The sequence below is a fragment of the Pseudoalteromonas sp. BZK2 genome (genome assembly GCF_014349195.1).
Lineage (GTDB): Bacteria > Pseudomonadota > Gammaproteobacteria > Enterobacterales > Alteromonadaceae > Pseudoalteromonas > Pseudoalteromonas simplex.
Map to the genome: position 1 here is coordinate 1 of NZ_JACSOG010000011.1, position 115,343 is coordinate 115,343.

The window sequence follows — 115,343 nt, forward strand, 5'->3', positions numbered from 1 at the left end:
AAATTTCGTTATTTAGTTGTTCTAAATCAGAAATTTTTAACGCAGGTAGCGACAGGTTTAATCCCTCAAAATGATTAAGTATTATTGCGGATTGGTATTAGCACAAAAAAACTGGCTAATTTTCATTACCCCGCTTCTTTGCCTTTTGTACGATTAATTTTTTACTATTAACTTAATGTCCCGCTAATCGCATATTTTAAAACCCAGTTCTTTGCAGGGCCTGTGTTATTGGCAAGCTTTAAAAACTTACTGCGCACCCAGCTCAGTGGTTTAATCTCGTTTGAAAAACCAAAATAACACGCATCCATCATACTCATCATTAGTAAATTAGCGTGGCGGCGTTTTTTCTCGTAGCGCTTTAATAACGCTTGCTGACCAACATCAGGTTGATCTGCCAAAATATCTGCCAGTGCTACAACATCTTGAAAGCCTAGGTTCACACCTTGCCCAGCAAGCGGGTTAATTGTGTGCGCCGAATCACCCACTAAAACTAAACGTCCGTGCGAGTAATCATTGGCGTGTTGGCGTGCAAGTGGAAAAACAGCATGCTCAAGTAATTCAAAGTCGCCCGGTAGTTCAGGAAAATGTTCAATGAGTTTTGCTTTAAGTTGCTCATTCGACAACTTTTGCCATTGCTTTAAAACTGCTGCGTCGTGATAACAAATTAAATTAGCATAAGGCGCTTGCATCGGTAAAAACGCTACAGGGCCGGTTGGCGTAAATTGTTGCCACGTTTTTACTTGCTGCGGGGCATCTAATTTGATTAACACGCCCATGCAATGCTGACCATATTGCCAACCCGTTACACCTAAACCAGCTTTAGTTCGCAATTGTGACTGTCCACCATCTGCAGCAACAACTAAATCAGCGGTATATTGAGTATCGACATAATGTAAGGTGATTGAATCAGCCGTTTGAGTAATATCCGTAATGGCTGATAGTTGCTCTATCACTTCGATGTTGTACTTGGCGAATTGCTGCCAAAGACTTGCTTGAATTAAATTATTTTCGATTAAATGACCTAAATGCGTTTCGCCTATCTCATGGCTATCAAACAATAAATTCTCGCCTTGTTGCTGGTAGGCCTCTAATTGTTGATAAGGTGCGATACGATTTTGTCTTAGTAACGGCATTGCACCAAGCTCATCAAGTAAATTCTCTGAAAAACGATTAATAGCCGAAATGCGAATATCTACTTTATCTGAGCTTAAAATGTGATCAGCATCGATAAGGTGCTTTTCAATAACGGTGACATCCCTACCCTGCTTGGCCAGTTTTACAGCAGTAGCAGCACCTACCATGCCGCCACCGACAACAATTACCTTATTTTTATTCATTTAATATTCGCTCATTTGGCTATTTAAATACGGGATAAATTGTAACGTAATTCAATATTGCGTGTCAGTGCATTTACCGCTTATGAATTTCAAAACAGTGACTTGTTTGATTTCACACCACAAAGATAAAAACTATACTTGGATCTGTGCGGGTATCCAGCTAAAATACGCGTCCTTTAAGTCGGCATACTTGCCACTTAATCCTGTTTCTAACACATTTTTGTGTCACTACCGAATTGAAAACGAGGCTATATTTCAATGAGTAAAAAGCTGCATATTAAAACCTGGGGTTGTCAGATGAACGAGTACGACTCTCAGAAAATGGCTGATCTACTAGATGCGACTAACGGCTATCAGTTAACTGAAGAAGCTGAAGACGCTGACGTGATCTTACTCAATACCTGTTCAATCCGTGAAAAGGCACAAGAGAAAGTATTCCATCAGCTAGGCCGTTGGAAACTATTAAAAGACGACAAACCAGAGTTAATCATTGGTGTTGGTGGCTGTGTTGCATCGCAAGAAGGTGACTCAATTCGTCAACGTGCACCGTTTGTTGATGTAATCTTTGGCCCGCAAACATTACACCGCTTACCAGAAATGATTAAGCAAGTGCAAAGTGGCGACAGCAGCTCGGTAGTTGACGTTTCATTCCCTGAGATTGAAAAGTTCGACCGTTTACCTGAGCCAAAAGCGGAAGGCCCTACTGCGTTTGTATCAATTATGGAAGGTTGTTCTAAATACTGTACATTCTGCGTAGTTCCTTATACGCGTGGTGAAGAAGTAAGCCGTCCACTTGATGACGTATTACTTGAAGTTGCCCAACTTGCAGAGCAAGGTGTTCGCGAAGTAAACCTACTTGGTCAAAACGTAAATGCGTATCGTGGTGAAACTCACGACGGTGAAATTTGTTACTTCTCTGACTTACTACGTTATGTCGCTGCGATTGACGGTATTGACCGCATTCGTTATACCACATCGCACCCAGTAGAATTTACGCCAGATATCATTGATGCGTACGCAGACGTACCTGAGCTTGTTGACCACCTACACTTACCAGTGCAAAGTGGTTCAGACCGTGTTCTTAACCTTATGAAACGTGGTCACACTGCACTCGAGTACAAATCTACGATTCGTAAGTTACGTAAAATTCGCCCTAACCTAAGCATGTCTTCAGACTTCATCATTGGTTTCCCAGGCGAAAGCAAAGCGGACTTTGAAGCAACTATGAACCTTATCAATGACATTGGTTTTGATATGAGCTTTAGCTTCATCTACAGTGCGCGCCCTGGTACGCCTGCTGCTGATTTACCAGATGACGTAACAGAGCAAGAGAAAAAAGAACGTTTATACATTCTGCAAAACCGTATCACGCAAATGGCGCAGCAAATCAGTCGCCAAATGTTTGATACCGAACAGCGTATCCTAGTTGAAGGTCCTTCTAAGAAGAACCCAATGGAATTACGTGGCCGTACTGAGAACAACCGAGTGGTTAACTTTGAAGGCCCTCACTCAGTGATCGGTCAATTCGTTGATGTACGTATTACAGAAGCATTGCCAAACTCTTTACGTGGTGAACTAATTCGTACAGAATCAGAAATGAACTTACGTCGTGATGTGGCACCTTCAGCTATTTTAAGTAAAGCTGCTGAAGCTGAGGCCGCTGCGGCCCCTAACGAAATTGGCGTTGCTACTTTCGTACCTTAGGGTGACACTTGGTGCAGGCACAGCCTGCACCCATCAATAGGAAGCAATTTTGAGTAATCAATTAAAAACATTAGAGATTTATTTAGAACCCGCCGACAACAAACGCCTTTCATCTTTATGTGGTCCGTTTGACGAAAACATTAAGCAAATTGAACGCCGCCTTGGTGTTGAGATTGCACACCGTGATAATTTCTTCAGAGTAACTGGTAAACTGCACCTTGCAGCAGCGGCTGTTGAGATACTAAAAAACCTCTATATTGAAACTCAACCTATTCGCGGCCTGATTGGCGAGATTGAACCTGAAGCCGTACATTTGGCAATTAGCGAATCAAATGCGCTAGAGCAAGATGAAAACCCAGGTGTATATGGCAAAGACATGGTGATTAAAACTCGCCGTGGCGTTATTAAACCGCGCAATGATAATCAAGGCGTGTATGTTGCAAATATTTTGCACCACGATATTACCTTTGGTATTGGCCCAGCCGGTACAGGTAAAACTTATTTAGCGGTTGCTGCAGCCGTTGATGCCTTAGAGCGTCAAGAAATTCGCCGTATTTTATTAACTCGTCCTGCGGTTGAAGCTGGTGAAAAACTAGGCTTTTTACCAGGTGACTTAAGCCAAAAAATCGACCCGTATTTACGCCCTCTATACGATGCATTATTTGAAATGCTGGGTTTTGAGCGTGTAGAAAAGCTAATTGAGAAAAACGTGATTGAAGTTGCGCCACTTGCTTACATGCGTGGTCGTACGCTAAATGACGCGTTTATTATTCTCGATGAAAGCCAAAACACCACAGCAGAACAAATGAAAATGTTCTTAACCCGTATTGGTTTTAATTCAAAAGCGGTGATCACCGGTGATATTACACAAGTCGATTTGCCGCGTGGTGCCCGCTCAGGCCTACGTCATGCCATCGAAGTATTAAACGGTGTCGATGAAATTAGCTTTAACTTCTTCCAATCACACGATGTGGTTCGCCATCCGGTTGTTGCTCGTATCGTTGAAGCTTATGAGCGAAACGATGAAGCAGAACGTTTAAAACGTGCAGAGAAGCAACGTGCGAAAGAAGCGCAAGCAAACCAACAAGAAGCAAACTCGTGACCGAATTAGATTTACAAATAGCCTGTGAGTTTGACGACTTACCAAGCTTTGAACAATTCCAGCTATGGGCTGACAAAGCCCTTAGCAACTACCGTGAAGATGCAGAGCTGACTATAGTGATCAGCGATGAAGCACAAAGCCAGCAGCTCAACAATGATTACCGTGGCAAAGATAAACCGACTAATGTCTTATCTTTTCCATTTGAAGCACCACCGGGCATTGAGTTACCTTTAGTAGGTGATTTAATCATTTGTCCGGCTATTGTTTTAGCCGAATCAATTGAGCAAGAAAAAACCTTTCACGACCATTTTGCCCATATGGTTATCCATGGATGCTTGCATTTACTTGGATTTGACCATATAAAGGACGAAGATGCACTTGAAATGGAAAGCATAGAAAAGCAATTACTTGCCGATCTGAACATCGCTGACCCATATCGAGACGATATTTAAATTAACGGAGCAATTAGACGCAATGAGCGACGACAACTCGCAAACTAGCCAGGGTTCTTCTGGCAAAACGTGGCTGGGCCGCATAGCCCAAATGTTGCAAGGGGAACCCCAGAATAGAGAAGAGCTGGTAGAAGTAATTGCCGATGCGCAAGAACGCGACCTTATCGACCCTGAAACCAAAGATATGATTGAAGGGGTGCTAGGTGTATCAGAGCTGAAAGTGCGGGACATCATGATCCCACGCTCGCAAATGGTAACCTTAGAGGTTGATACACCATTAGAAGAGCTATTACCTATGATGGTTGATTCAACACATTCACGTTTTCCCGTGGTATGTGAAGACAAAGACCATGTTGAAGGTATTTTATTAGCAAAAGATTTATTACCACTGATCATCAACAAAGATGAGCAACTGCCTTCTTTACGTGAATATTTGCGTCCTGCAGTTGTAGTGCCTGAAAGTAAACGTGTAGACACGCTGCTTAATGAGTTCCGTCAACAACGTTACCACATGGCGATTGTTATTGATGAGTATGGTGGTGTGTCTGGTCTTGTCACTATCGAAGATATCCTTGAAATCATCGTTGGTGAAATCGAAGACGAGCACGATGAAAGTGAAGACCTACAAGATATTCGCCAAGTTGCAAAGCACGTTTACGCTGTGCAAGCACTGACTGAAGTTGATGACTTTAACGAGTATTTTAAAACTGGTTACAGCACCTCAGATGCTGACACCATAGGTGGTATTGTTTTACATGCATTTGGTCACATGCCAAGTCGTGGTGAAACAATCGAGGTAGAAGGCTTACAATTTAAAGTCACTAACGCAGATAACCGCCGTATCTTACAATTGCAAGTCACCATTCCAAAGGCTGATGATAACGACAGTGAAGAAACTGCTAACTAACCTAAGTCACCTTGCAAAAGATAAAAAAGCCTGGCTCGCACTTGTTGCGGGCCTCTTTTTAACCTTAAGTTACGCACCCTATAACCTATGGTTTATAACTTTTTTTTCCCTTGGTGCTCTACTCTACTGCATTAACCCTCTCGCAAACGGTAAATTAGCCGCTAAACAAAGTGCTAAATATGGCTTTTTATTTGGTTTAGGTTGGTTTGGTGCAGGTATAAGCTGGGTACATGTATCAATAGCGACCTTTGGTGGTATGCCATTAATCGCATCACTTTCGTTAATGGTGCTGCTTTGTGCTTATTTAGCCCTTTATCCCGCATTAGCTACATGGCTGGCAACTCGCCTTGCTACAGGCCCATATAGCTTTATATGTTGGTTACTCGCCGCTATCGCAACCACAGAATACTTACGTGGCACATTGTTAACAGGCTTTCCGTGGCTGAGTTTTGGTTACACGCAAACAGACAGCCCACTTAATTTTTTAGCCCCAGTGATTGGTGAGTTTGGGATTACGCTTGTATGTATGTTAATTGCGTTTGCTTTATATCTCCTAGCAAGCAAAGATGGCAAACCACTTATCGCCTCTGTAGCCCTATTAGCTGGCTTATATACGATTGCAAGCAGCAACCAGCTACACTACCAAGATAAAACCATTAAAACTGTACTGGTGCAGGGTAATATTAAACAGCATCTTCGTTTTGAGCCGTCTGAGTTTTGGACGACTATGAGCAAATACCAAGATATGACTCGCCTGCATTGGAATGCTGATTTAATTGTTTGGCCAGAAGCTGCGGTGCCCGAGCTTGAAGCATTATCAACCGAGTATTTAACAGGCCTTGATAGTGCCGCAACGTTTAATGACACCGCGCTTATTACCGGTATCGTTGATTACCAATACGACACACGTAACATTTTTAATACGCTAATTGTGTTGGGTAAAAAAGAACACAATGACAGTGAAGGTCATTATCAGTATTTAGGTAAAAACCGCTACCAAAAGCATCAGTTATTACCTATTGGTGAATTTGTGCCGTTTCAGGACTTCTTGCGCCCAATTGCGCCACTGTTTGATTTGCCTATGTCATCCTTCACTCGCGGTGATGAAGTGCAAAACAATTTACGCGCAAATGGTTTAAATATTTTACCGGCTATTTGCTATGAAATTGCCTTTTCTGAGTTGGTTCGTGGTAATTATCGCAGTGACTCCGACATTTTATTCACGGTGAGTAACGATGCATGGTTCGGTGACTCACATGGCCCGCATCAGCACATGCAAATAGCACGTATGCGCGCCTTAGAGTTACAGCGCCCGCTAATCCGCGTGACGAATAATGGTATTAGCGCCGTTTACGACCCTATCGCTAAATCACAATTAGCTATGCCACAATTTAAAGCGGATGTACTCGAAGCCAATATCACGTTAATTAAAGGCGATAGCATTTATAGTCAATATGGCAATTGGCCAGTATGGGCGGTAGTGATATTACTGAGCGCTGTGGGTGTATTTGTAAGGATTAAGAAATAACAATTAAAAAAGGCTTCATAATGAAGCCTTTTTACATTTAAGATTCTATCTTTATCAACTCTACATCAAATATAAGTAGCGAGCCTGCTGGAATACTGCCGACGCGTTTACGGCCGTAAGCAAGCTGAGGCGGGATATAAAAGGTAAATTTATCTCCTTCGCTCATGAGTTGTAAGCCTTCGGTCCAGCCTGCAATGACTTGGTTTAAACCAAAGCTAATTGGTGAGTTTCTTACCACTGAACTGTCAAAAACACTGCCATCCATAAGCGTACCGTGATAGTGAACCTTTACTTTACTGGTTGCACTTGGCTTTGTGTCATTACCAGAACTTTGCTCAATTTTGTATTGCAGCCCAGATGCGGTTTCATGAACATCGTCAGCTTTACTATTATTCGCTAAAAAGTCCGCAGCGAGTTTTTCATTTTCAAGGGCCTGAAGCTTCGCTTTTTTACTATTTTTAAAAATTAAAAAGCAAAAAATACCAATGATCAGTAAAAGTATTAAATTAATCATTCTGCGTCCTTCTCATCATCATTGTCGCCATTTACGATATCTGCAATATTGGCAAGCCTTGCTAAGGCTAGCGCGTTAATAGAGCCTTCAGGGTAACCTTCTGCGGTCATTTCACCTGCGTCTTTATCCATTAATAAGCTGAGAGCTTGATCAACCGTTTCAACGGCATAAATATTAAAGCGCCCTTTTTCAACCGCATCGAGTACTTCGTCATCAAGCACTAAATTAACTTGGTTTGATTTAGGAATAATCACCCCTTGCTCACCGGTTAAGCCACGCATTTTACAAAGCTTGAAGAAGCCTTCTATTTTCTCGTTTACGCCACCAATTGATTGCACATCACCATGCTGGTTAATTGACCCTGTCAGTGCAATAGATTGGCTAATAGGTAAGTTCGTAATGGCTGATATAAGCGCGCACAGCTCTGCTAATGAGGCGCTATCACCGTCGATGTAGCCATAGCTTTGCTCTATTGCGATATTGGCACTGAGCGTTAGGCTAAATTGCTGAGCATACTTATTACCTAAGTAACCGGTTAATAGCATCACCCCTTTTGAGTGAATGGCTTTACCCAGCTCGGCTTCACGTTCAACGTCAATTACGCCATCTGCACCTGCGTATACAGTGGCTGTTATGCGTGCAGGTGTACCAAATGAGGTATCGCCAATATGCAGCACAGTTAAGCCATTTACTTTGCCCACTGCGTGACCTTCGGTTGCAATTAAAATTTGCCCCTCTTTGATATCACTCAGCATGGTTTCTGAAATTTGCCCTGTGCGGTATTGCTTACCAACAATGGCTTCATCTATGTGATGAGCATCAATCACGGTTTGGCCATCTTGTTTGGCATAAAAACTGGCTTCTGCCACTAACTCTAATACATCAGCAAAACGAGCTGAGAGTTTGTTATGGTGCTCAGCTTGGCGATAACTAAACTTTAGTAATCTTGCCATTGCAGCTTCATTTACGGTGCAATTAAGTGTTTGCTGACAATATTCAGTCACCTTGGTAATGAACTGATATTGCAGTTTATCGCTACTTGGTAAGTAATAATCAAAGTCAGCAAGGACACGGAATAACTCTGCAAACTCTTCGTCATATTCACCAATGGTGTAATAAAGGTCGCGAGAGCCTAGCAGCACTATTTTTACATCAAGAGGAATAAGCTGCGGACGTAACGTAAAGCTACTTCCCACAGAGCTGTCTTGATAGGGTAAGTCGTTTTTGATTTGATGCGTTTTTAGAGAAAGCTTAAGGCCATCCCACACTTGTGGGTTCGCCATGACTTTTTCAGCATCCATAATCAAATAGCCACCATTAGCACGGTGCAGTGCACCTGGCTGAATTGAACGGTAACTGGTGATAAGCGAGCCTTGTGAGGTCGCATATTCAATTTTGCCGAAAATATTGCCAAAGGTCGGGTTTGGCTCATACACCACAGGGGCTGCATCGCCCTCTTTGTATTCGACTAGAATATTTGGCGCAAAGAAGTCTGTGAGCATCCCTTTACGGTCAAAGTCTTCTTTATTTTCGTCGTTTTCATCATCGTCGAGCCATTCAAGTACCGCATCAATGATTTCTTCACGAATATCTTTTAAATAACGCAATACACCTATGTGCGTCGCGTATTTATGTTCAAGGGCTTTAATGAGTGGCTTAGTGGCAAGCTCAGCAGTTGATTTTTTAAGGTTACGCAGTTTTTCAGATGACTCTCGCTTCCAACGAGGAAGCTCAATTAATGCTTCGATTAACGCATCTTCAAGCTTTTCGATAACCTCATAAAATTCGATACGCAGTGGCTCATCAAGGGCTGAAAATTCACTGTCGCTCAGTTGTTTACCATTCACTAAAGGCGCAAATCCCACAACACCATTTTCTTCAATCAGTGCCACACTTTGCTCAAGAGCTGCAATTTCAACAGCAGTAATTGCCGCATCGTAAGTATCGGTAAACTCACGGTCGATTGATTTTTTCTTACGTTGATAACCCGGGTTATCAAAAGCTGCTGGGAATGTATCGAGTACTTCGTCGATAAATGAATCTATATCGTCAGCTAACTGTTTTGATTGACCTGCTTGCAAGAATAACGCGATTGGCTCGCGGTGGTCATCATAGTTGTTAACATACAACCACTCATTAGGCGTTGGGCGGTCTTTTGAATGGGCTGTGAGTTTGTCTTTTACTAAGGTGTAACGACCATGAGCCGCTTCACCCATCACATAAACATTGTAACCCGGTAATTCCATTCCAAGTGAAAAGTCGAGGGCACTTTGTGCACGTTGCTGACCAATAAATGGCAACGCTTCTGGATATGGGTTTTGCATACAAGTCGCAACATGACTTGCTGCAATCTCAGGTGCTAACGCAGAAACAGGTAGTGGGATTAGTTTTTTTGTCATTCTAACTTCTTATTTCCCAGTCTTGACTGGGCATTATAGGTAACGCCCAGCACAAGCCTGCGTCACTGATTAAGGTTGTAATGCCTTACGGCGAAAATAAATACCGCCACATTCAGTACAAGGAGTAATTTGCGTAGCATGGTAAACATCGTAACTATGCTGACAATTTTTACATACTAATGTGCCCATGGCTATCCATTCTCCCTCTTGATAAACACCATTGTGTTGAAAATCTTGGTTTAAGGCCTGCCATTCGAGCTGGGTTTTATCTTCAATGTGCGATAACTCGTACCAAAGCGACTCTTTAAGCTCTAGCCATGCGAGTGAATCATAGTGACTGTCGTTTTCTTTGATATGGTCGATATCGCGTTGTAAATAGTCACTATACTGATTAAGCTTTTCTTGTCCTAAGTCTTTAAGTGCTTGCTCTGATTCAACAAATTTTTCCATTGCATCTTTTAGCTCATGATCTTTTACGTCTTTGAGCCATGCACTTAAATCGCTCAACCAAGATTTATAATCTGCCATCGTTTACTCCTTCAAAAATGATGAAAAATCAACCGTTATTCTAGTTGAGTATAGGTTAACCTGCCCTGAAAATATATTTCCTTGGAAAATTAACAAAAGCGCCTATTTGCCGCTGTGATTAGCATGTATTTTGGGTTATCCTTATCGACAATTTTTTATTAATTTGCAAGAAGTCTGGAATCGTAGATGCAAGAGCAATATAACCCGCAAGACATTGAGTCAAAAGTACAAGCCTACTGGGAAGAAAACCAAGTATTTAAAGTCACTGAAGATGAGAGCAAAGAAAAGTATTACTGCCTATCGATGTTCCCATACCCAAGCGGCCGACTCCACATGGGTCACGTTCGTAACTACACCATTGGTGACGTAGTATCACGCTTCCAACGCTTGCAAGGCAAAAACGTAATGCAACCTATGGGTTGGGATGCGTTTGGTCTACCTGCTGAAAATGCGGCAATCAAAAATAACACTGCCCCTGCTAAGTGGACTTACGAAAACATCGATTACATGCGCGACCAGTTAAAGCAATTAGGCTTTGGTTATGATTGGGATCGTGAAATCGCAACATGTCACCCAGAATACTACAAGTGGGAACAGTGGTTCTTCACTAAGCTTTACGAAAAAGGCTTAGTTTACAAAAAGATGTCAACAGTTAACTGGGATCCAGTTGACCAAACTGTACTTGCTAACGAACAAGTTATTGATGGTCGTGGTTGGCGTTCAGGTGCCATTGTTGAGCAAAAAGAAATTCCACAATGGTTCATCAAAATCACTGATTACGCACAAGAGCTACTAGACGATTTAGATAAACTTGATCACTGGCCTGAGCAAGTTAAAACCATGCAGCGCAACTGGATTGGTCGTTCAGAAGGTTTAGAAATTGAATTTAAGCGTGCTGATAACGAAGATACATTCAGTGTTTATACAACGCGCCCAGATACCTTCATGGGTGTGACGTACGTAGCAGTTGCTGCCGGTCACCCAATTGCACAAGAAGCTGCTAAAAACAGCGACGCTGTAGCTATGTTTGTTGATGAGTGTAAAAACACGAAAATCGCAGAAGCAGACATGGCGACCATGGACAAAAAAGGCATTGCAACAGGCTTTTATGCAATTCACCCATTAACAGGTAAGCAAGTACCAATTTGGGTCGCTAACTTCGTATTAATGGATTACGGCTCAGGCGCTGTTATGGCTGTTCCTGCGCACGACCAACGTGACTACGAGTTTGCAACAGCGTATGGCCTTGAGATTGCTCAAGTTATCGCGCCAGCTGCAGGTTCTGAAGAAACGGTTGATTTAGACAACCAAGCATTCACTGAAAAAGGCGTGTTAGTTAACTCGGGTGAGTTCGATGGCCTTGAATTTGAAGCAGCGTTTAATGCCGTTGCAGACAAACTAGAAGCGCTGGGTGTAGGTGAGCGTAAAGTTAATTTCCGTCTACGTGACTGGGGTGTTAGCCGTCAGCGTTACTGGGGCTCTCCAATCCCAATGCTTAGCGACGAAAATGGTGATGAGCTTGCAGCAACAGAAGACATGCTTCCGGTTCGCTTACCAGAAGACGTAGTAATGAATGGTGTGACTTCACCAATCAAAGCTGATCCTGAGTGGGCTAAAACAACGGTAAATGGCGCGCCTGCATTCCACGAAACAGATACCTTCGATACCTTCATGGAATCGTCTTGGTACTACGCTCGTTACTGTAGCCCACGTTTTGACGAAGGCATGATCGAGCCAGGCGCTGCCAATTACTGGTTACCAGTAAACCAATACATTGGTGGTATTGAGCATGCAATCTTGCACTTACTTTACTCGCGTTTCTTCCACAAACTATTACGTGACTTTGGTTTAGTAAACTCAGATGAGCCATTTGAGCGCTTATTATGTCAAGGCATGGTACTAGCTGATACTTTCTATCGTAAAGATGAGAAAGGCGGTGATATCTGGATTTCACCAACAGACGTTCAAACTGAAACAGACGACAAAGGTCGTGTTGTTAAAGCGTGGCACAAAGAAGATGGCGAGCCGGTATTCTCTGCGGGCATGAGCAAAATGTCGAAATCGAAAAACAACGGTATCGACCCACAACAAGTTATCGCCCAGTACGGTGCAGATACAGTGCGTTTATTCATGATGTTCACTGCGCCGCCAGAGCAAACTCTTGAATGGTCTGATTCAGGTGTTGAAGGTGCAATGCGTTTCTTAAAACGTATTTGGAAATACGCTGTTGATGTTGAAACAGTAGGTTATCAAGCGCTTGATAAATCAGCGTTAAATAACGACCAAAAAGTACTTCGCCGTGAACTTCATAAAGCAATTGCAAAAGTGACTGATGACGTTGAGCGTCGTCAAACATTCAACACTGCAATCGCTGCAATCATGGAAATTTCGAACAAGTTACTTAAAGCTCCACTTGCTGATAAACAAGATGTGGCAATTGCTAACGAGGCACTTGAAGCATTACTTATCATGCTTGCACCTATCACACCGCACATGTGTCACCAGTTATGGCAAGACCTTGGCAAAGAAGGCGACATCTTAGATGCAGCATGGCCAACAGTTGATGAGTCAGCACTTGTTGAAGATGAGAAGCTAATCATTGTACAGGTTAACGGTAAGCTACGTGCTAAGTTAACAGTGCCTGCAGATGCAACCAAAGAGCAAGTTGAAGCATTAGCATTTGCTGAAGAAAACGTGACTAAGTTCACTGAAGGCGCGACTATCCGTAAAGTAATTTACGTACCTGGCAAACTACTTAACGTGGTTGCTAACTAAGATGGCAGCGCTTCACGCACTGAAAAACGGACTAGCCCTTGCGCTAGTCTGTTTACTGCTGACAAGTTGTGGCTTTCACTTAAAGAAAGCCTCTAACTTGCCTGACGACTTGAAAGTACTCACCCTTGTTGGTGATGATGAAAAGTCAGCCTTATTCGAATTAGTCGAAAAAGAACTGATTGCGAGTAAAGTTGAGCTTAACCAAGTTGGTAAACACCCTGAGTTAAAGATTCACAAAGACCGCTTAGAGCGTCAAATTCTGTCATTGTTTGATAATGGTCAGGTTGCTGAATATGAACTTGCCTATAGCGTAAGCTATACCCTCAAGCGCCCTGGACAAAAAGCGATTAATCAAAGCTTTGAATTGTATCGTAACTACCAAGACGACCCAGACAATGCCCTTGCAAAAGCAAAAGAGCTTGATTTGCTATTAGGCGAAATTCGTAAGCAAGCGAGTCGTCGTATTGTTCGTGAGTTATCACAACTGTAATGCGTTGCTATGCAAACCAGCTTCCTAGCCAGTTAAAAAAAGGCCTCGCGCCTTTTTACATGGTGTTTGGTGAAGAGCCTTATCAAATTGCTCAGTGCATCATGCAAATTCGTCAAGTAGCTAAACAGCAAGGCTTTGACGAGGTAATCAAATTTACCTTAATGCCGGGTTTTGATTGGCAAGAAATTGTTGCTCAATATCAAAGTATGTCACTGTTCAGCGCTCGTACCTTAATTGAGTTTGATTTAAACGAGCAAAAACCTGGTGCGCAAGGCAGCCAAATCTTTAAGCAGCTTGTTGAGCTTGCTAACCCCGATACTATTTTGGTTTTAAAAGGCGCCAAAGCCAGCCAAGATATTCAACGCAGTGCTTGGTTTAAAGCCCTCGATAAGCAAGGCTTATTTGTTCCTTGTTACCCATTAACAGGTAATCACCTGAGCCGCTGGTTAGATGAGCAATGCTACCGTTTAAACTTAAACCTTCATAACAACGCGAAACAAAGCTTAATTGATGCCACAGAAGGAAATTTACTTGCCTGTCATCAAGAGTTAGAAAAGCTATCTTTGCTTTATGGTAGTGAGCTAATTGACCAACAAGCTGTGATGCAAGGGCTACTAAATCAGTCAAAATTTGATATTTTTGATTTGAGTGATGCTTTATTAAATGGCCACGCCGAACAAGCAGTTAAAGTAATGACTAAACTGGCTGCCGATAACACTGAAGCCATGAGTATTTTTTGGGCCATCAATAAAGAAGCAGCTAACTTACTGGCTATGCAACACGGGCGCTTGAATGGTGCCAATATGGCTGATTTATACAAAAAGTATAATATTTGGAAAAACCAACAAGCTGTTGTACAACAGGCCTTAAATCGCTTGAACATCCAAGTACTCGAACAAATTACCAAACAATTAGCTCAGTTTGATGCCGCATATAAACAAGGCAACCTTGTAGCCCCCTACCAAGCATTAATGCAAATATGCTTAGTATTTTGCCAACCTGTGGCGATACCTTTACCTTGCCACCCGGTCTTTGACTAAGAGTAACAATTCATGATTGCTATTTTTGGTGGCACCTTTGATCCAATTCACTTAGGTCATATTAATATGGCCCAGCAGTGTGTTCAGCAGTGCCAACTCGATACCCTTTACTTCATGCCTTGTGCTATTCCTGCTCATAAAGCCAAGCCAGGAATAAGTGATGAGCATCGCATTAATATGCTAAAACTTGCGATTGACGACAATCCGCATTTTGCTATCGATTACCGCGAACTAAACCGAGAAGGTGCGTCTTATTCTTTGCTGAGTTTAGAAGAGCTTCGTGCAGAAAACCCAGCAGCGCCGATTATGTTTTTAATCGGCATGGACTCATTCAATAGCCTAGATAAATGGTTTAAATGGCAAGAGATTGTCAAACTTTGTCATATTGTGGTGTACCAGCGTCCGGGGCAACACTGCCAAGTATCTGGAGAACTTGCCACTTATAAGGCACATACCTTAACAGAGCAACTTAGTCAGCTACAACAAGCCCCGGCTGGTAAGTTATTCTTTTTAAATGGCTTACAAGTTAATGCCGCCTCAAGCGAAATCAGAAAAAAGCTGCATTTAAATGACAGTATAGCGGAACTTTTACCTACCAATGTAAGTCAATACATTGCGCAGCATCATCTTTACCAAACAGATGAATAAATACTGCCTGCGTGATAAAATAACAAATTAAGATTATTTATTTTTGAGAAAACACTTTGGATTCTAAACAACTACTCGCATTTGCCCTTGATAAAGTCGATGATATGAAAGCCCGTGATGTGGTACAGCTTGATGTTCGTGGTAAGTCTGACATTACTGATTACATGTTAGTTTGCTCAGGTAACTCTAAACGCCATGTACAATCTATTGCTGATCATGTTGCTAAAGAAGCACGCCATGCTGGTGAAGAACCTCTCGGTTACGAAGGCCAAAACGAAGGTGAATGGGTGCTTGTAGACCTAGGTGATGTTGTTGTGCATGTAATGCAAGACCAAACTCGCGACTTCTATGATCTAGAGAAACTTTGGGGCTAACCCTTAGCAAGGACATAGGTAACCATTTTGAAAATACAATTGATTGCTGTTGGCACCAAAATGCCAGCATGGGTTGAAACCGGATTCACAGAATATCAACGTCGCTTCCCACGTGATATGCCCCTTGAGCTAATTGAAATCCCCGCAGGTAAACGTGGTAAAAATGCGGATATCAAACGTATTTTACAACTTGAAGGCGAAAAGACCCTAGCTGCGATCCCTAAAGGTAACCGCATTGTAACGCTAGAGGTGACCGGTAAACCCATGGATACCCATCAGCTGGCAAAAAGTATGGAAAAGTGGCAGCTTGATGGTCGCGATGTTAGCTTATTGATTGGTGGACCAGAAGGCTTAGCACCTGAGTGTATTGCAGCGTCTGAGCAAAAGTGGTCATTATCAAACCTGACACTACCGCACCCGCTAGTGCGCATTATTGTTGCTGAAAGCCTATACCGAGGCTGGAGCTTGAATAACAACCACCCTTATCATCGCGAGTAGTAAAGCCAATGCGAAAACACAGACCCACGATTCGAGACCACTCGGCTGAAGCAAACTTGTTTGCTCGCCGAGCATTTGTGGGTTTTGTGTTTGTTACACTGTTAATTGGTGTGTTGTTATCTAACCTATACAACATCCAAGTTATCGAACATCAAGATTATCAAACACGTTCGAACGATAACCGCATCAAAGTTATTCCAATTGCCCCTAACCGTGGGCTTATTTACGACAGAAATGGCGTATTACTGGCTGAAAACAAGCCAGTTTATAATTTAGAAGTAATACCCGAGGAAGTTGATAACCTTGAAGAGGCACTGAGCGAAGTTGAAAAAGTTATTAAAATAACTGAGCAACAAAAAGCTGACTTTCTAGATGACATTAAGCACAATCGCCGCTTTAAAAGCCAAGTATTAAAAGCCCGTTTAGACGAAACCGAAGTTGCAAAGTTCTCGGTTAATCAGCATAAGTTTCCAGGCTTTAGTATTGAAGCACGTTTAGCTCGCTATTACCCTTATGGTGATACTCTTACCCATGCCTTAGGTTATGTTGCCAAACTCAACAAAAAAGAACTCACCAAACTGGAAGCTGAAGACCAAGCAACGAACTACCGTGCAACACATGACATTGGTAAGCTGGGTATCGAAAAGTATTACGAAGAACTCCTTCATGGTGTGGTTGGTTCGCAGCGCGTTGAAGTGAATAACCGTGGCCGAGTTATCCGCACTTTAAGCCTCACACCACCTGAACCAGGTCACGACTTAGTACTGACTTTGGATATTGGCCTGCAACAAATTGCTCAACATGCCTTAAAAGACATGCGTGGTGCCATTGTAGTGCTTGATGCTAAAGATGGCGGCGTTTTAGCACTCTACTCTAACCCTAGTTATGACCCGAATTTATTTGTCCATGGTATCAGCAGCACTGATTACAAAAAGTTGTTAAACCCAGACCGACCACTAATTAACCGTACCACGCAAGGGCGTTATGCACCAGCCTCTACAGTTAAACCTCATATGTCGATCCTTGCCCTTGAAGAAGGGCTGGTAACCGAGCAAACACAAATTTGGGATCCGGGCTTTTTCCAAATTCCTAACGTGGAGCACAAATGGCGTGACTGGAAACGTTGGGGCCATGGTCATGTTGATGTTTATCGTGCTATTGAAGAGTCATGCGATACCTATTTTTACGATGTTGCTTACCGTTTAGGGATCACCAAAATCAGTGACTTTATGACGCAGTTTGGCTTTGGCCAACTCTCTGGAATCGATATTCATGAAGAAACATCCGCCATTATGCCATCGCGAGAATGGAAAGAAGCCCGCTTTAGAGAGTCATGGTGGCGCGGCGATACCATTTCAGTGGGTATCGGCCAAGGTTATTGGACCGCAACACCAATGCAAATAGCTAATGCAACCAACATATTAGTAAACCGCGGGCTCGATCATCCTCCGCACCTTGTACAAGTCGCTAAAAAAGAAAACGAAGTAACGCAAATTAATAATGATGAAAAGCCACCTGTAGTATTAAAGAACCCTCATCATTGGCAAATTGCGCTAGATGCGATGCACAACACCGTACACAAAGTCACAGGTACTGCTCATAAAGCATTTAAAGGGGCGAATTACGACCCAGCAGGGAAAACAGGTACTGCTCAGGTTGTGAGTATTGCTCAAGGTGAGCGTTACGACGCAAAGTCACTTAAAGAGCGCCAACGTGATAACGCTATCTATGTTGGTTTTGCACCCTATAACGATCCACAAATTGTGGTCTCTGTGGTGGTTGAAAACACCGGTGGTGGTAGTACAGTTGGTGCGCCTATTGCGCGTCAATTAATGGATTACTACTTCTCAGCGAACCCGATTCAAATAGCCCAAAGTGACGCGCCATGATCCCATTAAATAAAAAACGCTCAATTTGGCAGCGCCTACACCTCGATTTACCACTCCTTATCGCCCTTATGACGATGATGGTAGCCAGCCTAGCAATTGTTTACAGCGCTAGCGGCCAAGACTCGGCAATGATGATACGCCACGCAACACGTATGTTTGGCGCTATTCTAGGTATGTTTATACTCGCCCAGTTTTCGCCTAACACATTAAAGAGTATGGTTATTCCGCTCTACTGCGTGGGGCTTTTAATGCTGGTTGGGGTGTTGTTATTTGGGGTTAGTTCAAAAGGTGCACAGCGTTGGCTTGATTTAGGAGTGACCCGCTTCCAGCCGTCAGAGTTAATGAAAATAGCCGTGCCAATGATGGTTGCATGGTATATCGGGCGTAACCATTTACCGCCAAGAATCATTCATTTAATTATTGGCTTTGCGATTGTAATGGTGCCAACCATTTTAATTAAAGAACAACCCGACTTAGGTACCTCTATTTTGATTGCCAGTTCAGGGATATTTGTATTGTTTTTATCTGGGCTAAGTTGGCGTCTTATTGGCTTTTTATCTGCTACTGTTGGTTTGGCAGCATGGCCGTTTTGGCATTACGTGATGCTTGATTATCAAAAACAACGGGTACTGACCTTTTTAGATCCTGAAAGCGACCCGCTTGGCTCGGGTTACCACATTATTCAATCGAAAATTGCGATAGGTTCTGGCGGCATTGAAGGTAAAGGCTGGCTACAAGGCACCCAATCACAATTAGAGTTTTTACCTGAGCGTCATACCGATTTTATCTTTTCTGTACTGAGCGAAGAGTTTGGCCTGTTTGGGGTTTGTTTATTACTTTGTATGTACTTGTTTATTATTGGCCGTGGCTTATATATTGCGGTCAATGCGCAAGATGCGTTTGGTAAACTGCTTGCCGGCGCATTAACACTGACCTTCTTTGTTTATGTATTTGTAAATATTGGCATGGTTTCGGGCTTACTGCCTGTAGTAGGTGTTCCGTTACCTCTAATAAGCTATGGTGGCACCTCAATGGTGACCTTGATGGCCGGATTTGGCATTATCATGTCTATCGCCACCGATAAAAGGATGCTTTTAAAATAATGACACAGCGAGTCAATTACTTACTTATAGCGTTATTTTCTGTGCTGCTAGCAGCATGTAGCTCTTCATCTCAGCAAGGCCGTTATGCTATGGAGCATGATGCAGCCCCGCTTCGCAAACCAACCGAACTTGAAATGCAAGATGCCATAGTCACCCCGGTTGTTAAAAGCGCAAGCGCTAGTCGCCCTTACGAAGTCCGTGGTAAACGCTACACGCCGATGCTCGATGAAACTGGCTACTCTGAAGAAGGCATTGCTTCGTGGTATGGTCGAAAGTTTCACAATTATCACACCTCAAACGGCGAAGTGTACGATATGTTTGCGATGACAGCAGCTCATAAAACACTGCCGCTACCGAGCTTTGCCAGAGTAACAAATTTAGATAACGGAAAATCAGTAATTGTTCGTGTAAACGACCGTGGCCCATTTCATGATGACCGAATTATCGATTTATCTTATTCTGCGGCCTATAAATTAGGTTATTACCGACAAGGTACAGCCCGTGTTAAGGTTGAGGCTGTTACCCTTGCAAATTCTGCCCCTCGTTTAAGCTACATTCAGGTTGCAGCGGGAAGTACTCTTGCTAATGTTGAAGCGCTCGCGTTTCAACTTCGTCAGCAATATCATGTGCCAACAAACATTGTTGAAAAAGATGGAATCTATCGGTTACGTCTTGGTCCAATAAAAGATGCCGCAGAAGCACAAGCAGTTTTAGAAAAGCTAAAACAAAACCAATTTCAGAACGCGTTCTTGCTTTACAGTGAGTAAGACCTTTAGAATAGGTCAACGCAACATGTTTAACTTTAACCATTAATGAGTACGATGAAATCTATAAAATATAAAATCTTAAGTGGCGTTTGTGGCCTTGTTTGCACTGCTAGCGTATTTTCTGCAACAGCCCAAATTATCCCTGCCCCACCTCAAGTTAATGCGAAAGGTTATTTCTTGGTTGATTTCACCACAGGTAAAGTGATTGCCGAAGGCGAAGCAGATACAAAATTAGCACCGGCTAGTTTAACCAAAATGATGACCAGTTATGTAATTGGTACTGAAATCAAAGCAGGTAATATTGCACCAACTGATATGGTTACAGTCAGTGAAAAAGCCTGGGCAAAGAATTTTCCTGAATCATCAAAAATGTTTATCGAAGTAGGTAAGCAGATCAGCGTTGATGACCTTAACCACGGTATTATTATTCAATCAGGTAACGATGCCTGTGTAGCCATGGCTGAACACATTGCTGGTAGCGAAAGCGCATTTGCTGATTTAATGAATGCCCACGCTGAAAAACTTGGCATGACTAACAGTCATTTCGTGAATAGCCATGGTTTAGATACTAACGAACACTTCACGACACCACGTGATATGGCAACTTTAGGTGCTGCACTTATTCGCGATGTACCAGATGAGTACGAAGTATACGCGAAAAAATCATTCACTTTTAACGGCATCAAGCAATACAACCGTAACTCATTGTTATGGGATGAAAGCATGAACGTTGACGGTATTAAAACTGGCCATACGTCAGAAGCGGGTTATAGCTTAGTAACTTCTGCAACTAAAGATGACATGCGTTTAATCGCGGTAGTAATGGGCACTGAAAGCGAACGTGCTCGTAAAGTTGAAAGCAAAAAACTATTGAACTACGGTTTCCGCTTTTTCGAAACAATCACGCCATATAAAGCAGGCGACAGCTTTGCTGAGCAACGTATTTGGATGGGTAACAAAGAAAACGTATCGTTAGGTATCTTAGAAGACACACCTATTACGATTCCACGTGGTCAGCGTAAAAACTTAAAAGCGAACTTCGAACTTGATAAAACATTAGAAGCACCGCTTGCTAAAGGTACTAAAGTAGGCACGCTATTCTTACAGCTTGAAGGTGAAGAAATTGCACAATATCCACTAGTTACACTAGAAGAAGTGGAAGAAGGCAGCTTCTTTAGCAAGATCTACGATTACCTACGTTTACAAATTCAGTAATCTGGTCATAAAGTTTATAAACGCCTTGCACCGCAAGGCGTTTTTTTTTGTCTGAAAAATGATAGAATGCGCCCCATATCAGTCGCGCTGGGTCGAGTGCGTCGTAATCTAAGTTTGCTTAACGCCAAGAAATGGCAGAGAACACCTCTATTAAGCACACTCACTGTTTGAGGAGTCACCGTCGTGGTTCAACCTGTAAAAAATACTAAGTTTGACGAGTATTTAGATTTCCCATGCCCATTCACATTTAAAATCATGGGCTTAGCTAACGTAAATCTAACAGATCAGATCCTAGAAAAGCTGCAACCAATTGCACCTGGCGATTATGCGCCAAAGGTAAAACCAAGCAGCAAAGGTAATTACGAATCTGTAACGCTTGTAGCAACGGTTACAAGTAAAGAGCACATTGAAGAAATTTATAACGTGATCAGCAACATCGATGACGTACGTCACATGCTATAGGCCGATTACGGAGTAAGTCGTGAGCGAAAGAGAATTAATCGTTCGTCAATTAGGTCGTCAGCGTTACATGCCAATTTGGCAAAAAATGCAATCTTTTACCGACACCCGTGATGAGCATACAGCAGATGAAATTTGGCTTGTAGAGCACGAGCCAGTATTTACGCAAGGCCAAGCAGGCAAAGCTGAGCACTTATTAAATACCGGTGATATCGAAGTGATCAAAGTGGATCGTGGTGGTCAAGTGACCTATCACGGACCAGGCCAACAAATGATGTATGTGCTATTCAACTTACGTCGTTTAAACATTGGTGTAAGGGAGCTAGTAACCTGGCTTGAAGAGTGCATTATTGATACGTTAAAAGACTACGACATTGATGCCTACGCGAAAGCGGACGCACCCGGTGTTTACGTTAACGACAGCAAAGTTGCCTCATTAGGCCTTCGCGTTCGCCGCGGTTGCTCTTTCCACGGTTTAGCACTAAATGTAAGTATGGATCTAAGTCCATTTTTACGTATTAATCCATGCGGCTATGCTGGCATGAACATGGTGCAAACAACCGATCTTAACGGTCCGCAAAACCTCGAGCAAGCAGGTGCAGGGCTTGTAAAACACATGATTAAAAAGCTTAATGCTACTGTGGTTAAGCACACTGAAGGGTTTGAAAACGAATGAATAAACCAGTCAAAATGGAACCAGGCGTAAAACTGCGTGATGCAGAAAAAATGGCTCTGATCCCAGTTAAAGTTTTACCGACTGAAAAAAACGAAATGCTGCGTAAGCCTGAGTGGCTAAAAATTCGCTTACCAAAATCAACTGAACGTATTGATGGTATTAAACAAGCGATGCGTAAACATGGTTTACACTCAGTGTGTGAAGAGGCATCATGCCCTAACCTATCTGAATGTTTCAACCATGGTACTGCGACTTTCATGATCTTAGGTGCTATTTGTACTCGTCGTTGTCCGTTCTGTGATGTTGCCCATGGCCGTCCATTAAAGCCAGACGCAGCTGAGCCAGAAAAGCTAGCGCTGACTATTAAAGACATGAAGCTAAGCTATGTTGTAATCACGTCAGTAGACCGTGATGATTTACGTGATGGTGGTGCACAGCACTTTGCTGACTGTATTCGTGAAATTCGTAAGCACAACCCAGAAATCACGATTGAAATTCTAGTACCTGATTTCCGTGGTCGTATGGACAGAGCCCTTGATATCTTAATCGAGACGCCGCCAGATGTATTTAACCACAACCTAGAAACAGCACCGCGTTTATACAAATTAGCGCGTCCAGGTGCTGACTATAAATGGTCACTTGAGTTGTTACGCCGCTTTAAAGAAGCACATCCAGAAGTGAAAACTAAATCTGGTTTGATGGTAGGTTTAGGTGAAGAAATTAGCGAAATCGAAGAAGTGTTACGTGACTTACGCGAGCATAACGTTGATATGCTAACAGTAGGTCAATACCTACAACCTTCTAAGCACCACTTACCGGTTAAACGCTATGTGCCGCCAGCAGAGTTTGATGCTTTAAAAGATTATGCAGACGAAATTGGCTTTACACATGCGGCCTGTGGTCCATTTGTTCGCTCAAGCTACCATGCTGACCAACAAGCAGCTGGTAAAGAAGTGAAGTAATACTTTTACAATTATTTAAAAGCCCGCATTAAGCGGGCTTTTTTAATTTCCAAAATATCAGCGCCCATAACGCGCTAAGAACATTTTTACAGTTTCGCTTATTACTTTGTTATCGGAGTCGCCTTCTTGGCGCTCAAAGCCATACAGCAACGGATAAAAGATCAGCGACTTTAACTGATACACAAACTGTTTTGCTGCAAACTCAACATCATCAATCGTTAAAACTTGTGCTTGCACACCTGCTTCTAAAAACGCCACCAGATCTTGCATACAGCCCATGTTATTACTGGCTAATGATTTTGCTAAATCAGGCTGCTGTAACATCTGCATAAAAGCGACTTTCGCTACTTTTAAAAACTCTTCAGAGGTCAAAAGCGCCACTTCTTGTTCAGCAATGCGTGTTAACTGCTGTGCAATTGGCACAGCAGCATCAAATACAACCGCTTGCTCTTGGCGGACTTTTTCAAACATAAACACTAGAATGGCTTGAAACAACACATCTTTATTTTCAAAGTGATTATATACGGTACGCTTTGAGGCACCCGCTAAGCTTGCAACCTGATCCATACTGGTATGCTCAACACCTTGCTGAAAAAACAATGTCTCAGCTGCATTCAAAATATCTAATCGTTTTCTCTGTGATAATTTCATGGACCCCTCCGATAAGGGTTACTAGTGTAACGCAAAAATAAAAAATGCACTAGATAGTTTACTTTTATAACAAACCATGAAAAACTACACCGTGTAGTTTACTTATGGTGACGATATGAAATTTCTAAAATGGCTCGCAATCGCCACTCTATGCATCGTGATAGGGGTGTTTATTATGAATAATCAATTAGCCGCTGAAGGCGTGAGTGATAACAGCCACTCTGCGCAATTATCTGATGGCAAGTTCCACAATACTGTTGAGGTAGAAAGACCCGGCTTTAAGAAAACGCTAGGTATCTTCAAACGCTTTATTACAGAAAAGAAAATTGATGCAGAGCCAAAAGGTGAACTGCCTATGCATTCTGTTTCTCATGCACAGCTTGAGCGTTTATCTAATGACACAGTGCATTTTGTGAAATTAGGTCACTCCTCTATTTTAGCGAAAGTGTATGGCGAATACTGGCTATTTGATCCGGTATTTTCAGAACGCGCTTCGCCTTTTTCATTCATGGGGCCAAAGCGCTTTCAGCCAACACCTATCAGCATTAAAGAGCTACCAAACATTGCTAAAGTGTTTATTTCACACAACCATTATGATCACTTAGATAAATCAGCAATTAAACAGCTTGTTGATAAAACAGATTCTTTTTATGTGCCATTAGGAGTCGAAAACGACCTGAAAAAATGGGGCGTTGATGAACAAAAAGTGCATAGTTTTGATTGGTGGCAAGAGCAAAATATGGCTAATAGCCAAATTGTATTTACACCAACCCAGCACTTCTCTGGCCGAGGTTTAACAGACGGCAATAAAACCCTTTGGGGCTCTTGGGCTATTAAAGTAAATGACAAGCGCTTTTATTTTAGCGGTGACTCTGGCTATTTTGCTGGCTTTAAAGAAATTGGTAATCGTTATGGGCCATTTGATATCACTTTTATTGAAACCGGTGCTTACGACAAAGATTGGGCTGACATTCACATGACACCAGAACAATCAGTACAAGCTCACCTCGATTTACAAGGTGATGTGATGGTGCCAGTGCATAATGGAACATTCGATCTGGCCTTTCATGCTTGGTATGACCCACTTAAACGTGTCGCTAAAAAAGCAGGACAAGAGCAAGTATCACTGAGTACTCCGCTAGTTGGAGAGGTATTTAAAATTCAAGATACGGCGATTGATAAAGCGTGGTGGTAAAATTGACAGGATGAAAGGTGCATTATTATCCTTTCATCCTGAATAATTAGTTATTTGTAGACTCTTTCTGGACAGCCCCCCTTCGCGTCCCATATAGTGAAACCCTGTGCAATCAACCAGAAAAACTATGACAACTCACCTTAAATATGCAAGCTTGGCACTTGCAATCGGTTTATTTGGCTGCTCTGAGCAACCAACAACAAACACTGATGAACCAAGTGCTGAAAGCAATGCAGCCGTAAACATTGCCAATGTACGCTCACATATTAAAACCCTCGCCTCTGATGAATTCTTAGGCCGCGGCCCTTTAACTGAAGGCGAAACACTGACCATTAACTATTTAGCCGATGAATATAAAAAACTCGGCTTAAGCGGAAGTTTTAATGGCGAGTATTTACAGCCAGTTACTATGGCAAAACTCACTCCAGATCAAAACATGACCTTACAAGTGGGTGATTTAAGCTTTAATGCTGGCAGTGATTTTACCGCCCGTACCCAACAAATTAACCCTGAAATCAACATTGATGGCTCTGATGTTGTGTTTGTTGGCTATGGTATTAATGCACCTGAATATAATTGGGATGACTTTGCAGATATTGATGTAAAAGACAAAACAATTATCGTGCTTGTTAATGATCCTGGTTTTGCCACGCAAGACGACACGCTTTTCACCGGTAATGCTATGACCTACTACGGTCGTTGGACTTACAAATATGAAGAAGGTGCTCGCCAAGGTGCAAAAGCAGTATTTATCGTTCACGAAACTGCTCCTGCCGCATACCCTTGGGGCGTTGTAGAAAGCTCGAACACGGGTAGCAAATATACCTTAATCGACCAAGATAAAAATGCTTCTGACATCCCTGTAATGGGTTGGATTGATGAGCAAGCGGCAAATGAAATTTTTGCTCAAGCAGGCCTTGATTATCAAACTGAAAAAGCCAACGCACTAAAAGCTGACTTTAAACCTGTCGACTTAAAAGCGAAAGCAGCGCTGACACTGAAAAGTGATATCTCTCAAGCGCAATCGCATAATGTTGTTGCAACGCTTAAAGGTAGCGAAACTCCTGATGAGTACATTGTAATTGGTGCGCACTGGGATCACTTTGGCACCAAGCAAACTGATGACGGCGTGAAAATCTACAATGGTGCTGTTGATAACGCATCAGGTAGCGCAGCAACGGTTGAAATAGCCCGTATTCTTACTGAAATGCATAAGAAAAAACCATTTAAACGCTCTATTATCTTTGCCAACTTTACGGCTGAAGAAACAGGGCTTATTGGCTCAGAGCAATTCGCTACTGGCGAGATTGTAACAACCAAGCAAATGGTCGCGCTGCTTAATATTGATGGTATGAACGTGCTAGACGGTGTTGACTACATATTACAATACGGTAAAGGCATGTCTGAAATGGAAGACTACCTTGCAGATGCAGCGAAAGCACAAGGTCGTCATGTAAAAATGGACCCGCGTCCTCAAAATGGTTTGTTCTTCCGCTCTGATCACTTCTCTCTGGCTAAACAAGGGGTTCCTAGCTTACTATTTATGAGTTTAGGTGATACAGATCCTGATTACATCGCGCACAAATATCATAAAGAAGCTGACGACTATTCAGCAGATTGGTCTATGGGCGGTGTTGAGCAAGATATTGAACTGATTGTTGATATTGCCGCCAAACTTGCTGATAACGGCGATTGGCCTAAGTGGAAAGCCGAGTCTGACTTCAAAGCTCGTCGCTTACAAGACAAGCAATAACCTTCGCTTAGATACAAAAAACCGAGCTAGTTGCTCGGTTTTTTATTGTCAGTTTTACTTATTACTCGTTAATTTTAGCCTTAAGTGATTGTGCTTCTTCTTGCACTTCCTCAGGGCCATTGGCAATAACATCTTCAATGGCTTGGAGCGCTGCATCAAAGTCGTCTATTTCGATATATGCTCGCGCTAAATCCAGTTTTGCTGAGTAACCACCACTTTCGGCATCAACATCAGTTGGGTTATCACCCGCTAGTAAGTCATTAAAATCACTCAGTCCTACATCCATATCAACCTCATCATAAGGTTCGTGGTCGAGTGCTTCATCGTCACTTTGTTCAAGTAATGAATCGATATCTACAAACTCATCCGTTGAAGTAGTTTGTTGCTCCTCGGCATCTAATGCCTGTACTTCAGGTTCAACTGGCTGTTCGCTTTCACCCTGTAAGTCTTCATTTAATAGTGCATTAAAATCAACGTCGAATTCACTTGCATCAGCAATATCAGCTTCATCTGGCTCTGCTAGTTCATTTAACAGTGCATCAAAGTCTGTTTGAGTAAGGTCAGCCATAAAATCATCATCGATTTCATCGTCTGACAGCTCACTTAAATCAGCCTCGTCAGCTAAATTAGACTCGATATCAGCTAATGTTTGCTCAGCTTCTACGGCATCATCAAGTTCAATATCGTCCAATTCGAATTCAGGGAACTCTTCTAATTCGTCTTGGCTATCAGCCACCTCATCGTCAATTGGCGCTTCGCTCGTTAACTCTGTTGTGCCTTCACTCTGTGATTGATCCGATAAGTCGTCCTCAGGATCAAGAACATCATCTTCTGTAAATTCATTATCAAGCAAGATCTCATCATCAAAATCATCGTCTAGCTGATCAAGCTCATTACCCGTTGCTAATGAATTAGCAAGGTCTTGCTCTGCCTGACTTAGCTGTAATGGTGCATCTTCATCTAACTCACCAGAAGTGTCTTCATCAGATTCATCCAATTCAAAACCGGCTTCATCTAGCTCAAGCTCTGGATACTCTTCCAACTCTTGGCTAGGAGTCACGGTATCTTGCTGTAATGGCTCTTCGTCGGCGGTTAAATCAAATTCATCAGTTAGGTCTTCATCTGCTAGCGGATCATCGCCTAAATCAATTTCAACTTCTTCTATGTCTTGCTCTGGTTCATCTATTGACCAGTCTGGTGCTTCGACATAGTCATCTTCTTCACCAATTTCATTTAATAACTCATCAACACTTTTCAGTGACGGATCATCAAACTCGTCAAGGCTATCATCTTCATCTAATAGCTCATCGCTATCTTCATTAAACTCTTGATTAAGCGCTTCATCGATATCAACTTCGTCACTATCATCCGTATCATCAACCAACTCTGATGCAATCGATTCAACATTCATGTCATCAACCGCTTGATCAGCATCGGCTAAATCTTCTAGCGACTCTTGTAGATTCTCATCATGCTCCGCACTGTCACTCTGTTCATGACTTAAATATGAGATCTGCGCTTCAGTGTCTTGCTTCAGCTCATTTGTTTGCTGAATAAGCTCTTCAAGCTCATCATCAACGTCAGAGTCCTGCTCATCACTAGCATCTTCATCAAGTAATGAGTCGATGTCATCGACATCTAAATCATGATCAAGCTCATCTTCGTCAATTAAGTCGTCTACACTAGGTTCTTCAATTGACTCTTCAACCAACTCTTCAGATTCAGGCTCTTCTTGAGCTTCATCTAATAGTGAGTCGATGTCATCGACATCTAGGGCATCATCAAGCTCATCTTCATCGATTAAATCCTCTGCACTTGGTTCTTCTACAAGCTCTTCAGGCTCTTGCTCTAATTGTGCCTCATCTAGCAATGAATCAATGTCATCAACATCTAGTTCGTCATCAAGCTCGTCTTCGTCGATTAAATCCTCTGCACTAGGTTCTTCTACAAGCTCTTCAGGCTGCTCTTCAACAAGTTCCGCTTCAGGCTCTGACTCTGTCTGAGCTTCATCTAATAATGAATCAATGTCATGAACATCGAAGGCATCATCAAGCTCGTCTTCGTCGATTAAATCGTCTGCGCTAGGCTCTTCAACAAGCTCTTCAGGCTCTGACTCTGTCTGAGCTTCATCTAATAATGAATCAATGTCATCGACATCTAAATCATCATCGAGCTCGTCTTCGTCGATTAAGTCATCTGCGCTTGGTTCTTCTACAAGCTCTTCTGGCTGCTCCTCAACAAGCTCTGCTTCAGGCTCTGCTTGTGTCTCATCTAGTAATGAATCAATGTCATCAACATCGAAGGCATCATTAAGCTCATCTTCGTCGATTAAATCGTCTGCGCTAGGTTCTTCTACAAGCTCTTCAGGCTGCTCCTCAACAAGCTCCGCTTGAGGCTCTTGCTCTGCTTGTGCTTCATCTAGTAATGAATCAATGTCATCGACATCTAAATCATCATCAAGCTCATCTTCATCGATTAAATCGTCTGCGCTAGGTTCTTCTGCTGGCGCTTCTTCTTGAACTTCATCTAATAGTGAGTCAATGTCATCAACATCTAGCGCATCATCAAGATCATCGTTTTCTAATGCATCGTTAGCTTCAGCGGCTGGCTCTTCTGTTTGTGCTTCATCGATTAAGCTGTCGATATCGAAATCATCTTCATCGATGAGTTCATCCGCGCTTGGTTCTTCGGCTGGCGCTTCTTCTTGAGCTTCATCTAATAGCGAGTCAATGTCATCAACATCCAGCGCATCATCAAGCTCGTCGTTTTCTAATGCATCGTTAGCTTCGGCTGCTGGCTCGTCTGTTTGCGCTTCATCAATTAAGCTGTCGATATCGAAATCATCTTCATCGATTAGTTCTGCTTCTACGTTAGTTGTTGAGGCATCATTATTTTCATCGAGTAAGTCATCAATATCGTCTAGGTTTACGTCTTGATTAGAATCCGTGTTGTTTTGCTCATCAATTAAGCTATCAATGTCAAAATCATCTTCAGCGTCATCTTCTGCGAGCTCTTCACTAAGCGCTGCCATTTCATCATTAGCGTTATCTAACGAGTCACCTTCATCAGTATCAAATAGGTCATCAATGTCATCAGCACTTAAAATATCACCCGATGAATCTGCTGGAGACTGTTCACTATCTAGGTCTATTTCATCACCTAAACTGTCGTCATCGGTTTGATCGAAATCTTGCTGTAAAAATGCATCTAAATCATTATCGTCAGCGCTATTAGATGAATCATCGCTAAACTCAATATCATCACTTAAAAGCCCTTCTAGCTCATCTTGATTTAAAACACTGTCATCTTCATCGAAACTATCATCAATGCTGTCGTCAAAAATGATGTCATCATCTGGCAGCATGTCTTGGTCTAAGTCGTCATCTAAACGCACACTCAAGTCATCATTGTCTTCGACTGGATCAGGAACTAGTGGATCAGTTTCTATGATTGGTTCTAAATCATCATCAGGATTATAACTTGGGCTTTGAGGTAAAAATTCATCGTCATCGCTGGCATCTGTATCATCATTGGCGCTGTTGCGTTTTTTCAAAAACATCACAACGGCAGCAATGATCAGTAATGCCGGAATAAACATTAATGCACCGAGAACAAATGGGTTGCTCAGTAAACTCGAAAAACTAAACCCACTGTCCTCTTCAATCTTTTTTGCTCTTTGCTGCTCTATGATTTCATTTTGTTTAGTGATCAGTTCTTTCAGCTGCTTTTGAATTTCACTGTCTTGACCAAGCTGATCGCGAACGGTTTCAAGCTCTTTAGAAATACCACTCAGTTGTTTTTTGAGTTTGTTGTTCTCAGCTAAGATTTCTTCAACATTTTCAACCGACGATTTAAACTGCTTTTGAAGCTCGACTAGCTGCGTACCCTGCTCAGTTTTAATGGTGTTGATTTCTTGCTTAAGCTCTTGCTTTGCTTCGTCTACATCAACTTTACGGGCTTGGGTTACTTTCTTTTGCGATTCATTAATTTCAGCAGTAGTCAGGGTGCCGTTTTTCTTTTTCTCCCATAGCTCATCATCTTGTTCAGAACGTGCTTTTGCTAACGTTGGATTCACCGCGCGCATTTCAGCAATGGTTGGGATTTTTAGGTATGCGCCATCGCGCATATGGTTAAGGTTTTGGTCTAAAAATGACGATGGGTTTTTGTCATACAGAGCTTGCATGACCTGATAAATACTTACAGAGTTGTCAGGGCGAATTTTAGCGGCAATGCGCCACAGTGTATCGGTCGGCTTGATCGGACCAATTGAGCGCCCCTGCGCACCATAATCGACACCTTTAGGGCCTTTAAGTGTGGTGCCTTCATCAGAGTATGTCGGTGTTACCACCAATGCAGACGCTAATATGAAGAGTGTTGCTAAACCGCGCATGCTGATCCTTTATGTTTTAAATGTTAACGCAGCAACCCTGGTTGCTTAAACATCAAGTAATTCTTGCAGAATTGATTCTTAATTATGTTTTCTTGCAAGCTCTATTCCAGCTGCAAACTATAACTTAGTTGCCTTGCAATATCTATTGCAACACCTTGATAGTAAATAGCTTAAATATTAGCGGCTGAGAGACTTTTTTATTGTTATCGTTAAGTTTATACGCTTTTACAACGTATGCGGCAATAATTTGGCAGTGAATTCACAAAAAAAGCGGCAAATTGCCGCTTTCTGTCAAATTTAGCTCAGCCTAAATCATCAGATTTATAAATAATTTGCGATAAGCTCTTCAGCAATCTGCACACTATTTGTTGCTGCACCTTTGCGCGTATTATCACTTACAACCCACATATTTAAACCATGTGGATGCGAAATATCAGCACGTAAACGCCCTACGTATACTGTATCGTTACCACTTGCATCAGACACAGCTGTTGGGTAATCCGCTAAATCTTCAATAAACTCAACACCTGGTGCATCGTTTAATAGCTGCTTCACATGTTCGATATCTACTGGCATACGCGTTTCAATATTGATCGCTTCACTGTGACCAAAGAACACGGGAACACGAACACAGGTCGGGTTAACCACAACACTGTTATCACCTAAGATCTTTTGTGTTTCGTTAACCATTTTCATTTCTTCGCGGGTATAACCGTTATCTTCAAAACTGTCTATTTGTGGGATCACGTTAAAAGCAATTTGTTTAGGGAAAACGGCATTATCCATCGGACGCGCATTCATTAAGTTTGCTGTTTGCTTGGCTAGTTCATCAACGGCTTCTTTACCCGCCCCCGATACAGCTTGATAAGTTGATACGTTAATGCGGTCAATGCCATAAGCATCATAAATTGGTTTTAACGCCACCAGCATTTGAATCGTTGAGCAGTTAGGGTTTGCAATGATGTTGCGATTTCTGAAATCCGCTAAGCTTGATGCATTCACTTCAGGAATAATGAGTGGCACATCGTAGTCATTACGAAAGTGTGAGGTATTATCAATTACCACACAGCCTGCGTCCGCCGCAATCGGTGCATATTTTTCAGAAACACTACCGCCGGCTGAAAATAAACCAATGTGAGCTTGGCTAAAATCAAACTCTTCAACATCGATTACTTCAATGCTCTCACCGCGAAATTGAATTTCTTCACCAGCACTACGGCTGCTTGCGAGTAAAAATAATTGGTCTACCGGAAACTTACGATCTTCTAAAGTTTCGATAATCTGACGACCCACTAAACCTGTGGCACCTAATACGGCTACATTAAATTTTTGCGACATGTGTTTTCCTCTTTTGAATAAAGCAAATGGCTTTATTCGTTAATTCTAAATCCCAGTGCAGCTAATGCGCCTTCACATGCACTGTTGGCAGCCACCGACAAAGTACTAAACTCGCGTCGTGGCGGGTAATTCTTGCGTAAACTATCAAAGCCTTCGCTTGCTAATTTACTTCGTAAAATGCCATCGTCGCGACGCACATCATAAATTAAGTGCACTAAGCGACCTATATCATCTAGGTTAAAGGTTTCACCTAGCGTGACAGAGTGGCTAATTGGTTCTGGCAAAAAATCGTCCAGAGACTTAAGCGCTGCGATGCCTTCAAGCTCACATACCTGCTGATACAGCATTTGTGTACCGCGGGCTTTGCCTTCAAGTGTATGCCCTGCAATATGCACACTGGCATAACGTACATAATCAAGCAGAGGTGTCAGTATATTGGGTTCGTTTTCCCAAACATCAAGCACACAATCTAATTTTGCGCCTTGCTCAAACAATGCTAGTAATGCTTGGTTATCAATCACATCACCACGGCTTGCATTGATAATCGTCATACCCGGCTTAAGTGCTTTTAAGCGTGTTTCGTCTAGCATGTGCAAGGTTTTATGCGGACCTTGTTTAACCAATGGCACGTGAAAAGTCACAATATCGGCTTGGGCTAGTAATGTGTCTAACTCAATATGCTCTGCAAGCTCACCGGCTTCATGTTTTGGTGGATCACATACCAATACATTCATACCAAGCAGGCTAAGCTTATCACGTAAACAGCTACCTATACTGCCAACCCCCACTATGCCTATGGTTTTACCTTGTAATGAACTGGCATTTTCTTGGCTCAAGGCATACAAGCAGCTAATAACATATTCAGCAACCGCCACGGCATTACAACCTGGTGCGCTGCTAAATGCGATATTTCGCTCAGCAAGTAACTCGGTATCAATGTGATCAACACCTATGGTTGCTGTGCCCACAAATTTTAATTTATCTGCTTGAGTGAGTAAGGCTTTATCTACATTGGTAACAGAGCGGGTTAACAAGATATCGACCCCGACTAGCTGCTCGGGTTGGAGATTACGGCCATCAAATCGCTCAACATCACCAAAATCGGCAAAGTACTGCTCAACCAATGGCATATTTTGATCTGCAAGAATTTTCATTTGTGTGTCCGAGAGGCAGAAAGTGGCGCTATTGTAGCGAATTTATCAGTATTCGGATAGGTAACAACTAAGACGATTTTGGGGTTATTTATAACAAATGAAAAAGCCGAGCTATTGCTCGGCTTTAAGCAAATACTGGAGAGGTTTAACCTTTATATTTGCTCATTACTAATGTGGCGTTAGTGCCACCGAAACCGAAGCTGTTAGACATAACTGTATTTAGTTCAACGTCTTTACGCTCAGTTACAATATTTAGACCTGCAGCTTGCTCATCTAGTTCATCAATGTTGATAGATGGAGCAACAAAGTTATGCTCAAGCATTAATAGCGAGAAGATTGCTTCATGAACGCCTGCTGCACCTAGAGCGTGACCTGTCATCGCTTTGGTTGCACTGATCATTGGCGAGTTACCACCAAATACTTCTTGAATAGCGCCAAGCTCTTTCACATCACCAACAGGTGTTGAAGTACCGTGAGTATTTAAGTAATCAATACCGCCTTCAAGATCTTGCATTGCTTGCTTCATACAACGTACAGCGCCTTCACCTGATGGAGCTACCATGTCGTAGCCGTCAGACGTTGCACCGTAACCAGTGATTTCTGCATAAATGTGCGCGCCACGAGCCAGTGCATGCTCAAGTTCTTCAACAACAACGATACCGCCACCACCAGAGATAACGAAACCGTCACGGTTTGCATCGTATGTACGTGATGCTTTCTCTGGTGTTTCATTGTACTTAGTAGACAATGCACCCATTGCATCGAATTCCATTGCTAGCGTCCAGTGAAGCTCTTCACCACCACCTGCAAAGATTACGTCTTGCTTGCCTAATTGAATTTGCTCAACCGCGTGACCGATACAGTGTGCAGATGTCGCACATGCAGAGCTTAGTGAGTAGTTAACACCTTTAATTTTAAATGGTGTTGCAAGACACGCCGAAGTCGTACTCGCCATAGTACGTGGTACCATGTAAGGACCAACACGTTTTACGCCTTTTTCACGTAAAATGTCAGCCGCTTCAACTTGCCATTTAGATGAACCACCACCTGAACCCACTAATAAACCAGTGCGCTCGTTTGAAACTTGATCTTCACTAAGGCCAGCATCTGCAATCGCTTGTGACATTGAGATATAAGCGTATGCAGCAGCATCGCCCATAAAGCGCATTGCTTTACGATCAACAAACTCTTTAACATCAATATCGATTTTGCCAGATACGTTACTACGTAGGTTGTAGTCAGCAAACTCTTGGTTGAACGCGATACCACTACGGCCTTGTTTTAATGATTCTAATACTTCTTCTTTGTTGTTACCGATGCTTGAAACAACACCGATGCCCGTAATAACGGCTCTTCTCATGGGTAATTACCTTAGCTCTATACTAAATTGTGTTCTATTTTACGCTGAAATTACTTTCGAAGTGGTCAGCTTTCTAGCGTACACATGTACTCTGAATGTCTAGCTTATAAATAACGCCAGACTATTTCAAAGAAAACACGTAAAATAATGAAAAAAGTTTGTAGTTAATTAGTTAAACCATGATCAAAAACGCACATATTCATTTTAATCACCTTGGTACCCCTGTCGCCGATCAGTTTGACGATGTTTATTTCTCTAATGACGATGGCTTAGCCGAATCACATTATGTGTTTTATCAACAAAACCATATCCCGCAACGATTACAAAATCATGACCGTAACCACTTTGCGATTGCTGAAACAGGCTTTGGTACCGGGCTTAACTTTTTAAATACCTGGCAGCACTTTGCTGCTCATCTTGATAGGCAGCATGCAGAGCAAGAAGTTCAAAATCAACCCGACCATAGTGGTAAAAAGAGTGTTACCCGCTTGCACTTTATCTCTTTTGAAAAGTTCCCTATTAAGCGTGATGACCTTGCTCAAGCACTCAAAGCCTGGCCTAGTTTAAAAGATTATAGTGAGCAACTAATTGCTCAATATCCTATTAATTTGGCCGGCTGTCATCGCCTTGAATTTGCGGGCGGCAAACTAATACTCGACCTTTACTTTGGTGACGTGCAAGACAGCATTGACGCCATGAGCTACCCAAGCGAAGGAGTTGTCGATGCGTGGTATTTAGACGGCTTTGCACCAAGTAAAAACCCAGATATGTGGCAACAGAGTTTGTTCAACAAGATGCGTGCTATCTCAAGAGCAAATGCCACACTCGCTACTTTCACTGCCGCAGGCTTTGTCAGAAGAGGACTCATCGAAGCTGGCTTTAGCATGAGTAAAGCTAAAGGCTATGGTAAAAAGCGCGAAATGCTGATTGGCGAGCTCACTGAGCCTAATGAGCAACAATCAGGGCCTGCCTATTTTGCTCATCAGCAAAGTGAAGTGAGTAATGTGGCTGTTATTGGCGGTGGTATTGCCAGTAGCAGTGTACTGTATTCACTGGCAAAAAGAGGCCTAAAAGCCACGCTTTTTTGCCAAGATGAAGCGCTTGCCATGGGCGCTTCTCACAATGTACAAGGGGCTGTGTATCCGCATTTACAAGCGAAAAATTCACCACACAGTGAAATGTTCGCCCATAGTTTTTTATATGCGATGCGTCTATACCAACAATTACTTGATGATGGTTTTGACTACCCTCACCAGTGGTGTGGTGTATTACAGCACGCGGTTAAACAAGGCCTAGCTGATAAACATCAAAACCTTGCCGATAAAGAACTTTGGCCAGCAGAATTAATGCGCAATGTAAGCGCCGAAGAAGGCGACGAAATTGCCGGTGTAGAAACGGGCTACTCAGGTGTATTCTTTGCAAAAGGCGGCTGGGTAAATCCACCAGCCCTAGTCACAGCATTATTTAATGCGGCAAATTCGTTAACTGCCACTACCAATAATAAAATGGACAGTCACTTTAATTGCCATATTGAAAAGCTCGAAAAAACCGCTGATGGCTGGTTACTACACAGCAAAGAGCAAACTTTCGGGCCATTTAGTGATGTGATTAATTGTGCAGGTGAACACAGTGACCAGTTTAGCCAAACTCAAGCGCTACCTGTTGTAGGTGTGCGCGGCCAAGTCTCGCATGTGCAAGCAAGCGAGCAGTCAAAACGCCTAAAGACCGTGCTTTGCCACAAAGGCTATTTTACTCCTGAATATCAGGGCCATCATTGCATGGGTGCAACCTTTGAAAAAAACTCAAAAAGCCGTGAAGTTAAAGAGCAAGACAACCACACTAATCGCGAACAACTATTAAACTTTTACCCCAACTGCGGGTTTGCCAATAGCTTAGGTGAAATAACAGCCGCGAAAGCAGCTGTAAGGTGCACCTTCATTGACCATTTACCTATGGCAGGTGAATGGGCTGAACAAAGTGATTATGTAAGCGCGTTTGCTAATTTAAGATTGGGTAAACGTTATCAGTACCAAACGTTAACGAAACCTCAGCAAGGCTTGCATGTGCTCACTGGCTTTGGTGCAAGAGGCCTGTGCAGTGCCCCCCTTTGTGCTGAACATTTAATTGCTTGTTTAAACAATGAGCCAAGACCATTTAGCGAACGTGTGAGTCAGGCTATTCACCCCGCCCGCTTTATTGTTCGCGACCTAATTCGTAATAAAATTTAAAGGGGCTAAAAAGCCCCTTTTGATTGTTAATTACTTAATCGCTCAACTAGCTCTACGCGTCGGTTTAGCTGACGACCCAAATCATTTTTATTATTGGCAGCTGGCGCGTAAGGGCCTACACCATAACCAATTAAACGCGACTCTTTAATGCCGTATTGACTCACGAGCGCTTTAACAACTGCTTTAGCTCTCTTAGATGACAGCCCTAAATTATATTCTGGACTTCCTTTATCATCTGTATGGCCAACAACGTACAAGTTTAAGCTGTTATTTTTATTTAAAACATCCGCAATCACTTTTAATGACTCGGCTGATTCTGGCTTAATGTCTGATTTATCATGATCAAAGTAAATGCCATAAATGGCTGCTTTACCTTTTTGCTCTAGTTGCTTTAACACTTGGTCCGGATTGGTTTTAACTAAATCGCCTTGTAAAGGCTCCGTTCGAATTATAACAAGCTGCACTCGCGTAGTGCCTTGGTAATTCCCAACAAAAAATGCGACATAGGTTGTTTGATTTTCTGTGGTGCTTTTCATTAACTGATAGCGCGGCTGGCGATAATAGTTATAAACTTGTTTTACCGACAAGTGATCACCAAGTGCTTGTATTGCCTTACGGTCGTCACCACATGCTTGACGCTCGCAACTAAATACCGTTTCAAAGCCTTCTTTTGTTAAGGCAGACACATAGTTATGAAAAATCTTAAGGGTTGATACTTTTCTAATTTCATAAGTAATACGAGTGATATCGCCTGTCACATCTTCAGCAGGTAGCGCTTTGTTTTTACGGTTAAATATTCCTGTTGGTAGTGAAAATTCTTCGTAATCAATTTGCTCGTAGTCTTCAATAAAACTACCAGGATAACGGCTAAGTAATGGATGATCGCTTGAGCCTCTAATATCGTCTTTAGGTGCTTTGGTAACTGGATTTGTTTGCTGTTTTGCAAAAGCAGCTGTATTGGCTTTTATCAGACCTGTTTCAAGCTCTTTAATCTCAATTGAGCTACTCATAACACGCGTTTTACTGTTGTACTGGCCAACAAATAACGACACGGCAAACTCAGGCTTTTCACCTTTAGTAGCAAGAAGATAATATGGCTTACGATGATAATTATAGAGCTGAAAGTAACCGACTTCCTCTGCAAAATCACTGCTGTCACCGCAAGCGTCTAACTGACAAGAATAAACAATATTAAAACCATCGGTGAGTAAAGCTTGTTTATAGTTTTCAAATACTTTGAGAGTGGCAACATTGTTTATTTCGTACAATGTGTGGTTTACATCGCCAATAAAGTCTGTGTAACTAAATCGCTCTGACGACTTTTTACTGTCATCAAACTGGCTCATTAATTGTGTCTGTTCGCCACTGAGTTTAACCGACTTTTCAACCTCACTATTTGGATAAGGCGATAGCCATTGATTGGCATATACCGCATTGCAAAATGCTAATGTTACCACCACCAAAAGATTAAAATATATTTTCACTTCAAGTCCTTTTAATTGAATTTGTACCTAATTTCATACTATGCCAAATAATACTTTTTTATTCAAAGTTTGCTTGTACCCCTTTAAAAATAAATCCACACCCCAAGGTCTTTAGTTACACAGCAATTAGAAGGAGTTTGATATGAAAACCTTAATCATTGGCGCAACGGGCCAAATAGGTAAAATGACCACCGAAAAAATGCTGGCAAGTGGCCATGACGTAGTGGCTCTGGTTAGAGACAAAAGCAAACTGACTGCGCTTGAAAGTAATCATTTAACGATTGTAGAGCAAGACCTCGAAAACGATTTTAGTCGTGCCTTCGAAGGGGTTGAGCAAGTGATTTTTAGCGCGGGATCCGGCGGCGCTACGGGTGCTGATAAAACCTTACTGATAGATTTATGGGCCGCAGTTAAAGCGATTAATTATGCGGTAGATGCCAAGGTTAAGCACTTTATAATGGTGAGCTCAATCGGTGCTGATGCGCCTGATAATATTGAAAGCAGTATCAAACCGTATTTAGTTGCAAAGCACATGGCTGACCAACATTTAATCAATAGCGAATTAAATTACAGCATTGTCAGACCTGGCACGCTATTAAATGATGCAGCCACGGGATTATTAACCACCATGCGCCCTGCAACCCGCCAAGATGCGGTAATCAATCGTGAAGATGTAGCAGATACCCTGCTATACCTCGCTGAACATACACCGCAAAAACCACAAGTGTTTGAATTATTTAATGGTGATAAGTCAATCGACAGCCTACTAAGTGATTGAATACGTATGCATAAGAAATAAGATTGAGAAAGCGCGTAAAGCACTTTAGTTTATTGTTTACATAATAATAACAAAGGTGCTTTATGCGTCATTTTGCTTTCCTTTTTTGCTTTGCTTTTACGTCGGCTTGTTTTGCCGCACCGGTAAAAGTTCAAAGCTATAGTGGCGATACCTCCCTTCCCCACAAATTACTGATCAGCGCCATCGAACGTGCTGGCTTAGAGTATATTCACCCGTATGAAACTAATAAAGATATCTCTAATGCACGTATCTTAAACGATGTAAAAAACAACCAGCTTGATGTGATGTGGAGCATGACATCCACTCAGTTAGAGCAAGATTATCAAGCCGTTTATATTCCCTTGTTTCGTGGCTTACTTGGCATGCGAGTCGCGATTGTGAAAGCACAAAATCGCGAACTGTTTAGCTCAGTAACTAGCTTACAAGATTTAAAACGTTTTACCGCTGGGCAAGGTAAAACCTGGCCAGATACGAAAATATTAAAAGCAAATCAACTGCCTGTTGTTACTACATTAAAATACCCTAATTTGTTCCCAATGCTTGAAGGCGAGCGCTTTGATTACTTCCCACGCGGTGTTAATGAACCTTGGGATGAAATTGCCAATCACTCAGAGCTTAACCTCACTGTTGAGCCGCACTTGGTCATTAAGTACACCGCACCTCTTTACTTTTTCGTCAACAAAAACAACCACACGCTACATAAACAGCTAAATGATGCGCTAAACGAGATGATTGCGGATGGCACATTTAACGCCATGTTTTTGGCAGACAGCCAAGTACAAACGGTTTTATCAAAAGCCAACTTAAGCTCGCGTCGCCTTATTGAGCTTGATAACCCAACGTTATCGTCGAACACACCTAATAAAAATAGCCCTTTGTGGTTTAACCCATTTCAATGAGCGCACAATGAAATCATTAAAATATAAAATAACCTTGGCACTGTCTTTGTGCCTTTTACTGAGCGTGATCTTCGTGATCAGCGCAAACTATCTGCTGGCAAAGTCGAGTCAAACACAACAATGGCAAGACGACATCACAGCCCTTAATGAGCAAATGCAAGTTATTTTAGCCGAGCCGGTATTCTCTTATGATGAGCCGTTAATCAATCAGATTATTAAAGCCTTTTCGCAAAACAAACATGTACATAACATTTCAGTGACAGATCATCGCAATAAGCCACTTGCTTCTATCACTAAACAAAGCAATAGCGCATCGGTTAGCAAAACTATTGATTTGCACTATTTAGATAATTTAATTGGTCACATAAAAATTGGTTACTCACAACAAGCACTGCATAGCACCATTGCTGAGTCGACACGCACCATGTTTATAACCTTGCTGGTCTCTTTTATCGCCTTGGGTGCGGTGATTATTTATATCGTGCGGCTTTTAGTGATAAAACCAATCGATAGCGTAAATAGCCTTGTTGATGAAATTGTCAAAGGTGAAGGCGACCTTACAAAACGTATTAGCTATCAATCTAATGATGAAATAGGCTATTTGGTCGATGGTTTCAATCGATTTATAGCGCAAGTACAAGAAATCATCACTGAGCTAGGCAGTACAGCGAGCGAGCTTGAAATGATTGCCAGCACAGTAAACGAAGCATCTGTGCGCTCTAAAAACGAAGCCGAGCTTGAATATAACCGCACTGATTCAGCAACCAATGCGCTTAGTCAGTTAAGTGAAGCAACCAAAGAGATTGCGCAAGGAGCTAATCAAACCGCGCAGCAAACCACCGACGTTCATCGCTTATGCCAACAGGGCGAACAAAATATGAATACCAATGGCAACATGGTTGACGAATTAGCTGCACAACTCGACCATACATCAAACGTAGTTAAACAACTAAACGCCAGCAGTAATGAAATTAGCCAAGTGCTCGATGTTATAAAAAGTATTGCTGAGCAAACCAATTTACTGGCTCTAAATGCTGCTATTGAAGCGGCTCGTGCTGGTGAATCAGGCCGTGGCTTTGCTGTAGTAGCTGATGAAGTAAGAGCACTTGCTAGTAAAACCTATGATTCAACGTCTGAGATTGAGTCGATTATTGTATCGCTACACAATAATACCTCTGATTGTGTAACCGCAACGGAGCAAAGTAAGTCACTCAGCGATAAAGTGAGCCAAGCGAATCAAAAAAGCCAAGCGGTGTTTAAAGATATTGCTAAACAAATCAATACCATTAATCAAATGAACGAAAGCGTGGCGGCAAGTTCTGAAGAGCAAACCAGTGTGACCGCTGATATCTTAAATACCATGCAGCTTATTAACCAAGGCGCTAAGAGCCTATCGCAAGAAGCTCAGCACCTTGATAACACCATAGGCCAGCTCAATGAATTAGAACGCGGCATCGTTGCTAAACTGGGTTTGTTCAAATACTAAAAGCCATGATCCCCTGCCACGCAAGTTGCAGGGAAAGCACCGTTAACACTAAACGAAAAATCTTTTTAAATTTATCTGACGAGATGCGGCGCAGTAACTTAAGGCCAAGCCAAGTACCTAATGCACCGCTCAATATCATGAGCATAACCAGCGGCAACCACTGCCAAAATGCAAAGCCCACAGCCCCATATAAAATCGCTTTTAAGGTATGTTGTACTGTCATGCAGCTTGAAAATGTGGCGGTAAATTTAAGCTTATTATAATTATTTACATATAAGCAGCTGCCAACCAAAGGCCCGCTTGCCCCTACAAACATCGAAATAAACGTGGTCCAAAGCCCTGCGAGAACACGCCATAACTTTGAGGTTTCTCTGAGCTTTGGCGTCACACCCCACAGTAAATAAAGCACAAATGCAGCGACCACTATTTTCATTAATTCAAGGGGTATTGATGTGACAATCGTTGAGGCAACCAGCGCACCTAAGACTCCCCCTAAAGAGAAGTACACAAACATAGCACCATCAATATGTTTAAACGTGAACAAAAAGCGGTTTGCATTAGAGCCTAACTGCACTAACCCATGAACAGGAATAACCACACTCATAGGAAGCATGGATGCCATGATCACTAGCAGCATTAAGCCGCCGCCCGCACCAAAAGCTGCTGAAATCATAGAAGTAAAGCCCGCAACCACAATGAGCATTATTGTGCTGATCGGGCTTAATAAATCTCCACCTAAAAACTGCCAACTGATCAAATCCATTGTTACGCTTTAAATAGTGTGTTTGAGCTAACGCTATCATGACTCACCACTATTAGCGATATATTGGAAAATAGTTTCGACTAAAAGACCATATCGACAAAAGAGAAGTGCCCCTAAATTCACAACTGGTCAGACTTGTGGTTTATTTTGTTAAACCTATGGGTTATAACTATGCCCACAACACAATAAAATTAAAGGCACAGCATGACACTGATGAATGTAAGTACACAAGGATCTGTTGCTATCTTAACTATGACAACAGCTGAAAATCGCCATAATCCTGCTTTTGCAGAGGCTTTTTTAACTTGCCTTGACGAAATCGAACGTAATCCTGAACACAAAGCACTCGTGATCACTTCAAGCAGCGAAAAATCATGGAGCTTGGGGATAGATACCGATTGGCTAATGCCCGCATTAAAAGCACAAAAATTTGCAGAAGTAAGTGGCTTTATGCACTCAATGGATGCGGTATTTAAACGCCTATTACTCTTCCCAATGCCAGTAATCGCAGCGATAAATGGCCACGCGTTTGGTAATGGTGCCATTTTATCGTGCGCTTGCGATTTTAGGTTTATGCAAAGCGACCGTGGTTTCTTCTGCTTCCCAGAAGTGGATTTATCAATCCCGTTTTTACCGGGCATGCTCGCCTTTATTAAAAAAGCCATTCCATACTATCGTTTTAACGAGATGATGCTAACAGGCCGCCGCGTTACCGCAGGCGAACTTGCCACGGATCATGTTATTGAACAAGCTTGCCCAAACAGCGAAGCCTTGTTAAATACCGCCCTCGAATTTGCCAGCCAGTTCGATAAAAAACGCGCGATTTTCGCCGAGCACAAAAAGCGCCTACACAAACACATCATCGACACCATTGATATAGAAAACAAACCGATCATTGATGCCGTTCAGTTGGTTGTTTAATACCAAAGAAATTAGAAATCCACCTCCCCTTCAAAGTTTGGAGGGGTTTAACCAATACCTTCACCAGCTCTCAGCCTTATCTATAATGAAAGAATAAAAGTCTATTTTTCAAATGGTTGAATACATACAAAGAAGAATGGGAAATTTCAGAGTTGCAAACATTAACATTAAAACTACACTTGTAACCAACCTTTAAATACATAGCTATTCATGAAGTCTCGAAGCTGTTAGCTAGTTTCATTTACTCATGGAGGAGTTATGGCACTTCATATTTTCAACTTCGATGGCACAGGCAATGAGCCAGAAGACGCCCTGCAAATCGTCAAAAAAGGCAAAAAAGAAGACGATAATATTACCAATATTTTGAAGTTTCATTTCATGGCAGGTGGTAATCTTCATGATGATGAGAATAAAGGCCTATCAACACACAGTAAGGTCGAAAGCTGCTTTTATTACCAAGGTGTTGGAACCTATGGTAACTGGTGGTCTCGGTTAATTAATCAGGGGATATCTCCTGAAAAAAAAGACGTCGGAACAATTTTGATAAAAGCGATTAATGACTTTAATCGAGTTTATCAAAAAGGCGATCAAATTATTGTTACAGGTTTTTCAAGAGGGGCAGCCTTAGCCCGCCGTTTTTGCTCTAAAATTATTGAAAAATCCCCCTTATTAAATAAACAAACAGTACCTTTTGTTTATTTAGCAGTATTTGATACCGTGGCTAGCATTGGCTTGCCTAATTTAAGTAAAGCTGAACGCCCTGACTATGAAGTTGTTTTTGAAGATGGGCATACTATTTCAAAAATAATCAAACAAGCTACTCACCTCGTCAGCTTAGATGACAAACGTAAAGCATTTCAACCAACACTAATGAACTATGAAGAAAACCGAATCACTGAGTTATGGTTTGCAGGTGCCCATAGTGATGTCGGTGGAGGTTATTATCGTGATGGCTTATCAGATTTAACGCTTTCTTATCTGATCAATTGGATTGCATACCAAGTTAAAAAGTTTGACTTGCTAGATCCTGAATTAAAAATGCCTTCAGAGAAAGCGCTTCAAAAGGCGTTACCATTAAGGTTAAAAAACATGATTGGACTTGATGATCTCCAAAGAGAAGCAACTGCTCTCGGTAAAAATCATCAACAAGATCGCTGGCCAATTGTTGACTGGCTCACTCTTGAGGATCGCGTCTGTTGTGTAATAGATAAAGATAAGCTATCGAGTAAGCATAAACCTGTTATTCATAACTCAATTACCGAACGAATTGCATTCGACAAAGATTACCGCCCTAAGTCATTATTAAACGTCTCGCACAATGTATTCTTTGCCTTTAAAGACGAGCCAATAAATGGCTTCGGAGTTAAAAGTTATTGCAATAACCCAAGACCAGTATGGTTTGCATTGGAGGTTAATGAATCAATAGAAATAGAAGTTGATTCTGCAAAACTATTTAATCACTCAGGCATTTTAGTGGAAGCTGGTGAAGTCTATTTAATTACCACTGAAGCAGACGATGTTTGGAGCGATGGCAGCATTAAATGTAATGCCGATGGTTGGAATACCGAAACTGTCCAGCTTGGTTTCGTGGAGCTAACAATCAAGCTTGCTCGCAGGTTAAAGCGAGTTAAATCAGCTGACTGGTTTACTTTATGCTGCTCTGTTGGAAGAGATGATAACCAAGCAAAAGTAATAGGCTGTAATGGCGAGTTTAAAGCCAGAAAAGATGGCGAACTCACCTTTTTTGCTAACGACATTAAGTCAAGAATGGCCAATAACGTTGGTTTTATAACAGTGAAAGTTTTGAGAGTTAACTAATCACGATTTTTCAGACTCTTACTCCCTAGTTCAGCAAGAAGGTTGTCAATATGTTAATTAAACACAAAAGAATGGTTCTGCTCTTTTTCGTAACACCTCTCCTTTTTTCTTTCGATTCTTTTGCGAATGAAAATAACAAGGAGAGCAGTGCCTTGCTCGAAAAACTGATAAAAGAACAAGATTTTTATAAAGAATATAAAATTTTGATAATTCCAAAAGGGAAATTAAATAATGAAGCAATACTTTTGCCCGACCAAATTAAGTCTCTTGATTTTAAATCACTAACAAAGAACTCCAATATATGTGTTGGCTGCGACCCAGATAAGATGGTCGTCCCTAGCTTGCCTCCATTGATTCCGTCTCCATCGCCAACAATAAAGCCATTTAATATTAAAGACTTTTGTAAAAGATACCCTAAGTACAAGGCCTGTAAGGAGAACCAAAATGAAAACTAATTTATACTTAATCTTGTTTTTTCTAATGCTTTTCAACTCCAGCTTCTTAATGGCTTCTGAATCTGCAGATCCTTTCGAAAAGATTGCAGCCGCAGAGTTAGATTATCAGTATGAAACGCTTAAGAGTGAAACTGAAAACCTATCTATTAATGTCAGCTTAAAAAGAGAGTTATTACTTCACCAAAAAAAGTTAATGACCGTAACTGAAGAAGCTTATGAACTACAGTATTGGATGACTATAGGTATTTTTATTATTGTTACTCTTCTTGTACTTGGTGGTTTTTACCTTTCGTACTTGCAATTTAAATTAAAAACTCAACAACCAGAGAGTTCAAGTAATGCTACCTTCAAGATAGGTAAAACTGGCATTGAATTTAGCTCTTCAGTGATAGGTTTAATGATTTTATTTATGTCATTTTTATTCTTCTACTTATATGTAAATGATGTATACAAAATTCAGGTACAAGCAACCCCTATAGTTAGTGAACACTAGAATGCTCTGGATACAAAAACATCTAGATATGCCATAAAAAATATTAATCTTGAGTGACAAATTAAGCGAAAAATATATTAAACACTTTATTCAATGCTTATAAGATTTAAGAAAGTGTAAAGCAAATAATTGTTATACGATATTTTAAACTGATTTCTTATTTGTTGTACGTACTTTCAGTGCGTTAGATACGGAATATCTTTGGTAACAAATCAAGAGGAATTACATATGAAACTTTTATCTTCCCTCGACAGAATAGTCCCTGAAAGATTTTTAGCTCCTGTCCAAATAAATGAGTTAATCGATTACATATTCTCAGTTGTCTCTGAAACACAAGAAATTACCTCTAAATTAGAAGATATACGCAATTTGGTATCAAACTCTGAGAACATTTCAATTACTGAAAATGTAAAAAATAAGACCAAGCAATTACTAGCACTCATACCTGCAGAAGAAGCAGATAAGATCAGATCATCTGAAGTTTACAATAAAGCTATCAATGCGCTTGATTTATGGGAAGAGTTAAACTCACCTATCGGTGAACAGGTTCAAAGTTTAAATGAAGAAATCGAATTTTCAAAAGCACATAGTTCTACGATAAATTGGGTCGATATAGGTTTGAATGTCAATGCAACTGCTTCATTTTACCTTTCACTTTTACAAAAAGATAAACTAAAAAAATTACCTGGAGCACCCACCCCTGAAAAGTATTGTGTAGTCAATCATGATGCTCGTGCCGGATACAAAGTAGAGGCATCTGCATCGGGTAAGCTTAACTTAATAAAACTGGGTGTAGGCTTAGATAAAGTGGCCAGCATTGAATTTGACTCATATTACCAAGTTGAAGAATCTGTTCCTACACATAATGTTATTTGGAATATGCTGAGAACACAAGTTAGACCTTGGAACTTATCCAATGTAGACACAAAATTATCAAGAGTAACCTTATCTGGGGCAACTGAAGGCTACAAAGCTTTCTCAATTAAAGCAGCGTCTGGATTGGTATTGTCAGGTGAGTTAGGTATTGGAAAGTCCCTTGCTACTTCGACAGATATAGATGGAAAGCTCATTAATATACAGGCAACTACTGGGGTTACTATGACTCGAAGTCAAGAACTCAGAGGTGACTTAGAATTTATTGTTTACCGCAATACCCAACAAAAATTAGAAATCCTATTAACAATACTTGAAGAAAACCAACATCAAAACTCCTTTAAAGCTGCAATTGATGCTGAAATAAAAGGGATGGATGCATTGGCGAGACAATATGTAGATATTTTACTCGGCAAAGGCAATGAATTAGTAAAGTATTTGGAAGAGAATAGCAACTTAGGACAAAGCCTACTTGATAGAATCACAGGACAAGTCAGTGAAGATAAGTGGTATAAGCCAATTGCAAAACTCCTATTTGGACAAGAAGACATAGATACCGTTACTAAAAGCCTTATTGATACTCAATTAAAAGCTGAAGTCGATAAAAAAATAATCTCTACTCAAGTTGATGCAAATGAATTAGCTCAAAAAATCATTTTGCAACTTTTAGGAATATTTGATTTAGATGAAGCAATTACTACAACTGATAAAGGCAAAGAACTCGCAGAAAAAGCTGAGGATTACCTTTCTATAAAAATTAAAGAAATACAAAAAAAATTATCGCAAAACGCAGAAAAATTCGAAAAAATGGTAAAAACTGCTACCAAAGAAAAGCTTAGCCCCCTAGCAGTATTTGGAGAAGAAGTAGCGAACTCTTTAAATTCATTTGACCAGAATGCACAAAATAATTTTGACCGTGTCATTACCAAATATCAGCAGTTTAAAAATAATATCCTTTCTAAGCTTGAAAAAGCTGCAAATATCAAGCTTGGATTGAGTCTTGAATCAAATAAAGCTCAGTTTTCTTCTGAGCTTCATAAATTGAAAATAATCATAAACACACTAACTCCTCAGGTCGAAGAAATGTATTGCTGTATGGCTGTAGGTGATTCGAAAAAGGCTTCTGTTTTAATAGAAACACTCTCAAAAGAGAAAGTTATCGAGGTCATAGCACTAACAACTAGATTAGAAACTATTTTGAACAGTAATACACGATTAGGTCTAAGCATAATAGGCTATGATCTAAATAAAATTAAAGATGTAAACTCTGATCTGGTAATTGACGTAGACACTAACGGTAATCTGTACGTAAAACATGAATACAGGGTTAAAGCTACCGCCAGCGGTTTAAGCGAGTGTAGAGAGGCTAATCTAAGTATTTTGTTGGGAGTAGCACAAGCTACCCAAGACCCTAATTTTAGCGGTGCTATTGGGCTTGAGTATGCGAATGTAGATAACAAACTTCATGATGTATCGGAACTAAGAGACTTCTTCGCTTCATTAGATTTATCTAATAACCCAAGGGCTAGAAACCTACCTATTAATATTCCAACTATTGTATCGAAAAGTGCAATTTCATCGGCGGTGGAAAAATATACTTTAAAATTGAATGGGCCGTACACGCAAAGCAAAATCTCAATGTCGATGCAATCCGGAAAAGAAGTATTTCGTCAATTTGAGACGTTAAGCGGACGAAAGCTGTTTCAAAAGGCTGTAGTTTACCTAGCTTACTTAATAAAAACGAATAAGATTGTATACAACGGTATATTAAATATATTGATGCTTTACCCTCAAGTTGATGAGCGTTTTGGTGACTTTAATAACCTATTTAATCATTTATTTGAAGGTGAGGATGGAACAGCTATCAATATAAAACAAATAAAAACCGAACTAAGTAAATTGAATGATTATAAATTTTATTTAGCGGATATAAGAGATGTAGGTTATGGGGCACATAAATTTGAATCATGGCTTGGCATCCAACGCCAACTTGAAAAGATAGGCGCAGCTGCGATGGCCTTAAAAAGGTTTCCTGCCACACTTTCAAAAATAAGGGAATCAATAAATTTATTTGAAGCTAGTTCAGCCCAAGAAAACGCAATAAAAGATTTGAATGATAGGTTATTATTTCTCTCTAACACACTGGAAAAAGACTTAGATTATTGGATTGATGTAAACGGGATATTAAAAAATGCATTTGATGACTTTTGGTCAAAATTAGGCTGGGGCACCGCAGGGATCAATACCCGGTTACTGTTGTTATTTCTACTTTTAGAAGATGCCATTGAACTAGAAACACCACTGTTTTTAACATTAATTACATTATCTAATGAATCTGGGGAACGAGTAGTAATAAGAGTATGAGTCTTTGAAATTGTCATAACTCTTCTACGTATTAGCTGGTTTCAGAACAGAACATACGCAATAAAAAAGGCTGCTCTGAGAGCAGCCTTTTTCATATTTGGTGGAGCTGGGGGGATTTGAACCCCCGTCCGAAAAGCCTCGACCTTTGGTACTACATGCTTAGTATCGTCTTTTAGTTAACCTTATACAGCTCGGACGAACACGATCTGCAAAGGCGAGGCCGCTTAGTTTTAGCCCTTCAACCCCGGCCAGGGTTTCCGTAGCGAGTCCGTGTAGGGTGACACTTCAGAACCGGGTCCACAGACATACACCGGAGAAGTGCTAGCGGGCTATTATGCCGCTAGAGCGTAGTTATCGTCGTTTGCGATTACTTTAAATTGCGGCTTTTTTACGAGGCCAACCGCACCTCGACATGCACCTCGGGCGTCTTGAATTCCGTCGAATCCTAATCAGCCCCTGAATTTGGTATCTCATTCAGAGTGTTCGTGCAGTATAACTGAGTAGCCTGTTCAGACTCAAGGCATTAATCGGGAAATTTTTGCTAAGTGCCTTTGACTGCTGAAATTTCAAGCAGGAAAAATCAGTTTTATACATATTTTCACATTTTAATCATACAAATCCTTAACATAGTACAAAAGTTGTGCTGAAATAAGAAACGTTGTTACCCTTCTCCAAAAATAACCTGTAACAACACATAACTATAATAACAGGCAGTTTTTTACAGGGCTTTTCAGATGTCGATGTTTTCATTCGATGAACAAAGTGGCTATGTCTCTTTGTGTGAGCATCCTAGGGATGCGGGTTTTCCTACTACGAGTTCTCAATTAATTGAATTACTTGAGCAGTCGCCTTATGCCAACTACGAATATATTGATGCCAATATAGGTAAGCTGTTCATACCTAGCAGCCAATATCAAAACCAATCTTTAGTGGTTGCTAAAGCCGTTGATGCTCACCTTGAAGTAAAAGTCGATGCTAAAAACATGGTGGTTGAAGCAAGCTTAACAACAGCCCGTGGCGGTAAAATTGTTAGCATGGATATGGCGCAAGAGGTGCTTGCAGAGGCGGGAGTGATTAAAGGCATTAGTTTACGTGCCCTTGATACTTTTTTAGGCCAACAATTTAAGCAACCACCCGGCGCCCATTACAGCGCAATTGTTGCCCATGGCAGAATGCCTAAAGAAGGCACTGATGCTAAATTCGTGCGCTTATGCTCAACAGCACAAGACCGCGTTCTTAGCCCGCAAGCGACCTCTGGCGGTAAAGTCGACATGCGTAATTTAGGTGCCATTATTACCGTTAAACCCGGCACGCCATTAATGCAACGAGTGCCTGCAACACCTGGTGAAGATGGCTTTACGGTGTTTGGTGATGTGATGCCAGCTAAGTCCGGTAAAGACTTACCTCTTGAGCCATTTGAAGGAACGCGTATCGATCCAAACAATAGCAATATGTTAATTGCCGATGCTAAAGGCGTGCCTGTTGCCCTACCCCGCGGTATGCGCGTGGATGATGTATTGTGCTTTCATCATGTTGATGTTAGTACGGGCCATGTCGAATTTGATGGTAGTGTCATTATCAGTGGTGATGTAAAAGATGGAATGCGCGTCAAAGCAACGGGTGATATCACTGTATTAGGCTTTGTTGAATCAGCCACAATTGAAAGTAAAAGTGAAGTCACCGTGATGCTTGGTGCTGTTGGCAGAAAGCGTGAAAACGTTGAAAACTTTACCTGTAACATCACGGCTTCGCGCACTATCTCTGTTGGTTATGCTCAGTACTGCCATATAAAAACAGAGCATGATTTATTCATTGAACGTCAGGCTTTGCATTGTGATTTAAGCGCTCGTCGCCTTATTCGCGTTGGCAAAGCCAATAATCCGCGAGGCAAAATTATTGGTGGCAATATTTTAGATGCGATGCGAATTGAAACCGGCGAGCTTGGTGCGCCGTCAGGCACTAAAACACGGGTTTTCATTGCTCAGTACTGGCATGATTTACGCCAAAAGCAGCAGCAAATTAATGACTTTGAAAAGTTATTAGCGACCAAAGCAGCTGCCTTACAGCAAGCACGCAAAAAGGCCAATAAAATACCCGACCCAGCTCAACGGGCGCATTATATTAAAAAGATCACTGCCAGCGAGCAGCAGATTAAAATTAAAACAGCCAACACAAAGAAAAAGAAACACTTAGTGAAAATTAAGATTGCGCGCTTATTAGCAACAAGTCGCTTAAAAGTAAATGAATTAATGCATCCAGGGGTGGAGCTTAAGATAGCGCAAGAGAGTAAACAGTTTTCACGTATTTACCCTCCTAACATGGTGCGTTTTTTTGAAGGTAAGATCACTCAGTCGTTTTAACGGCTGAGTCTTGCTCCTCTTCTGTCGCTTCAGTTTCAGGCAATGGCCAACCGCCGAGTTGTTGCCAGCGATTAACGATTAAACAAAACAGTTCTGCTGTGCGTTCGGTATCATAAAGTGCTGAGTGAGCTTGTTTATTATCAAACTCAATCCCTGCCGCCCTACACGCTTTAGCTAATACTGTTTGCCCTAGTGCAAGGCCTGCCAATGATGTGGTATCAAAGCTAACAAATGGATGAAATGGCGTGCGCTTAATTTTACAACGCTCAATGGCGGCATTTAAAAAGCCGTGATCAAACGCTGCATTGTGTGCTACTACCACTGAACGCTGACAACCCGCTGCTTTTTGTGCCTTGCGCACAACCTTACAGATTTCTTTAATCGCTTCTTCTTCAGGCACTGCACCACGCAGCGCAGAAAAAGGATCAATACCATTAAACTCAATGGCCGCTTGTTCAATATTCGCGCCTTCAAATGGCTCAACATGAAAATGCACCGTATGATCAATACTTAACACGCCGTCGTCATCCATTTTAAGTACAGATGCAGCAATTTCTAATAACGCATCGGTCTCTTTGTTAAAACCTGCGGTTTCAACATCAATCACAACAGGAAAAAAGCCACGAAAGCGTTTTGCGAAAAGAGTTTGTTCAGTATTTTCCATAGTCTTCTTGGTTTGCCAGTGTAAGCTGGCTATTATGTCAAAAACCACGGCTACTCTGCTAGAGTAAATAGTGTGAAATCGCAGATTCTTACTGAGTTTTTAGGCACATTACTTGCTTTATATTAATCAGCTAGCCCTGTGTTTAGTATGCTGAAGCAATTAAACACAAAAATTGCCAATTATTTGGCATTGATGATTTGTTGGAGAATTACCGTGATGAAGCTTTCATTACTTCCTTTAAGCCTAGGCCTATTAACCTCAGTTGCAAGTATAAATGCGCATGCAGCCATGCGTGAGTATACCGCTAATGCTGATATGTCGAACTGGCAAATGGTTAAAACTTCTCGCTTAGAATGCCAATTAAATCATGAAGTTCCTTACTATGGTGAAGCAATTTTCAGCACCACTGCCAGTAAAAATAAAGACGTAAACTTTAACCTTGATATGGTCGTACGCCCAGACAACTACAGTATTGCTGGTCTAAAAGCCGTACCACCTAGTTGGCGTGCAGGTATGCCTGCTCGCGACTTAGCAAACATGAAGCTATTACGTAAGTTTGACGGCGAGCTTGGTAACAAAACTGCTTGGGAAATGCTCACCGAACTAGAAAAAGGTTACCAACCGACATTTTATTACCAAGACTGGCAAAACAGTGCCGATAAAATTGCCGTTGGTTTATCGAGTGTCAACTTTAAGCAAGCCTATTGGGCGTTTTTACAGTGCCGAGATGCAATGCTGCCATACAGCTTTGAAGATATTTCGTTCACAGTGATGAACTATGAGCCTAATACCAGCAAACTGACTAAATCATCACAAAAACGCTTAGATAAAATTGGCGAATACTTAAAGTACGACACCAACATCGAATCTATTTCAATATCTTCTTACACCGATAGCTACGGTGGTCGCTGGAATAACCTCGAATTATCAAAAAAACGTGCTAAAGCGATTAAAGATTACATTGTTAGCTTAGGGGTTGATGAAAGCAAAGTAGATACCGATGGTTACGGTGAAAAGCGCCATGTTGCCAGTAATGACAACATTTTGGACAGAAACAAAAACCGTCGTTTAGTCATTCAAATTGCAAAAATGTAGCCGCCGAAGCGGCTACTAGCTTTAACTCATTTCTATTGACTTCACACGCTTAAAGCGCTTAAGCCACTTATCGCCAAACTGAAAAAACGCGAGACTAATCATAATGATGGTCGCGCCAACAATCAGAGCTTGGTCAATGGGCTCATCATTAAGCAAACCACCAATCGCAATTGCAAAACTTGGTGTGATCAGGGTTGTTAATGCGACCGTGCTGGCGTTCAACTTTTGCAATACATGAAAATACGCCAGCGCACCAATTAATGAACCAAACACGCCTAAGTAAACAATTGAGTACAGTGATTTTGCACTCCACATCTGGCTATTAAGTTGGCCATCTACCAGCAACCAAGTAATAAAAAACAGTGGGGTTACAAAAACCAACGCACCAAATGTGGTGGCCATTGGATGAATAGCAATTCTTACCCGTTTGATCATCACACCGCTCAAACTAAAAAAACACACTGCCATAAATACATATAACAGGCCACTAAGCTGCTCTACTCCCCCTTGAATATGGCGCTGGCTTACTAAAAATAAACCAATTAAGGCACAGCCAAGGGCGCCAAGCTTAATGGCGCTAAACTTAGGTTCGTTCAAGATCTTTTGCGCAAGTAAGCCCGATAAAATTGGCGCAAGGCCAAACACTAATGATATTAAGCCAGAAGGCACTGTTTTAGCGGCCATGTAGCTTAATAACATGCCGCCAAAAATACCTATGCTTGAATAGCCATAAAGGAATAAAGCACGGCGATGCCAAGGCACTCGGATATTGGCAACAGCAACGACAAACGAAGCCAACACCAGCCCCACCAGCATGCGTAAAAACACAGCCAGGGTTGGTGCTACCGTTTCACTACTCCAAACAATACCCAGTGGTGTTGTTGACCAAATCACCACCATTAAAAAATATGAGGCTTTAACAGGCACTAGCTTATTCCTTTAAAAAGGCGAAAAAAGCGGAAGAAAATTTAAAAGGGAAATAACCAACCGCTTAGAACGCGGTTAGTAAAACTTACTTAATTAACCGCAGCAAATAACAGACCATGCGACTGATGAGGTCAGGCGCATACAATTGTTTGTTGGTCGTTGGTTTAGCTGCATCATGGTATTTAATAAAGTAAGTTGAAGAAGCTTAAGAATCCGCCTAAATGGTGATTTTGTCAACACGAATACTCATGCTATTTGGCAAAAAGTTTTTTGCTGATTTCAACAGCCTGTTTGCACATGTAAATCATAGGTTACATTTAATTTCTTTGATTTATAACAAAACTATTTAAGTTTTGTTAAACAAGTTATATCTTGCTTGCCTCTCACGAAGTTTAAGGGGCAAAAAGTGCTTAAAAATAAAACAATAGGTAGCATGTTAATTGTTGCTGGCACCACCATAGGTGCAGGGATGCTGGCATTGCCTATCGCCTCCGCAGGGCTTGGTTTCACAACAGCGTTATCACTTATCTTACTTACATGGGTTTTAATGACCTACACAGCATTACTGATGCTAGAGCTACATCAATATGCCGACAGAGATGCAACCCTCAATACGTTAGCTAAGTCATGGTTAGGTAAACGTGGGCAATGGGTCGCTAACTTTTCGGTGATGTTTTTGTTTTACGCATTATGCGCTGCGTATATCGCAGGTGGTGGTGCGCAATTACAAGAAAAGCTCAACAATGGTTTATCGCTTTCTTTAGCGCCGCAAGTTGGCTCAGTTATTCTGGCTGTTGTGATTGGTACTGTAGTGACACTCGGTACCAGCAAAGTCGATAAGCTTAACCGCGTACTGTTCACTATTAAAGTATGCGTACTAGCCAGCTTATTTTATATGCTTACACCTTATGTTCACGGTCAACACTTACTTGAAATGCCGATTGAACAAGGTCTGATTTTATCTGCAATCCCAGTGGTGTTTACCTCGTTTGGTTTTCATGGCTCTATTCCATCGATTGTGAAATACGTAGGTTTAGATATCAAAACACTTCGTAAAGTAATGGTGGCAGGTGCAGCATTGCCTTTAGTCATTTACATTTTTTGGCAATTACTTAGCCAAGGTATGATGAGTCAAAGTGACTTACTACAAAGCCAAGGGTTACCCGGTTTTGTAAGCAGTGTTGCTAGCATTGCTCACAGCCCACATGTTGCCACTGCTGTGAACATTTTTGCTGATTTAGCATTAGCCACGTCTTTCTTAGGGGTGAGTTTAGGTTTGTTCGACTTTTTTGCTGATGCATTTAAAAAAGGTGATGGCAATAAAGATCGTATCAAAACAGCCTTGATCACCTTTATTCCACCGCTAGGCTTTGCGCTATTCTATCCACAAGGGTTTATTATGGCACTTGGCTACGCCGCCATTGCGCTGGTTATTTTAGCGGTATTTTTACCGGTTGCTATGGTCTATAAGCAACGAAGCAGCAAACCTGATGCGGGTTACCAAGTTAAAGGCGGTAATATTGGCTTAGCACTGGCCGCCCTGTTTGGTGTGCTTATTATTAGTGCTCAAGGTTTACAAATGGCGGGGCTTATTCCAGCGATTGGTTAAACAGCTCATCAAAAAAAGCACCCTCGGGTGCTTTTTTTGTACCTGTGTTTAAGGTGTAATGCCAATTCGCTTAATTAAGTAGTCTATTTTGAGGCAAGAAAACCTTGTTGATAACAAGGCAAAAATTTCGTTATTTAGTTGTTCTAAATGAGAAATTTTTAACGCAGGTAGCGACAGGTTTAATCCCTCAAAATGATTAAGTATTATTGCGGATTGGTATAATTAAAACACCATCGCCTTACCTCGGCCAGATGCTTCAGAAGCTGCATCTAATTTACCGTCTTTATTGATGATCACATGCATATCACCAAAATGGCGCTCATCAAGTGTATAACCCATCTTCTCAAGGGCTTTAACAACCTTTGGTTCAAGACCTGTGTGGTATCTAATCACATTTTTAGGCCATAACTGGTGATGAAAACGTGGGCTATCTACCACTTGCTCTGCAGTCATATCAAATTCAACCGCATTTAAAATAGACTCATACACAGAGCTAATAATCGTGGTGCCACCCGGAGAGCCAGTTACCATTTTAACTTTATTATCCTGAAGTAGAATGGTCGGTGTCATTGAGCTCAACATGCGTTTATGGGGTTGGATTTCGTTAGCTTTGCCACCAATTGCACCAAATACATTCATCACACCGGGTTTGGCACTAAAGTCATCCATTTCATCATTCAAAATGAACCCTGCGCCCGATACAACCACGCCGCTACCAAAACTTAAGTTGATGGTCGTGGTATTCGCAACGGCATTGCCCCACTTATCTAGAATAGAAAAATGCGTTGTTTGCTCACTTTCGTGTAAACCAGGTTTGATGTTCTCGGTAGTTGAAATGGCATCTGGGCGAATTGTACTTGCACGATTACTAAGATAATCATCTGCAAGTAGAGCTGTTTTTGGCACCTCATAAAAATCTGGGTCACCTAAATATTCAGCTCTGTCGGCAAATACGCGTTTACCAACTTCAGCCAAAATATGAACATAGGTGGTTGAGTTGTGCTCAAGCGTTCCTTCTGGCTTTGCCAAGTCGTACATTTTTAGCCACTGTAAAATAGCAATACCACCTGAACTTGGCGGTGGTGATGTGAGCACTTCGTAACCGCGCCAATTACCTTTAATCGGTGTACGCGATTTAGCTTGATAAGCTTTTAAGTCTTGCTCAGTAATAATGCCGCCGTGTTGCTTCATAAACGTCGCAATGATCTTCGCTATCTCACCTTCGTAGAAACCTGCTTTACCTTGATCGCGAATACGTTTCAGTGTGGCGGCAAGTTCCGGCTGCTTAAATACCTTATTTGCTTTGGCATCGGCAAAGTAATCAGCAAAGTTAATGTTTACCGATTTTTTAGCCATTCGCGCAATGTAACGCTCGATACTCGCAGCTAACTTAGGGTGCACAATAAAGCCCTGTTCAGCTAATTTAACTGAAGGTTCTAGCAGAGTCTTCCACTCTAAGCTGCCGTGCTTTTGATGGGCAAGCCACATTCCAGCAACACTGCCCGGTACACCACTTGCGTGAATACCATACACAGACATGTTATCAATAACATCGCCTTTATCATCAAGGTACATATCGCGATGAGCTGCAGCAGGGGCTGTTTCGCGGTAATCAATAAAATCACCTTTGCCATCTTTTTGGATCAGCATAAACCCGCCACCACCGATGTTACCGGCTTCAGGTAAAGTAACCGCTAATACAAACTGTGCCGCAATTGCCGCATCAACGGCGTTACCGCCTTGCTCTAAAATAGCGCGCGCCGTATCACTGCTGTAGCTATCTGGCATCGCGACGGCCGCTTGCTTTGCAAAGCTTGATGGATGAAAGAATATCGCGGTAACGATAAATAGATGTGCCGCGTATTTGACTAAACTTGCCATGGTACTTCCTTTTTCTTGATGTTATTTTAACCATTTAGACATGTGAAGCCCATAAGGTCAATTAGTTACGATTAACTTAGCTAAGCTGCTCTTTAGGACATGAATAAAGTACTGCAGGTAATTCACCTTGCTCATCTTGATGGGTATAGTTTTTTACAAACTTAAGGCCTAGTTTTTCCATCACCTTTATTGAGCCTAGGTTATCTTTAAGTGCTGTGGCACTGAGCGACTTTATTTCTTCTGGCTCGCTTACGGCTTTAGTAATGGCAAGTGCCGCCTCAGACGCATAGCCTTTGCCCCAGCTCATTTTTTTAAAGCGCCAGCCAATTTCTAAATCACTAAAATCAGGCTGTTCAAAAAAGCCCATGGGCCTGACTAATACCCAACCGATAAAGGTATTGCTCTCGATGATGTTTACTTGCCAAAGCCCCCAGCCTTTTTGCTCATTTCGATACGCATTCAAGCGTGGAATAAACACCTCTTTAATGCTCTGCATAGTAGATACTTTGCCGCGAGTGAGATGTTTCATTACCTCAGGGTCGTTATCGAGCTCATAAAGTAGCTCGGCATCATTTTCATCCATTAACCGAAAACTTAATCGTGCTGTTCTAGCTATATTCATTTTTTATTGCTTATACTGCTTAATAGTTAATTAACCATTAGAGAAAAATATGAACAAATTAGCAAGCTTAGTTTTATTAGGCTGTATTGCCTTAACAGGTTGTGATGACGCAGAGCAAGCCAAGAAAGATGCCAGCGAAGCAAAAGAGGAAGTAAAGCAAGCGCTAAGTGATGCTTGGAGCGACGTAAAAGACGCCACCAATGAGTTTAACGACGACTCACTGCAAGAGTTACTCGAAGAAAGTAAAAAGATGGGCTTAAGCATGTATGACGACGGTAAAGAAATTGCCTTAGATGCATGGATTGAGAGTAAAGAAGCGGCTGGTGAGCTTTCTGAAAAAACCAAACAAAAAGCAAAAGAACTGGCTGAAGAATTAAGAGAAGCGCGCGAAAAACGCGAGCAAGAGAAAAATAATTAAAAAGAAAGGGCAAGTATTTACTTGCCCTTTTTTGTTAGTAATTAAAGCTCAAATTCTTTTTTGAATTTTAAGCCAAACTCACTGCGGTCATTGCTGCGCATTACGCCAACAAAACCAGATTGTTGTAAACGACCCACATCGTATACTTCGTTTAACACGTTCTCACCGTAAAGAGTCACTTCAAAGTCACCGTTCGGGTTTAAGTAAGAGATGTTAAAGCCAACTAATTCACGAGAATCAATGTGTTCACTTTCGTTGTAAACTGATTGACCTTGCATATCGCTACGGTATGAATAGTTAGCGTTTACTGCCACTGTGCCACCGTTACTTAAATCAATGAAATAAGAAGGAGCGACCATCACAGTCCAACGTGGTGTTAGTGCTGGTGAGTCGCCTTTACCAATACCTAATACACCGTCATCTACTTCTGTGATTTCTGAATCTAGGTAACCAATCGCGCTACGTAGCGTAAAGTCATCTGTAAATGCAATTGTTGTTTCAAGCTCGATACCTTGTGCTTTAGACTCACCCGCATTTTCTACGATAGTAACGAAACCGCCACCTGCAGTTGGATCTGAGAATGGTAATGCTAGGTCTGTGTAGTCAGTAACAAACACCGCAAGCATCATAGATACATCTTCGTGTACTTGACCTTTAAGGCCTAGCTCGTAGTTAATTGCTTTTGTTTCATCGAAAGAAACAAATTGATCAGGACCACCAAATGGACGCGGTGGGAAACCACCTGTTTGATAACCTTTTTGGATTTGGCCATACACGTTCATGTTATTGCTAAGCTGGTAAGACGCATTTAAATCCCATGTTACTGCATCAAAATCAGCACTTACGTATTTGCGTGTTGCAAACGTTGGGAATAAGGCATCGGCTTCTTTTTTATCTTTCGAATAACGAAGACCACCGCCCACTGTTAAATCGTCGCTTAGGTCATAGCTTGCATTGATATAAGCTGCGTATGAGTTAGTCTCTTGGTTGATATCAAAGTAACCGTAATCACCAAAAGACGCAGTAGTACCGTCGTTCAAAAGGCCATCTGGTGTGTTGAATGGGCTAAATACAAACGGACCAGAACTTGTGAAGCCATCTTCATTAAAGAAGTATAAGCCAGACACAAAGTCCATATTATCGAAGCTACCATTTAACTGGATTTCGAATGAATATTGATCTGCACCGCCTTCTTCAGGGAACTCTGATAAGTTAAGGGCAACAGCGTCATCATCAAGACCCCCTTCGTATTCTGAGCTACGGTAGCTTGTGATAAACTTAGCTGTATAGGTGTTATTGATATCCCAATCAGCTGTTAATGAAGTACCCCAGCCTGAGTAAGCCGTCGACTCAATACCCGCTACCGTCGTTGCTAAATCATCAGGATCGCTCGGTAACATGTCTTCTGTAAGTAATGGGAAATCACCATTGAATGGGTCATTCGGGTCAAGTGGCGCCGTTAGCTCAATTGTGTATGGTGATTGGCCTGATTCGTTATCAACACCATCAATTGAGAACACAAAAGATAAATCGCTACTTGCTTGCCATTTAAGCGCCATACGACCACTTAACTCTTGCTCTTCACCAATATCTTTCTCTGGGTTAGCAAGGTTAATCGCTTCACCTACACCATCGCGTTGTTTATAAGACACGCTTGCCGACATGCTTACAGTGTCTGTAAGGCTGTTATTAAAGTAAACGTCACCGGCTAAACGACCACGGCTACCTACTTTTGCATTTGTAGTCACAATGCCTTCATCACCCGGTTGCTTAGTAATAATATTTACTGCACCACCTAATGTGTTGCGACCGTACAAAGTACCTTGTGGACCACGTAATACCTCTACACGCTCAACATTTGGTAATGATAAGTTAGAGCCCATTTGGCGACCAAGGTAAACGCCATCTAAGTAAACACCTACACCCGGATCAGTTGTGATCACATGGTCTTGTAAACCAATACCACGAATGAATACAGATGCATGTGCCGCATTACCTACACCGTAACGAGTGATGTTTAGGTTAGGTACGTATTTGCCAATGTCTTCTAGGTTACTCATGTTCGCTTTATCAATCAGGTTTTCACCGATTGATGTCACTGCTGTTGGCGACTCAAAAATGCTTTCTGTACGCTTACGCGCTGTTACTTCGATTTTTTCGAAAGCATCTTGTTTAGCAGTGGTTTTTTCTTGCTCAGCAAAGGCTGAAGTAGATAATGCAGCAACAATAGCTACAGTTAACTGTGAGAGGTGACGTAATTTCAATTAAAACTCCAAAGGATACCGTGTGTGTATTTTTACCCGTAAATTTCAGGCATAAAAAAAGACGCTTAGGTGTAAGCATCTTTCCTCTGGAGGGGTATTATATGTCAGTTTTGTGAAAATATGTATAATTTTTTTAATTTAATGCTGATTATATTAATTTAAACAATTAAATGTATGACAATTTGAATAATCTCTTCAATTAAATGACTATTGCAATTAAAATTATTGCGCAAATTCAAAGAGTAACATAACAGCAGTATAAATTTATCCTATTCCCACGCATTTAGTAGTAGTTAGATTATTCTATCGTAACACTTCAATTTGATTGAATTTCAAACAAGTAATAGTCTATGCTTTTATTTGATCCCATTTTGCAAGGAGCAAATTTTGAAATTACACACCCCCTTACGTGCTGCAATTTTAATGGCAGTCGCTGCGGTCTCATTGACCGGTTGCCAGCTTTCTTCAAGCGAACTACCCGCAATCAGTGATTCAGGAACAAAGAACTCAGGTCACGTAGTGTGGCATGATTTGATCACACCTAATTTGGCACAATCTCAAGCATTTTATGCCAGCGTGTTTGGATGGCAATTTCAAGCCGTTAACGACAGCTACACGCTGGCATCATTAGATGGAAAATTAATTGCTGGTATGGCAGAGCTTGATAATAAACAAAATGCCAGCCATTGGCTGAGCCTTATCAGTAGTAAAGACATCGCTGGCGTTAGTGAAAAAACTATCAAAGCCGGAGGTAAAGTCTTAGTAAGCAGTACCGAAATTAAAGGCCGTGGCACTATTGCTGTATTAGAAGATCCACAAGGAGCTGTTTTTTCACTGATCAATGCCGTAAATGGTGACCCTGAAACTCAGCAAACTGATAACGGCTGGATTTGGCAAGAAGTATGGAGTGATAACCCAGAGCAGAGCAAAGCCTTTTACCAATCACTTGGTAATTATTCAGCACAAAGTAAACCGCTTAAAAATGGCAATTACAGCTACTTAGCCTTAAATGGCACACCTGCGATTGGCTTTGTAAAAAAACCAGATGCCGAGATTGGTAATACATGGGTGAATTACATTAAAGTAGCCGATATTGATGCAACCCTATTAAAAGTAACCTCGTCAGGCGGCATCGTATTGATGGCACCAAGTGACAAAGTACGAAGTGGCAGTGTCGCAATTATTCGTGATCCAGCGGGTGCTGGTATTGTTATTCAGGAGCAAATGTAATGAATAAAAAAATAATTCGCCTAGCTGCTCTTGCGGCTGTAGTGTTAGTTTTAAATGCCTGCACCCCCTATGCAAGCCTAGATATTAATGCGCCGTTTAAAGTAGGCCCTGTGTACGTTAACCCAAGTATTGGCATTGGCGGTACACTTTAATCAATTTCAGGGCGCTGCGTTTTAAACAAAGCGCCCTATCATTAGTGTTTTACTTTTAAGCGCTGTACCTGGGTCAGCACATCTTCAGCTTTGGCGCCTAGGTAAACGTAAATTGCCAGTGCAATCAACAAACCTACCACAGCAAACATCATCAATACAGCAGGTATAACATACTCAGTTTGCCCGAGTGCTGCTTTAAACATGGTTAGTAAGGCTTCTATCGATACTGCAATCAAAATTGTTGAGATAAAGCGTGTGATCGTACGTCTTGTTGAACTGTGGCGAAAAATATCCTTATGCATGAGGATTTCTTCTTCTAGAATTGTTTTACCTAAATCAAAAATAGCCAACGCTAAAGTAACAAAGATAATAATAGTAAATGGTTTAAGCGGGTCTGACTGGGTGTCTTCGCTAATCACTAAGTCCACCATTCCGGCAAACACTTTATATAACAGATAGAACACCAAGCAAAACAAACAAGTGACAATCAAGCCATAACCTACCTTAAAGTAAGGTGTCATTCTGGCTCGTTTGGTGTCTCCCATAATAAATTCAATCAGTTCTGTTAAACACACATCGATGACTAAGAACTGCTGCAAATTATTACCTGCAGGAATTGTTTTAATAACAGAAATACACAAGTGCTTTGTCGCCGTGGAAATATACGGCGATGTAAAGTGCGGCTCCGGCGTAGCAGAAGCGAGTAAAAAATAAGGTCGAGCGCTTAAATCCTGCCCTGCACCAATATGAGTGAGTTTCTTTTTATATCGACGTTTAAAGCAAACATTATCACCTTGTTGAATGCCTTGTTCATTCAAGCAATATTGCAATTCTAGAAATGGATATTGACTGACGAGCTGCTGATATTCTTGATTATTAGTTAAAGACGCTTGAACACTGGCAAGTATAGAAAGAAGAAGTTCATGAATAAGCTGTTGTTGCTCTTCATATCGTTCTATAGCACTTAAATAACTCATTCTGGCCATCTTGCTTCCTCAAAGTAATGATATCAACTCTAGTTAAGCAAGGAAGACTCCAATTTTTATTTCAATTAATAATCAATTAGTTAATTTTGTGCACGGGAATGACATTAGAATAAAAGCACTATAAAGGTGCGCATTTTATTTTATGAAGCACTAAAACGAAAAAAGCTGTAACTCAGTGAGTTACAGCTTTTTAATTTTGGTGCGGATGGGGGGACTTGAACCCCCACGGCCGAAGCCACCACCCCCTCAAGATGGCGTGTCTACCAATTCCACCACATCCGCATACAATTCTGTATGTTGTTAAGCTTTAAGTTTACTTGAGGAATGAAAACTGCTTAACGCTAATTAGCAAAGCTAATTAGTTAGGTACGTCAGACGTTTTATCTTCTGTCACAGGCACATCAGATTGTGCTGGCGTTACAGTTTCAACAGCTGGCGCAGCTTCTAAGTTTTCCCACTCATCAGTCTTTTTGATTTGACCTGCAGTAAGGTTACCTAGAACAATACTTAGTACGAAGAAGATCGTTGCTAAGATTGTTGTTGTTTTAGTCATGAAGTTACCAGCACCTGATGAGCCAAACACGGTACCAGAAGCGCCAGCACCAAATGATGAACCCATATCTGCGCCTTTACCTTGTTGGATTAAAACCATACCAACTAATGCTAAAGCAACAATTAAATAAACTACTAATAAAATTTCGTACATCTTATACGGTCCCTTTTGCACTTTCACAGATAGCAGTAAATGAATCTGCTTTAAGACTGGCACCACCAATAAGGCCGCCGTCTATATCTGGTTGTGCAAATAATAATTCGCTATTTTTTTCATTCACGCTACCACCATATAAGATGGTTAACTGCTGTGCTACATCGCTATCCGAAGAAGCAACCTTCTCGCGGATAAACTTGTGCACGGCTTGCGCTTGCTCAGGAGAGGCAGTCTTACCTGTGCCAATGGCCCAAACGGGCTCGTATGCTACCACAGAATTCTTCAGTGCTGCTACACCTAATTTGCTAATTACAGCATCAATTTGAGCTGCAACCACTAATTCAGTTTCGTTTGCTTCACGTTGCTGCTCGCTTTCACCCACACATAGGATAGGAGTTAAGCCAACTTGCTGCGCTCGCGCAAACTTATCTGCAACAACGTCATCTGACTCACCGTAAATGCTACGACGTTCAGAATGGCCAACTAACGTATAAGCTGCGCCTAGGTCTTTGACTAGCTGAGCATCTACTTCACCCGTAAATGCGCCTGCTTGATTTTCAGAGACTGTTTGCGAACCAAACGTGACGTTTTGTTGCTGCAAAGAACTCAACAATGGGAATGGTGGAAACACCACTATATCCAGTTCATCCGTTTGAACATTTTTAATAGCAGTTGATAACTGTTCAACAAGCTCTAAAGAGCCGTTCATTTTCCAATTACCTGCGACCATCGGCTTACGTGTTGCCATTATTCCACTCCACATTTGAAAGCGGGCAAGATACTAACTCGACTTGCCCGAAGTTACAAGAGGTTATTGTTATGCCTCGGTTTGTTTGCTCACAGTTTCGACAACTTCAGCTATTTTGCGAGCACTATCAAGTACAACTTTTTCTTGCTCAGCTTCAACCATTACTCGAACAACAGGCTCTGTACCTGATTTTCGAAGTAATACTCGGCCTGTATCACCTAATTGCTCTTCAACATGCGCTACCATCTCAACTACAGCTTGATCTTGCGTTGGATCGGTACCTTGTGGGTAACGAACATTGATCATTTTCATTGGGTACTTTGTAAAACCTGCCCCTAAGTCTTGCAACGTTTTATTCTGTGCAACCATTGCCGCTAACACTTGCAAGCTTGAGATAATGCCGTCACCCGTGCTGATTAAATCAAGATTTAATACATGGCCTGAGCTCTCACCACCGATTTTCCAGCCATTTTCTTGCAGTAGTTCCATCACGTAGCGGTCGCCTACTTTACTACGAGCAAAGCCAATACCGCGCGCTTTTAATGCATTTTCAAGGCCCATGTTAGACATAACAGTGCCAACAACACCCCCACCTAAAATATCGTCATTAGCGGCTTGGCAAGCAATGATATAAACAATGTCATCACCATCAAATACACGACCATTGTGGTCAACCATCATTACTCGGTCACCATCACCATCGTAGGCAATACCAACATCAGCATTGTGTTCTAATACTTTGCGTTTAAGCGTTTCAACATGGGTTGCACCACACTCTAGGTTGATATTTACCCCGTTTGGCTCACAAGCATGACAGATTACTTCAGCACCTAACTCACGCATTACTGACGGTGCAATGTGGTATGTAGCACCATTTGCGCAATCGAGTACAATTTTTAAACCTTCAAGCGATAAGCCTTGTGGGAATTGGCTTTTACAAAATTCAATGTAACGACCATCAGCCGTTTCTAAACGACGCGCTTTACCAAGTTTGTCAGAGGCAACGCAGGTCATTGGCTCATCCATCATAGCTTCAATTTCAAGCTCAACCTCATCAGGTAGTTTTAAGCCTCTGCTTGAAAAGAATTTAATACCATTATCATGATAAGGATTATGCGATGCACTGATCACAATACCCGCTTCAGCGCGGAAAGTTTGTGTTAAATAAGCAACAGCAGGCGTCGGCATTGGGCCTAATAAAACAACATCGATACCAGCAGCAATTAAGCCTGCTTCAAGTGAGGTTTCGAGCATGTAGCCAGAAATACGGGTGTCTTTACCAATAATGACTTTTTTGGTGCCAATTTTCGATAATACACGGCCTGCAGCCCAACCAAGCTTTAGGGCAAACTCTGGAGTGATTGGGAATTCACCCACCATGCCTCGTACACCATCCGTACCAAAATATTTTCTTGTTTTACTCATTTGTAATTCCTTTAGTACATGCTTGCCAAACGCTAAGCACATCAACTGTTTCTTGTACGTCATGAACGCGAATGATTTTTGCACCATTTTGTGCAGCTATCAGCGCACCGGCAAGGCTTCCCGCTAAGCGTTCATTGGTATCTCTATTTAATAAATTACCGATCATTGATTTACGAGATAATCCCGCAAGCACCGGTAATTTGAATTGGTTAAATACATCAAACTTATTTAAAATTTGGTAATTATGAGTCAGTGTTTTACCAAAGCCAAAACCTGGGTCTAAAATAATACGCTCATGCTGAATGCCCGCTTGCTCACATGCGGCTAAGCGCTCTGCAAAGAATTCGTTAATATCAGCAAATAAATCATCATAATGTGGGTTACTTTGCATCGTACGAGGCTGACCTTGCATATGCATTAAGCAAATTGCCACCTCTGGGTATTGTGCCAATACCTCTATTGCCCCTGGCTCTTGCAAAGCTCTGACATCATTAATGATATCAGCCCCTGCAATTATCGCTTGGCGCATTACCTCACTTTTGCTGGTATCAATAGAAATAATACAATCACTGCTTGCTCTAAGCGCTTTCACTAAAGGAATAACGCGTTCAAGCTCATCTTCAAGAGATACATCAGGTGCCCCTGGGCGGGTTGACTCACCACCTATATCAATTATTTTTGCGCCTTGATTTAATAACGTATGAGCTTGTTTGACAGCGCTGTCTAGCCGGCAATAACTACCGCCATCAGAGAATGAATCTGGAGTGACATTTAAAATCCCCATCACCACTGGGGAATCGAGGTGTAATGTGCGACCTCGAGGTAAGTTAAGAACGGTCATTGAACACCTATGCTATAAATTAGCGTCAATTGCGCATTTATTATTCTAGATAACAGTTTGAAAATTGCGCATTTTTTGAAATAAAAAAGCCCCGACTAGCGGGGCCTTTCTGTGTCTAATTGTACCGACTATTCGGCTTTGTCATCAACATTTGTTTTTGTTTCTGATGATTCTTCTGGCTCTTTAGTGTCGTTTTCGACAACTTTTGCAGCAGAAGGAGCTGGATTTTTATCATCTGAACGGCGGTCATGAACATCACGTGGCTCACGTACAGGATGACGTGCCATTAAGTCATCAATTTGACCCGCATCGATCGTCTCATACTTCATGAGTGCATCTTTCATTGCATGTAAGATATCAATGTTATCTTTAAGGATTTGCTCTGCACGTTGATAGTTACGGTCTGAGAATAAACGAACTTCGCTGTCGATAACTTTTGCTGTTTCATCAGACATGCTCATAGCACGGCTACCGCCGCCACCCATGTACATTTCGTTTTGATCTTCAGCGTAAAGTAACGGACCAAGTTTTTCACTTAGACCCCATTGGGTAACCATTTTACGAGCAATATCTGTTGCACGTTCAATATCGTTACTTGCACCAGTTGTCACTTTATCTTCACCGTAGATAAGTGCTTCAGCGATACGACCACCGTAAAGACTCGAGATCATTGACTCTAATAGCTCTTTTGAATGGCTTACACGATCTTGCTCAGGCAGGTACATAGTGACACCTAAAGCACGACCACGAGGAATGATAGACACTTTATACACTGGATCATGTTCAGGCACCATGCGACCAACAATCGCGTGACCCGCTTCATGGTAAGCAGTCATTTCTTTTTCCTGCTCACTCATCACCATGGTCTTGCGCTCTGCACCCATCATGATTTTATCTTTTGCAGCGTCAAATTCTGCCATGCTTACAACGCGTTTGTTACCACGAGCTGCATATAAAGCGGCTTCGTTAACTAAGTTTGCAAGGTCAGCACCAGAGAAACCAGGTGTACCACGTGCAATTACCGCAGCTTCGACGTTGTCACCTAATGGCACTTTACGCATGTGAACTTTAAGGATTTGTTCACGGCCTCGAATATCAGGAAGACCAACAACAACTTGACGGTCAAAACGGCCAGGACGTAATAACGCAGGGTCTAATACATCAGGGCGGTTCGTTGCAGCGATAACGATAATACCTTCATTACCTTCAAAGCCGTCCATTTCTACAAGCATCTGATTTAGCGTTTGCTCACGCTCATCGTGACCACCACCCATGCCAGCGCCACGTTTACGGCCTACTGCATCGATTTCATCAATAAAGATGATACAAGGTGCTGCTTTTTTAGCTTGCTCGAACATGTCACGTACACGTGATGCACCAACACCAACAAACATTTCTACGAAATCAGAGCCTGAAATTGTGAAAAACGGCACTTTAGCTTCACCAGCTACCGCTTTAGCTAGTAATGTTTTACCTGTACCAGGAGGACCAACCATCAACACACCTTTCGGGATGCTACCACCTAGCTTTTGGAATTTTGATGGGTCACGTAAGAAGTCTACAAGTTCAGTTACATCTTCTTTCGCTTCGTCACAACCAGCAACATCAGCAAACGTTGTTTTAACTTGGTCTTCACTCATCAGGCGCGCTTTACTCTTACCGAAAGACATCGCGCCTTTACCGCCACCACCTTGCATTTGACGCATGAAGAAAATCCACACACCAATAAGCAGTAACATCGGGAACCAAGAGATTAAAATGCTGGCGAGGAATGACTGCTCTTCTGGCTTAACGCCTTTTACATTAACGTTGCTTTTTAAAAGATCATTCAAGATGTCTTTATCATACATAGGCATGATGGTTTGAAAGCGCTCACCATTTGTTTTAGTACCAGTAATCGTACCAGTGGTGCTTTCAATTGAGACTTCTTGGATAGCGCCACTGCGAGCGTCGCTAACAAATTGAGTGTAACTTGTTTGGCGATCTGCCTGATCACCACCATTAAAGCTCTGGAACACTGACATTAGCACTACTGCAATGACCAGCCAGAGTATTAGATTTTTCGCCATATCGCTCAAGGAGTTAACCTCTTGTATCCAATTAATTTAAATTCAACTTAACGCAGCACAACTGTACTACAGTTTGTAACCTGTCGCCACTATATATACTTCCCGAGAGCGGGCACGTGACGCATCGGGCTTTCTAATTTTCACTGCTTTAAAGCTATTACGTACTTCTTGTAAGTATTGATCAAATCCTTCACCTTGGAAGACTTTGACACAAAACGCACCATTTTTCTTTAAAACTTGGTGGCACATATCTAATGCTAATTCGACTAAATACATACTACCCGCTTGGTCCACTGATGTATTACCACTCATATTGGGTGCCATATCAGAAAAAACTACATCAACATTTTTTCCGTCAATACGTGTTAATAGTGCATCAAGTACCGCTTCTTCACGAAAGTCACCTTGCAAGAAATCAACACCTGCTAAGGAATCCATAGGCAAGATATCACAAGCAATAACCTGACCTTTATCACCAACCTTTTCAGCTAAATACTGTGACCAACTTCCTGGCGCAGCACCTAAATCAACCACCGTCATCGATGGTTTGATTAATTTATCTTTGTTTTGAATTTCGTCTAATTTGAATACCGCACGAGAGCGCCAACCTTTCTTTTGCGCTTCGTGAACATAAGGATCGTCGAAATGTTCCTTCAGCCAACGCTTAGAACTGGCTGAATGTTTTTTATTTGCCATAAAATTAATACGTAACTAATTAGTAATATTCTCTAGATGGCGTTAGAATACCCTTAATTCAAGCCATATTCAGCAAAATTTGTAACATGATGAAATTATCGAACAAACAAAAGCAGTTTTTAAAAGGCCAAGCGCACAGTTTAAAACCTGTTGTATTACTTGGTGCAAACGGATTAACCGAAGGCGTTTTAGTTGAAATCGAAAGCGCTCTAGAAATTCATGAGTTAATCAAAGTTAAAGTTCCTACAGATGAACGTGAAACTAAAACATTGATTTTTGATGCAATTGTTCGCGAGACAGGCGCAACAAAACTACAAACAATTGGTCATACAATTGTACTGTATCGTCAAAGCGAAGAGAAAAAGATTCAATTACCGCGCGGTTAATCCTGCCTTGTGGAGTTTCGAATCAGAAAAAGCCAGCAAATTTGCTGGCTTTTTTGTAGGCAAAAATAATTTTCCATTAATTTGTAACTAAACTTTTTTACCTAAGCTATTTTTGCTCTCGCGTGAATTTAAGAACCCGATTGATAAACTCGGTAGTAAGCTCGTTAATTAACCCAGTTTCGGCATTAAGAACTAAGCTAAACCCGATGTTTAGATGCGGAAATACAACAATATCGCTGCGATAACCTTGTACCCAACCGCTATGGTAGTAAAGCACTTCATCATCATAATCATAAACACGCCAACCTAATCCATAATAAGCATCTTTTACATGTTCACGCCAAACCCTACGACGAGTTTCTTTTTTAGTATGTGTATAAGGGCGGGTTTGTTTGATCAATGCCTCGAGTGGTAATACGTCAGGGTATTGCCCTAACTGTGCATTCAACCAAATCGCCATGTCATTTGCGCTGGCGTTCACTCCTGCAGCCGCAGGCACTTTATAATAGTTTTTCTTCAAGCGTGATGTATACCATCGTTTTCTGCCGCGCACATGAGGGTGAGCATAATTATCATCTTTCACCATCCCCTCAAAACCAACACTCGCATCCGCCATTTTTAATGGTGCAAAAATATACTCCGAAATCCAGTGTGAGTAATCCATCTGTGTTGATTGATAAATCACAGAATCAATCAAGCTAAACATCACATTTTGATAACCGTAACATTCACTTGGTTTGCAGATAGGCTCAACAGTCAATAGCCGCTCGACAATATCTGGGTAGCTCATACGCGACTCAATTAGGTTATCGTATGCGTTAGGTACCAAGCCACTAGAGTGACTCAATATGTGATAAATTTTTAAGTCATCTTTATAAGCAGTATTAGCAAAAGCAGGAATAAACTTACTGATAGGGTCATCAATATTAAACTCCCCTTGTGCTGCCAGTTTTGCGGTTAATGAACCCGCAAAGGTTTTTGAGACGGATGCCAATCGAAAGCGGGTATGTTTATCGACTCTGCGGCCTTTTTCTATTTTTGTTCGACCAATACCGTTAATAAAATCATCATGACCAATATTTACAATTGCCAATGAGCCACCTGGGATCCCTTTACTTTTTAGTTTTCGGGTGAGGTGTTTATTATAATCAGCAACGAATGTTTGCCATTGCTTATCACTCGAAGCAGCTTCACCACTAACAAAAAGCAGTGTTAAAGAAAAAAGAAAGGAAATTAAAAATAAGCTGTACTTCATTATTTATTTTTTTAAGTCTGTTTAGGAAGTTTCTTATAACATAATATCATGAACTTTTGCCTCGACTAACGTACAATACGCTTAATCTTAATTATTTATGGGTAGATTATTTTTTATGCGCTTATTCGTGCTTTTATTTTTTGCTTTAATTTCAGTCGGTTGCGCCCTTAAACCAGAGCCAGCGCCGTTACTTACAATGCCAAAAAAACCGAGCTTACAGAGCCAGCGTTTTCAAGTTGAGTATCAAACAGAGCATGCATCACCTAAAGTAAAATCGGTACAACTACCAGCTCATACAGTAAGTAAAAATCAAACCGTCATGATAGTTGCCGACAAAACCAGTGTCACAGATACACTGTACTCTCAACTAACTGAGGCACTTACAGCTAAGCAGTTAAAAGTCGTAGCCGAAGGCGCACAAGCAGATTATACCCTATCTATCCATCAGCTTGATCTGGAGCTTATTGAAGAAACAGAATACCAATTGGTGAAACCCAAAAAGCCAATTTCTTTATTCGATGAAGTCGCCAAGCAATACCCTGTTCAACAATGTGCGACTATTTTAGGCCAAGTAAGTATGCGCCTAACTCATAAAAAAACAGGTGACGTTGTCTGGTTTGCAAAATCGTCAATTGATAGCGCAAGCTTTCACCGCGAGCCGCTAATCTACAGCTTTGAGCAACAACAACTAATAAAGAATGAACTTGAAGTAGCCAGCTTTGTGCATGAGCAAAATTCAGAGCAAGCACGTATGGCACGTGTGAATAAAGACGTGACGATACCTGAGTATCAGACCATTACACGCATGGACATGTTAAAAAAAGAACAAGGCCCGTGTACCCGTACTGAAGTTAGTGCTCTTACGCCTATGATGCAATACTATCTTAGCAGTATCTTAATCGATAAAATCAAAGTTCAATAAATAACTTTCGCTGTTTGTCTGCCCATAGGCAAACAGCGCCCTTCACCATCTCCTCAACATCATTTCATTCGTCTGTTGCTACATTTTTTTACAGATTACAGGAACTCATTAACAATATACTATATGCTATTACCCTTTCTTACAGACAGACAAGGAAGCCACGTTGCGAGCTCAAAGTACCCTATTTTTAATATGTTTAACCTTGCTAAGTACCCCAAGCCTAGCAAGTAATCGCTATTATGCCGACAATACACTAGAGCCTAGCCAAGGCTTTGCATGGGATTGGGGCATAGGCGCTGGGTATTACATTGAAGACTCGTATCTAATAGGCATGGACTCTTACAATGATGGCTTTGAACCAGATATTCACCTTGCCGTTTCTTACAACAATTTTTACCTTGATTATGATCAAAGCCAACTTAGTGGTGGTTTGACTCTGGGTTATAGTGTTATCGACAAATTTGAATGGGGCTTAGACCTAGTAGGCACAAATGTTCAATCTGGTTTTGATGATACAGGCTTAACTTTTTACGGTGACGAAGTCATCGCAGAACTCGAAGGTATAAAAAGCCGTAATTATGATTTTGATGTTGGCCTTCGCCTATCACGCCGTTTCGAAAACTCACAAATCTCATTTGAGTATTTACATGATGTTTCTGGTACCCACAACGGCTGGGTGATGAATTCATTTTTTAGTCAGATTATCCCTTGGCGAAATTGGGAGTTCCGCTCTGGTGTTGGCTTAAGTGCTTACTCTAATGATTTTACTGACTATTACTTTGGAATTTCACCATCAGAATCTTTATTAACACGCCCTGTCTATGATCCTGATACCTCGTACAGTTTAATTTTTGAATTCCATGCTGAATACCCTATAAATAGGCATTGGGTGTTTCTAACTGGCTGGCTTTCAACCTGGTTTTCTAAAGACATTCATCAAAGCCCAATTATTTCGCAAGAGTATCAGCATAAAGCCAAGGTAGGCGTGCGTTATGTTTTTTAAGTATTGTGTAACGTTAACAATATTATTTGCAAAACCCGTGTTTGCCCAAGATCAAGCAAATACAGATAATGCGTTAGTTGCATTGCCTGATACATGCGTAGCCTTACGTGAAGGTAGAAATTGCTTTGCCGAGGTGGATATAACCTGGCAACAACATAATACTGGCAATTACTGCTTACGCAACGCTCAAAGTAAGCACATCATGCAATGCTGGTTAATGCAACAAAAAGGGCTATTTAGATACCAGTTTGATTCTGCTGAAAGTGTTGGTTTCGAGCTAATAAATAGTAATAACGGTAAAGTTGTCGCAAGCACAGAAATACAATTGCAATGGGTCTATAAAAATCGTCAGAAGAAACGACGCTGGCGATTGTTTTAACTAGGAGTGAATAATGGAACATTATGGGACCATCTTATTGGTTGAAGATGATATATCTCTTGCCAACTGGGTTGCAGAATATTTAATCGAACAAGGCTACCAAACAACACTATGTCAACGCGGTGACCAAGTTGTTGAGCAAGTACGTAAAACAAACCCAGACTTGGTTTTGTTAGATATTATGCTACCAGGGCAAGACGGTATTAGTGTGTGCCGTGACTTAAGGCAGTTTTATCAAGCCCCAATTATTATGCTAACCGCTCGTGATGATGAAATGGATGAAGTGATTGGCCTTGAAGTGGGTGCAAGCGATTATATGATGAAGCCCGTTCGTCCCCGTGCATTATTAGCACGTATTAAAGCGGCACTGCGCTCTAAAACTGATACGCAAGAGTCAACAGCCAACTCTGAACTAATAAATGTGGGTAAGTTATCAATTAATACTGAATCACGTACCGTTTACTTGGCAGATGAAGAAGTTCATATTTCAAGTGCTGAATACCTTCTACTCCATTACTTAGCAAGTAATGCAGGCCAAGTTGTATCCCGCGACTCTGTGTTTAAAGCGACGAAAGGTCGAGAGTATGATGGCTTAGACAGAAGTGTGGATGTGCTCATTTCATCGTTACGTAAAAAATTTAATGATGACCCACAACACCCTGAAAAAATTAAAACCATCTGGGGCAAAGGCTATTTACTTGTTGCCACGGCATGGCAATAGCATTGAGCGCCTGTGAAAAAGTTTTATCTTTCGCTACTTGGTAGTGCTTTACTTTCAATCATTGTTTTGGGTTGGCTAATTGATGCTTTCAGTCAGCAAACCCAAGCTCCTCAAGATGTGTTTTCTAGCGAAACACAAATGATTAAAGGGTTTGCAAAACAAATCGCCAAGCTTGACGCTAAACAGCGCGAGCAAGCTATCACGGATATTAATCAAGACTTTGCAGTGCAACTTGAGTATCGCCCGACGCAATCGCTTGCGCTACCTCATTCATTGTTAGCACAAATGACCCAACCTAGCGGTCTGATCCTCGAAGATCAACAAGGCTACTATTTACTTTATAGTGAAGCCGCTTTAGGCACGCACCACTTAAAAATGCGTTTAGATAAAGACTTAACACACGAACAAGGCAACGATGTGTTACTCACCTTGTTGTTCTACGCTGGGTTATGCGTATTTATGGGCTTTATCATTGCGCCACTAGCTAAGCGTTTAACCGTTTTAAACGAAGCAGCAAAACGCTTTGCCAAAGGCGATTTAAAAAGTCGTATTCACTTATCTCATTTTACCTATATCAAAGATGTTGAGCTAACATTCAACCGTATGGCTAGCCAAATCGAAAAACTGCTTGATGAGAATAAGTTGATGGCATCGAGTTTATCTCACGATATTCGCACACCTATCGCCTGCTTGCGGTTTGGTCTTGAAGCAGCGCAAGATTGTAGTAGTGAAGAAAAGCGCCTTGAGTATCTTGCTCGCATGGAAAACGACTTAGATCAAATGGAGTCAATGCTAAAGAGTTATCTGGCATTTGCTACCCTTGAGCAAAAAGCGAATCAATTGACCTTCAATCATTCTGATTTAGAAACCTACATCCTTACACTCATTCATCAAATTGAACCTAAAGTAGAACAACATGGCTTACGCATTAATCACCGCGTTGAAGGCGATGATATTTGTGCTGATTTGCACTGGTTAGCTCGGGCCATTGTTAATTTATTAAGTAATGCTTGCGACTTTGCTGAATCTGAAATTTTACTCAGTGCAACCAGTACCAGTGAACTCGTTACCATAAAGATTGAAGATGACGGCCCGGGTGTCAGCGAACAAAACTGGCAAAAAGTATTTAGTCCATTTTTCCAAGAACAAACACATCGAAATCGGGATGGAGAAAGCTACGGGCTAGGTTTAGCCATTGTCGCTAAAGTTGCTGACTGGCACCACGGCACCGTCAGCGTTACAAAGAGCGAACAGCTCAGAGGCGCGTGTTTTACTCTTTCAATTCAAAATAAAAGCCTTTAAACATGTTTCAATTACGTTAATTGTCTCGTATTGTAGAGAACAATTGCACGAAATGTACGCTGACTTCAAAGATAACAATATATAGAACGAATTTGACCTAGATTAACCCTTTTTATTTAGCGTTAATTAAAGTAGATTGTCAGCGCCGTCACAAATAGAGAAGTAACAACAATATGAGCGCATCACGTGGGGAGTTCAGCTCCCGCTTTGGATTTATTATGGCTGCAGCAGGCTCTGCTGTTGGCTTAGGAAATATTTGGGGTTTCCCAACACAAACTGCAAGTAATGGCGGTGCCGCATTTTTAGTGGCTTATTTAGTGTTAGCATTTTGTCTTGCTTATCCTGCTTTAATGGCTGAGTTAGTGATTGGTCGTCATGGTCAAGCAAATGCTGTCACTTCACTTCGAAAAGTAACAAATCAAGTATGGCAAAAAAAGTTTGCCTTCATAGTTGGCTTTGGCGGTATTATTTGTGCGGGCCTAATCCTAAGCTTCTATGCGATAGTGGCTGGCTGGATGCTGAGCGCTACACTCGAACCCGCAGCACAATTAGTGGGGCAAGAGCAAGCTAGCACTTGGCTTAGTGAGCAGTCACTATCAAGAAACCTTATATTTACTGCTACATTTATTATTTTAACCGTTGCGATTATCTCTAAAGGCGTCGAAAACGGCATTGAAAAATGGTCGAAGCGCTTAATGCCTGCCCTGTTAGGTATTTTGTTTATGCTGATCATCTATGTAATGACTCAAGATGGCGCAATGGCAGGCCTAAAAGCGTATTTAGTGCCAGACTTTTCATCGATTTTAAACCCTGAGTTATTAGTGAATGCGTTAGGGCAAGCATTTTTCTCACTATCGCTTGGTACCAGCGTAATGATCATCTACGGCTCATACATCAGCAAAAAGGAGAACTTAGTATCGTTAGGCGCTTATGTGACTTTAATCGATGTGTTCATTGCATTTGTTGCCGGTTTACTTATTATTCCTGCGATGTATGTAGCCCAGGCACAAGGTGTTGAGATTTTCTCTGCAGAAGGTGCACTACTTTCAGAAGATACCTTAGTATTCCAAGTGCTACCGGCGCTTTTCACCAGCATGGGTGATGTGGGTATTTTTGTTGGTTTTGCTTTTTTCGCGTTAATGAGTATTGCAGCATTAACGTCATCAATTTCGATGCTAGAAGCACCTGTTTCTTATGCTGTTGAACGTTTTGCGCTAAAGCGAGTACAAGCGACTTGGATCATTGGCGGTATTATTGCCCTTATCAGTTTTACAATTGTCTTTAACCTAGGCACCTTGTTTGGTTTTGTGATCACCTTAACAACTAAGATTGGTCAACCTATTCTAGGCTTAATGTGTTGTATTTTTGTTGGTTGGATTTGGCATCGCGGGTCGTTACTAAAAGAAATTCAACAAGGGTGCCCAGAAGCTGCTAGTAGTTTCTTTTGGAAAGTATGGCCATGGTATATCAAGTTTATTTGCCCACTCGCCATTGCACTCGTATTCGCGAACTCTTTGTTAAGCTAGTAAGCATTTATGTTTGAAGTGGCCCCATAGGCTACTTCAAACACATATCCTGATGTGGAATACCATCTTCTAAGTAATCATTCCCTACATTTTCAAAACCAAATTGCTGATAAAACCCTGTTAGATAACACTGAGCACCAATCATAATCGCTTTATCAGGCCAATGCGTCTTACATGTATCAATCGCGATTTGCACCAGCTTGCTTGCGAGTCCTTCACCACGAAATTGCTCTGCAACCAGCACTCGACCAAATGCGCTAAATTGCTCATTCTTTTTATAGCATCGTGCATAGGCTGCCACCTGATGACCTTTAAACAAGAACACGTGTTGGGTCAGTGCATTGTTATCCACTTCGTCAATTTCTGGGTAAGGGCAAGTTTGCTCTACCACAAATACATCAACCCGCGCCCGTAAAATGGCAAATAACTCATCTTTACTGAGTTCGTTATAACTTTTAATAGAAAACATAATGCTCCTTAATGAAGACAAAAAACCCAGCCATAGCTGGGTTTTAACTCGTTATTCAGTCGTTAACCTTTAAGCAAATAATCGTTCTAGCTGATCACACAACTGCGATAGATTTACATGATCATGCTCAATCGTTAAATCGACATAACCATCGCCTCTAAAGGCACGATCAAGCTCAATGAGTACATGAGTTTTATGCGCTTCAGGCACAAACGACAACTCAATCTCTTGTAAGCCAAATAGGCTTCGGCTATTTGGACGATATTCAAGTTCTTGGTAACAGCCTGAATGCGATTGAAAAGTAGGCGCTTTTAAATAACCCTTTTCTACATCTGCTTTCACTAAGCTAAAACCAAGTCTATCCATCGCTTCCATTAACGTGCTTACAGCGTCATTAGGATAAATGTGTAATGCATCACGATCAGTTGGATCAAGGGCTAGATCAATGTCTAAGCCTGTTTCAAGCCAAACATGCGATTGGTTATAACCAGCGTTAATTTCAGTGATCGGGGTTTCAGAATGTAGGCGAGCTTCGAATGGGATATGCTTTTCAGCGCCCGCCGCAATCATGCCAATATCTGTAATTCGCCATTTTTCTATCACATGGTTTGTAAAATACTCACCGTCATCACTTTCAACTTTCACACGGGTCATAAGTGCTAGGTCTAAACCCGAAATTTCTTGATCAACATCACCACCTTTGATGACTATCACGGCATTAAATTTTTGACCAGGTTGTAAATGCTCTGTCTCAAGTACAGTGTCAACTTTTGCTGCACCAATACCTACTGATGCAAGGATTTTCTTAAACATCTATTCTCCTTAAGCCAGCTTCTTAGTTATGGCTTAAATTCCTTTGTTAATGCATCTTAACCACAATTAAAAGCTATTGTCAGCGAAAAAATGTTGCTTTTGGCGGATTAATCAATAAATCATGGATAAGTGCTTATTTTTTGAACTCTTCTTGCTCGATATTGTTTTCCAATAACGAATATTTCGCTACACTGCTAGCAAATGAAGCTAAAAGAACAATTATGGAACTTATCTACTTTGCTACCGCTTTCGTGTTTGGCTTTGCCATTTATCAATTAAAGCTACCTCCTCTCATCGGCTTTTTATTAGCAGGCTTTGCGCTTAATCTTTATGGCTATAAAACAACCGAACTACTAAATACATTAGCAAACCTCGGTGTAACACTATTACTTTTTAGCATAGGTCTAAAACTTAAAGTGTCTAATTTAATGAAACCGCAAGTGTGGGCGCCTGCCTCAATGCACATTGTTCTGAGCAGCACGCTGTTTAGTGGTTTTATGTTACTGCTAGGTGCCCTTGCACTGCCTTTATTTAGTGAACTTACTTGGCAAAGTGCATTGTTAGTCGGCTTTGCTTTTAGCTTTTCAAGTACCGTATTTGCCGTAAAAGTATTGGAAGAACGCGGTGAGATGGCAAGCCTGCATGGTAAAATCGCCATTGGCATTCTAGTTATGCAAGATATCTTCGCTGTTATCTTCTTAGCCATCAGTACAGGTAAAGCACCGAACATGTGGGCACTGGCATTATTAGTGGGATTGCCTATTTTACGTCCAGTAATGTTTTGGGTATTAAATCGCTCAAAACACGGTGAACTATTACCTTTATTCGGGTTTTTCTTTGCACTAGTTTTAGGTTACCAAGCATTTGAATTTGCAGGTCTTAAAGGTGATTTAGGTGCGTTGATTATCGGTATGATGTTCGCATCACACAAAAAAGCAGGTGAGTTATCAAAATCATTACTGAATTTAAAAGATGTGTTACTGGTTGGCTTTTTCTTAAATATTGGTTTGAATGCCGAACTGACAAGTCACGCAGTGATTGTTGCACTTATCATTATACTCGTCTTGCCACTAAAAGTTGCACTTTATTATGTACTGACAAACGCATTTAAGTTACGTGCTCGTACTTCGTTATTAAGTGCATTTAGCTTAGCCAATTACAGTGAGTTTGGCCTGATCGTTTGCGCAGTTGCAGCTACCAGCAATTTAATTACTTCTGAATGGCTGGCAGTTATGGCTATTGCAGTTTCAATCACATTTGTTTTAGCCTCGCCTCTTAACAAACGATCTAATGAGATTTATGTCAAAATCGAACATTGGCTACTTAAATTTGAAAGTGACAGCCGTCTTGCTGAGGAACTACCTGTTAATTTAAATGATACTAAAATCGTGATATTTGGCATGGGCCGTATTGGCACGGGTGCTTATGAAACGATTAGCCAAACCCATCCAAATCTTGTCGCGGGTATTGATATCAAACCTGATGTAGTAGAAAAGCACATCAAACGCGGTCGTCGGGTATTACTCGCTGATGCAACAGATCCTGATTTTTGGCAACGTGTAAATCATTCACATGTCGGTATGGTAATGCTCGCTATGCCTAAACATATGCAGAATATTTTTGCTTTGGAGCAACTACGAGCCTCAGGTTACCAAGGACAAGTTACTGCAATTGCCAATTATCCAGATCAGCAAAAAGAACTAGAAGATATGGGCGTTGACTCTACTTATAACTTTTATTTAGAGGCAGGAAGTGGTTTTGCAGAGCATGTAAAGCAAAAACTTTTTTCTTAGCACCTAAAATAATTATTGGTACTTAAGGATGGTGCCAATAATTATCTCTAAAATTTTCAGCAAGTTGCATAGTCAGGTTAAAATCACCTGTTTTTTAGTTCCCTTTATTAGGTCAACTCTATTTACAAAGCTTTACATGTAGATTAGCAATCACCAATAAAAAAAGAGTAGAATCCTAAGAGTACTAATAGCTTAGTATCTATTTTTAACACAAAGAAGTGACACAGTATAAGCATATTACGACTAGCATATGCGTAACTGTAAACTGATTAGGGTTGTTTAAATGAAGAATAAGTTTACCAACGAAGTTTTGGCAGACACGGATGATGCGCGTTCTGGGAAACTTTCAGACATTCAGCAGCAGCTTGATGAATTACAACAAAATGGCATGACCCCAATGGATATAAGGGAGGTGCTTTTTAACAAGATGCTCGATATCTATCAGGTACCTAATGATCACTTTCTGAGAGATGCAGAAACACCAGAAAGAATTGATGATCCGTCTATTGCATTGCAATTGCAACAGCTCGGTTTTTCAAAAAAACCTCGATATCAATTACACTAACTACTAGGCATTACTCTAGTAGTATCTATTCTGAGGGCCTACCTCCCTCACTAAATAGGCTGTTTCTTGCCCGTCACAGCCTATTTTCTCTCTTATTTTTACCGTATCATCTAGCTTTAAAATTTCTTTGAGATAAAGATGGATACAGCTGAACTCAAACGTGCCATAAATACTAAGATGCCATTTGGAAAGTATGCTGGCCGCCCTTTATTGTTACTCCCTGAGCCTTATTTAGTTTGGTTTAAACAGCAAGGATTTCCAGACTCTAAATTAGGAGCACAACTGGCGATGATGTATGAAGTGAAGCTAAATGGCCTAGAAAAAATGCTCATGCCATTATTAAATGAAAATAATTAAACTTTTTACGAACTTTTATAAATTGGTGCGGTCTATTACTTTGCTACTTGTTTATTTTTGGTTTTAATCTTTAAAAAGCGCCCTAGGCGCTTTTTTTATCCCTGTAATTTAAAGCGAGTTACTTTTAAATAAATGAATAGTAAATTTAGCTCCACCTAATGGTGAATCACACACCTCAGACTGCCCTTGATGCCAACTAACAATTTTAGCAACAATCGCAAGGCCTAAGCCAAAGCCGCCAGTTTTCTTGTCACGGCTTTTATCTAGACGAGTAAATGGCTTAAAAATACTTTGCCACTCAGACTTAGCTATCCCTGGGCCGTCGTCTTCAACACTTATTTGTATTGAATCACCCAACTCTTCAAGGCTGACATGAATTTTATGGTTTGCGTATTTTTGTGCATTGCCTAATAAATTTTGAATACAACGCGCCATAAAATGCTCGTCACACTCATAGTAAAGCTGCCTAGGCGCACTCACTGCTACATCGATATCAGTAGCAAATTCGAGCTTATTCACGACACTGTTAATAAGCGCTGTAAGGTCACACGAACGTGGCTTTAAGCTTGGTTGATGCGAATCAAGTCGTGCGTATTCAAGCATCTCAGACACTAGCGCTTCAAGCTCAGCAATATCAGCCTGCATATTATCTATATAACTATAAGATTTCTCATTTTCAATTTGCTCTTCAAGCATAGCAACGGCAAACTTTAAACGCGCCAACGGTGTTCTAAACTCATGAGAAACAGAAGAAGTCAGTTCTTGCTGCGCAGCTAGTAGGTACTGAATACGCTCTTGCATAGCATTAAGCGTGCCTGTAATTGGCAAAAAAAATGATTTAGATGCATCACGCAATTCGAAATCTTGTGAGCCGCCTACCGCCTCACAAGCTAAAGTGAGTTTGTTAAAGTCTCGCCAAAGTAACAGGCTCCAAAGACCAATAGGAAGACCAATAATGGCTAGTAATAAAAAATAGGGCCAAACAGAGCTAAAGTTAGGATTTGATATTGAGAGTGGACCAACTTGTAATAGCTGAGTATCATTAATAGTAATGTACCAAATTACCTTCTGCTGTTGATTAAAAAGATACAGGTAGTGATCATTTTGTAATTGTGTTTTGAGGTTTGTTGGTAGAGCGAGATCAGTTAAATCAATTAGCTCGCTATTAAACTCTTGCTGTAATTTAGCTAAGCCATTATCAGTTTGACTTAATAGCCATAATGATTTACCAAACTCTTGATCTAGAGCGATTTGTTGCTGTGTGTCTTCATAGGGCCATAACTGCTCTATGACCCCACTAACAAGAAACAGAGAAACTATTATGTAAAGATATAAGCTAGCAAACAGTTTCCCCATTAATGATTACATATCCCATGCATCAGAAACGAACAGGTAACCTTGCCCCCAAACTGTTTTAATTCGGTATGGTTTATCACTGTTATCACCTAATTTCTTACGGATACGCGATACACGTACGTCAACGGTTCGGTCTAAACCATCATATTGACGACCAATCATATGTTGATGAACATGCTCACGACTTAACACTTCACCTGCATTTGAAGCAAGCAACCAAAGCAGCTCAAATTCATGAGAAGTCAGTGTAATTTCACTGCCTTTAAGTGTAACAATGCGGCTAGTTTTATCAATGGTTAAATCGCCAAAGCTAAGCTCTTCTGGTGCTTTGTTTGTAGCTTGACCACGGCGTAACAATGCGTTGATGCGCGCTAATAATACGCGTGGTTCTGCAGGCTTAATAACATAATCGTCTGCACCTAGTTCAAGCCCAATTACTTGATCAAAGTCTTCACCTTTTGCTGTAAGCATTAGAATTGGTAAGTTGAATTTATCGCGTACCTGACGGCAAACACTAAAGCCATCTTTACCCGGTAACATGACATCTAAAATCATTAAATCAACTGGATTGTTCTCAAGGTATTCGAAAACTTCATCGCCGCGTTCAAGGACCGCAACATCCAATCCATTATGCTGAAGGTAATCGCGTGTTAACTGCTGTAAGCCGAGATCATCTTCAACAAGTAAAATCTTTGCCATTGGTTGCTCCTGATTTAAAAAAAGCTCCACGGTGAACGTAACCTACGCCTCGTTGTTTTTGCTTCAGTGCTTTGCACTTCGACTTTTGTGGTCGCAACTTTGCTCCCCGTGTGCGGATTGACTAAGGAGTATATTGTTTCAACCTGAACCCGCGCTTTATGGCTATAAAGCCCATTATTACTATCAGTCCAGCATTGAATTTGCTGGTTATTTTGGTATAAACACAGATCTTGAGGTTGAGCAGTTTTCCAGCTAATTTTTAATTCAAGATCACAAAATTCGTGCTGTTGTAATACAACACACACTTTTGGTGTGATATCAAACTGAGTCGCTTGTGCATAGCTTGGGGGAGCCCAAATAACAGCAACAAACACACACAGACTAAAAACAAAATACTTCATATTAAAAAATATGATTGAATCCTATAAAAGCAGTCATCGAATACGTGTGTTCAAAAAGCGGACTGTCATCCACGGCTGAGTAGTCATAATATGCTAAATGAAAACGAAGAGAGTTAGTCTCACCTAGAGGCCAACGGGCGTCGATTTTAGCATAAGGTTGCCAGCTACTGCCAACCTCTATTTCTCCGTATGATGATTCTTCGGCCGATAAACCATAAAAATAATCATTTAATTCGTTCGATTTATACCAAACACCTAAGCTCGGTGCGATACTTAAACGACCTAACTGATGGTGAGATTGCCATTGTAAGGCACTGCGAGCCCCTTTATAAACCCCGGAGACATCAGCTAGAACCTGAACAGAGAATACATGATTACTGCGGATATAGTGATAGCTCAAGCCCGCATCTAAAGCCCAGCGTCTTTTTTTTACGTCATTTGTTGTGACAACAGACTTTTCAACTAATTCATCACTACTCGTTGATTCAACAACGAAGCTATTTGACGTTTGCAAGGCAAATACATTACTAGGGTGAAAATCTATAAAAAAACGGGTCTCGGGGTTAAATTCAGTGACAATATTAACAACATGTGTGTCGCTTTCATGAAGGGAATAGCCTAAGCGACCATTATCAAAAAACCATTGTTCACCATAAAAAGCAACCTCTGGTAGCAGTATTAAAGGTAAATTGTCACCTCCATGCAATGGGTTTGTAATTACCCCAGCCCCAGTATTAACACTTAAGTGCCACTGCTCAGTATCAATTTGTTGATTTGCCATACGGCTTTCACGTTCAGTGCGAGTAGAATCATCAGCATACGCTTGACCCACACATACTAGCGCCAAAGCATAGAAAACTACGCAGAACCTGATCGTTAGAAACTTCATTATTATTTTACGACCAAAGAAAATTTTGCAATGTCAGCATAATATCAAGATGTGAACAAACTGTCCTCAGCAGGTTACAAGTATTCACAAATTTGATACATATTTCGATTAAGTTTGTTACTCCTCGACAATCTCTATGCGATTGCGACCATGTTCTTTAGCTAAGTAAAGCGCCTTATCAGCTTTAGCAATGAGCTGTTCAGGGTTACTATTTTTAGCTTTTATCGCAATACCAAAACTAGCCGTTACTTGACTCAACACCTTATCAGAATTTGGCTTCTTGATTTGTAATTTAGCGATAGTTTGGCGAAGTAGCTGTGTGAAATTAGTCATATCACTAATACTTGCAAACTGGGCCGTAAAGCAAAATTCTTCACCACCGTAACGATAGACTTGGCCAATACTGGAAACATGCTTTAATAGCTTAGCAGACACTGCTCGTAATACTTGGTCCCCTTTTTGATGTCCAAAGTTATCATTAAATGATTTGAAATGATCAATATCTATCATGGTTAATACTGATACTTGAGCTAATTCATTGTTTTTACAAAAACGCTTTATATCTTCATCAAACTTGCCACGATTCAATAACCCTGTTAATGGATCTCTTTGCGCTTTATCTTTCGACCTAATCAACTCTTGTTTTAAGTCGGTAATTTCTGCATAAGCTTGTGCTAGTTGATTTTGAAAGTCCTGTGCCCTACTTTGTAAGGTCGCTGACTCGTCACTTAGACGTTCTACACAATCAAGTACATCATCAAAGCCTGTTTCTTGGCTGATATCTGCATTTTTTAGTTTCAAATGGCATTCTTGAAGCGTTTGGTTAAACTCTGTTGAGTAATTTATTGCTTCATTGATGTCTTGATGTACCTTTCCAACAACATCATTAAAACCACCTGATAACTGATAAAACAATGCTAAATCATCACTAGATAGAAACTGGTTGAACAGCGCTTTAGCATGCTCGTGGCTGCACGTTTTAAATTCATCAATAATTTTATCTAAAGCATCATTAAGTTCGGGGGTTTTATTGCTGACATACGCATACCAAATCGCATAATTTAGCGGTGTTATTGGCATCTTGTACTTAACCATGAGAGGAATAGCTTGTTTTAAACAGTGACTTGAATAACTTAGTGAATGCTCGGCTTGCGCAGAAAGTATCATGATTCTAGGCCATGAAAATTTTATTATTTTAAATTACGTTAACAACACCTTGAAAAAAAGCAATAAAAATGGATTTTATCCATTTAAAACCAGTAAAAAACACGAAAAATAAATGCAAAAACCAATACTAAATAACTATCAAAAATTAAACCTTTTATACCAACATCAAATCGTTAACGCTAAATAGCTTGCTGAGTAAGTGATTGAGCAATGCTCCAGATAGCATTGAGCGCAGGATCATGGCGCTCTTTATTCAAAACAGCTAAACCAATTTCGAAACCAGCAACAGTCTGCTCAGCATCACTTACGATTTGCACTTTATCTTTAAGCGGACTGTTGTCCAAAACTATCTTTGGCACCATGGCAATACCTAAACCTAAGCTCACCATAGACACCATCGCTTCATGGCCTGCAACCTGAGCGTAAATTCGGCCGTGAATATTCTTTTTACGCCACCACTGCTCAAGACGTTGCCTTGATAATCCTTGCTCAGCAACAATAAACTCTAAATCTGACCAATCAATTTGTTCACTGGCAGAAAGCTTTTCGCTGATCGGGCACGTTATTTTTGGTGCTATCAATACTAATGGTGAGTACCCGACACTGGTAAAGGCAATTTGCCCAGGTAGCTTTAAAGGTTTTGCGGCAATTGCCATATCTTCATGGCCATCTAAAACACGGTTTATTGCAAGAGCGGGATCACCGGTATTAAGGGTAATTTCAATATATGGATGTTGCATTCGCAATTGCTCGAGTATTTGATGTAAAAAACTATATGAGGCAGTTACAGAGCAATAAATACTGACATTGCCATAAACATGCTGTTGCGGCTCTTGCACATTAGCCTTAAAACGATGCCAGTTAGCCAGCGTCGCATTTGCGTACTCAATGAATGACTCACCTTCGCGAGTTAATTTGACAGTGCGATTATCCCGATTAAACAACACCACCCCAACTTCTTCTTCGAGCTGTTTAATATTACGGCTCAAAGTTGGCGCACTGATATGGCAAAGCTCACTCGCTCTGGCAAAGTGTAGCGTCTTGGCTAACGCTAAAAAGTAATTAAGATGTTTGTGATCCATACCGCCACCATTTCATTTTATGAAATACTTTAATTCAAATATATCATTTTACGCAAGGTAAAAAATTGCATAGTGTTAATACATACAAAGAACATCACGTCGGTTCTTTGATTTTCTAACAAAATTGTATTTATAGGACACTAACAATGGCGAATTATTTTAATACTCTTCCTTTGAGAGAGCAGTTAGCGCAATTAGCGCAGTGTGAATTTATGGACCCAGCAGAGTTTGCTGATGGTGTAGACGCTTTAAAAGGGAAAAAACTCGTTATTGTCGGTTGTGGCGCACAAGGCCTTAACCAAGGTTTAAATTTACGTGACTCAGGCTTAGATGTTTCTTATACATTACGTGAATCAGCAATTACTGAGCGCCGTCAATCTTTCTTAAACGCATCTGAAAACGGTTTTACTGTAGGCACGTATGAAGAGCTTATTCCAACAGCAGATGTAGTTTTAAACTTAACACCTGATAAACAACATACGGCTGTTGTAAATGCCATCATGCCATTAATGAAACAAGGTGCAACACTTGCTTATTCACACGGCTTCAACATTGTTGAAGAAGGCATGCAAATCCGTGAAGATCTAACTGTTATTATGGTTGCACCTAAGTGCCCTGGTTCAGAAGTACGTGAAGAGTACAAACGTGGCTTTGGCGTACCAACATTAATCGCGGTTCACCCAGAAAACGACCCTCAAGGCCATGGTTTAGCGCAAGCTAAAGCGTATGCAGCAGGTACCGGTGGTCATCGTGCGGGTGTACTAAAATCATCATTCATTGCAGAAGTTAAATCTGACTTAATGGGTGAGCAGACGATTCTATGTGGCATGTTACAAACTGGTTCACTACTTTGCTTCGATAAAATGGTCGAAAAAGGCATTGATGCAAGTTACGCGTCAAAACTAATCCAATATGGTTGGGAAGTGATCACTGAAGCACTTAAGTATGGTGGTGTAACTAACATGCTTGACCGCTTATCAAACCCAGCAAAAGTGAAAGCATTTGAATTAAGTGAAGAGCTTAAAACAATCATGCGCCCACTTTATAACAAGCATATGGACGATATCATCAGCGGCGAATTCTCACGCGGTATGATGGCTGATTGGGCTGAAGATGACGCAAAATTACTCTCATGGCGCGCAGAAACTGCCGAAACTGCATTCGAAAAGCAACAAAATACCGACCAAGAAATCAGCGAGCAAGCATTCTTCGACCAAGGTATTTTAATGGTTGCAATGGTTAAAGCAGGTGTTGAGCTTGCCTTCGAAACCATGACTGCAGCAGGTATCATCGCAGAATCTGCTTACTATGAATCACTACACGAAACGCCGCTTATCGCAAACACTATTGCTCGTAAGAAGCTTTTCGAAATGAACCGAACTATTTCAGATACTGCAGAGTATGGCTGTTACTTATACAACCACGCGTGTTTACCACTTTTACAAGACTTTATGAAAGACATCGATACAGATGTGATTGGTAAAGGTCTTGATAGTGCGAGCAACCAAGTCGATAACCAAACCTTGATTGCCGTGAATAAAGCACTACGCGAGCACCCGGTTGAAATCATTGGTAGCAAACTACGTGGTTACATGTCAGCAATGAAGAAAATTGTTTAACCCTGGAAAGTAAGTTTCGCTTGTTAGAAACCAAGCCCAATTGCTTATATGCTTTGGGCTTTTTTTTTGTCCCTACATTGATTCGTCATCTGTAAAGTGTATGCTAAAATTACTGACTTAAATGTTGTAAACTAAGACACTTTCATGGCGTTAAATCAATTCACCATCACTAAAAAAATTACCCTACTTGGCAGTTCTATCGCCCTCATTGTTGCTGCGTTAATCGGCGCAACAGCGATATACAGTGCAAAACAAATCATTGAACAGCGAATGATTGAATCGGAACTACCAAGCAAACTACAAGCTATTGATAATTATATTACCCACGATATAAATCAAATGATCAGTGCGGCTGAGCAACTCTCCAGTAACGAGTTTGTATTAGAGTGGGCTAACTCTGGCAATACAGATGATAAAACACTGCTAAAAGAGCTTAACCGCCTTGTTACCCAGTACGATCTAGCAACGGCTTCTTGGGCTAACCGTGAAACAGCACAATATTGGAACCAAGACGGTTTCTTGCGCGTTTTAACTAAAGAGCAAGATGGTTGGTTTTTCGCGTTTACTAACACCGCACAACCCTTTTCGATCAGTATCTATCAAGAGTCACCGACTGATGTAAAAATGTTTGTGAACCACCAGCAAACTAATGGCATTGGTTTAGCAGGCCTTGCAAAAAGTATCGACGATATGCAGGGCATGCTTAAACGCTTTCAAATAGAAGAAACCGGTTTTGTATTTGTTGCAGATAAAAACGGCCTAATTCAGCTGCATAAAGACGAAAACAAAGTCGCTAAAGCTAAGTTGGATGACGTTTATAAAACGGGTATCACGCGTACTCTGCTAACGCAAAGCGACTTCAATTTACAAGAAATCAATCTTAATGGTGAAGCAACCTTAGTGGCGGCAAGCCCAATTAAAAACACTGATTTGTTTGTTATTGCCCAAGTGCCAAAGCACGAAGTGTTTTCGAGCATTCAAGTTTTACAATGGCAAATCATCAGCTTTGCAATTGTGATTGCGTTGATTGCAAGCTTTGCAGGTTTAGTACTGGCACGTACGCTTTCATCGCCGCTGTCGAAAATGGCTGAGTTGTTCACCCGTTTAGGCTCTGGTGATGCTAATTTAGCGTATAGACTTCCTGACTCTGAGCAACCTGAACTTGCAAACTTATCAGCGGGCTTTAACCAATTTATCTCTAAGATTGAAACTGCAATTAGCCAAGTTGCTCAAGAAAGTAGTGAAATTAGACAAAGCGCCGATCATGTGTTTCAGCAAGCACAAAAGAACTCAGTGGCGCTTGATAATCAAAAAGAGCAAACTATCTCGGTTGCTGCGGCGATTAATGAAATGGGTGCAACAGTGCAAGAAATTGCCTCAAGCGCAGCGAACACGGCTAAGCTCACTGAGAATAGCAAGCAAAACACTGAACAAAGCCATACTCAGGTAACGCAAAGTAAAGAAGCAATAATTGAATTGGCATGTGATATCGATAATATCACCGAGCAAGTAAACGAGCTGGCAAACAAAACACAAGCGATTGCCAGTATTGTCGACTCTATCAGAGGGATTTCGGAGCAAACCAACCTATTAGCACTTAATGCGGCAATTGAGTCTGCTCGTGCGGGTGAGCACGGTCGAGGCTTTGCTGTTGTAGCTGATGAAGTTAGAGCGCTTGCAAATCGCACGTCGCAATCAACAACTGAAATTCAAACCATGATCAGTGAACTAACAAATACGTCTGATTTAGTGGTTAATCATATCAATCATTCGAAATCACAAGCTCAATTGAGCGTTGATGCAATGCAGAGTTCTGTTGAATTACTTAATGCCATTAACGATGCTGCCAATGAAATAAACGATATGGCAACCTTAATCGCAACTGCAACTGAAGAGCAAAGTAATGTAGTGGCAGATGTCGGTCGTAACATTGAGCAAATAAGTGACATTAGTGATAACGTTATGCGTGAACAAATTGATAGTGAACAAGCAATCAAAGACTTAGCAAACAGTGCGCAAACCCTTGATGACCTTGTTGCAACTTTTGATAAACGCTGACACGTTTTGTAACAGTTAACCCTGACCCTTTTTCATTCACGGCCTATACTTTAATGGTATTAGGCCAAGAATTAAGAGGGTCAAATGAAATTACCTAGCATTGTTTTCGCCTCAAGCTTTTGCTTATTAACAGCGTGTAGTAGTACAGAAAATAACACCGCCCCACCACCGCTTGCTTTGGTGCAAAGTAATACGTTTACCCAAACCTCAGTTGAAACCCAACAAGAAGTTTTTGCATTAAGCAAACATGTCAAACAACAACTTGACAGTACTTTTCCCAAAGATGGTCGATCATTGCAAAGCACTAAAGGCTTACTCAGGTTTCTATTGCAAAATGGCGATGCGTCTTTATCTTATCAATCTGGTGCGACCTTAACGGCCAATCAAGCCTACGAAAATTTAAATGCTAACTGTTTATCGTTATCGATTTTAGCCTACAGCCTAGCTGACTACCTTGGCCTCGAAGGGCAATTTCAAAAAGTGCATATCCCAGAGTATTGGGCGCTGGATAATGGTTTTAACTTACTCACAGGGCATATTAATTTGAAAGTGAGTGAATCAACAAAACAAGTGTTAAATCGTAAAGTTATATACCCTCAAGAGCGCTCTTTGGTGATAGACTTTGACCCTAACAGTCGCCAAGAGGCGTTTAAAACCAGCAACATCAACAAAGCCCGCATCACAGCGATGTTTTATAACAATAAGGGCGCAGCTGCGATGTTAAAACATGATTACGACACTGCTTTTAGCTATTACAAAGCAGCAGTTGATATTGATAGCAACTACTCAGGTGCATGGGGCAACCTTGGGGTATTATTCAGATTAACGAGTGACTACCAAAGTGCTGAAACAGCCTATCAGTATGCGATTAGTTTAGATCCTGACAACAACACCGCGCTAGGCAATTTAGCAAGACTCTATAACCTGACCGATCGTAAAGAGCAAGGCCAAGCTATATTAGCCATGCTTGACAAGAAACGCCAAGCAAACCCTTATTACCATATTTCTTTAGGTAATGATGCCTATACAACCAGCCGTTACCAAGATGCCATAAAACACTACAAAAAAGCCCATGACTTAAATTCAACCCTGCATGATACTGATTTTGGTTTAGCCAGAACCTATTATCAATTGGGTGACTTAAAACTGGCTAAAAAGTATTTAACTATGGCAAACAATAAAGCTGACTTTGATCATGATAAACAGCGTTACGAAAGTAAATTACAAGCGCTTCGCTCGCATACTGCAAAACTTATTGATTACCGCTAGTGCTGCCCTGATAAGCACAGGGCACGCTTTTGCCAATACAAACTTAGTACAAGACGTTATAACGCTAACATCGCCTCAATTTGCTGGGCGAAAAACGAATACCGAGGGCGCTAAATTAGCCGCCGATTTCATAGCAGAGCGCTTTGTCGCTCTTGGCTATTCAGTAAATGAACAAATTTTTACTTATCAATCAGGTTTCTTTAGTGAGGCGGTTGGGAGAAACATTGTTGCGATAAAAAATAGCCCTTGTGAAAAGTGTAAAAAAATTATTTTTACAGCCCATTACGACCACCTTGGGCAACAAGGCAGTCGGCTTTACCCGGGTGCCAATGATAACGCCAGCGGCGTTGCAGCTTTACTTTATTTAGCTGACCACTTTGCACAAAGCCCTCAACGCTATCAGTTAATGTTTGTTGCAACCGATGCCGAAGAAAATGGCCTACATGGTAGCGATTACTTGGTATCGACACTTAATACAGACAAAATAAAACTTAACATTAATTTAGATATGCTTGTTGTGAATCCACGAAAACCGCGTATCTATGCGTTTTTAGATAAGCAATCATTAGCGCACTATAAAGATGACATTAAAGCTTTGTCTGATGAGCAGCTAACCTTTATGGCAACTAGCTCTTCGGCGAGGCTGAATCGATTATTTGATCTCAAAGTTGATTGGCGCAGAGCAAGTGACCATTATTCGTTTGCTAAAGCGGGGATCCCTTATATTTACTTTGGCATCGGACACGATAAACATCATCATCAGAGCACCGACACAGCTGCGCACATCGACTTTACATTGTTCGAATATGCCATGGCGAAAATAGCCCTATTTATTGAAAAGCTTGCAAGTTAGCTACTTTGGTAGCTCAGACGTTAAAACAAACTGCCTTTTTTGCGCTTTACTAAGCTTTTTTACGCTTATTTCAAGTTTAGTTGCTTCACTACGGTTACCCACTTGCTGTTGATAGATAAGTGTTAAAGGCCCCTTGCCTTTGAGGTTTTTAGCCCCTTTTCCCGCTTGATGCTGCATAAATCGCTTTTCAACATTGGTGGTGATCCCCGTATACCAATGACCCAAACGTGTTTGCACTATGTACAAATGCCACAGACTCTCTGAATTATCATTGTTTTTTATAGGCTGCTGTAAACTTTCTGGGTTTGCTGTGGTCAAATTTGTGCCTCTTGATTGTTAATCGCATTTGTGTAAAAACAATTACTGAAAAGGGTTTTACCTTCAGTGACTAATCGGTATCATGCAGTGTATAAAAAATAAGGATTCAAACAAATAATGCAGTCGTTTAAAACTTTTTCTTTTTGGTTAGTACTTACCCTTACTTTAAGTGCTACAGCAGGGTGTTCAAGCTGGGTTTACCGAATCAACATTCCTCAAGGTAATTTCTTAGAGCAATCAGATGTAGATAAGCTACGTGTTAATATGACGCGCGAGCAAGTACTGTATGTACTAGGCAAGCCAGTCGCTGAAGACTCATTTGATAAAAATACCTGGCACTACCTGTACGTATTCAATCTTGGTCGTAGCAACGAGCAACGTAAATCACTCACTATTAACTTCGAAAACGATAAGCTTGTTTCGTTATCGGGTGACTATGAACAACCTAGCGAATTTAATACGCCGCTTGAACAAGAGTAATAGCAGCGCAAATTATTAAGGGTAGCCTAGGCTACCCTTTTTTATGCCTTATTAAGCGGACGCCCGCCTGTAATTTTATTAGCTCGGCCCTCTTCTTTGGCTTTTTCAGCACGGCGCCTGCGTGCATCCTTTGGATCAGCAATAAGAGGTCGATAAATCTCAATACGATCGCCATCTTTTACTTCTTGATTCAGTTTGCAAGTACGATTCCAAATCCCAAGCGTCAAATTATTTGCGTCTATTTCTGGGCACTTCTCGATAATGCCCGACTTAATCACCGCTTGCTCAGCGGTAGTACCTACTGGCACTTCTACCAATAAACTGGTTGCTGTTGTTGGTAAAGCAAACACCACTTCTACCGTTATCATGGGCGAACTCCGTATACCGTTTTAGCGCGTTGTGTAAATGCATTAACCATGTTCTTAGCCACTTCGTTAAACACTTTGCCAAACGCAAGCTCAATGAGTTTACTGGCAAATTCAAATTCTAGGTGAAGCTGCACTTTACATGCTTTATCGTCCAGCGGTAAAAAGTGCCATTTACCCTGCAACTTTTTAAAAGGGCCATCAACTAAGCGAAGGGCAACCGTTTGTTCGTCAATAAAAGTATTTTCAGTCGTGAACCACTTTTTTAAACCCGCTTTTGAGATCTCCAAACTGGCCGTCATGCCACTGGCTTGCTGAGTAATGATTTTTGCATCTGAACAATGTGGTAAAAACTCAGGATAAGCATCAACATCATTCACTAAATCAAACATTTCTTTGCTGCTATACATTACCAGCGCACTTTTTTCTATCTGCGGCATATTCACTCCCAACTTTGTCGGCGAATTTTAGCAAGCTTTAGCTATTTCCCCAAATTTTAGTGACGCGAAAATTTCTGCAAAGCCTTAAAAAAGCGATGTAAAAACGCTGTTTTTACGTATAATATGGGCCACTATGGCTAAGAAAAAATCATCTAAATCGACAAGTAATACCATCGCGCTTAACAAAAAAGCGCGTCATGAGTATTTTTTACACGATAAGTTCGAAGCAGGGGTTGAACTACAGGGCTGGGAAGTAAAAAGTATCCGAGCTGGTAAAGTAAACATCTCTGAGACTTATATTCACATTAAAAACGGCGAAGCATTTTTACTTGGCAGTCAAATTCAGCCTCTCAACAGTGCTTCTACTCATGTAATCTGCGATCCACTTCGTTATCGTAAGTTACTTTTAAATAAGCGTGAAATCGATCGTCTAATCGGTGCAACAGAACGCGACGGATTTTCATTAATCGCGACTGCAATGTACTGGAAAAAATGCTGGGTGAAGTTGGAGTTCCACCTTGCTAAAGGTAAAAAGATGCACGACAAACGTGAAGACGGAAAAAATAAAGACTGGGCGCGTGAAAAAGAACGCCTGATGAAACATAAAGCTTAATTTATGAAATGAGCCTAACCTTTTTGTTAGGCTCGTACCCCCTACCAGTCCTGACTCTTACCACTTAAGAACCTTAACATCTTAATAAACCCATACTTTTTTGCTATTTCATTCACCGCCATTTACATGGTATCAATCTTTGTCGTGATTAATTCACAACACTTTCACAATTATACAAGGATTGAAATATATGAAGAACACCCATCGCTTTATACAACGACCTCTCTACGCATTTACAGTTGCCGCATTAGCAGGCACCAGTTTTATGTCTGTTGCTGCACAAGAAGATGGAGCTGAAAAGGTCGAGCGTATTGAAGTTACAGGTTCTCGCATCAAGCGCTCGGACATTGAGGGGCCATCACCGGTTCAATCAATCAGTCGTGCAGACATCGATAACATGGGCTACGACAACCTACAACAACTATTAGAGCGTATGCCTGTTGCCGGTAATGGTACTTTTTCTACTCGCGGTAATAACCAAGACTCTACGGCCAATGGTGCTGCAGCAGTCAGTCTTCGTGGCTTAGGCTCTGATGCTACATTAGTACTAATTAACGGACGCCGTGTATCTATCAGTGCTTTTGCAGAAAGCATTACCAATTCATTTGTTGATATCAACTCAATTCCTGTCTCTGCGATTGAGCGTATCGATATTTTAAAGGATGGCGCATCAGCTATTTATGGTTCTGATGCAGTTGCTGGTGTAGTTAATATTATCTTAAAGAAAGATATTAACGGCCTAGAGGTAAACCTTGGATATGGCGGCACTGATGGTCCTAACTACGAAGAAAAAACAGCAAGTTTAGTATGGGGTACTAGTACAGAGAAAAGCAGCGCATCAATTATTATTGATTACTTTAACAACACAGCACTCTCATCTGATGAAATGGGCCGCCTAGGCACTGCCAACCAAGAACCATACGGTGGTATGGATTTTCGCTCATCGCGTGGCTTCCCGGGCTACTTCTATGTAGATGGTGAAAAAACCATTGATCCAGCCTGCCCAGCAGAAAATGCAACCGCAAGTGGCAGCTGCTTATTTGACTACGGCCCGTATGGTTACGTAACCCCAGCATCTGAGCGTGTCGGTGCTATCTCACAATTTGAATATAACTTCGACAATGGTATTTCAGCTTTCTTAGAGGTTGCAGTACAACATAATACGTCGCAAGCAGCAGGTGCACCGACCCCGCTTGATGAAGATGCCGGCCTTACAGTACCTGCAAGCCACCCTAACAACCCGTTTGGCCAAGATATCGAAATTGGTCGCTACAGAACCGTAGATGCGGGCCCACGTCAATGGGATATTGAATCTGATACGCTTCGCTTTGTTGCCGGACTCAAAGGTGAGATCAGTGATTGGAGCTGGGAAGCAGCAGTTCAAAAAGGTCGCAGTGAATCAATGCAAACAGGTAATAGAAGCCAAGGTTGGGTGCGCACTGATTTCCTACAACAAGAAATCGATGCTGGTAATTATAACCCATTTGGTGGCACCTATAATGACCAAGCAGTTATTGACCGTATTACGACAAGCTTAGTGCGTCGTGGTGAGTCTCATATGACCTCATTTGATGCAAATATCAGTGGTGAAGCATTTAGCTTTGGCGATGATGTTGTAATGATGGCTGCAGGTATTGAGTACCGCGAAGAAGATGTGAGCGACATTCCAGACGACCAATTCCAGCGTGGTTTAATTTTTGGTACTGAGTCTGTATCAGCCGCTGCTGAACGCGACCAATACGCAGCTTACATTGAGTTTTCAATTCCGCTGGCTGATAACCTAGAACTGCAACTAGCTGGTCGATACGATGACTACAGCGATTTTGGCTCAACTACAAACCCTAAAGTAGCTGTTCGCTGGGCACCAACTGATTCAATCACTGTTCGTGGTTCGTGGGCTCAAGGTTTCCGCGCGCCTTCACTGGCACAAATTGGTTTAGGTCCGTCTGAAGAAAGTCAATTCTTTGTAGATACTTACCGCTGTCAGGCAACAGGGCTTGACTGTAACGCTCTAGATTACAATATCCAATTTGCGGGTAACCCGAACCTTGAAGCTGAGGAGTCAGAGTCATGGAATGTGGGATTCATTTGGGCACCAACTGCTGAATTTGGTTTCGGTGTCGATGTATGGAGCATTACCCAAGATAATAAGATTGACGAGCAAGAGTTCGGCCCTATCTATGATGAAAACTGTAATGATCAAAACAGCACAGTCTGCGTGCGTTTAGCACCACAAAATGGTCAAAGCTTAGGTGTGATCCAAAAAGTTTATAGCACCTTTGAAAACGTCTCATCGCAAGAAGTATCAGGTGTCGATGTATCGGCTAACTACACACATGCGATGAACGATTACGGCTTCTTAAAATTCAATTTAGAATGGGCTTACCAAAACGAATTTAAGAAAGATGGCCGCGATTACACTGGCGAATATCGTTATCCTGAAAACCGTTGGATTTTCTCAACAAACTGGGAAATGGGTGACTTCAATACCAATGTGAATGTTAGTTACACTGGCGAGTTTGAAGATACGCCAGATATCGACTTTGACGGTAATTTAGACTTTGATAGCAACACATCACGTATGGTTGATTCACAAACGCTGGTTGATTTACAAACAGCGTATAATTTCTCAGAGAAAATCAAACTTTCTGTGGGTGTGAATAACGTGTTTGATGAAGAACCTCCGTTTGCAATCGGTGATGGCGATGGCGACTTATATGGCTATGTATCAAGCGTACATAACCCTCGTGGTCGTTATTTCTATACTAAACTAACGATGCGTTTTAATTAATCTTGTTGTGCTTAAAAACAAAAACCCGCCAATTGGCGGGTTTTTTAATTCTTTAACTAAGGCCTAAATTATAGGTCGCCTTCGTTTTCAGAAAGGAACTTAGCAACACCTTCAGGGCTTGCGTCCATACCTTTTTTGCCTTCAGTCCAACCAGCTGGACATACTTCACCGTGCTCGCTGTGGAACGCTAGCGCGTCAACCATGCGGATCATTTCGTCGATGTTACGGCCTAGAGGAAGGTCGTTAACTACTTGGTGACGTACGTTACCTTCTTCGTCGATAAGGAAAGAACCACGGAAAGCAACACCTGCTTCTGGGTGCTCAACATCGTATGCTTGACAGATTTCGTGTTTAACGTCTGCAACTAGTGCATATTTAACTTGACCAATACCACCGTCAGCAACGGCAGTGTTACGCCATGCATTGTGTGAGAATTGTGAATCGATAGAAACACCAATTACTTCAACGCCACGCTTTTGGAACTCTTCAAAACGCTTGTCGAAAGCGATTAACTCTGAAGGACAAACGAAAGTGAAGTCTAACGGGTAAAAGAAGATAACTGCTTTTTTACCTTTGATAGTTTCTTTTAGGTTGAAGTTTTCAACGATTTCACCGTTACCAAGAACAGCTGCTGCAGTAAAGTCTGGTGCCTGACGGCCAACTAATACACCCATTTTTATCTCCAAATATTTGAGTTTATTTCCAATTGCCTAAGCAATACTCACATAGATATGGTTACTAAAACGCAAAAACCAAGTGTAAGTATTGATAAATTGCAAGATAGTGTAATGAGGTTACAGACAAATGAACAATCGAAAAAAGCGATATGCCTAATCGGAAAAATTGATTTATTAAAATATTACGTAACTCTTGAAGCAAACAATCGCAAAGGGCTGCAAAATCAGCAGCTAAAATCTGATAAAATATGCCGAGCTAAGCAACTAGGTAGAAAAATGAAAGTTTTGATCACAGGTTCAGCAGGTCGGGTTGGCCGTGCAATTTATATCAAGTTAATGAGCAATTATAATGTCGTTGGGATGGATAAAGCGCCCTGCTCTACAGCTGACTTTGTGGGTGATATTCGTGACCAACACTTAATTCAGCGAGCTCTTCAAGACATCGACGTAATAATCCATACAGCCGCTTTACATGCCCCTCATGTTGGCCTGCACTCTGACGACGATTTTTACACTATAAATGTGGAGGCGACAGAACAACTGGCACTGTTAGGTATAGAAGCAGGCGTAAAACAGTTTATTTTTACCAGCACCACAGCGCTCTATGGTTCAGCTTCAACGCCATTAGGTCAAGCGGGTTGGGTAAACGAGGATCTTATTCCAAAGCCAAAATCCATTTACCATAAAACTAAAATTGCCGCTGAAGCCAAGCTTGAAGCTATTTCAATAAAGCACAAATTACCAATCACAGTATTACAGATGTCTCGCTGTTTTCCTGAACCTGCCGATATTATGGCGCTATTTCGTAATAGCCGTGGCATCGACGCTCGCGATGTTGCCAATGCTCATTTATGTGCAATCGAGAAAAAACTAAGTGGTTTTAATCGCTTTATTATTTCAGGCGTTACGCCTTATTCAAAAAAAGATTGCCAGTCGCTTTATAAGCAAGCAGATAAAGTCATTATTGAAAAAATCCCAGCATTAGCAGATGCATTCAAGGAGCGAGGCTGGCTATTACCAACGAGTTTAGACCGAGTATACGATTCAACTAGAGCGCAGCAGCAACTTGGCTGGCATCCCAAACATGATTTTAATAGTGTTTTAGCAATGCTTGATGATGAAAGCGCTGAAGTACTCCCTGTGCTTAAAAGTAACTAACAAAAAACCCAGCTTTTAGCTGGGTTTTCAAAATAGAATATTAATTACGGTCGCTTAGTCCATGATATCTTCTGGCATATCACCACGAATTTGTTGCCAAATTTCACCTGTTTGATGACCATATTTACGCATCATTGAAATCGCACCGTCGTGTTCACGACGCTCTGCCAGTTCTGTTAAATCTTTATAAAATTGACGCGCTAATTCACGAGTTCGAGAATCAGAGAAGTAGTGGCAGCCAATTTTTGAGTAGAAACCTTTAAAGCCATTTAGGATAAGAACGTAAATGCGGTTATTACCCGCAACTGCTAATTCATGGTGAACTTTATAATCGTAATCAGCAAATGCTTGCGCACTGTCTTCTAGCTCTTCACTTTGCGATAAAATTTCAATTACACGCTCAGGAGCAAGCTTAATAGCCGCACGGGTATAAATTGCGCTGATATTTGTGCGTGCAGAAAGTAATTGATCTGTAAGCTCTGGCATTTTGTCTTCATCTAGTCGCGCTAGCGTTTCTAAAATGTTCAGGCCCGAGGTTTCCCAGAAGTTATTTACACGGGTAGGTTTACCGTGCTGAATCGTTAGCCAGCCATCACGGGCTAGACGCTGAAGTACTTCACGTAAGGTTGTACGTGTAACACCTATCAGCTCAGATAATTCACGCTCAGCTGGAAGAATTGAGCCAGGCGGAAAGTCACCATTCCAAATAGATTCAACAATGTATTCTTCAGCAAAACCTGCTGGGCTTTTCGCTTTAAAAATTCTCATTCACTTTCCACTTGAGTTAGCAACTACTTTTACCGCATTTGGTGTTCAACTCACTGATTGTACCAGATGATAAGCAACTAACAAGTAAACTAACTCGGCAGTACATAAAAATCTATAAGATCTAGTTAAATAAATGGCCTTTTGGATTAAAAGTACATCAAATAACAATACTATCGATATAATCAATTTCTATTTATTAACAATAATAACCAGCACTGATATAGGTATGGCCATGCAGCAGCGCGTTTTACCAGCTCTATTTAAAAATTTTTTAGGAACTTCACCAAAGTGGTACAAATACACCATTATTGCGTTTTTACTAATCAACCCGGTGTTATTTCAACTTAATCCTTATCTGGCAGGATGGATATTAGTGTTAGAGTTTATTTTTACACTCGCCATGGCACTTAAATGTTACCCGCTACAACCGGGTGGTTTACTGGCAATTGAAGCATTGTTTATCGGCATGACAACAGCAGGTCAAGTTGAACATGAGATAGTACAGAATATCGATGTGATCCTGTTACTTATCTTTATGGTTGCTGGTATCTATTTTATGAAAGACTTACTTTTATATATCTTTACAAAGCTGGTTGTTTCGGTACGAAGTAAAACCGTATTATCCCTGTCGTTTACGATAGCTGCCGCATTTTTATCTGCTTTCTTAGATGCGTTAACGGTGATGGCCGTTGTTATTGCCGTCGCGATGGGCTTTTACAGTATTTACCACAAGGTAGCATCAGGCAAAGACTCCAGCAGTGAGCATGATATTAATGACGATAACCAAGTTCGCCCAGTCAATCGGCAAGAGCTTGAAGAGTTTCGTGCTTTTCTTCGTAATTTATTAATGCATGCATCCATAGGTACTGCCTTAGGCGGTGTTTGTACTATGGTAGGCGAGCCACAGAACTTGATCATTGCAGAGCGTGCAGGCTGGTTATTTGGCGAATTTTTCTTCCGAATGTTGCCTATTACTTTACCCGTTATGATTGCAGGTATTGCCACTACTTTCTTACTCGAAAAAACCAAAACCTTTGGTTACGGCGCAAAACTCCCTGCCCCCATCCACACGATTTTATCGGATCATGCTAAAAAGCTAGAGAAAAAACGCACTACACGCGACAAAGTAAACCTAGCGATTCAAGCTTTCATTGCTGTTTGGTTGATCATAGGTTTAGCCCTTCACTTAGCCACTGTTGGTTTAATTGGTTTGTCTGTTATTATTTTTGCCACGGCCAGTGCCGGTATTATTGAAGAGCACCAATTAGGTAAAGCATTTGAAGAAGCCCTACCATTCACAGCGTTACTTTGCGTATTCTTCTCAATTGTTGCAGTTATTATCGACCAGCATTTATTTACACCTGTGATCGCATGGGTACTTACTTTCGAAGGTCAGCTGCAACTGGTGATGTTCTTCATTGCCAACGGTATTCTTTCGATGGTCAGCGATAACGTGTTCGTGGGTACTGTGTATATCAATGAAGTGGCTGCTGCGTTACAGGCAGGTCAAATTACCCGTGATCAATTTGACCTATTAGCTGTGGCAATTAACACAGGTACTAATTTACCAAGTGTTGCTACGCCTAATGGACAAGCTGCCTTCTTATTCTTGCTTACATCAACATTAGCCCCTGTGTTAAGACTATCTTATGGACGCATGGTATACATGGCGCTACCTTATACCATAGTGTTGACGATTGTTGGCTTGAGCATGACCTTATTCAGCCTTTCAGATATGACTGACTTGCTGTATCAATGGGGCTTAATCAATCACCATAGCGGTGCGTTACCTGGCTCATTAGGTGGTCATTAAAACGATTATTTAAAACAAAACATTTGAAACTAAAAAGCCCGCTTGATGCGGGCTTTTTTGATAGAGCTCTTTTTTGCTAGATTAGCTGTTTAATCAAGCACTTTCGCGTCGTTTGCTTTGTTGAGTAAGCTGCGGCTTTGCGTTAAGAAATGTGCAGTTGCATCAGAGAAGTATTCTTTTGCATCAGCAAATGCGGCAATCAATGATGCTTTATCCCCTGCTTTTAGCTTTTCTAGCGTGTCTGCAAAAGTATCTTGGTAGTTGGCAAGCAGTGCTTCTACATCGTCGAATTGTGCTAACATTATGTCAGAGTAAAGCTCTGGCGATTGGGCAAATAAGCGCCCGACCATCATTAACTCTAACTGATAAATGGGTGATGAGCAGCTGCGAAGCTCTGCAAGTGTATGGCTTTGCTTGGCAAGAAACTGGCCATATACAAAAGTTGTTAAGTGACGCATAACCTGAATGATCTGCATTGCTTCATCGTGTTTTTTAGCATCCATTTCAACTACTTGGCAGCCCCAAACTTGTAGTTGTGCCATTAACCCTTTAGCTACTTCATGATCTCGCCCTTCACACACGACCACCGTTTGTTTTACCCAATGTGAAATATCTGGGCCAAACATGGGGTGTAAGCCAACTACAGGGCCGCTATGAGCCGCCATAAGTGCTTTTAAAGGTTTTTGCTTAACAGAGGTAATATCAACCAGCAAACAGTCATCATCAAGTGTCGGTAGCGCAGCGACAACTTGCTCAAGTGCATTAATTGGCACACTGACAAGAACCAATTTTGCCCCTTTTAATATCGTCTCACTTTGTGCTTGCTGTGCTTTATCTAAAATACGCACTTCATAACCTGAACGAGTAAATTGTTGAGCAAATAACTGGCCCATGGCACCTTCACCACCCACAATTACAATGGGTGATAATTGGGGTGCAACACAGGCAAGGCTACCTTGTTGGTTTTGATACGCTTCACGCATCATACGACGCAATATATCTTCAACTAACTCAGGGTTAACCCCTTGTGCGACAGCTTCTTGACGACGAGCTGCAAGTAACTCAGCCTCGCGATCTGGGGCATGTAATGGTGCACCGATTTGTTGCTTAATTGCGCCTATTTTTTCTGTAATCCCATTACGCTTTGCCAGTAATGCCACCAATTGCGCATCACATTCATCTATTCCTGCTCTTAAATCAGCTAGATCATTCACTGTTACCACGTTACTACACCTCAAACCCTATAAACGTAAATATTTATATACAAAAAAGTAAAGCTTTTAATACAAATTATAGTAACAGGATAACAGCCAAAGCACAAAGCCCCAACGTTCTTGTAGCATAGCTTATAAAGGGATAAATAGGAGTAAGTAGATAGGTTAGAAGGGAGTATTTCTCAGAGAGGTAAATTATTTTTGTGGTATAAAAACCAAAACGGGTTGCAACCTAAGGCTGCAACCCGTTTTATTTTGCGTTGTAAAACAGCGCGTATTAGTTAAGTTTTTCTCTAATACGTGCAGATTTACCAGAACGCTCACGTAGATAGTAAAGTTTCGCACGGCGAACTGCACCGCGACGTTTAACTGAGATACTATCGATAAGAGGGCTGTGCGTTTGGAATACACGCTCAACACCTTCACCGCTCGAGATTTTACGAACTGTGAATGCTGAGTGAAGACCACGATTACGCTTAGCGATTACAACACCTTCAAAGGCCTGTAGACGCTCTTTGTTACCTTCTTTTACACGTACCTGTACAACTACTGTATCACCAGCGCCGAATGCTGGTACGTCTGTTTTAAGCTGCTCTTCTTCAAGCGCTTTAATAATATTTTGGTTTACTTTTGCCATTATATTTCTCACTTTCCTAGGTGTAACTGTCTTCTAGCCACAAGCTTGTTGGTACTCTTGCTGAAATTCAGCAAGGAGTGCCGCTTGCTCCTCAGTCAGAGCTAGGTTATGCAACAAGTCAGGACGACGAAGCCAAGTTCTACCAAGTGACTGCTTTGTGCGCCACTTAGCGATTTCTTGGTGGTTTCCGCTGAGTAATACAGCAGGCACCTGTTTATCATCCAATGTCTCTGGCCGTGTATAGTGAGGACAATCAAGCAAGCCATTCGAAAATGAATCCTGCTCAGCTGACTGGTTATGACCTAACACCCCTGGTACTAATCGTGCTACTGCATCAATTAGCGTCATCGCGGGTAGCTCACCACCACTTAAAATAAAATCACCAATTGACCATTCTTCGTCAACGTATGATTCTATGATTCGCTCATCTATACCTTCATAGCGACCTGCAATTAAAATCAGCTTTTCTGATTGTGCAAGCTCGCTTGCACCTTGCTGATCTAATTTGCGCCCTTGCGGGGACATATAAATTACTTTTGCACCATCACCTGCCGCTTTTTTGGCGTCAAGGATAGCTTGTTTCAATGGTTCAACCATCATTAACATGCCAGGACCGCCCCCGTAAGGACGATCATCCACGGTTCTATGCTTATCAGTGGCATAGTCACGTGGGTTCCAACAGTTAAAGTCGATTAAACCATTTTTAACTGCGCGACCTGTTACCCCTTGGGTGGTAATCGCATCAAACATGTCCGGGAAAAGGCTTATCACCCCTACCCATAGCGAACTCGTTTGTGACATTAAAACCCTGGGTCCCAGTCTACGGTAATTTCTCTTGCATCATGTTTAACTTCTTTAATAACAGAATCTGTTAAGAAAGGAATTAAACGCTCTGCTTGGCCAAATGCATCTTTTTTGTTTGCTTTCACAACCAAAACGTCATTTGACCCTGTCTCCATTAGGTCATCAACAGTGCCTAAGTTATAACCTTTATCAGTTATAACAGACATGCCGATCAGATCTCGCCAATAGAATTCACCTTGCGGTAATTCTGGTAGCTGCGCTGCATCTACTGAGATTTCTGCATTGGTTAAAGCCATTGCTTCGTCTCGGTCGTTTACTTGCGCAACTTTAGCGATAAAGCCTTTGTTGTGGCGACGCCAGTCGACCACTTCTAAGGTCTGCCATTTACCTTGTTGCCCTATCAACCATGGGCTGAAATCGAAGATCCCTTCGGGATCATCAGTAAATGAATGCACCTTAAGCCAGCCCTTTATACCATACGGGGCACCGAGCTTTCCTACTGTAATATACGAGGTGTTCTCTTGACTCATGGTTACTCTTACGCCTATTAAGCCGCTTTACGAGCGTCTTTAACTAACTTAGCTACGCGATCTGAAAGAGATGCGCCTTGACCTACCCAGTGATCAACACGAGATAAATCTAAACGTACTTTTTCTTCCTGACCAGAAGCGATTGGGTTAAAGAAACCTACTTTCTCGATGAAGCGACCGTCACGCGAGAAACGGCTATCCGCAACCACAATTTGATAGAAAGGGCGTTTTTTAGCGCCACCACGTTGCAAACGAATAGTTACCATACCGTCCTCTACATTAGATTGACTGTTTTCATTAATAAGATTTACTCCCCAATACGGGAAGCTGGGGAATTGTACGAGTTTTTTGCAACATTGCAAGTAAGAACTGCTGCAAAATGTAAGTTTAGTTGATTAAACACTGATCTGGGCTTTAAATCTTACATGCAGCTAACAACTACGCATAAATTATCTACAAAAAAAGGAGCTATATGCTCCTTTTTATACATTTAATAGACAGTACTATTAAAATTTAGGGCCACCACCCATCATCCCTGGTGGTAACATGCCTTTCATGCCGCGCATCATTTTCTTCATGCCACCTTTGCCTTTCATCTTCTTCATCATCTTCTGCATTTGCGTAAATTGCTTAAGCAGTTTATTGATTTCTTGCACCTGAGTACCAGAACCTGCTGCAATACGTTTTTTACGCGAGCCTTTGATGATTTCAGGACGGGCACGCTCTTTTGGCGTCATAGAGTTGATGATGGCTTCCATTTGTACGAAAGTTTTATCACCCATCTGGCCTTTTACAGCGTCAGGTAGGTTTTGCATGCCTGGCAGCTTATCAAGCATCGACATCATACCGCCCATGTTCTTCATCTGACGAAGTTGCTCAGCAAAGTCATCTAATGTGAAGCCATCACCTTTAAATACTTTTTCGGCAACTTTAGCTGCTTTCTCTTTATCTACTTTCATTTCGACTTCTTCGATTAATGAAAGTACATCACCCATACCTAGGATACGAGAAGCAATACGGTCAGGGTGGAATGGTTCAAGAGCATCAGTGCGTTCACCCACACCCATAAACTTAATTGGCTTACCGGTAATATGACGAATCGATAATGCAGCACCACCACGGGCATCACCATCGGTCTTGGTTAAGATCACACCACTTAGAGGAAGCGCTTCATCAAATGCTTTTGCAGTGTTTGCCGCATCTTGACCTGTCATCGCATCAACAACGAATAAGGTTTCGATTGGGTTAATCGCACTGTGAAGTGCTTTGATCTCGTCCATCATGTCGTTATCGACGTGTAAACGACCTGCGGTATCAACTAATACCACATCAATGAATTTCTTCTTCGCGTGCGAAATCGCATTGTTTGCGATATCAACCGGCTTTTGTGAAATGTCACTTGGGAAGAACTCAACACCCACTTCATCAGCCAGTGTTTCAAGCTGTTTGATTGCTGCCGGACGATAAACGTCGGCACTCACAACTAATACAGACTTCTTTTTACGCTCTTTTAAGAATTTAGCTAGTTTACCAACACTGGTCGTTTTACCAGCACCTTGTAAACCCGCCATCATCACTACCGCTGGCGGCTGTGCATTAAGGCTTAGCTCTTCGTTAGCTTCACCCATGGCTTTTTCAAGTTCTTCACGAACGATCTTAATAAAGACTTGGCCAGGGCTTAAGCTTTTTGTTACCTCAACACCTACGGCGCGTTCTTTAACTTGCTTAACGAATTCACGAACAACAGGTAATGCAACGTCCGCTTCCAAAAATGCCATGCGGACTTCGCGTAATGTATCTTTTATATTGTCTTCAGTTAGGCGTCCGCGGCCACTGATATTTTTTAAGGTTTTACCTAAGCGTTCTTGGAGATTCTCAAACATGTAAAGGTTCCGATAAAACGTGTTGCACCTGCAATGTACATAAATCAAACAAGTTTGGTGACAATACAGGCAATATTAAAATTTAATTCCTAGCAGTATACCGTAAATGGTGGTCGACAATACAGTGTTCAAGTGCGCAGTTTGAGTTTCTTTTTACAAACTCTATGCTTTTGCCTTGCTATAAAATACAATGGCATCAAAGAGACAAGGATTTATCGATATAAATTAAGTGGCCAAAACACGATGATTATTAGTTTAACTATTATTGCTAGTTTGTTTTATGTGTTAGCAACGTCACATGTGCTATCACGCCTTTTCCACAAACAAGGTCCAAGCCAAAAACTCACAGTGATTCTTAGCACTGTGGCTATCCTTGCTCATATGCTATTACTGGTTAATTCAGTTTTTCGTGCTGACGGCCAAGATTTAAGTATCGTCAACGTTGCTTTATTAACCTGTTGGGTCATTGTGGTATCGGTGACTGCTGTGTCTCTCAAATTCCCTGCGACTTTATTGTTGCCAGTTGTTTATGGTTTTGCTGCCTTACTGACTCTTGCCAGCTTGTTTATTCCGCATCATGTGATTTTACAATCAATCGATGTCGAGCTTGGTTTAGTTACTCACATATCGTTATCACTGCTAGCCTATTGTGTTTTGATAATCTCAACACTTTATGCAGTCCAGTTCTACTTTATTGATAAGCGCCTCAAACGCAAAGACTTGGCAATTGTACACAGCCACCTCCCTCCTTTAATGGTGGTTGAGCGTCAGCTATATCAATTACTCACGCTGGGTACTATCTTACTGACTTTTGCTCTCCTTTCTGGGTTTATCTTCTTAGAGGGAATGTTTGCCAGTGAGTTTATCCACAAAACAGTCTTATCACTAATTGCTTGGCTCATTTTCACCGTGGTCACTGTAGGTCATTTACGCCAAGGCTGGCGTGGAAAGCCTGTGGTGTTTTCGATCATGATAGCCGCTTTTATCTTGTCACTTGCTTATTTTGGCAGCCGTTTCATCCAAGAAGTGGTTCTAAATAAGTTTTAACTTGACTCAGCAAGCTGTCTCTAGCTTAATATGCACTGATTTATAAAAAAAGGATCCATCCTTGGACGACATATCGACTAGTACCCTGTTTATTATATTGGGATTATTGATACTTATTTCTGCTTATTTTTCTGGTTCTGAAACTGGAATTATGTCAATCAACCGTATTCGCCTGCGTCATCTTGCTAAAGAAGATCACCGTGCAGCGAAGCGCGTCAGCAAACTATTAAGTCGCCCTGACAGACTCATTGGTCTGATCTTAATTGGTAATAACCTTGTAAATATCGCTGCAGCACAGGTTGCAACGATTATTGGTATTCGTTTGTATGGTGATCTCGGTATCGCTATTGCAACCGGCGCGCTAACACTGGTTGTTTTAATCTTTGCCGAAGTAACGCCAAAAACACTTGCTGCGCTCTACCCTGAGAAGGTTGCTTTTCCAAGTTCAATTGTGCTTAAAGGCCTTTTGAAAATCCTTTTCCCGTTTGTGGTTATCGTAAACTGGATGACCAACGGCATGTTACGCTTGTTTGGTATTACCACAGCACAAATTGAAGAGCACAGCTTAAGCAAAGAAGAATTAAAAACTGTGGTGAACGAATCAGGTGCACTATTACCTGCTCGCCACCAAAGTATGCTGACTTCAATTTTAGATTTAGAGCAAGTCACTGTTGAAGATATCATGATCCCACGCAACGAAATTGTTGCTATCGATATCAATGATGACTGGAAGCTTATCAGCCGCCAACTTACTCATGCACAACACACTCGCGTTTTGTTGTATCGTGATCAAATTGATGATGCTGTTGGCTTTATTCACTCACGTGATGCACTGCGCCTATTAACTAAAGAGCAGTTTGATAAACCATCACTGCTGCGTGCGGTACGTGAAATCTATTTTATTCCTGAAGGCACATCACTGAACACGCAACTACTTAAGTTCCAGCAATCAAAAGAGCGTATTGGCTTAGTCGTTGATGAGTATGGTGATATTCAAGGTCTAGTAACACTTGAAGATATTCTTGAAGAAGTTGTGGGTGATTTCACTACAACGCAAACGCGTACACCGAGTGAAGAAGTAACAGAGCAAGATGATGGCTCAGTACTTGTTGATGGCGGTGCTAATATTCGTGATTTAAATAAAGAAATGGGTTGGGAGCTACCGATTGATGGCCCGAAAACGCTAAGTGGTTTAATTGTTGAATACTTAGAGGACATCCCAGACTCAAACCTAAGCTTGCGTATTGCCGGCTACCCTATTGAAGTTATTGAGATAAAAGAAAATATGGTGAAGTTAGTTAAAGTTATTCCAAGTAAACGCACTGAATAGCTTTCAACTTAACCTAAACAAAAGGAGTAGCTTACTACTCCTTTTTGTTACTTATAGCTTAATTACCTCTGAAGATTCACATTTTAAAAGCTAACCCGCACAACCAAACACAAATTCCTCTACTATTATTTTCTTTTGCATATATTGATATAAAAGGGAAAATAATGGACGAAATATCAATCGAGAAAATCTATAACCAAGCCATTGAATTACTGATGCTTTACGGGCCGAAGTTTATTCTGGCAATTTTGGTTCTAATCATAGGTTGGTGGCTAATTGGTCGTATTGCCAATATGGCTGAAAAATCAATGAATAAGGTCAAATTCGAAGTTGGCCTTACGCACTTTTTAGTCTCTTTTATCTCAGTCATTCTAAAAATACTATTACTGATCTCTGTTGCTTCGATGATTGGTATAGAAACCACGTCATTTATTGCAATGCTAGGTGCTGCTGGCCTTGCGGTGGGCATGGCACTGCAAGGTAGCCTTGCTAACTTTGCAGGTGGCGTGCTTATTTTATTCTTTAAACCCTTTAAAGTGGGTGATGTAATCGAAGCACAAGGCTATATGGGGAAAGTTGTTGAAATACAAATTTTTGTCACCGTTTTACTCACCTACGACAATGAAAAAATCATTATCCCTAATGGCACGCTATCAAACGGCTGCGTTAAGAATAAGTTCGCAGAACCTCTACACCGTGTTGCAATCGAATTTGGTATTAGTTACGGAGATGATGTTCATAAAGCACGTGATGTGCTTATGAGCGTGCTTGATGATTATGATTTGGTATTAAAAGACATCGAAGATAAGAAACCATCTGTTCATGTTAGCCAGCACGGTGAAAGCCATATCGGCATGTTGGTATGGGCGTGGGTGGAGTCTGATAACTACTGGCCAGTGTATTTTGGCTTGTACGAGCGAGTTAAAATTGCCTTCGACGCTGCTGATATTACTATTCCATTCCCGCAAAGGGATGTTCATATTCACCAGTTTCCAGGTAAATAAAGAAAAAGAAGCCCGCTAATTGATGCGGGCTTTTTATTTATGTATTAACTAAATAAACGCTCAAACCAGTTCTTATCTAAATCTGCTTCACATTTTTTAAGTTGAGCGCCATAGCGGCTTGCTCGATGTTTAACTTTATTTGCAACACTCATTAGCCACTTCTTACTTTTGTAAGTGCCTCGCTTATAGCCGCCCCACCCTTCGTGATAATTAAGGTACTGCGCATAGGCATCCCACTTTGATATACCATTTACTTTATGGGTTTTGTAAACGAACCAAGCCATAAAATCGATTGCATCGTCAAAATCATCTCTGTCTGCACCGCTATTACCTGTTTCGCGAATGTAATCAGACCATGTTGGGGTTTTTGCTTGTGAGTAGCCATATGCCGAGCTGGCACGGCCGATTGGAATTACCCACAAGAAGTACTCCATTGGCGGCGCTGCATCATGACGAAATGAACTTTCTTGATACATCATGCTCATCAGTACATGTTTTGGCGAGCCCCATTTTTCTTGTGCATCACGGGCATCGTAATACCAATCGGGTTTTTCTTCAAAAATTTTACAAATATCATGAGGTTGCTCAGGAGGAGCCGTTGCACAACCAGCCAATGATGCGGCCAGCGATAAAATAATTATACTTTTTTTCATTTTTTTATGGATCTCGCTGAACTTTTTCTCGTCAGGTCAGTCTGAACTTATGAATGCAGCAGTATAGCATTGTTTCATCCCTGAAGAATCTTTGACGCAGCCTCCCTAGGCTGCGTTTTTTTATGCCTACAACATACTAAGCTTTAGAAAAATAGTCATCTAAAAATGCAGTGAAAGATACACTGTCTGCCGCTTTAACTTCACGCTCTTTAAGCACCGAGTCAGCAGCTTGCTCTGCCAAAAATGCTTGATCATAAAATTGGTAATCTGCATCAAGGTGACTTTGCTTGTACTGCTGTGCAAGTGCTAAAGCGAAATGACCATTATCCTGGTTTTCATTTGCAAGTGCTGCTACATATCTACCAGAAAAGGTTTTACTAGGATCCTCGACCCAGGTTACCATTTCTTTTATAGTTTCAGAGTAATAGCTCACACCGTAAGCTTTATCCATGTACTGTGCTACTGGGTGTAATTTATCAAAAATAGCATGCGCCCACTCAGTTAAGCTAGTAGCCCGCCCTTCTTTTGTTAACATTAACTCTGGATCACGACCATCATTAACAACCGCATCTAAATTTGCAGTACTTAATTTTTGCTCTTGCCAATCCATTTCTGGAGATTCGCTTAATAGGCAATAGGTTAAGAAAACATCTAAGAAGCGGATTTGCTGTAGATCAATTCCAGTTTCACTAAACGGATTAACATCCAATGCACGTACTTCTATATATTCTATACCGCCACGTAACAACGCATCAGTCGGTGTTTCACCCGAAGCTGCATTACGCTTAGGACGAATTGGCGAGTAAAACTCGTTTTCGATTTGCAGTATGTTTTTGTTTAGCTGCTTTGGTTCGGCACTTTTATAATCATCAAGATGACCATACAAATCCGAAGATAGGTGGATTGCTTCTTTTAACCCAGCTACATATTCTTCTAATGAGTTATACATAACACGCAAAGACGATTGTGCACTATTTGTGTAGCCAAGATTTCCCAGACGTAGTGCTGTACCGACTTCTAAATAAAGCGTGCCTTTACCTAATTTTTTAAAGGGTAAATCTGTTTCACGCCCTTGTAGAAACGAATTACACAAAGCCGGTGAAGCACCAAACAAATAACTGATAAGCCAAAGCTCACGCTTAAAATTGCGGATCAGACCTAAATAACCTTGTGATATAAAGTCCGACAAGCTTACTTTACTTTCATTTAGCTGATATAAGCTCTGCCATAAGGTTTCAGGAAATGAAATATTAAAGTGAACACCAGCAATCGCTTGCATCATACTGCCATAACGATTTTTAAGGCCTTCACGATAAAGTGTTTTCATACGCCCTATATTTGAATCACCAAACTGCGCCAATACAATGTCGTCTTGATGCTCAATAAAACATGGCATACTAATCGGCCATAGAAGTTCATCATTCATATGTGACAATGTGAACTTTTGTAAGTCTTTTAGCTGGGCTAGGGTTTGCTCAGCTGATGTACTCACTGGAGTGATAAATTCTAGCAAAGATTCAGAAAAGTCAGTCGTGATATGCTCATTAGTTAGCGCACTCCCCACGCCTTTTGGATGCCCCAGCTTTGATATGTGACCACTTGGTTTGATCCTTAAAGCTTCTCGCTCGATACCACGTTTAATCCCATTAATTGCGTTAGGAAATTGAGCTGTTAACGCTGCTAGCGTTTTATTTAAATCATGTTTTATCAAAAATGCTTCCTCGAGCCAGGTGGCTTTAATCCTAAGTGTATGGGGGCTAAAAATAATTACTCAAGAGCCAATTATAAGTTTCTGAAAAGTCCTTACACTGAAAGTTAATCTTGCCACTGTGAGTCATATTATACAATTGCTTTAGTGACCGCAGTGACGAGTATAAATTTTATTAGTGCAAACAAAGACCGAAACAAGATAACAATTCTTTCATCCAATACTAAAGAACTAGAGCAACCATATTTTTTCTGCTTCGTTATTGTTCTAGATCAATTCTCTTAAACAATTTTTAAAAGTTTAACAAAGATCAATCCTCAAGCTCTTCCCTTACATTTTTCTGAGTTTATAATCCGCGCACCATAAAAAAGTATATTTCAAGGACTCATATGCGTCGTGGGCAAGAAATCATTAATCAGGAAGTAACATACTCTGACAATCAAGAGCTTGTCTCTACCACTGACTTACGTGGTGTTATCACATACGTAAATAAGGAATTTTGTGCTATTGCTGGTTACAGCGAAGAAGAACTCCTCGGAAAAAACCATAACATAGTACGCCACCCTGATATGCCTAAAGCGGCATTTAAAGAGATGTGGGAAAAACTAAAACAAGGTCACTCTTGGCGTGGCATGGTGAAGAACCGCTGCAAAGATGGTCGCTACTATTGGGTCGATGCGTTCGTAACGCCAATTTACGAACATGGGCAGTTAGTTGGCTATCAATCTGTACGTACCAAACCAACTGAGCAATTAAAGAGTCGTGCAAAAGCGCTCTACACTAAAATTAATGATGGTAAATCAATCGCATCATTGCGAGAGAATATTTCACTAAGACAAATAGTGTCTGCGATTTTATTGGTTGCAGGTATTGTTGCTTTAGCTGTGGCCGCGTCATGGATGATTGCTTTAGCCGCATGTGCGCTTATAGCGCTACTTTTTGCTCTAAATTATGACGAACTGGTTGTTACGCCTAGCCATTTAAAGCAGCAACGTGCAGAGTTTGATTCAGTATCAAGGTATGTCTATTCAGGATCACATCCATTTAGCATTGCTGCCTTTAATCAGCAAATGCTGTTTGCAAAGCTCAGAACGGTGCTCGGTCGTGTTAAAGACTCTACTTACTCGTTTAAAAATATTGCCACCAGCTTAGATAAACAATCGTCACTAACTGAGCAAGGCATTGCTGCACAAAGTCAACGTTTGAGTGATATTGCCACAGCAATGACGCAAATGAGCGCAACGATTGGCGAAATTTCTGCTAATACTCATCATACAGCTGATAAGGTTAAGACAACTTATCAAAGCTGTAACGATATCAAACTGCATATTGAAGATAACAGTAGCATGGTGTCTGATCTAGCTAACCAAGTAGAGCAAGCTGCCACTACTGCTAACTCTCTTGCTAGTGAAGCTGACAAAATAGGCCAAGTAATGATTGAGATTGAAGGCATTGCTGAACAAACAAACTTATTAGCGCTGAATGCAGCAATTGAAGCAGCACGTGCAGGTGAGCATGGCCGTGGTTTTGCAGTTGTAGCAGATGAAGTACGCGCACTTTCTTCACGTACTCAAAATGCAACTTCGCAAATTCACAGCTCAATTAAAGAAATTCAAGATACTTTATTTAGCTGGTCTAAAGTAATGCAATCAACTAAAGCGCAAGCAGATAGTTGTGTTGATACGACTGCTCACACTCAAACTGAGCTAGCGAGCATCTTCGCGCAAATTGATGAAATA

At 41.2% G+C, this 115,343-nt stretch carries 103 protein-coding genes, 1 tRNA gene and 1 other RNA gene (1 of these 105 running past the window's edge); 58 read left to right on the forward strand and 47 right to left on the reverse strand.

Features of this window, described 5'->3' with window-relative positions; translation table 11 throughout:
• Nucleotides 1-167 precede the first annotated feature (167 nt).
• Nucleotides 168-1,337: an FAD-dependent oxidoreductase gene (locus BIZ38_RS08140; protein WP_187490076.1), complete on the reverse strand. Its 1,170-nt coding sequence runs from the start codon at nt 1,335-1,337 to the stop codon at nt 168-170.
• Between the two features lie 258 nt (nt 1,338-1,595).
• On the opposite strand from BIZ38_RS08140, the gene miaB reads away from it, so the two are divergent.
• The 5 genes from miaB to lnt are packed head-to-tail and all read left to right on the forward strand — an operon-like array spanning nt 1,596 to nt 7,030.
• On the forward strand, nt 1,596-3,041 hold the full coding sequence (gene miaB / locus BIZ38_RS08145) for a tRNA (N6-isopentenyl adenosine(37)-C2)-methylthiotransferase MiaB (protein ID WP_138602619.1): 1,446 nt from the start codon (nt 1,596-1,598) through the stop codon (nt 3,039-3,041).
• Nucleotides 3,042-3,090: 49 nt separating this feature from the next.
• Nucleotides 3,091-4,143, forward strand: coding sequence for a PhoH family protein (locus BIZ38_RS08150; RefSeq protein ID WP_054551658.1), 1,053 nt, complete (start codon nt 3,091-3,093; stop codon nt 4,141-4,143).
• Nucleotides 4,140-4,595: an rRNA maturation RNase YbeY gene (gene ybeY, locus BIZ38_RS08155; protein ID WP_054551659.1), complete on the forward strand. Its 456-nt coding sequence runs from the start codon at nt 4,140-4,142 to the stop codon at nt 4,593-4,595. Before BIZ38_RS08150 ends, ybeY begins: the two co-directional genes overlap by 4 nt.
• Before the next feature lie 22 nt (nt 4,596-4,617).
• A complete protein-coding gene (corC, locus tag BIZ38_RS08160; RefSeq protein WP_054551660.1) occupies nt 4,618-5,502 on the forward strand; it encodes a CNNM family magnesium/cobalt transport protein CorC in 885 nt (294 codons plus the stop codon).
• Nucleotides 5,483-7,030: an apolipoprotein N-acyltransferase gene (gene lnt / locus BIZ38_RS08165; RefSeq protein ID WP_187490077.1), complete on the forward strand. Its 1,548-nt coding sequence runs from the start codon at nt 5,483-5,485 to the stop codon at nt 7,028-7,030. Before corC ends, lnt begins: the two co-directional genes overlap by 20 nt.
• Nucleotides 7,031-7,067: 37 nt before the next feature.
• Here lnt and BIZ38_RS08170 read toward each other — a convergent pair whose 3' ends face one another.
• From BIZ38_RS08170 to BIZ38_RS08180, 3 genes are all read right to left on the reverse strand, one after another.
• On the reverse strand, nt 7,068-7,544 hold the full coding sequence (locus tag BIZ38_RS08170) for an FKBP-type peptidyl-prolyl cis-trans isomerase (RefSeq protein WP_138619637.1): 477 nt from the start codon (nt 7,542-7,544) through the stop codon (nt 7,068-7,070).
• Nucleotides 7,541-9,943: a Lon protease family protein gene (locus BIZ38_RS08175; RefSeq protein WP_187490078.1), complete on the reverse strand. Its 2,403-nt coding sequence runs from the start codon at nt 9,941-9,943 to the stop codon at nt 7,541-7,543. Before BIZ38_RS08175 ends, BIZ38_RS08170 begins: the two co-directional genes overlap by 4 nt.
• A gap of 69 nt (nt 9,944-10,012) precedes the next feature.
• The gene (locus BIZ38_RS08180; RefSeq protein WP_187490079.1) at nt 10,013-10,471 is read right to left on the reverse strand and encodes a zinc ribbon-containing protein; all 459 of its coding nucleotides are present in this window, start codon (nt 10,469-10,471) and stop codon (nt 10,013-10,015) included.
• Nucleotides 10,472-10,657: 186 nt separating this feature from the next.
• Between BIZ38_RS08180 and leuS the strand changes: the two genes are divergently transcribed.
• From leuS to lipA, 13 genes are all read left to right on the forward strand, one after another.
• On the forward strand, nt 10,658-13,246 hold the full coding sequence (gene leuS, locus BIZ38_RS08185; protein ID WP_187490080.1) for a leucine--tRNA ligase: 2,589 nt from the start codon (nt 10,658-10,660) through the stop codon (nt 13,244-13,246).
• Between the two features lies 1 nt (nt 13,247).
• The gene (lptE, locus tag BIZ38_RS08190) at nt 13,248-13,736 is read left to right on the forward strand and encodes an LPS assembly lipoprotein LptE (RefSeq protein WP_187490081.1); all 489 of its coding nucleotides are present in this window, start codon (nt 13,248-13,250) and stop codon (nt 13,734-13,736) included.
• Nucleotides 13,736-14,776, forward strand: a complete 1,041-nt coding sequence (holA, locus tag BIZ38_RS08195; protein ID WP_138602634.1) for a DNA polymerase III subunit delta — start codon at nt 13,736-13,738, stop codon at nt 14,774-14,776. The genes lptE and holA overlap by 1 nt, the downstream gene beginning before the upstream one ends.
• A 12-nt stretch (nt 14,777-14,788) precedes the next feature.
• The gene (nadD, locus tag BIZ38_RS08200) at nt 14,789-15,424 is read left to right on the forward strand and encodes a nicotinate-nucleotide adenylyltransferase (protein WP_187490082.1); all 636 of its coding nucleotides are present in this window, start codon (nt 14,789-14,791) and stop codon (nt 15,422-15,424) included.
• A 56-nt stretch (nt 15,425-15,480) separates the two neighbouring features.
• Nucleotides 15,481-15,798, forward strand: coding sequence for a ribosome silencing factor (gene rsfS, locus BIZ38_RS08205; RefSeq protein ID WP_054551669.1), 318 nt, complete (start codon nt 15,481-15,483; stop codon nt 15,796-15,798).
• A 27-nt stretch (nt 15,799-15,825) separates the two neighbouring features.
• Nucleotides 15,826-16,296 (forward strand): 23S rRNA (pseudouridine(1915)-N(3))-methyltransferase RlmH, encoded by a 471-nt coding sequence (rlmH, locus tag BIZ38_RS08210; protein WP_036967350.1) that lies wholly within the window; start codon nt 15,826-15,828, stop codon nt 16,294-16,296.
• A gap of 8 nt (nt 16,297-16,304) precedes the next feature.
• Complete coding sequence (mrdA, locus tag BIZ38_RS08215) at nt 16,305-18,185, forward strand: penicillin-binding protein 2 (protein ID WP_187490083.1); 1,881 nt, start codon at nt 16,305-16,307, stop codon at nt 18,183-18,185.
• Entirely contained in the window at nt 18,182-19,288 is a 1,107-nt protein-coding gene (rodA, locus tag BIZ38_RS08220; RefSeq protein WP_054551671.1) for a rod shape-determining protein RodA, read from the forward strand. Before mrdA ends, rodA begins: the two co-directional genes overlap by 4 nt.
• Nucleotides 19,288-20,055, forward strand: coding sequence for a septal ring lytic transglycosylase RlpA family protein (locus BIZ38_RS08225; RefSeq protein WP_063527804.1), 768 nt, complete (start codon nt 19,288-19,290; stop codon nt 20,053-20,055). Before rodA ends, BIZ38_RS08225 begins: the two co-directional genes overlap by 1 nt.
• Before the next feature lie 54 nt (nt 20,056-20,109).
• Nucleotides 20,110-21,270, forward strand: coding sequence for a serine hydrolase (locus BIZ38_RS08230; RefSeq protein ID WP_054551673.1), 1,161 nt, complete (start codon nt 20,110-20,112; stop codon nt 21,268-21,270).
• Nucleotides 21,271-21,453: 183 nt separating this feature from the next.
• Nucleotides 21,454-21,732 (forward strand): DUF493 family protein YbeD, encoded by a 279-nt coding sequence (gene ybeD, locus BIZ38_RS08235; RefSeq protein ID WP_054551674.1) that lies wholly within the window; start codon nt 21,454-21,456, stop codon nt 21,730-21,732.
• Between the two features lie 19 nt (nt 21,733-21,751).
• The gene (gene lipB, locus BIZ38_RS08240) at nt 21,752-22,405 is read left to right on the forward strand and encodes a lipoyl(octanoyl) transferase LipB (RefSeq protein ID WP_166338944.1); all 654 of its coding nucleotides are present in this window, start codon (nt 21,752-21,754) and stop codon (nt 22,403-22,405) included.
• Complete coding sequence (gene lipA / locus BIZ38_RS08245; protein ID WP_138602638.1) at nt 22,402-23,367, forward strand: lipoyl synthase; 966 nt, start codon at nt 22,402-22,404, stop codon at nt 23,365-23,367. Before lipB ends, lipA begins: the two co-directional genes overlap by 4 nt.
• Nucleotides 23,368-23,424: 57 nt before the next feature.
• Here lipA and BIZ38_RS08250 read toward each other — a convergent pair whose 3' ends face one another.
• On the reverse strand, nt 23,425-24,018 hold the full coding sequence (locus BIZ38_RS08250) for a TetR/AcrR family transcriptional regulator (protein ID WP_062564346.1): 594 nt from the start codon (nt 24,016-24,018) through the stop codon (nt 23,425-23,427).
• Between the two features lie 175 nt (nt 24,019-24,193).
• On the opposite strand from BIZ38_RS08250, the gene BIZ38_RS08255 reads away from it, so the two are divergent.
• Together BIZ38_RS08255 and BIZ38_RS08260 are read left to right on the forward strand one after the other, a co-directional pair.
• Nucleotides 24,194-25,213, forward strand: coding sequence for an MBL fold metallo-hydrolase (locus BIZ38_RS08255; RefSeq protein WP_262387581.1), 1,020 nt, complete (start codon nt 24,194-24,196; stop codon nt 25,211-25,213).
• Nucleotides 25,214-25,340: 127 nt separating this feature from the next.
• Nucleotides 25,341-26,966, forward strand: coding sequence for a M28 family metallopeptidase (locus BIZ38_RS08260; protein WP_187490127.1), 1,626 nt, complete (start codon nt 25,341-25,343; stop codon nt 26,964-26,966).
• A gap of 61 nt (nt 26,967-27,027) precedes the next feature.
• On the opposite strand, the gene BIZ38_RS08265 is transcribed toward BIZ38_RS08260, so the two are convergent.
• The 4 genes from BIZ38_RS08265 to fabB all read right to left on the reverse strand — a co-directional run bounded on the left by BIZ38_RS08265 (nt 27,028) and on the right by fabB (nt 35,208).
• Nucleotides 27,028-31,356 carry a FimV/HubP family polar landmark protein gene (locus BIZ38_RS08265; protein WP_187490085.1) on the reverse strand — a complete coding sequence of 1,443 codons (4,329 nt, stop codon included), beginning with the start codon at nt 31,354-31,356 and terminating at the stop codon, nt 27,028-27,030.
• Nucleotides 31,357-31,677: 321 nt separating this feature from the next.
• The gene (locus BIZ38_RS08270; protein ID WP_054551679.1) at nt 31,678-32,694 is read right to left on the reverse strand and encodes an aspartate-semialdehyde dehydrogenase; all 1,017 of its coding nucleotides are present in this window, start codon (nt 32,692-32,694) and stop codon (nt 31,678-31,680) included.
• A gap of 32 nt (nt 32,695-32,726) precedes the next feature.
• Entirely contained in the window at nt 32,727-33,848 is a 1,122-nt protein-coding gene (locus tag BIZ38_RS08275; protein ID WP_187490086.1) for a 4-phosphoerythronate dehydrogenase, read from the reverse strand.
• Between the two features lie 145 nt (nt 33,849-33,993).
• Nucleotides 33,994-35,208, reverse strand: coding sequence for a beta-ketoacyl-ACP synthase I (fabB, locus tag BIZ38_RS08280; protein WP_187490087.1), 1,215 nt, complete (start codon nt 35,206-35,208; stop codon nt 33,994-33,996).
• Nucleotides 35,209-35,387: 179 nt separating this feature from the next.
• Here fabB and mnmC point away from each other — a divergent pair, with 179 nt between their 5' ends.
• On the forward strand, nt 35,388-37,436 hold the full coding sequence (mnmC, locus tag BIZ38_RS08285) for a bifunctional tRNA (5-methylaminomethyl-2-thiouridine)(34)-methyltransferase MnmD/FAD-dependent 5-carboxymethylaminomethyl-2-thiouridine(34) oxidoreductase MnmC (protein ID WP_187490088.1): 2,049 nt from the start codon (nt 35,388-35,390) through the stop codon (nt 37,434-37,436).
• A 26-nt stretch (nt 37,437-37,462) separates the two neighbouring features.
• Here mnmC and BIZ38_RS08290 read toward each other — a convergent pair whose 3' ends face one another.
• Nucleotides 37,463-38,920, reverse strand: a complete 1,458-nt coding sequence (locus BIZ38_RS08290) for an OmpA family protein (RefSeq protein ID WP_187490089.1) — start codon at nt 38,918-38,920, stop codon at nt 37,463-37,465.
• Between the two features lie 142 nt (nt 38,921-39,062).
• Between BIZ38_RS08290 and BIZ38_RS08295 the strand changes: the two genes are divergently transcribed.
• From BIZ38_RS08295 to BIZ38_RS08305, 3 genes are all read left to right on the forward strand, one after another.
• On the forward strand, nt 39,063-39,698 hold the full coding sequence (locus tag BIZ38_RS08295; RefSeq protein WP_187490090.1) for an SDR family oxidoreductase: 636 nt from the start codon (nt 39,063-39,065) through the stop codon (nt 39,696-39,698).
• Nucleotides 39,699-39,781: 83 nt separating this feature from the next.
• On the forward strand, nt 39,782-40,618 hold the full coding sequence (locus tag BIZ38_RS08300) for a substrate-binding periplasmic protein (protein ID WP_187490091.1): 837 nt from the start codon (nt 39,782-39,784) through the stop codon (nt 40,616-40,618).
• A 7-nt stretch (nt 40,619-40,625) separates the two neighbouring features.
• Complete coding sequence (locus tag BIZ38_RS08305) at nt 40,626-42,104, forward strand: methyl-accepting chemotaxis protein (protein ID WP_187490092.1); 1,479 nt, start codon at nt 40,626-40,628, stop codon at nt 42,102-42,104.
• Here the strand turns inward: BIZ38_RS08305 and BIZ38_RS08310 are convergent.
• Nucleotides 42,094-42,867, reverse strand: a complete 774-nt coding sequence (locus BIZ38_RS08310; RefSeq protein ID WP_187490093.1) for a sulfite exporter TauE/SafE family protein — start codon at nt 42,865-42,867, stop codon at nt 42,094-42,096. The genes BIZ38_RS08305 and BIZ38_RS08310 overlap by 11 nt on opposite strands.
• 204 nt (nt 42,868-43,071) lie before the next feature.
• On the opposite strand from BIZ38_RS08310, the gene BIZ38_RS08315 reads away from it, so the two are divergent.
• The 5 genes from BIZ38_RS08315 to BIZ38_RS08335 all read left to right on the forward strand — a co-directional run bounded on the left by BIZ38_RS08315 (nt 43,072) and on the right by BIZ38_RS08335 (nt 49,791).
• Entirely contained in the window at nt 43,072-43,788 is a 717-nt protein-coding gene (locus tag BIZ38_RS08315) for an enoyl-CoA hydratase/isomerase family protein (RefSeq protein WP_187490094.1), read from the forward strand.
• A 258-nt stretch (nt 43,789-44,046) separates the two neighbouring features.
• Nucleotides 44,047-45,606, forward strand: coding sequence for a T6SS phospholipase effector Tle1-like catalytic domain-containing protein (locus BIZ38_RS08320; protein ID WP_138617068.1), 1,560 nt, complete (start codon nt 44,047-44,049; stop codon nt 45,604-45,606).
• Between the two features lie 50 nt (nt 45,607-45,656).
• Nucleotides 45,657-46,061 (forward strand): hypothetical protein, encoded by a 405-nt coding sequence (locus BIZ38_RS08325; protein WP_138617066.1) that lies wholly within the window; start codon nt 45,657-45,659, stop codon nt 46,059-46,061.
• A complete protein-coding gene (locus BIZ38_RS08330; protein WP_138617064.1) occupies nt 46,051-46,554 on the forward strand; it encodes a hypothetical protein in 504 nt (167 codons plus the stop codon). The genes BIZ38_RS08325 and BIZ38_RS08330 overlap by 11 nt, the downstream gene beginning before the upstream one ends.
• A 228-nt stretch (nt 46,555-46,782) precedes the next feature.
• The gene (locus BIZ38_RS08335) at nt 46,783-49,791 is read left to right on the forward strand and encodes a hypothetical protein (RefSeq protein WP_187490095.1); all 3,009 of its coding nucleotides are present in this window, start codon (nt 46,783-46,785) and stop codon (nt 49,789-49,791) included.
• A 98-nt stretch (nt 49,792-49,889) separates the two neighbouring features.
• Here the strand turns inward: BIZ38_RS08335 and ssrA are convergent.
• Nucleotides 49,890-50,248: a transfer-messenger RNA gene (gene ssrA / locus BIZ38_RS08340) on the reverse strand.
• A gap of 277 nt (nt 50,249-50,525) precedes the next feature.
• Between ssrA and BIZ38_RS08345 the strand changes: the two genes are divergently transcribed.
• Nucleotides 50,526-52,151: a FapA family protein gene (locus BIZ38_RS08345; protein WP_187490096.1), complete on the forward strand. Its 1,626-nt coding sequence runs from the start codon at nt 50,526-50,528 to the stop codon at nt 52,149-52,151.
• On the opposite strand, the gene rnt is transcribed toward BIZ38_RS08345, so the two are convergent.
• On the reverse strand, nt 52,135-52,815 hold the full coding sequence (rnt, locus tag BIZ38_RS08350; RefSeq protein WP_138601594.1) for a ribonuclease T: 681 nt from the start codon (nt 52,813-52,815) through the stop codon (nt 52,135-52,137). The genes BIZ38_RS08345 and rnt overlap by 17 nt on opposite strands.
• A 216-nt stretch (nt 52,816-53,031) precedes the next feature.
• Between rnt and BIZ38_RS08355 the strand changes: the two genes are divergently transcribed.
• On the forward strand, nt 53,032-53,910 hold the full coding sequence (locus BIZ38_RS08355) for a flagellar protein MotY (protein WP_054561850.1): 879 nt from the start codon (nt 53,032-53,034) through the stop codon (nt 53,908-53,910).
• Nucleotides 53,911-53,931: 21 nt separating this feature from the next.
• Here BIZ38_RS08355 and BIZ38_RS08360 read toward each other — a convergent pair whose 3' ends face one another.
• Nucleotides 53,932-54,837: a DMT family transporter gene (locus BIZ38_RS08360; RefSeq protein ID WP_187490097.1), complete on the reverse strand. Its 906-nt coding sequence runs from the start codon at nt 54,835-54,837 to the stop codon at nt 53,932-53,934.
• A gap of 406 nt (nt 54,838-55,243) precedes the next feature.
• On the opposite strand from BIZ38_RS08360, the gene BIZ38_RS08365 reads away from it, so the two are divergent.
• Entirely contained in the window at nt 55,244-56,446 is a 1,203-nt protein-coding gene (locus BIZ38_RS08365) for an aromatic amino acid transport family protein (protein WP_187490098.1), read from the forward strand.
• Between the two features lie 222 nt (nt 56,447-56,668).
• Here BIZ38_RS08365 and ggt read toward each other — a convergent pair whose 3' ends face one another.
• Both ggt and BIZ38_RS08375 read right to left on the reverse strand, forming a co-directional pair.
• Nucleotides 56,669-58,327 carry a gamma-glutamyltransferase gene (gene ggt, locus BIZ38_RS08370; protein ID WP_187490099.1) on the reverse strand — a complete coding sequence of 553 codons (1,659 nt, stop codon included), beginning with the start codon at nt 58,325-58,327 and terminating at the stop codon, nt 56,669-56,671.
• 76 nt (nt 58,328-58,403) lie between these two features.
• Nucleotides 58,404-58,949, reverse strand: coding sequence for a GNAT family N-acetyltransferase (locus BIZ38_RS08375; RefSeq protein WP_187490100.1), 546 nt, complete (start codon nt 58,947-58,949; stop codon nt 58,404-58,406).
• 49 nt (nt 58,950-58,998) lie between these two features.
• Here BIZ38_RS08375 and BIZ38_RS08380 point away from each other — a divergent pair, with 49 nt between their 5' ends.
• On the forward strand, nt 58,999-59,367 hold the full coding sequence (locus BIZ38_RS08380; protein ID WP_187490101.1) for a hypothetical protein: 369 nt from the start codon (nt 58,999-59,001) through the stop codon (nt 59,365-59,367).
• Nucleotides 59,368-59,408: 41 nt separating this feature from the next.
• On the opposite strand, the gene BIZ38_RS08385 is transcribed toward BIZ38_RS08380, so the two are convergent.
• Nucleotides 59,409-61,631 carry a TonB-dependent receptor gene (locus BIZ38_RS08385; RefSeq protein WP_187490102.1) on the reverse strand — a complete coding sequence of 741 codons (2,223 nt, stop codon included), beginning with the start codon at nt 61,629-61,631 and terminating at the stop codon, nt 59,409-59,411.
• Between the two features lie 387 nt (nt 61,632-62,018).
• On the opposite strand from BIZ38_RS08385, the gene BIZ38_RS08390 reads away from it, so the two are divergent.
• Nucleotides 62,019-62,861, forward strand: coding sequence for a VOC family protein (locus tag BIZ38_RS08390; RefSeq protein WP_262387583.1), 843 nt, complete (start codon nt 62,019-62,021; stop codon nt 62,859-62,861).
• A complete protein-coding gene (locus tag BIZ38_RS08395; RefSeq protein WP_166338975.1) occupies nt 62,861-63,013 on the forward strand; it encodes a hypothetical protein in 153 nt (50 codons plus the stop codon). Before BIZ38_RS08390 ends, BIZ38_RS08395 begins: the two co-directional genes overlap by 1 nt.
• 41 nt (nt 63,014-63,054) lie before the next feature.
• On the opposite strand, the gene BIZ38_RS08400 is transcribed toward BIZ38_RS08395, so the two are convergent.
• The 8 genes from BIZ38_RS08400 to rlmE form a co-directional block, all read right to left on the reverse strand.
• Nucleotides 63,055-63,999, reverse strand: a complete 945-nt coding sequence (locus BIZ38_RS08400) for a general glycosylation pathway protein (RefSeq protein ID WP_187490103.1) — start codon at nt 63,997-63,999, stop codon at nt 63,055-63,057.
• A 197-nt stretch (nt 64,000-64,196) separates the two neighbouring features.
• Nucleotides 64,197-64,281 (reverse strand) — tRNA-Leu (locus BIZ38_RS08405).
• A 76-nt stretch (nt 64,282-64,357) separates the two neighbouring features.
• Entirely contained in the window at nt 64,358-64,705 is a 348-nt protein-coding gene (secG, locus tag BIZ38_RS08410) for a preprotein translocase subunit SecG (RefSeq protein WP_187490104.1), read from the reverse strand.
• Between the two features lies 1 nt (nt 64,706).
• Nucleotides 64,707-65,456: a triose-phosphate isomerase gene (tpiA, locus tag BIZ38_RS08415; protein WP_187490105.1), complete on the reverse strand. Its 750-nt coding sequence runs from the start codon at nt 65,454-65,456 to the stop codon at nt 64,707-64,709.
• 69 nt (nt 65,457-65,525) lie between these two features.
• Nucleotides 65,526-66,881: a phosphoglucosamine mutase gene (gene glmM / locus BIZ38_RS08420; RefSeq protein WP_187490106.1), complete on the reverse strand. Its 1,356-nt coding sequence runs from the start codon at nt 66,879-66,881 to the stop codon at nt 65,526-65,528.
• On the reverse strand, nt 66,874-67,722 hold the full coding sequence (gene folP, locus BIZ38_RS08425) for a dihydropteroate synthase (RefSeq protein ID WP_187490107.1): 849 nt from the start codon (nt 67,720-67,722) through the stop codon (nt 66,874-66,876). The genes glmM and folP overlap by 8 nt, the downstream gene beginning before the upstream one ends.
• A 128-nt stretch (nt 67,723-67,850) precedes the next feature.
• Nucleotides 67,851-69,791 (reverse strand): ATP-dependent zinc metalloprotease FtsH, encoded by a 1,941-nt coding sequence (gene ftsH, locus BIZ38_RS08430; protein WP_262387584.1) that lies wholly within the window; start codon nt 69,789-69,791, stop codon nt 67,851-67,853.
• 66 nt (nt 69,792-69,857) lie between these two features.
• On the reverse strand, nt 69,858-70,487 hold the full coding sequence (gene rlmE / locus BIZ38_RS08435; RefSeq protein WP_054551703.1) for a 23S rRNA (uridine(2552)-2'-O)-methyltransferase RlmE: 630 nt from the start codon (nt 70,485-70,487) through the stop codon (nt 69,858-69,860).
• Nucleotides 70,488-70,576: 89 nt separating this feature from the next.
• Here rlmE and yhbY point away from each other — a divergent pair, with 89 nt between their 5' ends.
• Nucleotides 70,577-70,873, forward strand: coding sequence for a ribosome assembly RNA-binding protein YhbY (gene yhbY, locus BIZ38_RS08440; RefSeq protein WP_054551950.1), 297 nt, complete (start codon nt 70,577-70,579; stop codon nt 70,871-70,873).
• Nucleotides 70,874-70,979: 106 nt separating this feature from the next.
• Here the strand turns inward: yhbY and BIZ38_RS08445 are convergent, their stop codons facing one another.
• Complete coding sequence (locus BIZ38_RS08445; RefSeq protein WP_054551704.1) at nt 70,980-72,128, reverse strand: serine hydrolase domain-containing protein; 1,149 nt, start codon at nt 72,126-72,128, stop codon at nt 70,980-70,982.
• 115 nt (nt 72,129-72,243) lie between these two features.
• Here BIZ38_RS08445 and BIZ38_RS08450 point away from each other — a divergent pair, with 115 nt between their 5' ends.
• The 6 genes from BIZ38_RS08450 (at nt 72,244) to BIZ38_RS08475 (ending at nt 77,981) form a co-directional block, all read left to right on the forward strand.
• A complete protein-coding gene (locus BIZ38_RS08450) occupies nt 72,244-73,050 on the forward strand; it encodes a hypothetical protein (protein WP_187490109.1) in 807 nt (268 codons plus the stop codon).
• Between the two features lie 163 nt (nt 73,051-73,213).
• On the forward strand, nt 73,214-74,053 hold the full coding sequence (locus BIZ38_RS08455) for a MipA/OmpV family protein (protein ID WP_138601570.1): 840 nt from the start codon (nt 73,214-73,216) through the stop codon (nt 74,051-74,053).
• Complete coding sequence (locus tag BIZ38_RS08460) at nt 74,043-74,432, forward strand: DUF3019 domain-containing protein (RefSeq protein WP_138601568.1); 390 nt, start codon at nt 74,043-74,045, stop codon at nt 74,430-74,432. The genes BIZ38_RS08455 and BIZ38_RS08460 overlap by 11 nt, the downstream gene beginning before the upstream one ends.
• Before the next feature lie 13 nt (nt 74,433-74,445).
• Complete coding sequence (locus BIZ38_RS08465; protein WP_054551708.1) at nt 74,446-75,153, forward strand: response regulator transcription factor; 708 nt, start codon at nt 74,446-74,448, stop codon at nt 75,151-75,153.
• 12 nt (nt 75,154-75,165) lie between these two features.
• A complete protein-coding gene (locus BIZ38_RS08470) occupies nt 75,166-76,455 on the forward strand; it encodes an ATP-binding protein (RefSeq protein WP_187490110.1) in 1,290 nt (429 codons plus the stop codon).
• Between the two features lie 173 nt (nt 76,456-76,628).
• Nucleotides 76,629-77,981 (forward strand): sodium-dependent transporter, encoded by a 1,353-nt coding sequence (locus BIZ38_RS08475; protein WP_187490111.1) that lies wholly within the window; start codon nt 76,629-76,631, stop codon nt 77,979-77,981.
• A 31-nt stretch (nt 77,982-78,012) separates the two neighbouring features.
• On the opposite strand, the gene BIZ38_RS08480 is transcribed toward BIZ38_RS08475, so the two are convergent.
• The gene (locus tag BIZ38_RS08480; protein WP_410445891.1) at nt 78,013-78,453 is read right to left on the reverse strand and encodes a GNAT family N-acetyltransferase; all 441 of its coding nucleotides are present in this window, start codon (nt 78,451-78,453) and stop codon (nt 78,013-78,015) included.
• A gap of 66 nt (nt 78,454-78,519) precedes the next feature.
• Nucleotides 78,520-79,263: a sporulation protein gene (locus BIZ38_RS08485; RefSeq protein ID WP_054551711.1), complete on the reverse strand. Its 744-nt coding sequence runs from the start codon at nt 79,261-79,263 to the stop codon at nt 78,520-78,522.
• Between the two features lie 221 nt (nt 79,264-79,484).
• Between BIZ38_RS08485 and BIZ38_RS08490 the strand changes: the two genes are divergently transcribed.
• The 3 genes from BIZ38_RS08490 to BIZ38_RS08500 all read left to right on the forward strand — a co-directional run bounded on the left by BIZ38_RS08490 (nt 79,485) and on the right by BIZ38_RS08500 (nt 81,978).
• Nucleotides 79,485-81,056 (forward strand): cation:proton antiporter family protein, encoded by a 1,572-nt coding sequence (locus BIZ38_RS08490; RefSeq protein WP_054551712.1) that lies wholly within the window; start codon nt 79,485-79,487, stop codon nt 81,054-81,056.
• A gap of 283 nt (nt 81,057-81,339) precedes the next feature.
• Complete coding sequence (locus BIZ38_RS08495) at nt 81,340-81,621, forward strand: hypothetical protein (RefSeq protein WP_187490113.1); 282 nt, start codon at nt 81,340-81,342, stop codon at nt 81,619-81,621.
• 138 nt (nt 81,622-81,759) lie between these two features.
• Nucleotides 81,760-81,978, forward strand: coding sequence for a DUF3820 family protein (locus BIZ38_RS08500; RefSeq protein ID WP_054551714.1), 219 nt, complete (start codon nt 81,760-81,762; stop codon nt 81,976-81,978).
• A 108-nt stretch (nt 81,979-82,086) separates the two neighbouring features.
• Here the strand turns inward: BIZ38_RS08500 and BIZ38_RS08505 are convergent, their stop codons facing one another.
• From BIZ38_RS08505 to ilvY, 6 genes are all read right to left on the reverse strand, one after another.
• The gene (locus BIZ38_RS08505) at nt 82,087-83,334 is read right to left on the reverse strand and encodes an ATP-binding protein (protein ID WP_187490114.1); all 1,248 of its coding nucleotides are present in this window, start codon (nt 83,332-83,334) and stop codon (nt 82,087-82,089) included.
• A gap of 6 nt (nt 83,335-83,340) precedes the next feature.
• Complete coding sequence (locus BIZ38_RS08510) at nt 83,341-84,033, reverse strand: response regulator (RefSeq protein WP_054551952.1); 693 nt, start codon at nt 84,031-84,033, stop codon at nt 83,341-83,343.
• Between the two features lie 14 nt (nt 84,034-84,047).
• Nucleotides 84,048-84,434, reverse strand: a complete 387-nt coding sequence (locus tag BIZ38_RS08515) for a DUF3019 domain-containing protein (RefSeq protein WP_054551716.1) — start codon at nt 84,432-84,434, stop codon at nt 84,048-84,050.
• A 1-nt stretch (nt 84,435) separates the two neighbouring features.
• On the reverse strand, nt 84,436-85,215 hold the full coding sequence (locus tag BIZ38_RS08520) for a MipA/OmpV family protein (protein WP_138617086.1): 780 nt from the start codon (nt 85,213-85,215) through the stop codon (nt 84,436-84,438).
• A 225-nt stretch (nt 85,216-85,440) separates the two neighbouring features.
• The gene (locus BIZ38_RS08525) at nt 85,441-86,490 is read right to left on the reverse strand and encodes a GGDEF domain-containing protein (RefSeq protein ID WP_054551717.1); all 1,050 of its coding nucleotides are present in this window, start codon (nt 86,488-86,490) and stop codon (nt 85,441-85,443) included.
• A gap of 179 nt (nt 86,491-86,669) precedes the next feature.
• Nucleotides 86,670-87,572 (reverse strand): HTH-type transcriptional activator IlvY, encoded by a 903-nt coding sequence (gene ilvY, locus BIZ38_RS08530; RefSeq protein ID WP_187490115.1) that lies wholly within the window; start codon nt 87,570-87,572, stop codon nt 86,670-86,672.
• A 146-nt stretch (nt 87,573-87,718) separates the two neighbouring features.
• On the opposite strand from ilvY, the gene ilvC reads away from it, so the two are divergent.
• From ilvC to BIZ38_RS08550, 4 genes are all read left to right on the forward strand, one after another.
• Nucleotides 87,719-89,191, forward strand: a complete 1,473-nt coding sequence (gene ilvC / locus BIZ38_RS08535; protein WP_138601558.1) for a ketol-acid reductoisomerase — start codon at nt 87,719-87,721, stop codon at nt 89,189-89,191.
• 144 nt (nt 89,192-89,335) lie between these two features.
• Nucleotides 89,336-91,249 (forward strand): methyl-accepting chemotaxis protein, encoded by a 1,914-nt coding sequence (locus BIZ38_RS08540; protein WP_054551720.1) that lies wholly within the window; start codon nt 89,336-89,338, stop codon nt 91,247-91,249.
• An 84-nt stretch (nt 91,250-91,333) separates the two neighbouring features.
• Complete coding sequence (locus BIZ38_RS08545; protein WP_187490116.1) at nt 91,334-92,518, forward strand: tetratricopeptide repeat protein; 1,185 nt, start codon at nt 91,334-91,336, stop codon at nt 92,516-92,518.
• Nucleotides 92,505-93,371 (forward strand): M20/M25/M40 family metallo-hydrolase, encoded by an 867-nt coding sequence (locus tag BIZ38_RS08550; protein WP_187490117.1) that lies wholly within the window; start codon nt 92,505-92,507, stop codon nt 93,369-93,371. Before BIZ38_RS08545 ends, BIZ38_RS08550 begins: the two co-directional genes overlap by 14 nt.
• On the opposite strand, the gene BIZ38_RS08555 is transcribed toward BIZ38_RS08550, so the two are convergent.
• A complete protein-coding gene (locus tag BIZ38_RS08555) occupies nt 93,372-93,689 on the reverse strand; it encodes a GIY-YIG nuclease family protein (RefSeq protein ID WP_054551723.1) in 318 nt (105 codons plus the stop codon). It lies immediately after the preceding gene.
• A gap of 117 nt (nt 93,690-93,806) precedes the next feature.
• Here BIZ38_RS08555 and BIZ38_RS08560 point away from each other — a divergent pair, with 117 nt between their 5' ends.
• Entirely contained in the window at nt 93,807-94,169 is a 363-nt protein-coding gene (locus BIZ38_RS08560; protein WP_054551724.1) for an outer membrane protein assembly factor BamE, read from the forward strand.
• A gap of 41 nt (nt 94,170-94,210) precedes the next feature.
• Here the strand turns inward: BIZ38_RS08560 and BIZ38_RS08565 are convergent, their stop codons facing one another.
• Both BIZ38_RS08565 and BIZ38_RS08570 read right to left on the reverse strand, forming a co-directional pair.
• Nucleotides 94,211-94,537 carry an RnfH family protein gene (locus BIZ38_RS08565; RefSeq protein ID WP_138601550.1) on the reverse strand — a complete coding sequence of 109 codons (327 nt, stop codon included), beginning with the start codon at nt 94,535-94,537 and terminating at the stop codon, nt 94,211-94,213.
• The gene (locus tag BIZ38_RS08570) at nt 94,534-94,974 is read right to left on the reverse strand and encodes a type II toxin-antitoxin system RatA family toxin (RefSeq protein ID WP_054551726.1); all 441 of its coding nucleotides are present in this window, start codon (nt 94,972-94,974) and stop codon (nt 94,534-94,536) included. The genes BIZ38_RS08565 and BIZ38_RS08570 overlap by 4 nt, the downstream gene beginning before the upstream one ends.
• 133 nt (nt 94,975-95,107) lie before the next feature.
• On the opposite strand from BIZ38_RS08570, the gene smpB reads away from it, so the two are divergent.
• On the forward strand, nt 95,108-95,587 hold the full coding sequence (gene smpB, locus BIZ38_RS08575; protein WP_063700124.1) for an SsrA-binding protein SmpB: 480 nt from the start codon (nt 95,108-95,110) through the stop codon (nt 95,585-95,587).
• Nucleotides 95,588-95,852: 265 nt separating this feature from the next.
• The gene (locus tag BIZ38_RS08580) at nt 95,853-98,378 is read left to right on the forward strand and encodes a TonB-dependent receptor (RefSeq protein WP_262387587.1); all 2,526 of its coding nucleotides are present in this window, start codon (nt 95,853-95,855) and stop codon (nt 98,376-98,378) included.
• A 68-nt stretch (nt 98,379-98,446) separates the two neighbouring features.
• On the opposite strand, the gene BIZ38_RS08585 is transcribed toward BIZ38_RS08580, so the two are convergent.
• The gene (locus BIZ38_RS08585) at nt 98,447-99,052 is read right to left on the reverse strand and encodes a peroxiredoxin C (protein ID WP_054551729.1); all 606 of its coding nucleotides are present in this window, start codon (nt 99,050-99,052) and stop codon (nt 98,447-98,449) included.
• Nucleotides 99,053-99,331: 279 nt separating this feature from the next.
• Here BIZ38_RS08585 and BIZ38_RS08590 point away from each other — a divergent pair, with 279 nt between their 5' ends.
• Nucleotides 99,332-100,213, forward strand: coding sequence for an NAD-dependent epimerase/dehydratase family protein (locus BIZ38_RS08590; RefSeq protein ID WP_187490129.1), 882 nt, complete (start codon nt 99,332-99,334; stop codon nt 100,211-100,213).
• Nucleotides 100,214-100,267: 54 nt separating this feature from the next.
• Here BIZ38_RS08590 and fadR read toward each other — a convergent pair whose 3' ends face one another.
• Entirely contained in the window at nt 100,268-100,981 is a 714-nt protein-coding gene (gene fadR / locus BIZ38_RS08595; RefSeq protein WP_054561887.1) for a fatty acid metabolism transcriptional regulator FadR, read from the reverse strand.
• Nucleotides 100,982-101,213: 232 nt separating this feature from the next.
• On the opposite strand from fadR, the gene nhaB reads away from it, so the two are divergent.
• Nucleotides 101,214-102,794 carry a sodium/proton antiporter NhaB gene (nhaB, locus tag BIZ38_RS08600; protein ID WP_187490119.1) on the forward strand — a complete coding sequence of 527 codons (1,581 nt, stop codon included), beginning with the start codon at nt 101,214-101,216 and terminating at the stop codon, nt 102,792-102,794.
• An 89-nt stretch (nt 102,795-102,883) separates the two neighbouring features.
• On the opposite strand, the gene tyrA is transcribed toward nhaB, so the two are convergent.
• The 6 genes from tyrA to ffh all read right to left on the reverse strand — a co-directional run bounded on the left by tyrA (nt 102,884) and on the right by ffh (nt 107,862).
• Complete coding sequence (tyrA, locus tag BIZ38_RS08605) at nt 102,884-104,017, reverse strand: bifunctional chorismate mutase/prephenate dehydrogenase (RefSeq protein WP_138601546.1); 1,134 nt, start codon at nt 104,015-104,017, stop codon at nt 102,884-102,886.
• Nucleotides 104,018-104,285: 268 nt separating this feature from the next.
• Complete coding sequence (rplS, locus tag BIZ38_RS08610; RefSeq protein WP_054551733.1) at nt 104,286-104,645, reverse strand: 50S ribosomal protein L19; 360 nt, start codon at nt 104,643-104,645, stop codon at nt 104,286-104,288.
• 33 nt (nt 104,646-104,678) lie between these two features.
• Nucleotides 104,679-105,446 carry a tRNA (guanosine(37)-N1)-methyltransferase TrmD gene (gene trmD, locus BIZ38_RS08615; protein ID WP_054551734.1) on the reverse strand — a complete coding sequence of 256 codons (768 nt, stop codon included), beginning with the start codon at nt 105,444-105,446 and terminating at the stop codon, nt 104,679-104,681.
• Entirely contained in the window at nt 105,446-105,979 is a 534-nt protein-coding gene (gene rimM, locus BIZ38_RS08620; protein ID WP_054551735.1) for a ribosome maturation factor RimM, read from the reverse strand. Before rimM ends, trmD begins: the two co-directional genes overlap by 1 nt.
• 17 nt (nt 105,980-105,996) lie before the next feature.
• Nucleotides 105,997-106,245 carry a 30S ribosomal protein S16 gene (gene rpsP / locus BIZ38_RS08625; protein WP_054551736.1) on the reverse strand — a complete coding sequence of 83 codons (249 nt, stop codon included), beginning with the start codon at nt 106,243-106,245 and terminating at the stop codon, nt 105,997-105,999.
• A gap of 240 nt (nt 106,246-106,485) precedes the next feature.
• Nucleotides 106,486-107,862: a signal recognition particle protein gene (gene ffh, locus BIZ38_RS08630; RefSeq protein ID WP_054551737.1), complete on the reverse strand. Its 1,377-nt coding sequence runs from the start codon at nt 107,860-107,862 to the stop codon at nt 106,486-106,488.
• A gap of 243 nt (nt 107,863-108,105) precedes the next feature.
• Between ffh and BIZ38_RS08635 the strand changes: the two genes are divergently transcribed.
• The 3 genes from BIZ38_RS08635 (at nt 108,106) to BIZ38_RS08645 (ending at nt 111,243) form a co-directional block, all read left to right on the forward strand.
• On the forward strand, nt 108,106-108,909 hold the full coding sequence (locus tag BIZ38_RS08635; protein WP_054551738.1) for an inner membrane protein YpjD: 804 nt from the start codon (nt 108,106-108,108) through the stop codon (nt 108,907-108,909).
• A 61-nt stretch (nt 108,910-108,970) separates the two neighbouring features.
• Nucleotides 108,971-110,239, forward strand: a complete 1,269-nt coding sequence (locus BIZ38_RS08640; protein WP_130051057.1) for an HlyC/CorC family transporter — start codon at nt 108,971-108,973, stop codon at nt 110,237-110,239.
• A gap of 164 nt (nt 110,240-110,403) precedes the next feature.
• Nucleotides 110,404-111,243, forward strand: a complete 840-nt coding sequence (locus BIZ38_RS08645; RefSeq protein WP_138601540.1) for a mechanosensitive ion channel family protein — start codon at nt 110,404-110,406, stop codon at nt 111,241-111,243.
• A gap of 44 nt (nt 111,244-111,287) precedes the next feature.
• On the opposite strand, the gene BIZ38_RS08650 is transcribed toward BIZ38_RS08645, so the two are convergent.
• Together BIZ38_RS08650 and gshA are read right to left on the reverse strand one after the other, a co-directional pair.
• A complete protein-coding gene (locus BIZ38_RS08650) occupies nt 111,288-111,896 on the reverse strand; it encodes a hypothetical protein (RefSeq protein ID WP_054551741.1) in 609 nt (202 codons plus the stop codon).
• A 136-nt stretch (nt 111,897-112,032) separates the two neighbouring features.
• The gene (gene gshA / locus BIZ38_RS08655; protein WP_054551742.1) at nt 112,033-113,607 is read right to left on the reverse strand and encodes a glutamate--cysteine ligase; all 1,575 of its coding nucleotides are present in this window, start codon (nt 113,605-113,607) and stop codon (nt 112,033-112,035) included.
• Nucleotides 113,608-113,993: 386 nt separating this feature from the next.
• Between gshA and BIZ38_RS08660 the strand changes: the two genes are divergently transcribed.
• On the forward strand, nt 113,994-115,343 hold the 5' portion of the coding sequence (locus tag BIZ38_RS08660) for a methyl-accepting chemotaxis protein (protein ID WP_187490120.1). It continues 198 nt past the right edge of the window; only the first 1,350 of its 1,548 coding nucleotides appear in the window; its start codon is at nt 113,994-113,996; its stop codon lies off the right edge, out of view.

What these genes read in the sequence shown, in the direction of transcription:
- ggt (WP_187490099.1), bottom strand. Translation starts at nt 58,327, where the DNA reads ATGGCAAGTTTAGTCAAATACGCGGCACATCTATTTATCGTTACCGCG.
- BIZ38_RS08580 (WP_262387587.1), top strand. Translation starts at nt 95,853, where the DNA reads ATGTCTGTTGCTGCACAAGAAGATGGAGCTGAAAAGGTCGAGCGTATT.
- BIZ38_RS08465 (WP_054551708.1), top strand. Translation starts at nt 74,446, where the DNA reads ATGGAACATTATGGGACCATCTTATTGGTTGAAGATGATATATCTCTT.
- ilvC (WP_138601558.1), top strand. Translation starts at nt 87,719, where the DNA reads ATGGCGAATTATTTTAATACTCTTCCTTTGAGAGAGCAGTTAGCGCAA.
- BIZ38_RS08395 (WP_166338975.1), top strand. Translation starts at nt 62,861, where the DNA reads ATGAATAAAAAAATAATTCGCCTAGCTGCTCTTGCGGCTGTAGTGTTA.
- BIZ38_RS08270 (WP_054551679.1), bottom strand. Translation starts at nt 32,694, where the DNA reads ATGTCGCAAAAATTTAATGTAGCCGTATTAGGTGCCACAGGTTTAGTG.
- BIZ38_RS08500 (WP_054551714.1), top strand. Translation starts at nt 81,760, where the DNA reads ATGGATACAGCTGAACTCAAACGTGCCATAAATACTAAGATGCCATTT.
- nadD (WP_187490082.1), top strand. Translation starts at nt 14,789, where the DNA reads ATGATTGCTATTTTTGGTGGCACCTTTGATCCAATTCACTTAGGTCAT.
- lptE (WP_187490081.1), top strand. Translation starts at nt 13,248, where the DNA reads ATGGCAGCGCTTCACGCACTGAAAAACGGACTAGCCCTTGCGCTAGTC.
- BIZ38_RS08460 (WP_138601568.1), top strand. Translation starts at nt 74,043, where the DNA reads ATGTTTTTTAAGTATTGTGTAACGTTAACAATATTATTTGCAAAACCC.
- ilvY (WP_187490115.1), bottom strand. Translation starts at nt 87,572, where the DNA reads ATGGATCACAAACATCTTAATTACTTTTTAGCGTTAGCCAAGACGCTA.
- BIZ38_RS08170 (WP_138619637.1), bottom strand. Translation starts at nt 7,544, where the DNA reads ATGATTAATTTAATACTTTTACTGATCATTGGTATTTTTTGCTTTTTA.
- miaB (WP_138602619.1), top strand. Translation starts at nt 1,596, where the DNA reads ATGAGTAAAAAGCTGCATATTAAAACCTGGGGTTGTCAGATGAACGAG.
- BIZ38_RS08495 (WP_187490113.1), top strand. Translation starts at nt 81,340, where the DNA reads ATGAAGAATAAGTTTACCAACGAAGTTTTGGCAGACACGGATGATGCG.
- yhbY (WP_054551950.1), top strand. Translation starts at nt 70,577, where the DNA reads ATGAAATTATCGAACAAACAAAAGCAGTTTTTAAAAGGCCAAGCGCAC.
- nhaB (WP_187490119.1), top strand. Translation starts at nt 101,214, where the DNA reads ATGCAGCAGCGCGTTTTACCAGCTCTATTTAAAAATTTTTTAGGAACT.
- rnt (WP_138601594.1), bottom strand. Translation starts at nt 52,815, where the DNA reads ATGGAAAATACTGAACAAACTCTTTTCGCAAAACGCTTTCGTGGCTTT.
- BIZ38_RS08275 (WP_187490086.1), bottom strand. Translation starts at nt 33,848, where the DNA reads ATGAAAATTCTTGCAGATCAAAATATGCCATTGGTTGAGCAGTACTTT.
- BIZ38_RS08380 (WP_187490101.1), top strand. Translation starts at nt 58,999, where the DNA reads ATGAACAAATTAGCAAGCTTAGTTTTATTAGGCTGTATTGCCTTAACA.
- rplS (WP_054551733.1), bottom strand. Translation starts at nt 104,645, where the DNA reads ATGGCAAAAGTAAACCAAAATATTATTAAAGCGCTTGAAGAAGAGCAG.
- BIZ38_RS08510 (WP_054551952.1), bottom strand. Translation starts at nt 84,033, where the DNA reads ATGGCAAAGATTTTACTTGTTGAAGATGATCTCGGCTTACAGCAGTTA.
- rpsP (WP_054551736.1), bottom strand. Translation starts at nt 106,245, where the DNA reads ATGGTAACTATTCGTTTGCAACGTGGTGGCGCTAAAAAACGCCCTTTC.
- mnmC (WP_187490088.1), top strand. Translation starts at nt 35,388, where the DNA reads ATGATCAAAAACGCACATATTCATTTTAATCACCTTGGTACCCCTGTC.
- BIZ38_RS08260 (WP_187490127.1), top strand. Translation starts at nt 25,341, where the DNA reads ATGACAACTCACCTTAAATATGCAAGCTTGGCACTTGCAATCGGTTTA.
- holA (WP_138602634.1), top strand. Translation starts at nt 13,736, where the DNA reads ATGCGTTGCTATGCAAACCAGCTTCCTAGCCAGTTAAAAAAAGGCCTC.
- BIZ38_RS08320 (WP_138617068.1), top strand. Translation starts at nt 44,047, where the DNA reads ATGGCACTTCATATTTTCAACTTCGATGGCACAGGCAATGAGCCAGAA.
- BIZ38_RS08445 (WP_054551704.1), bottom strand. Translation starts at nt 72,128, where the DNA reads ATGAAGTACAGCTTATTTTTAATTTCCTTTCTTTTTTCTTTAACACTG.
- BIZ38_RS08255 (WP_262387581.1), top strand. Translation starts at nt 24,194, where the DNA reads ATGAATAATCAATTAGCCGCTGAAGGCGTGAGTGATAACAGCCACTCT.
- BIZ38_RS08310 (WP_187490093.1), bottom strand. Translation starts at nt 42,867, where the DNA reads ATGGATTTGATCAGTTGGCAGTTTTTAGGTGGAGATTTATTAAGCCCG.
- trmD (WP_054551734.1), bottom strand. Translation starts at nt 105,446, where the DNA reads ATGTCACAAACGAGTTCGCTATGGGTAGGGGTGATAAGCCTTTTCCCG.
- glmM (WP_187490106.1), bottom strand. Translation starts at nt 66,881, where the DNA reads ATGAGTAAAACAAGAAAATATTTTGGTACGGATGGTGTACGAGGCATG.
- BIZ38_RS08265 (WP_187490085.1), bottom strand. Translation starts at nt 31,356, where the DNA reads ATGCGCGGTTTAGCAACACTCTTCATATTAGCGTCTGCATTGGTGGTA.
- BIZ38_RS08335 (WP_187490095.1), top strand. Translation starts at nt 46,783, where the DNA reads ATGAAACTTTTATCTTCCCTCGACAGAATAGTCCCTGAAAGATTTTTA.
- fabB (WP_187490087.1), bottom strand. Translation starts at nt 35,208, where the DNA reads ATGAGAAGAGCCGTTATTACGGGCATCGGTGTTGTTTCAAGCATCGGT.
- BIZ38_RS08560 (WP_054551724.1), top strand. Translation starts at nt 93,807, where the DNA reads ATGCAGTCGTTTAAAACTTTTTCTTTTTGGTTAGTACTTACCCTTACT.
- BIZ38_RS08540 (WP_054551720.1), top strand. Translation starts at nt 89,336, where the DNA reads ATGGCGTTAAATCAATTCACCATCACTAAAAAAATTACCCTACTTGGC.
- ffh (WP_054551737.1), bottom strand. Translation starts at nt 107,862, where the DNA reads ATGTTTGAGAATCTCCAAGAACGCTTAGGTAAAACCTTAAAAAATATC.
- BIZ38_RS08345 (WP_187490096.1), top strand. Translation starts at nt 50,526, where the DNA reads ATGTCGATGTTTTCATTCGATGAACAAAGTGGCTATGTCTCTTTGTGT.
- fadR (WP_054561887.1), bottom strand. Translation starts at nt 100,981, where the DNA reads ATGAGAATTTTTAAAGCGAAAAGCCCAGCAGGTTTTGCTGAAGAATAC.
- BIZ38_RS08400 (WP_187490103.1), bottom strand. Translation starts at nt 63,999, where the DNA reads ATGGCCAGAATGAGTTATTTAAGTGCTATAGAACGATATGAAGAGCAA.
- BIZ38_RS08305 (WP_187490092.1), top strand. Translation starts at nt 40,626, where the DNA reads ATGAAATCATTAAAATATAAAATAACCTTGGCACTGTCTTTGTGCCTT.
- BIZ38_RS08375 (WP_187490100.1), bottom strand. Translation starts at nt 58,949, where the DNA reads ATGAATATAGCTAGAACAGCACGATTAAGTTTTCGGTTAATGGATGAA.
- corC (WP_054551660.1), top strand. Translation starts at nt 4,618, where the DNA reads ATGAGCGACGACAACTCGCAAACTAGCCAGGGTTCTTCTGGCAAAACG.
- BIZ38_RS08650 (WP_054551741.1), bottom strand. Translation starts at nt 111,896, where the DNA reads ATGAAAAAAAGTATAATTATTTTATCGCTGGCCGCATCATTGGCTGGT.
- rlmE (WP_054551703.1), bottom strand. Translation starts at nt 70,487, where the DNA reads ATGGCAAATAAAAAACATTCAGCCAGTTCTAAGCGTTGGCTGAAGGAA.
- BIZ38_RS08485 (WP_054551711.1), bottom strand. Translation starts at nt 79,263, where the DNA reads ATGTTTAAGAAAATCCTTGCATCAGTAGGTATTGGTGCAGCAAAAGTT.
- BIZ38_RS08140 (WP_187490076.1), bottom strand. Translation starts at nt 1,337, where the DNA reads ATGAATAAAAATAAGGTAATTGTTGTCGGTGGCGGCATGGTAGGTGCT.
- BIZ38_RS08180 (WP_187490079.1), bottom strand. Translation starts at nt 10,471, where the DNA reads ATGGCAGATTATAAATCTTGGTTGAGCGATTTAAGTGCATGGCTCAAA.
- BIZ38_RS08230 (WP_054551673.1), top strand. Translation starts at nt 20,110, where the DNA reads ATGAAATCTATAAAATATAAAATCTTAAGTGGCGTTTGTGGCCTTGTT.
- BIZ38_RS08645 (WP_138601540.1), top strand. Translation starts at nt 110,404, where the DNA reads ATGGACGAAATATCAATCGAGAAAATCTATAACCAAGCCATTGAATTA.
- BIZ38_RS08565 (WP_138601550.1), bottom strand. Translation starts at nt 94,537, where the DNA reads ATGATAACGGTAGAAGTGGTGTTTGCTTTACCAACAACAGCAACCAGT.
- leuS (WP_187490080.1), top strand. Translation starts at nt 10,658, where the DNA reads ATGCAAGAGCAATATAACCCGCAAGACATTGAGTCAAAAGTACAAGCC.
- BIZ38_RS08545 (WP_187490116.1), top strand. Translation starts at nt 91,334, where the DNA reads ATGAAATTACCTAGCATTGTTTTCGCCTCAAGCTTTTGCTTATTAACA.
- BIZ38_RS08250 (WP_062564346.1), bottom strand. Translation starts at nt 24,018, where the DNA reads ATGAAATTATCACAGAGAAAACGATTAGATATTTTGAATGCAGCTGAG.
- BIZ38_RS08325 (WP_138617066.1), top strand. Translation starts at nt 45,657, where the DNA reads ATGTTAATTAAACACAAAAGAATGGTTCTGCTCTTTTTCGTAACACCT.
- tpiA (WP_187490105.1), bottom strand. Translation starts at nt 65,456, where the DNA reads ATGGCAACACGTAAGCCGATGGTCGCAGGTAATTGGAAAATGAACGGC.
- BIZ38_RS08635 (WP_054551738.1), top strand. Translation starts at nt 108,106, where the DNA reads ATGATTATTAGTTTAACTATTATTGCTAGTTTGTTTTATGTGTTAGCA.
- BIZ38_RS08515 (WP_054551716.1), bottom strand. Translation starts at nt 84,434, where the DNA reads ATGAAGTATTTTGTTTTTAGTCTGTGTGTGTTTGTTGCTGTTATTTGG.
- BIZ38_RS08490 (WP_054551712.1), top strand. Translation starts at nt 79,485, where the DNA reads ATGGAACTTATCTACTTTGCTACCGCTTTCGTGTTTGGCTTTGCCATT.
- BIZ38_RS08355 (WP_054561850.1), top strand. Translation starts at nt 53,032, where the DNA reads ATGAAGCTTTCATTACTTCCTTTAAGCCTAGGCCTATTAACCTCAGTT.
- BIZ38_RS08475 (WP_187490111.1), top strand. Translation starts at nt 76,629, where the DNA reads ATGAGCGCATCACGTGGGGAGTTCAGCTCCCGCTTTGGATTTATTATG.
- lipA (WP_138602638.1), top strand. Translation starts at nt 22,402, where the DNA reads ATGAATAAACCAGTCAAAATGGAACCAGGCGTAAAACTGCGTGATGCA.
- rodA (WP_054551671.1), top strand. Translation starts at nt 18,182, where the DNA reads ATGATCCCATTAAATAAAAAACGCTCAATTTGGCAGCGCCTACACCTC.
- BIZ38_RS08330 (WP_138617064.1), top strand. Translation starts at nt 46,051, where the DNA reads ATGAAAACTAATTTATACTTAATCTTGTTTTTTCTAATGCTTTTCAAC.
- BIZ38_RS08295 (WP_187490090.1), top strand. Translation starts at nt 39,063, where the DNA reads ATGAAAACCTTAATCATTGGCGCAACGGGCCAAATAGGTAAAATGACC.
- BIZ38_RS08315 (WP_187490094.1), top strand. Translation starts at nt 43,072, where the DNA reads ATGACACTGATGAATGTAAGTACACAAGGATCTGTTGCTATCTTAACT.
- BIZ38_RS08525 (WP_054551717.1), bottom strand. Translation starts at nt 86,490, where the DNA reads ATGATACTTTCTGCGCAAGCCGAGCATTCACTAAGTTATTCAAGTCAC.
- secG (WP_187490104.1), bottom strand. Translation starts at nt 64,705, where the DNA reads ATGTACGAAATTTTATTAGTAGTTTATTTAATTGTTGCTTTAGCATTA.
- BIZ38_RS08590 (WP_187490129.1), top strand. Translation starts at nt 99,332, where the DNA reads ATGAAAGTTTTGATCACAGGTTCAGCAGGTCGGGTTGGCCGTGCAATT.
- BIZ38_RS08505 (WP_187490114.1), bottom strand. Translation starts at nt 83,334, where the DNA reads ATGGGGAAACTGTTTGCTAGCTTATATCTTTACATAATAGTTTCTCTG.
- BIZ38_RS08520 (WP_138617086.1), bottom strand. Translation starts at nt 85,215, where the DNA reads ATGGCAAATCAACAAATTGATACTGAGCAGTGGCACTTAAGTGTTAAT.
- ftsH (WP_262387584.1), bottom strand. Translation starts at nt 69,791, where the DNA reads ATGGCGAAAAATCTAATACTCTGGCTGGTCATTGCAGTAGTGCTAATG.
- BIZ38_RS08450 (WP_187490109.1), top strand. Translation starts at nt 72,244, where the DNA reads ATGCGCTTATTCGTGCTTTTATTTTTTGCTTTAATTTCAGTCGGTTGC.
- rimM (WP_054551735.1), bottom strand. Translation starts at nt 105,979, where the DNA reads ATGAGTCAAGAGAACACCTCGTATATTACAGTAGGAAAGCTCGGTGCC.
- folP (WP_187490107.1), bottom strand. Translation starts at nt 67,722, where the DNA reads ATGACCGTTCTTAACTTACCTCGAGGTCGCACATTACACCTCGATTCC.
- BIZ38_RS08585 (WP_054551729.1), bottom strand. Translation starts at nt 99,052, where the DNA reads ATGGGTGTATTAGTTGGCCGTCAGGCACCAGACTTTACTGCAGCAGCT.
- BIZ38_RS08175 (WP_187490078.1), bottom strand. Translation starts at nt 9,943, where the DNA reads ATGACAAAAAAACTAATCCCACTACCTGTTTCTGCGTTAGCACCTGAG.
- smpB (WP_063700124.1), top strand. Translation starts at nt 95,108, where the DNA reads ATGGCTAAGAAAAAATCATCTAAATCGACAAGTAATACCATCGCGCTT.
- mrdA (WP_187490083.1), top strand. Translation starts at nt 16,305, where the DNA reads ATGCGAAAACACAGACCCACGATTCGAGACCACTCGGCTGAAGCAAAC.
- BIZ38_RS08300 (WP_187490091.1), top strand. Translation starts at nt 39,782, where the DNA reads ATGCGTCATTTTGCTTTCCTTTTTTGCTTTGCTTTTACGTCGGCTTGT.
- BIZ38_RS08570 (WP_054551726.1), bottom strand. Translation starts at nt 94,974, where the DNA reads ATGCCGCAGATAGAAAAAAGTGCGCTGGTAATGTATAGCAGCAAAGAA.
- BIZ38_RS08225 (WP_063527804.1), top strand. Translation starts at nt 19,288, where the DNA reads ATGACACAGCGAGTCAATTACTTACTTATAGCGTTATTTTCTGTGCTG.